This window comes from Nocardioides sp. NPDC051685 (assembly GCF_044453405.1).
GTDB lineage: Bacteria > Actinomycetota > Actinomycetes > Propionibacteriales > Nocardioidaceae > Nocardioides.
The window spans coordinates 224,591-337,956 of sequence record NZ_JBITCR010000004.1 but is presented as its reverse complement, the minus strand read 5'-3'; the positions used below and the strand labels follow the sequence as shown (position 1 = coordinate 337,956).

The 113,366-nt window shown below is 68.5% G+C and carries 106 protein-coding genes, 2 tRNA genes, 1 other RNA gene and 1 pseudogene (1 of these 110 cut by a window edge); 42 read left to right on the top strand and 68 right to left on the bottom strand.

Annotated elements, in window-relative coordinates; translation table 11 throughout:
* Positions 1-33, top strand: the end of a protein-coding gene (locus ACIA03_RS14385; protein WP_396983491.1) for a transglycosylase domain-containing protein. 2,343 nt of this gene lie to the left of the window's left edge; only the last 33 of its 2,376 coding nucleotides appear in the window; its start codon lies off the left edge, out of view; it ends in the stop codon at positions 31-33.
* Between the two features lie 69 nt (positions 34-102).
* On the opposite strand, the gene ACIA03_RS14380 is transcribed toward ACIA03_RS14385, so the two are convergent.
* A complete protein-coding gene (locus ACIA03_RS14380) occupies positions 103-561 on the bottom strand; it encodes a GatB/YqeY domain-containing protein (RefSeq protein ID WP_396983489.1) in 459 nt (152 codons plus the stop codon).
* A 25-nt stretch (positions 562-586) separates the two neighbouring features.
* Between ACIA03_RS14380 and ACIA03_RS14375 the strand changes: the two genes are divergently transcribed.
* From ACIA03_RS14375 to ACIA03_RS14360, 4 genes are all read left to right on the top strand, one after another.
* Positions 587-1,507, top strand: a complete 921-nt coding sequence (locus tag ACIA03_RS14375; protein ID WP_396983487.1) for a metallophosphoesterase — start codon at positions 587-589, stop codon at positions 1,505-1,507.
* A 72-nt stretch (positions 1,508-1,579) separates the two neighbouring features.
* Positions 1,580-1,653, top strand: a tRNA-Pro gene (locus ACIA03_RS14370).
* 73 nt (positions 1,654-1,726) lie between these two features.
* A complete protein-coding gene (locus ACIA03_RS14365) occupies positions 1,727-2,185 on the top strand; it encodes a nitroreductase/quinone reductase family protein (RefSeq protein ID WP_396983485.1) in 459 nt (152 codons plus the stop codon).
* Between the two features lie 37 nt (positions 2,186-2,222).
* Complete coding sequence (locus ACIA03_RS14360) at positions 2,223-2,873, top strand: hypothetical protein (RefSeq protein WP_396983483.1); 651 nt, start codon at positions 2,223-2,225, stop codon at positions 2,871-2,873.
* 121 nt (positions 2,874-2,994) lie between these two features.
* On the opposite strand, the gene ACIA03_RS14355 is transcribed toward ACIA03_RS14360, so the two are convergent.
* From ACIA03_RS14355 to ACIA03_RS14325, 7 genes and pseudogenes are all read right to left on the bottom strand, one after another.
* Entirely contained in the window at positions 2,995-4,038 is a 1,044-nt protein-coding gene (locus ACIA03_RS14355; RefSeq protein WP_396983481.1) for an aspartate-semialdehyde dehydrogenase, read from the bottom strand.
* The gene (locus ACIA03_RS14350) at positions 4,035-4,529 is read right to left on the bottom strand and encodes an ACT domain-containing protein (protein WP_396983878.1); all 495 of its coding nucleotides are present in this window, start codon (positions 4,527-4,529) and stop codon (positions 4,035-4,037) included. The genes ACIA03_RS14355 and ACIA03_RS14350 overlap by 4 nt, the downstream gene beginning before the upstream one ends.
* Positions 4,521-5,873 (bottom strand): annotated as a pseudogene (locus tag ACIA03_RS14345) (aspartate kinase); the annotation flags it as partial. The gene ACIA03_RS14350 and the pseudogene ACIA03_RS14345, both read right to left, overlap by 9 nt.
* Before the next feature lie 11 nt (positions 5,874-5,884).
* A complete protein-coding gene (locus tag ACIA03_RS14340; RefSeq protein ID WP_141791375.1) occupies positions 5,885-6,472 on the bottom strand; it encodes a DUF5063 domain-containing protein in 588 nt (195 codons plus the stop codon).
* 87 nt (positions 6,473-6,559) lie between these two features.
* Positions 6,560-7,156 (bottom strand): recombination mediator RecR, encoded by a 597-nt coding sequence (gene recR / locus ACIA03_RS14335; RefSeq protein ID WP_008356228.1) that lies wholly within the window; start codon positions 7,154-7,156, stop codon positions 6,560-6,562.
* A gap of 17 nt (positions 7,157-7,173) precedes the next feature.
* A complete protein-coding gene (locus ACIA03_RS14330; protein ID WP_141791374.1) occupies positions 7,174-7,569 on the bottom strand; it encodes a YbaB/EbfC family nucleoid-associated protein in 396 nt (131 codons plus the stop codon).
* A gap of 10 nt (positions 7,570-7,579) precedes the next feature.
* Entirely contained in the window at positions 7,580-9,679 is a 2,100-nt protein-coding gene (locus ACIA03_RS14325; RefSeq protein WP_396983478.1) for a DNA polymerase III subunit gamma and tau, read from the bottom strand.
* Between the two features lie 192 nt (positions 9,680-9,871).
* Here ACIA03_RS14325 and ACIA03_RS14320 point away from each other — a divergent pair, with 192 nt between their 5' ends.
* Positions 9,872-10,555, top strand: coding sequence for a DUF4328 domain-containing protein (locus ACIA03_RS14320; protein WP_396983476.1), 684 nt, complete (start codon positions 9,872-9,874; stop codon positions 10,553-10,555).
* A 27-nt stretch (positions 10,556-10,582) separates the two neighbouring features.
* Here ACIA03_RS14320 and ffs read toward each other — a convergent pair.
* Positions 10,583-10,673, bottom strand: an RNA gene (gene ffs, locus ACIA03_RS14315) — signal recognition particle sRNA small type.
* 100 nt (positions 10,674-10,773) lie between these two features.
* On the opposite strand from ffs, the gene ACIA03_RS14310 reads away from it, so the two are divergent.
* A tRNA-Ser gene (locus tag ACIA03_RS14310) sits at positions 10,774-10,861 on the top strand.
* Positions 10,862-10,944: 83 nt separating this feature from the next.
* Here the strand turns inward: ACIA03_RS14310 and ACIA03_RS14305 are convergent.
* Complete coding sequence (locus ACIA03_RS14305; RefSeq protein ID WP_396983474.1) at positions 10,945-11,355, bottom strand: RidA family protein; 411 nt, start codon at positions 11,353-11,355, stop codon at positions 10,945-10,947.
* 77 nt (positions 11,356-11,432) lie between these two features.
* On the opposite strand from ACIA03_RS14305, the gene ACIA03_RS14300 reads away from it, so the two are divergent.
* Positions 11,433-11,798: a helix-turn-helix domain-containing protein gene (locus ACIA03_RS14300; RefSeq protein ID WP_141791371.1), complete on the top strand. Its 366-nt coding sequence runs from the start codon at positions 11,433-11,435 to the stop codon at positions 11,796-11,798.
* A 4-nt stretch (positions 11,799-11,802) separates the two neighbouring features.
* On the opposite strand, the gene ACIA03_RS14295 is transcribed toward ACIA03_RS14300, so the two are convergent.
* The 6 genes from ACIA03_RS14295 to ACIA03_RS14270 all read right to left on the bottom strand — a co-directional run bounded on the left by ACIA03_RS14295 (position 11,803) and on the right by ACIA03_RS14270 (position 18,077).
* The gene (locus tag ACIA03_RS14295; RefSeq protein WP_396983472.1) at positions 11,803-12,933 is read right to left on the bottom strand and encodes a S8/S53 family peptidase; all 1,131 of its coding nucleotides are present in this window, start codon (positions 12,931-12,933) and stop codon (positions 11,803-11,805) included.
* On the bottom strand, positions 12,930-14,345 hold the full coding sequence (locus ACIA03_RS14290) for a type VII secretion protein EccB (protein WP_396983470.1): 1,416 nt from the start codon (positions 14,343-14,345) through the stop codon (positions 12,930-12,932). The genes ACIA03_RS14295 and ACIA03_RS14290 overlap by 4 nt, the downstream gene beginning before the upstream one ends.
* On the bottom strand, positions 14,345-15,715 hold the full coding sequence (gene eccD, locus ACIA03_RS14285) for a type VII secretion integral membrane protein EccD (RefSeq protein ID WP_396983468.1): 1,371 nt from the start codon (positions 15,713-15,715) through the stop codon (positions 14,345-14,347). The genes ACIA03_RS14290 and eccD overlap by 1 nt, the downstream gene beginning before the upstream one ends.
* Positions 15,716-15,898: 183 nt before the next feature.
* Positions 15,899-16,192, bottom strand: coding sequence for a WXG100 family type VII secretion target (locus tag ACIA03_RS14280; RefSeq protein WP_396983466.1), 294 nt, complete (start codon positions 16,190-16,192; stop codon positions 15,899-15,901).
* A gap of 29 nt (positions 16,193-16,221) precedes the next feature.
* Positions 16,222-16,551, bottom strand: coding sequence for a WXG100 family type VII secretion target (locus ACIA03_RS14275; RefSeq protein WP_008356211.1), 330 nt, complete (start codon positions 16,549-16,551; stop codon positions 16,222-16,224).
* Positions 16,552-16,703: 152 nt separating this feature from the next.
* Positions 16,704-18,077: a hypothetical protein gene (locus tag ACIA03_RS14270; protein ID WP_396983463.1), complete on the bottom strand. Its 1,374-nt coding sequence runs from the start codon at positions 18,075-18,077 to the stop codon at positions 16,704-16,706.
* A 174-nt stretch (positions 18,078-18,251) separates the two neighbouring features.
* On the opposite strand from ACIA03_RS14270, the gene eccCa reads away from it, so the two are divergent.
* Positions 18,252-22,289 carry a type VII secretion protein EccCa gene (gene eccCa / locus ACIA03_RS14265; RefSeq protein ID WP_396983461.1) on the top strand — a complete coding sequence of 1,346 codons (4,038 nt, stop codon included), beginning with the start codon at positions 18,252-18,254 and terminating at the stop codon, positions 22,287-22,289.
* A 71-nt stretch (positions 22,290-22,360) separates the two neighbouring features.
* Here the strand turns inward: eccCa and ACIA03_RS14260 are convergent, their stop codons facing one another.
* On the bottom strand, positions 22,361-24,424 hold the full coding sequence (locus tag ACIA03_RS14260) for a protein kinase (RefSeq protein ID WP_396983459.1): 2,064 nt from the start codon (positions 24,422-24,424) through the stop codon (positions 22,361-22,363).
* 7 nt (positions 24,425-24,431) lie between these two features.
* On the opposite strand from ACIA03_RS14260, the gene ACIA03_RS14255 reads away from it, so the two are divergent.
* Complete coding sequence (locus ACIA03_RS14255; RefSeq protein WP_396983457.1) at positions 24,432-24,659, top strand: hypothetical protein; 228 nt, start codon at positions 24,432-24,434, stop codon at positions 24,657-24,659.
* A 40-nt stretch (positions 24,660-24,699) separates the two neighbouring features.
* Here ACIA03_RS14255 and ACIA03_RS14250 read toward each other — a convergent pair whose 3' ends face one another.
* From ACIA03_RS14250 to ACIA03_RS14225, 6 genes are all read right to left on the bottom strand, one after another.
* Positions 24,700-26,910, bottom strand: a complete 2,211-nt coding sequence (locus ACIA03_RS14250) for a protein kinase (protein WP_396983455.1) — start codon at positions 26,908-26,910, stop codon at positions 24,700-24,702.
* 57 nt (positions 26,911-26,967) lie between these two features.
* Positions 26,968-28,644, bottom strand: a complete 1,677-nt coding sequence (locus tag ACIA03_RS14245; RefSeq protein WP_396983453.1) for an ABC transporter substrate-binding protein — start codon at positions 28,642-28,644, stop codon at positions 26,968-26,970.
* A gap of 150 nt (positions 28,645-28,794) precedes the next feature.
* The gene (locus ACIA03_RS14240) at positions 28,795-29,430 is read right to left on the bottom strand and encodes a transcriptional regulator (protein ID WP_396983451.1); all 636 of its coding nucleotides are present in this window, start codon (positions 29,428-29,430) and stop codon (positions 28,795-28,797) included.
* 119 nt (positions 29,431-29,549) lie between these two features.
* Positions 29,550-30,368, bottom strand: a complete 819-nt coding sequence (locus ACIA03_RS14235) for a hypothetical protein (RefSeq protein WP_396983449.1) — start codon at positions 30,366-30,368, stop codon at positions 29,550-29,552.
* Positions 30,369-30,395: 27 nt separating this feature from the next.
* Entirely contained in the window at positions 30,396-31,616 is a 1,221-nt protein-coding gene (locus ACIA03_RS14230; protein WP_396983447.1) for a hypothetical protein, read from the bottom strand.
* Between the two features lie 59 nt (positions 31,617-31,675).
* Complete coding sequence (locus tag ACIA03_RS14225) at positions 31,676-33,073, bottom strand: hypothetical protein (RefSeq protein WP_396983445.1); 1,398 nt, start codon at positions 33,071-33,073, stop codon at positions 31,676-31,678.
* 199 nt (positions 33,074-33,272) lie between these two features.
* Here ACIA03_RS14225 and ACIA03_RS14220 point away from each other — a divergent pair, with 199 nt between their 5' ends.
* A complete protein-coding gene (locus tag ACIA03_RS14220) occupies positions 33,273-33,713 on the top strand; it encodes a DUF3592 domain-containing protein (protein ID WP_396983443.1) in 441 nt (146 codons plus the stop codon).
* 21 nt (positions 33,714-33,734) lie between these two features.
* A complete protein-coding gene (locus ACIA03_RS14215) occupies positions 33,735-34,190 on the top strand; it encodes a DUF3592 domain-containing protein (RefSeq protein WP_396983441.1) in 456 nt (151 codons plus the stop codon).
* A 2-nt stretch (positions 34,191-34,192) separates the two neighbouring features.
* Here ACIA03_RS14215 and ACIA03_RS14210 read toward each other — a convergent pair whose 3' ends face one another.
* The 16 genes from ACIA03_RS14210 to ACIA03_RS14135 all read right to left on the bottom strand — a co-directional run bounded on the left by ACIA03_RS14210 (position 34,193) and on the right by ACIA03_RS14135 (position 49,586).
* A complete protein-coding gene (locus ACIA03_RS14210) occupies positions 34,193-34,819 on the bottom strand; it encodes a protein TPRXL (protein WP_396983439.1) in 627 nt (208 codons plus the stop codon).
* A gap of 1 nt (position 34,820) precedes the next feature.
* A complete protein-coding gene (locus tag ACIA03_RS14205) occupies positions 34,821-35,429 on the bottom strand; it encodes a hypothetical protein (protein WP_396983437.1) in 609 nt (202 codons plus the stop codon).
* A gap of 106 nt (positions 35,430-35,535) precedes the next feature.
* Positions 35,536-36,159, bottom strand: a complete 624-nt coding sequence (locus ACIA03_RS14200; RefSeq protein WP_396983435.1) for a hypothetical protein — start codon at positions 36,157-36,159, stop codon at positions 35,536-35,538.
* A gap of 59 nt (positions 36,160-36,218) precedes the next feature.
* Positions 36,219-37,313: a hypothetical protein gene (locus tag ACIA03_RS14195; protein ID WP_396983433.1), complete on the bottom strand. Its 1,095-nt coding sequence runs from the start codon at positions 37,311-37,313 to the stop codon at positions 36,219-36,221.
* An 86-nt stretch (positions 37,314-37,399) separates the two neighbouring features.
* The gene (locus ACIA03_RS14190; RefSeq protein WP_141791353.1) at positions 37,400-37,696 is read right to left on the bottom strand and encodes a flagellar protein FlgN; all 297 of its coding nucleotides are present in this window, start codon (positions 37,694-37,696) and stop codon (positions 37,400-37,402) included.
* A gap of 109 nt (positions 37,697-37,805) precedes the next feature.
* Positions 37,806-38,093: a WXG100 family type VII secretion target gene (locus ACIA03_RS14185; protein WP_141791345.1), complete on the bottom strand. Its 288-nt coding sequence runs from the start codon at positions 38,091-38,093 to the stop codon at positions 37,806-37,808.
* Positions 38,094-38,441: 348 nt separating this feature from the next.
* Positions 38,442-38,837, bottom strand: coding sequence for a DUF3592 domain-containing protein (locus ACIA03_RS14180; protein WP_396983431.1), 396 nt, complete (start codon positions 38,835-38,837; stop codon positions 38,442-38,444).
* 72 nt (positions 38,838-38,909) lie between these two features.
* A complete protein-coding gene (locus ACIA03_RS14175) occupies positions 38,910-39,263 on the bottom strand; it encodes a hypothetical protein (RefSeq protein WP_396983429.1) in 354 nt (117 codons plus the stop codon).
* Positions 39,264-39,656: 393 nt separating this feature from the next.
* Complete coding sequence (locus ACIA03_RS14170) at positions 39,657-40,277, bottom strand: protein TPRXL (protein WP_396983427.1); 621 nt, start codon at positions 40,275-40,277, stop codon at positions 39,657-39,659.
* Positions 40,274-40,891 carry a hypothetical protein gene (locus ACIA03_RS14165; protein ID WP_396983425.1) on the bottom strand — a complete coding sequence of 206 codons (618 nt, stop codon included), beginning with the start codon at positions 40,889-40,891 and terminating at the stop codon, positions 40,274-40,276. The genes ACIA03_RS14170 and ACIA03_RS14165 overlap by 4 nt, the downstream gene beginning before the upstream one ends.
* A 37-nt stretch (positions 40,892-40,928) precedes the next feature.
* Positions 40,929-42,119 (bottom strand): hypothetical protein, encoded by a 1,191-nt coding sequence (locus ACIA03_RS14160; protein ID WP_396983423.1) that lies wholly within the window; start codon positions 42,117-42,119, stop codon positions 40,929-40,931.
* A gap of 75 nt (positions 42,120-42,194) precedes the next feature.
* Positions 42,195-42,491 carry a flagellar protein FlgN gene (locus tag ACIA03_RS14155; protein ID WP_396983421.1) on the bottom strand — a complete coding sequence of 99 codons (297 nt, stop codon included), beginning with the start codon at positions 42,489-42,491 and terminating at the stop codon, positions 42,195-42,197.
* A gap of 130 nt (positions 42,492-42,621) precedes the next feature.
* Complete coding sequence (locus ACIA03_RS14150; protein ID WP_141791345.1) at positions 42,622-42,909, bottom strand: WXG100 family type VII secretion target; 288 nt, start codon at positions 42,907-42,909, stop codon at positions 42,622-42,624.
* A 331-nt stretch (positions 42,910-43,240) separates the two neighbouring features.
* Positions 43,241-43,528 (bottom strand): WXG100 family type VII secretion target, encoded by a 288-nt coding sequence (locus tag ACIA03_RS14145; protein WP_141791345.1) that lies wholly within the window; start codon positions 43,526-43,528, stop codon positions 43,241-43,243.
* 126 nt (positions 43,529-43,654) lie between these two features.
* Positions 43,655-48,160, bottom strand: coding sequence for an FtsK/SpoIIIE domain-containing protein (locus ACIA03_RS14140; RefSeq protein ID WP_396983418.1), 4,506 nt, complete (start codon positions 48,158-48,160; stop codon positions 43,655-43,657).
* 64 nt (positions 48,161-48,224) lie between these two features.
* Entirely contained in the window at positions 48,225-49,586 is a 1,362-nt protein-coding gene (locus ACIA03_RS14135) for an RDD family protein (RefSeq protein WP_396983416.1), read from the bottom strand.
* Between the two features lie 115 nt (positions 49,587-49,701).
* Here ACIA03_RS14135 and ACIA03_RS14130 point away from each other — a divergent pair, with 115 nt between their 5' ends.
* Both ACIA03_RS14130 and ACIA03_RS14125 read left to right on the top strand, forming a co-directional pair.
* On the top strand, positions 49,702-50,589 hold the full coding sequence (locus tag ACIA03_RS14130) for a fused MFS/spermidine synthase (protein ID WP_396983414.1): 888 nt from the start codon (positions 49,702-49,704) through the stop codon (positions 50,587-50,589).
* Positions 50,590-50,783: 194 nt separating this feature from the next.
* Positions 50,784-50,954, top strand: coding sequence for a hypothetical protein (locus ACIA03_RS14125; protein ID WP_396983412.1), 171 nt, complete (start codon positions 50,784-50,786; stop codon positions 50,952-50,954).
* Between the two features lie 84 nt (positions 50,955-51,038).
* Here ACIA03_RS14125 and ACIA03_RS14120 read toward each other — a convergent pair whose 3' ends face one another.
* Both ACIA03_RS14120 and ACIA03_RS14115 read right to left on the bottom strand, forming a co-directional pair.
* A complete protein-coding gene (locus ACIA03_RS14120) occupies positions 51,039-52,532 on the bottom strand; it encodes an amidohydrolase (RefSeq protein WP_396983410.1) in 1,494 nt (497 codons plus the stop codon).
* A 43-nt stretch (positions 52,533-52,575) separates the two neighbouring features.
* Positions 52,576-54,138: a helicase HerA-like domain-containing protein gene (locus ACIA03_RS14115; RefSeq protein WP_396983408.1), complete on the bottom strand. Its 1,563-nt coding sequence runs from the start codon at positions 54,136-54,138 to the stop codon at positions 52,576-52,578.
* Positions 54,139-54,187: 49 nt separating this feature from the next.
* Between ACIA03_RS14115 and ACIA03_RS14110 the strand changes: the two genes are divergently transcribed.
* Positions 54,188-54,481, top strand: a complete 294-nt coding sequence (locus tag ACIA03_RS14110; RefSeq protein WP_141791334.1) for a type II toxin-antitoxin system VapB family antitoxin — start codon at positions 54,188-54,190, stop codon at positions 54,479-54,481.
* 125 nt (positions 54,482-54,606) lie between these two features.
* Here the strand turns inward: ACIA03_RS14110 and ACIA03_RS14105 are convergent, their stop codons facing one another.
* Positions 54,607-55,629: an aldose epimerase family protein gene (locus ACIA03_RS14105; RefSeq protein ID WP_396983876.1), complete on the bottom strand. Its 1,023-nt coding sequence runs from the start codon at positions 55,627-55,629 to the stop codon at positions 54,607-54,609.
* Positions 55,630-55,766: 137 nt separating this feature from the next.
* Between ACIA03_RS14105 and ACIA03_RS14100 the strand changes: the two genes are divergently transcribed.
* Together ACIA03_RS14100 and ACIA03_RS14095 are read left to right on the top strand one after the other, a co-directional pair.
* Positions 55,767-59,009 (top strand): family 43 glycosylhydrolase, encoded by a 3,243-nt coding sequence (locus ACIA03_RS14100; protein WP_396983405.1) that lies wholly within the window; start codon positions 55,767-55,769, stop codon positions 59,007-59,009.
* 71 nt (positions 59,010-59,080) lie between these two features.
* Entirely contained in the window at positions 59,081-59,596 is a 516-nt protein-coding gene (locus tag ACIA03_RS14095; RefSeq protein WP_396983403.1) for a LytR C-terminal domain-containing protein, read from the top strand.
* A gap of 3 nt (positions 59,597-59,599) precedes the next feature.
* On the opposite strand, the gene ACIA03_RS14090 is transcribed toward ACIA03_RS14095, so the two are convergent.
* The gene (locus ACIA03_RS14090; RefSeq protein WP_396983401.1) at positions 59,600-61,090 is read right to left on the bottom strand and encodes a potassium/proton antiporter; all 1,491 of its coding nucleotides are present in this window, start codon (positions 61,088-61,090) and stop codon (positions 59,600-59,602) included.
* 103 nt (positions 61,091-61,193) lie between these two features.
* Between ACIA03_RS14090 and ACIA03_RS14085 the strand changes: the two genes are divergently transcribed.
* From ACIA03_RS14085 to ACIA03_RS14065, 5 genes are all read left to right on the top strand, one after another.
* A complete protein-coding gene (locus ACIA03_RS14085) occupies positions 61,194-62,318 on the top strand; it encodes an aminotransferase class I/II-fold pyridoxal phosphate-dependent enzyme (protein WP_396983398.1) in 1,125 nt (374 codons plus the stop codon).
* 93 nt (positions 62,319-62,411) lie between these two features.
* Complete coding sequence (locus ACIA03_RS14080; RefSeq protein ID WP_141791330.1) at positions 62,412-62,774, top strand: hypothetical protein; 363 nt, start codon at positions 62,412-62,414, stop codon at positions 62,772-62,774.
* Positions 62,771-63,652 (top strand): hypothetical protein, encoded by an 882-nt coding sequence (locus ACIA03_RS14075; RefSeq protein ID WP_396983396.1) that lies wholly within the window; start codon positions 62,771-62,773, stop codon positions 63,650-63,652. The genes ACIA03_RS14080 and ACIA03_RS14075 overlap by 4 nt, the downstream gene beginning before the upstream one ends.
* A complete protein-coding gene (locus tag ACIA03_RS14070) occupies positions 63,649-64,977 on the top strand; it encodes a hypothetical protein (RefSeq protein ID WP_396983394.1) in 1,329 nt (442 codons plus the stop codon). Before ACIA03_RS14075 ends, ACIA03_RS14070 begins: the two co-directional genes overlap by 4 nt.
* Positions 64,978-65,112: 135 nt before the next feature.
* Entirely contained in the window at positions 65,113-66,204 is a 1,092-nt protein-coding gene (locus tag ACIA03_RS14065) for a hypothetical protein (protein ID WP_396983392.1), read from the top strand.
* 22 nt (positions 66,205-66,226) lie between these two features.
* Here the strand turns inward: ACIA03_RS14065 and ACIA03_RS14060 are convergent, their stop codons facing one another.
* Together ACIA03_RS14060 and ACIA03_RS14055 are read right to left on the bottom strand one after the other, a co-directional pair.
* Positions 66,227-67,222 carry a MerR family transcriptional regulator gene (locus ACIA03_RS14060; RefSeq protein WP_396983390.1) on the bottom strand — a complete coding sequence of 332 codons (996 nt, stop codon included), beginning with the start codon at positions 67,220-67,222 and terminating at the stop codon, positions 66,227-66,229.
* 145 nt (positions 67,223-67,367) lie between these two features.
* Positions 67,368-67,856, bottom strand: coding sequence for a MarR family winged helix-turn-helix transcriptional regulator (locus ACIA03_RS14055; protein WP_396983388.1), 489 nt, complete (start codon positions 67,854-67,856; stop codon positions 67,368-67,370).
* 40 nt (positions 67,857-67,896) lie between these two features.
* Between ACIA03_RS14055 and ACIA03_RS14050 the strand changes: the two genes are divergently transcribed.
* The 3 genes from ACIA03_RS14050 to ACIA03_RS14040 all read left to right on the top strand — a co-directional run bounded on the left by ACIA03_RS14050 (position 67,897) and on the right by ACIA03_RS14040 (position 71,566).
* Positions 67,897-68,808, top strand: a complete 912-nt coding sequence (locus ACIA03_RS14050; RefSeq protein WP_396983386.1) for an EamA family transporter — start codon at positions 67,897-67,899, stop codon at positions 68,806-68,808.
* Between the two features lie 10 nt (positions 68,809-68,818).
* Positions 68,819-70,327: a spermidine synthase gene (locus tag ACIA03_RS14045; protein ID WP_396983384.1), complete on the top strand. Its 1,509-nt coding sequence runs from the start codon at positions 68,819-68,821 to the stop codon at positions 70,325-70,327.
* A gap of 462 nt (positions 70,328-70,789) precedes the next feature.
* Positions 70,790-71,566: a GntR family transcriptional regulator gene (locus ACIA03_RS14040; RefSeq protein ID WP_396983382.1), complete on the top strand. Its 777-nt coding sequence runs from the start codon at positions 70,790-70,792 to the stop codon at positions 71,564-71,566.
* 474 nt (positions 71,567-72,040) lie between these two features.
* On the opposite strand, the gene ACIA03_RS14035 is transcribed toward ACIA03_RS14040, so the two are convergent.
* Positions 72,041-73,402: a VWA domain-containing protein gene (locus ACIA03_RS14035; RefSeq protein ID WP_396983380.1), complete on the bottom strand. Its 1,362-nt coding sequence runs from the start codon at positions 73,400-73,402 to the stop codon at positions 72,041-72,043.
* Complete coding sequence (locus ACIA03_RS14030; RefSeq protein WP_396983378.1) at positions 73,399-74,277, bottom strand: AAA family ATPase; 879 nt, start codon at positions 74,275-74,277, stop codon at positions 73,399-73,401. The genes ACIA03_RS14035 and ACIA03_RS14030 overlap by 4 nt, the downstream gene beginning before the upstream one ends.
* A 112-nt stretch (positions 74,278-74,389) precedes the next feature.
* On the opposite strand from ACIA03_RS14030, the gene ACIA03_RS14025 reads away from it, so the two are divergent.
* Positions 74,390-74,731, top strand: a complete 342-nt coding sequence (locus tag ACIA03_RS14025) for a hypothetical protein (RefSeq protein ID WP_396983376.1) — start codon at positions 74,390-74,392, stop codon at positions 74,729-74,731.
* 28 nt (positions 74,732-74,759) lie between these two features.
* Here the strand turns inward: ACIA03_RS14025 and ACIA03_RS14020 are convergent, their stop codons facing one another.
* The 3 genes from ACIA03_RS14020 to ACIA03_RS14010 form a co-directional block, all read right to left on the bottom strand.
* Positions 74,760-75,110: a nuclear transport factor 2 family protein gene (locus tag ACIA03_RS14020; protein WP_396983374.1), complete on the bottom strand. Its 351-nt coding sequence runs from the start codon at positions 75,108-75,110 to the stop codon at positions 74,760-74,762.
* Positions 75,107-75,808 carry a winged helix-turn-helix transcriptional regulator gene (locus tag ACIA03_RS14015; RefSeq protein ID WP_396983372.1) on the bottom strand — a complete coding sequence of 234 codons (702 nt, stop codon included), beginning with the start codon at positions 75,806-75,808 and terminating at the stop codon, positions 75,107-75,109. The genes ACIA03_RS14020 and ACIA03_RS14015 overlap by 4 nt, the downstream gene beginning before the upstream one ends.
* A gap of 99 nt (positions 75,809-75,907) precedes the next feature.
* Entirely contained in the window at positions 75,908-76,585 is a 678-nt protein-coding gene (locus ACIA03_RS14010; RefSeq protein ID WP_396983369.1) for a winged helix-turn-helix transcriptional regulator, read from the bottom strand.
* Between the two features lie 53 nt (positions 76,586-76,638).
* On the opposite strand from ACIA03_RS14010, the gene ACIA03_RS14005 reads away from it, so the two are divergent.
* The 8 genes from ACIA03_RS14005 (at position 76,639) to ACIA03_RS13970 (ending at position 83,179) form a co-directional block, all read left to right on the top strand.
* A complete protein-coding gene (locus tag ACIA03_RS14005) occupies positions 76,639-77,430 on the top strand; it encodes a DUF899 family protein (RefSeq protein WP_396983367.1) in 792 nt (263 codons plus the stop codon).
* A gap of 9 nt (positions 77,431-77,439) precedes the next feature.
* The gene (locus ACIA03_RS14000) at positions 77,440-77,856 is read left to right on the top strand and encodes a VOC family protein (RefSeq protein ID WP_396983364.1); all 417 of its coding nucleotides are present in this window, start codon (positions 77,440-77,442) and stop codon (positions 77,854-77,856) included.
* Positions 77,857-77,887: 31 nt separating this feature from the next.
* Positions 77,888-78,529: a PadR family transcriptional regulator gene (locus tag ACIA03_RS13995; protein WP_396983362.1), complete on the top strand. Its 642-nt coding sequence runs from the start codon at positions 77,888-77,890 to the stop codon at positions 78,527-78,529.
* A 148-nt stretch (positions 78,530-78,677) separates the two neighbouring features.
* Positions 78,678-79,670, top strand: a complete 993-nt coding sequence (locus ACIA03_RS13990; protein WP_396983359.1) for an ATP-binding cassette domain-containing protein — start codon at positions 78,678-78,680, stop codon at positions 79,668-79,670.
* A complete protein-coding gene (locus ACIA03_RS13985; protein ID WP_396983357.1) occupies positions 79,667-80,449 on the top strand; it encodes an ABC transporter permease in 783 nt (260 codons plus the stop codon). The genes ACIA03_RS13990 and ACIA03_RS13985 overlap by 4 nt, the downstream gene beginning before the upstream one ends.
* Positions 80,450-80,553: 104 nt before the next feature.
* On the top strand, positions 80,554-81,228 hold the full coding sequence (locus ACIA03_RS13980) for a response regulator transcription factor (RefSeq protein WP_396983874.1): 675 nt from the start codon (positions 80,554-80,556) through the stop codon (positions 81,226-81,228).
* A complete protein-coding gene (locus ACIA03_RS13975) occupies positions 81,225-82,646 on the top strand; it encodes an ATP-binding protein (protein ID WP_396983355.1) in 1,422 nt (473 codons plus the stop codon). Before ACIA03_RS13980 ends, ACIA03_RS13975 begins: the two co-directional genes overlap by 4 nt.
* Positions 82,643-83,179 (top strand): hypothetical protein, encoded by a 537-nt coding sequence (locus tag ACIA03_RS13970; RefSeq protein ID WP_396983353.1) that lies wholly within the window; start codon positions 82,643-82,645, stop codon positions 83,177-83,179. The genes ACIA03_RS13975 and ACIA03_RS13970 overlap by 4 nt, the downstream gene beginning before the upstream one ends.
* Positions 83,180-83,183: 4 nt before the next feature.
* On the opposite strand, the gene zwf is transcribed toward ACIA03_RS13970, so the two are convergent.
* The 4 genes from zwf to ACIA03_RS13950 all read right to left on the bottom strand — a co-directional run bounded on the left by zwf (position 83,184) and on the right by ACIA03_RS13950 (position 88,501).
* Positions 83,184-84,641 carry a glucose-6-phosphate dehydrogenase gene (zwf, locus tag ACIA03_RS13965; RefSeq protein ID WP_396983351.1) on the bottom strand — a complete coding sequence of 486 codons (1,458 nt, stop codon included), beginning with the start codon at positions 84,639-84,641 and terminating at the stop codon, positions 83,184-83,186.
* Between the two features lie 88 nt (positions 84,642-84,729).
* Positions 84,730-85,980 carry an anthranilate synthase component I family protein gene (locus ACIA03_RS13960; protein ID WP_396983349.1) on the bottom strand — a complete coding sequence of 417 codons (1,251 nt, stop codon included), beginning with the start codon at positions 85,978-85,980 and terminating at the stop codon, positions 84,730-84,732.
* A complete protein-coding gene (locus ACIA03_RS13955; protein ID WP_396983347.1) occupies positions 85,977-86,564 on the bottom strand; it encodes an anthranilate synthase component II in 588 nt (195 codons plus the stop codon). The genes ACIA03_RS13960 and ACIA03_RS13955 overlap by 4 nt, the downstream gene beginning before the upstream one ends.
* Positions 86,561-88,501 (bottom strand): anthranilate synthase family protein, encoded by a 1,941-nt coding sequence (locus tag ACIA03_RS13950; RefSeq protein ID WP_396983345.1) that lies wholly within the window; start codon positions 88,499-88,501, stop codon positions 86,561-86,563. The genes ACIA03_RS13955 and ACIA03_RS13950 overlap by 4 nt, the downstream gene beginning before the upstream one ends.
* 95 nt (positions 88,502-88,596) lie before the next feature.
* On the opposite strand from ACIA03_RS13950, the gene ACIA03_RS13945 reads away from it, so the two are divergent.
* Positions 88,597-89,097 (top strand): SigE family RNA polymerase sigma factor, encoded by a 501-nt coding sequence (locus ACIA03_RS13945; protein ID WP_396983343.1) that lies wholly within the window; start codon positions 88,597-88,599, stop codon positions 89,095-89,097.
* The gene (locus ACIA03_RS13940) at positions 89,094-89,711 is read left to right on the top strand and encodes a hypothetical protein (RefSeq protein WP_396983341.1); all 618 of its coding nucleotides are present in this window, start codon (positions 89,094-89,096) and stop codon (positions 89,709-89,711) included. Before ACIA03_RS13945 ends, ACIA03_RS13940 begins: the two co-directional genes overlap by 4 nt.
* 197 nt (positions 89,712-89,908) lie before the next feature.
* Here ACIA03_RS13940 and ACIA03_RS13935 read toward each other — a convergent pair whose 3' ends face one another.
* Complete coding sequence (locus ACIA03_RS13935) at positions 89,909-92,098, bottom strand: HelD family protein (protein WP_396983339.1); 2,190 nt, start codon at positions 92,096-92,098, stop codon at positions 89,909-89,911.
* 116 nt (positions 92,099-92,214) lie between these two features.
* Entirely contained in the window at positions 92,215-92,982 is a 768-nt protein-coding gene (locus ACIA03_RS13930; RefSeq protein ID WP_396983337.1) for an enoyl-CoA hydratase family protein, read from the bottom strand.
* Positions 92,983-93,001: 19 nt separating this feature from the next.
* Here ACIA03_RS13930 and ACIA03_RS13925 point away from each other — a divergent pair, with 19 nt between their 5' ends.
* Positions 93,002-93,583: a protein-L-isoaspartate O-methyltransferase gene (locus ACIA03_RS13925; RefSeq protein ID WP_396983335.1), complete on the top strand. Its 582-nt coding sequence runs from the start codon at positions 93,002-93,004 to the stop codon at positions 93,581-93,583.
* Here ACIA03_RS13925 and ACIA03_RS13920 read toward each other — a convergent pair.
* On the bottom strand, positions 93,580-94,734 hold the full coding sequence (locus ACIA03_RS13920) for a YihY/virulence factor BrkB family protein (protein WP_396983333.1): 1,155 nt from the start codon (positions 94,732-94,734) through the stop codon (positions 93,580-93,582). The two genes, ACIA03_RS13925 and ACIA03_RS13920, sit on opposite strands and share 4 nt — an antisense overlap.
* A gap of 75 nt (positions 94,735-94,809) precedes the next feature.
* On the opposite strand from ACIA03_RS13920, the gene ACIA03_RS13915 reads away from it, so the two are divergent.
* Together ACIA03_RS13915 and ACIA03_RS13910 are read left to right on the top strand one after the other, a co-directional pair.
* Positions 94,810-95,364: an RDD family protein gene (locus tag ACIA03_RS13915; RefSeq protein ID WP_396983331.1), complete on the top strand. Its 555-nt coding sequence runs from the start codon at positions 94,810-94,812 to the stop codon at positions 95,362-95,364.
* Positions 95,365-95,425: 61 nt separating this feature from the next.
* Positions 95,426-96,151 carry an RDD family protein gene (locus tag ACIA03_RS13910; RefSeq protein ID WP_396983329.1) on the top strand — a complete coding sequence of 242 codons (726 nt, stop codon included), beginning with the start codon at positions 95,426-95,428 and terminating at the stop codon, positions 96,149-96,151.
* Between the two features lie 63 nt (positions 96,152-96,214).
* On the opposite strand, the gene ACIA03_RS13905 is transcribed toward ACIA03_RS13910, so the two are convergent.
* From ACIA03_RS13905 to ACIA03_RS13875, 7 genes are all read right to left on the bottom strand, one after another.
* Entirely contained in the window at positions 96,215-97,384 is a 1,170-nt protein-coding gene (locus ACIA03_RS13905; RefSeq protein ID WP_396983327.1) for an acyl-CoA dehydrogenase family protein, read from the bottom strand.
* Positions 97,381-99,261 (bottom strand): biotin carboxylase N-terminal domain-containing protein, encoded by a 1,881-nt coding sequence (locus ACIA03_RS13900; RefSeq protein WP_396983324.1) that lies wholly within the window; start codon positions 99,259-99,261, stop codon positions 97,381-97,383. The genes ACIA03_RS13905 and ACIA03_RS13900 overlap by 4 nt, the downstream gene beginning before the upstream one ends.
* 87 nt (positions 99,262-99,348) lie before the next feature.
* Entirely contained in the window at positions 99,349-100,920 is a 1,572-nt protein-coding gene (locus ACIA03_RS13895; RefSeq protein WP_396983322.1) for an acyl-CoA carboxylase subunit beta, read from the bottom strand.
* 10 nt (positions 100,921-100,930) lie between these two features.
* Positions 100,931-102,064 (bottom strand): acyl-CoA dehydrogenase family protein, encoded by a 1,134-nt coding sequence (locus ACIA03_RS13890; protein ID WP_396983320.1) that lies wholly within the window; start codon positions 102,062-102,064, stop codon positions 100,931-100,933.
* Complete coding sequence (locus tag ACIA03_RS13885; protein ID WP_396983318.1) at positions 102,061-103,794, bottom strand: acyclic terpene utilization AtuA family protein; 1,734 nt, start codon at positions 103,792-103,794, stop codon at positions 102,061-102,063. The genes ACIA03_RS13890 and ACIA03_RS13885 overlap by 4 nt, the downstream gene beginning before the upstream one ends.
* The gene (locus tag ACIA03_RS13880; RefSeq protein ID WP_396983316.1) at positions 103,791-104,585 is read right to left on the bottom strand and encodes a TIGR03084 family metal-binding protein; all 795 of its coding nucleotides are present in this window, start codon (positions 104,583-104,585) and stop codon (positions 103,791-103,793) included. The genes ACIA03_RS13885 and ACIA03_RS13880 overlap by 4 nt, the downstream gene beginning before the upstream one ends.
* Positions 104,582-105,181 carry a TetR/AcrR family transcriptional regulator gene (locus ACIA03_RS13875; protein ID WP_396983314.1) on the bottom strand — a complete coding sequence of 200 codons (600 nt, stop codon included), beginning with the start codon at positions 105,179-105,181 and terminating at the stop codon, positions 104,582-104,584. The genes ACIA03_RS13880 and ACIA03_RS13875 overlap by 4 nt, the downstream gene beginning before the upstream one ends.
* 114 nt (positions 105,182-105,295) lie before the next feature.
* On the opposite strand from ACIA03_RS13875, the gene ACIA03_RS13870 reads away from it, so the two are divergent.
* On the top strand, positions 105,296-105,655 hold the full coding sequence (locus ACIA03_RS13870; RefSeq protein ID WP_396983311.1) for a VOC family protein: 360 nt from the start codon (positions 105,296-105,298) through the stop codon (positions 105,653-105,655).
* Positions 105,656-105,772: 117 nt separating this feature from the next.
* Here the strand turns inward: ACIA03_RS13870 and ACIA03_RS13865 are convergent, their stop codons facing one another.
* From ACIA03_RS13865 to ACIA03_RS13850, 4 genes are all read right to left on the bottom strand, one after another.
* A complete protein-coding gene (locus ACIA03_RS13865; RefSeq protein ID WP_396983309.1) occupies positions 105,773-108,433 on the bottom strand; it encodes an FtsX-like permease family protein in 2,661 nt (886 codons plus the stop codon).
* A gap of 76 nt (positions 108,434-108,509) precedes the next feature.
* A complete protein-coding gene (locus tag ACIA03_RS13860) occupies positions 108,510-109,232 on the bottom strand; it encodes an ABC transporter ATP-binding protein (RefSeq protein ID WP_396983307.1) in 723 nt (240 codons plus the stop codon).
* A complete protein-coding gene (locus ACIA03_RS13855; protein WP_160146489.1) occupies positions 109,225-109,374 on the bottom strand; it encodes a hypothetical protein in 150 nt (49 codons plus the stop codon). Before ACIA03_RS13855 ends, ACIA03_RS13860 begins: the two co-directional genes overlap by 8 nt.
* Complete coding sequence (locus ACIA03_RS13850; RefSeq protein ID WP_396983305.1) at positions 109,371-109,922, bottom strand: PadR family transcriptional regulator; 552 nt, start codon at positions 109,920-109,922, stop codon at positions 109,371-109,373. The genes ACIA03_RS13855 and ACIA03_RS13850 overlap by 4 nt, the downstream gene beginning before the upstream one ends.
* Before the next feature lie 204 nt (positions 109,923-110,126).
* On the opposite strand from ACIA03_RS13850, the gene ACIA03_RS13845 reads away from it, so the two are divergent.
* Together ACIA03_RS13845 and ACIA03_RS13840 are read left to right on the top strand one after the other, a co-directional pair.
* The gene (locus ACIA03_RS13845; protein ID WP_396983303.1) at positions 110,127-112,577 is read left to right on the top strand and encodes a M4 family metallopeptidase; all 2,451 of its coding nucleotides are present in this window, start codon (positions 110,127-110,129) and stop codon (positions 112,575-112,577) included.
* Positions 112,501-113,226 (top strand): hypothetical protein, encoded by a 726-nt coding sequence (locus ACIA03_RS13840; RefSeq protein WP_396983884.1) that lies wholly within the window; start codon positions 112,501-112,503, stop codon positions 113,224-113,226. The genes ACIA03_RS13845 and ACIA03_RS13840 overlap by 77 nt, the downstream gene beginning before the upstream one ends.
* Positions 113,227-113,366 lie beyond the last annotated feature (140 nt).

The window sequence follows — 113,366 nt, the reverse complement described above, 5'->3', positions numbered from 1 at the left end:
CCCGACTTCGGCTGGGAGTGGCCGACCGGCTGACGGCCGGCACTCCCGACGACTGTGGCCCCCACCGATCCGGTGGGGGCCACAGTCGTTCTCTGATGCCGTTCAGGCGAGCTGCTTGCGCACCTCCGCGGCCACGGCACCACCGTCGGCCTTGCCCTTGGTCTGCGGGGTCAGGATGCCCATCACCTTGCCCATGCCCTTCATCCCGAGCTCGGCGGCACCGGACTGCGCGATGGCCTTGCTGACCAGGTCGGAGATCTCCTCGGCGCTGAGCTGAGCGGGCAGGTATTCGGTGATCACCGCGGCCTCCGCGGTCTCCTTCTCGGCCTGCTCGGGGCGACCGCCGTCGGCGAAGGCGGTGGCTGCCTCGCGGCGCTTCTTGGCCTCGCGGGTGAGGATCGTGATGATCTCGTCGTCGGTGAGCTCCTTGGCCTCCTTGCCGGCGACCTCGGCCTCGGTGATCGAGGCCATGACCATGCGCAGCGTCCCGGCGCGGTCCTTGTCACGGGCCTTCATCGCGGAGGTCAGGTCAGTCCTCAGGCGATCCTTCAGAGTGCTCATGGGGCCATTGTGGCAGGGTTGAGCCATGCGGCTCGCCACAGCAATCGGCGCAACTCTCGGGACCGGGCTCGCCACCGGCGCGGCCATGACGGCGTACGCCCTGTGGGAGGCCCGTCAATACACCCTGCGCCACGTGGGGCTGCCGGTGCTCCCCGAAGGCGCGGACCCGCTCCGCGTGCTGCATCTCTCCGACATGCACGTGGTCCCCTCGCAGCACAAGAAGCTCGACTGGATCGCCTCGCTGGCGTCGCTGAAGCCGGACCTGGTCGTCGACACCGGAGACAATCTCGCCCACCAGCGGGCGGTCCCGGCGATCGTCAACGCCCTCGGCACGCTGCTCGACGTGCCGGGAGTCTTCGTGCACGGCTCCAACGACTACTACGAGCCGCGCCTGCGCAACCCGTTCGGCTACCTGCTGCCGGACAACGGCAAGCGGCAGACGAACGTCCCGGAGCTCCCCTGGCGCGACCTGTCGGCCTCCTTCACCAAGTCGGGCTGGCTCGACCTCACCAACACACGCTCGTCGCTGACCGTCAAGGGCATCGAGCTCGCCTTCGCCGGCGTCGACGACCCTCACCTCGGCCTCGACGACCTGTCCTCGGTCGCCGGCCCCGCCGACCCGGCCGCGGACGTACGTCTCGGGGTGGCGCACGCTCCCTATCTCAGGGTACTGGACCAGTTCACCGCCGACGGCTACGACGCGATCCTGGCCGGTCACACCCACGGCGGCCAGATCTGTCTGCCCGGCGGGCGCGCTCTGGCCACCAACTGCGATATCGACCCCGAGCGGGCGCGCGGGCTGCACACCCACACCTGCGGTGGGCGGCAGGCCTGGCTGCACGTCTCGGCCGGTCTCGGCACCTCCCCCTACACCCGGATCCGCATCGCCTGCCGTCCCGAGGCCACCCTCCTGACGCTCACTCCGCGAGGGGCGTCTCGCCGGTAGGGGCCGATTACGGTTCGAGGCAGTCTCTGGGCTATGCTCATTCCTCGTTGGACCGTTGATCGGTGCAGCATTCGGGTTGTAGCGCAGCTTGGTAGCGCACCTCGTTCGGGACGAGGGGGCCGCAGGTTCAAATCCTGTCAACCCGACATCGAGTTCAGGCTCGGAGATCGCAAGATCTCCGGGCCTGATCCCGTTTTCCAGCACAGTAGGGTCGACGCCATGAGCTTCGACACCCGCAACGGCACCCGCGGCGCCAGGCAGCCCACGGCCAACCCGCTCCTGAAGCTGGGCAACAAGCTGATGATGCGCCGTGCCCGCAAGAGCGACTCCACGACGGCCGGGATGCGCCTGCTCGTGCTCACGACGATCGGCAAGAAGAGCGGCGAACCCCGATCCTCGCCTCTGGCCTGGTTTCCCGGGGATGACGGCACCTGGCTGGTGGTCGCCTCCGCCGGCGGCGCCGCGAAGAACCCTGCGTGGTACTACAACCTCGCAGCCAACCCCGACCGCGTCACGATCGAGCTGGGCGGCGAGACCATTCCGGTGGTGGCAGAGCAGCTCAACGGTGAGGAACGGGCGCAGGCCTGGGCCACGATCGTCTCGTCCGCCGCGAACTTCGGGAGCTACGAGAAGAAGACCGACCGCGAGATCCCGGTCATCCGTCTGACCCGCGCCTGAGTTCAAATGTGACGCTCGACATGCGAAACTGCCCCTCATGAGCAACGACCCCACCGACAAGCTCGCCGCGCCGTCGTTCGGCTTCAAGAAGAAGCGTGGGGGCACGGAGCCGGCGAGCACCAAGCCCGAGAAGGCTTCCGCGGAGATGACCCAGGTGCTGGAGAAGACGACGCCACCCGTCATCGCTCCCGAGCCGCCTGCGCCGAAGCAGAAGGCGCCGAAGCAGAAGGCGGAGAAGCAGAAGGCGGAGAAGCCGACCAAGTCCGCGAAGGCACCCAAGCAGCCCAAGGACCCGAGCCAGCGGCGGATCAATATCGGCACCCCGTCGGGCCTGTCCGCGGCGGTCATGATCGGCGCCATCGTGGGGGCGTTCATGGCCCTGGCCGTCTGGTTCAGCGGCACCGTGAGCCAGTGGACGCGCGGCACCTCGTCGCTCGGCGACATGGGCGCGATCGTCCTCATCGCCGTGTTCGTCCTCGCGGTCCTGGTCGGCGGCTACCTCCTCCGCCTGGCCAGCGCCCGCTCGCCGTTCACGATCAGCTTCCTGGGTTCAGCCCTCGTCGCCGTACTCTCGATGCTCTTCCTCACCGACGTCTTCGCCCAAGCCTGGGGTGTGATCGTCGCCGTGATCCTCACCGCCGCCGCGTACGCGCTCGCCTACTGGGTCACGACCAACTACATCGACTGACAGGCTCCCGTCGAGACGTCACCCCCGTCGGCCGACGCGTCACTCGCGTCGGCCGAGATGGCACCGGAGTGCCATCTCGACCGACCTAAGTGACGTCTCGACCGACGGGGGTGACGTCTCGTCAGAGGGCGGTGGCTACCAGCTCGGCGAGCTGGACCGTGTTGAGCGCAGCGCCCTTGCGGAGGTTGTCGTTGGAGATGAACAGCGCGAGGCCGCGGTTGTCCGGGACGCCCTCGTCCTGGCGGATGCGACCGACGTAGGAGGGGTCCTTGCCGGCTGCGTACAGCGGCGTGGGTACGTCGCGGAGCTCGACGCCCGGGGCGTTCGACAGGACCTCGGTGGCGCGCTCGGGGGTCAGCGGCGAGGAGAACTCGGCGTTGATCGCGAGCGAGTGGCCGGTGACGACCGGGACCCGGACGCAGATGCCGGAGACCCGCAGGTCAGGCAGATCGAGGATCTTGCGGGACTCGTTGCGGAGCTTCTGCTCCTCGTCGGTCTCGTTGAGCCCGTCGTCGACCAGCGAACCGGCGTAGGGAAGGACGTTGTAGGCGATGGTCTCGACGTACTTGTCCGGCTCCGGGAAGGCGATCGCGGACCCGTCGTAGGCGAGCTCACGGGCCTTGTCGCCGGCAGCGGCGACCTCGCTGACCAGCTCTTCCACGCCGGCGACGCCCGAGCCCGAGACCGCCTGGTAGGTCGATACGACGAGCCGCTCGAGGCCGGCTTCGTCGTGGAGCGCCTTGAGGGCCGGCATCGCGGCCATCGTGGTGCAGTTGGGGTTGGCGATGATGCCCTGGCGGGCCTCGATGACGCCGGCCATCGCCGAGGGGTTGACCTCGGAGACGACCAGCGGGATCGCCGGGTCCTTGCGCCAGGCCGAGGAGTTGTCGATGACGATCACGCCGGCCTCGGCGAACTTCGGCGCCAGCGCCTTCGAGGTGGCGCCTCCCGCGGAGAAGATCGCGATGTCGAGACCCGACGGGTCAGCGGTGGCGGCGTCCTCGACGACGACCGAGCGGTCACCGAACTCGATGGTCTTACCCGCCGAGCGCGCCGAGGCGAAGAAACGGACCTCGCCGAGCGGGAAGCCGCGCTCGAGCAGGATCTGGCGCACGGCGACGCCCACCTGTCCGGTCGCTCCCACGATTCCCAAGTTGATGCTCATCGGCCGGTCCCTCCGTAGACGATGGCCTCAACGTCGCTGTCGAGGCCGAATGCTCTGTGTGTGGCGCGCACTGCGCGGTCGAGGTCGTCGGCGCCGACGAGCACCGAGACGCGGATCTCCGAGGTCGACACCATCCTGATCAGGACTCCCTCGGCGGCGAGCGCGGCGAAGAACTTCGCGGTGATCCCCGGATGCGTACGCATCCCGGCACCGACGATGGAGAGCTTGCCGACCTGCTCGTCGGTGACCGGGTCGGAGAAGTCGACCTCGGCCTGGATGTCGCCGAGGGCGGCACGAGCCTTCTTGACGTCCGCGCGGGGCAGCGTGAACGAGATGTCCGTGCGCCCCGTCTCCTTCGCCGACACGTTCTGCACGATCATGTCGATGTTGATGCCGTTGTCGGCGATGGTGTCGAAGATGCGGGCGGCCTTGCCGGGCTCGTCGCTGACGCCGGCGATGGTGATCTTGGCTTCGCCACGATCGTGGGCCACGCCGACGATCTCCGGGGTGTCCCCGTTGGTGTCCGCGCCGTAGGAGACCTTCTCGACCGCGACGTCATTGAACCGCGCGGCCGCGGCCTCCCAGGCCCGCTGGACCTCGTCGTCGTCGACGACGACCGAGACCCGGACCTCGGAGGTGGAGATCATCTGGATGTTGACGCCGGCCTGCGCGATGGCGGAGAAGAAGTCGGCGATCTTCTTCGGCTGCGTGCGCAGCCCCGCACCGATCAACGAGACCTTGCCCACCATCTCCTTGGCGTCGACGTCCTCGAAGCCGAGCTCGGCGCGCGCCAGGTCGAGCGCCTTCTTGGCACGCTCGACGTCGTTGCGGGGCAATGTGAAGGTGATGTCGGTGCGTCCGGCGCGGGCCGCCGAGGAGTCCTGCACCACCATGTCGACGTTGATCCCGACGCCGGCGATGATCTCGAAGACCTTGGCGGCCGCACCGACCTGGTCGGGAGCGTTGACCACGGTGATCTTCGCCTGGCTGCTGTCGTAGGCGATGGCAGCCACGATCGGCGCCTCCATGCCGCCGTCCTCGCCAGGCTGGAGATCGCCGTGCGGCGAGACCGCGTCGATGCTGCCCTTGACCACGGTGCCGTTGAGGGTGGAGAAGGAGGAGCGTACGTGGATCGGGAGGCTGTGACGCCGGGCGAACTCCACCGAGCGCAGGTGGAGCACCTTCGCGCCGGAGGCCGCCAGCTCGAGCATCTCCTCGAAGGCGACCGAGCTCAGCTTGCGGGCGGTCGGGACGATCCGCGGGTCGGCGGTGAAGACACCGTCGACGTCGGTGTAGATCTCGCAGACGTCGGCGTCCAGCGCCACCGCCAGCGCCACCGCGGTGGTGTCGGTGCCACCCCGGCCCAGCGTGGTGATGTCCTTGGTCTCCTTGGAGACGCCCTGGAAGCCGGCCACGATCGCGATCGCACCGTCCGCCAGCGCCGCCTGGATCCGCTCGGGCGTGATGCTGAGGATCTTGGCGCGCCCGTGCTGCGCGTCGGTGATCAAGCCCGCCTGCGACCCGGTGAACGACCGAGCCTCGTACGCCAGGCCGCGCTCGTTCGCGACGTCGTTGATCGCCATCGCGAGCAGCGCCATCGACTGGCGCTCGCCGGAGGTGAGCAGCATGTCGAACTCACGCGCGTGCGCGGTCGCGTCGGGCGAGACCTTGTTGGCCAGGTCGATCAGCTCATCGGTGGTGTCGCCCATGGCGGACACGGCCACGACGACGTCGTGGCCCTGCTCTTTGGTCGCGACCACTCGCTGAGCCACACGCTTGATGCCTGCAGCATCCGCGACCGAGCTGCCACCGTACTTCTGAACGACGATTCCCACGGCGGGAAAGTCTACGTTGCCGATACGGGCGTCTTCTCCAGCATCTCATCAGCGGCCGCCAGGTCCTCGTCCTCACCGGTGAACGGCTCGGAGTCGAGGCGGTCGTGAGCGACCACGGTGAGCAGCGCGTTGAGCACCGCGCCGGCCAGGTTGCCCCAGTTGTTGACGTAGCTGAACTGCCACCACCACAGCGCCTCGTCGACGTCGCCGAGGCGGTAGTGACGCAGACCGTATTCCAGGTCGGTCACCAGGCTGGCGACGTCGTCGGAGATCTGGCTGTCGACCACGTCAGGGCTGTAAGGATCGAAGACGAAGCTGTAGGTGTCGATGTCGCCGAACATCTCGGCCAGGCCCATCCGCAGCTCGTCGACGTCGGCCTCCATGCCGACGTCGGGCTGGAACTCCTCACGAGGCTCGAAGTCCTGCTGAGCGCCCAGTCGCGCGCCCGCCAGCAGGATCTGGCTCACTTCCAGCAGCAGCATCGGGACGGCGCTGCCGCCATCGCCGTCGGCAGCGATCGCGCGCACCGAGAGCAGGAAGCTCTCCACCGAGTCGGCGATGCTGGTGGCGAAGTCCTTGCCGGTCAAGTCGTTCGTCATGACGGCCCCCTTCCCGAGGTCCCTTTGAATCGTCAGGCTACCGCCGAAGTTCTGGCCTGACGAGGGTGAAAGGTCTGGTCTCAGGGACTATTCAGCCGCGCGTCGCCCGGCGAACGCACGACCGAGGGTGACCTCGTCGGCGTACTCCAGGTCGCCGCCGACCGGAAGACCGCTGGCCAGACGGGTGACCTTCAGACCGAGCGGGCTCAGCTGGCGGGTCAGGTAGGTCGCCGTCGCCTCGCCCTCCAGGTTGGGGTCCGTGGCGAGGATCACCTCGGTGATCCCGGGGTCGTTGAGCCGCTGGACGAGCTCACGGATGCGCAGCTGGTCGGGACCGATCCCGTCGATCGGGCTGATCGCGCCACCGAGCACGTGATAGCGCCCGCGGAACTCACGGGTGCGCTCGATCGCGACGACGTCCTTGTATTCCTCGACCACGCACAGCACCGACTGCTCACGACGCGGGTCGCGACAGATCCGGCAGGTCTCCTCCTCGGAGACGTTGAAGCAGACCGAGCAGAACTTCACCTTCGCCTTGACCTCGTTGAGGATCGAGGCCAGCCGGTGTACGTCTGCGGGATCGGCCTGGAGCAGATGGAACGCGATCCGCTGGGCGCTCTTCGGGCCTACGCCCGGCAGCCGTCCCAGCTCGTCGATGAGGTCTTGGACCACACCCTCGTACAACTCTGTTGCCTGTCCTTCTAGAAGCCGAGCTTGAACGGCGGCTCGTTGCCGCCGGGGGCACCACCCATACCGCCGCCGAGGCCGCCCGCGAGCGGGCCCATCGCCTCGCCGGCGAGCGCGTCGGCCTTGCCCTTCGCCTCGCGGTAGGCGGCGACGATCACGGCGCCGAGGTCCTCGAGGTCATCGGGGTTGCTGCCGTCGAACTCGCCCTGCTTGATCTCGACACCGACCAGCTCGCCGGTGCCGGTGAGCTTGACGGTCACCGCACCGCCGGCGACGGTGCCGTCGACGATCGTCTCGGCCAGCTTCTCCTGGGCGTCGACGATCTGGCTCTGCAGCGCCTGGGCCTGCTGCATGATCGCGTTGAGGTCGAAGCCGCCCTCGCCGCCGAGGCCTTCGAGTGGGTTCGTCATCTGTGCCGTCCTAGTTGTGAGGAATCTCTTCGATCATCGTTGCACCCAGCTCCTGAGCGAGCAGCGCCTCGGCGCCCATCGCGGCCGGCCCGTCGTAGGCCTGGTCGTCGGGGTTCACCGCGGCGTCGGCCTCGGCCAGACGGGCCGCGGTGTCGTCGACCGGGGGTTCGTAGTCGGCGGCGCGCGTCGGCCGGATCGCCTCTCGTGCCAGCGCGATCGCTCCCGGGTCGGCCTGCTGGGTCGCGGGCGGCTCCGGTGGAGCGGGCGGCTGGTCGGGGGGCGGCGGCTCGGCGGCCCAGTCGGGCGGTGGCGCCTGCTCGTTCCAGGATGCCTCCGGCGGCTGCTGCGGCTGAGCGGGTTCCTGGGGTTGCGTCGGTTGGGGCTGGGGCGGGGCCTGCCGCTGCGGGGCGGGCTGGCCGCCCCCGGCGACGATCGCCTCGATCTTGGGCTGGATGCCGATCACGTTGACCAGCGCCTGGCCGAGGATCGGCTCGTGTCCGCCGGTCGCGAACCGGTCGCGGAGTCCGGGCGAGCCGAACCCGAGGGTGAGGATGCCGTCGCGGAAGTCGACCACCTGGGCGTTCTGGCCCACGAGCGACCAGGTCGCCCGGCGCAGGCCCTTGGTCTGGGCGATCACGTCGTCCCACAGCCGACGGATGTCCACGTTGCCCATGCCGCCCGGCTGCGCCTGTGGCTGGGGCCGGCTCGGCGGCTCCGGCGCGGGCGTCGAGGGTGCGGCCGGCGCCTGCTGCGGCGTCACCTCTGCGGCTGGCTCTGGCTCGGGAGCGGGCTCAGGAGCGGAGGCGTACGTCTGGACGGGCTCCGGCTGCGGCGACGCAGGCGCGACGGTCTCGTGCCCCGGCGCGCCGACCGACGGCTTGAGCACCGGCCGGTCCTGGGCGGGAGCGGCCGCCACCGGTGGAGCGGTCACCGTCGGCGTACCGCTGATCTCGATCCGCCTCTCCAGACGGTCCAGCCTGGCGGCGAGGCCGTCGGCGCCGTCGGCCGCGGGCAGCAGCACCCGGGCACAGATCAGCTCGAGCAGCAGTCGAGGCGCGGTGGCGCCGCGCATCTCGGTCAGGCCGGTGGCGACGGCGTCCGCGGCGCGGGAGAGGTCGTGCGGCCCGAAGCGTCCGGCCTGGGCGACCAGACGCTCGCCACCGTCCTCGGAGACGTCGATGAGACCGGTCGTGGGCGCGTCCGGGACCGCCTTGACGATGACCAGGTCACGCAGCCGCCGGAGCAGGTCCTCGGTGAACCGCCGCGGGTCCTGGCCGGTCTCGATGATCTTGTCGATCACACCGAAGACCGCGGCACCGTCGTGAGCGGCGAACGCGTCGACGACCTCATCGAGCAGTGCGTCCGGGGTGTAGCCGAGCAGCCCGGCCGCCAACTCGTACGTCACGCCCTCAGGCCCCGCGCCGCCGAGCAGCTGGTCCATGACCGAGAGGCTGTCGCGCATCGACCCGGCGCCCGCGCGGGCGACCAGCGGCAGCGCGGCCGGCTCGACGTTGATCCCCTCCTTCTCGCACAGCGTCGAGATGTAGTCGGAGACCAGCTTGGGCGGGAAGAGGCGGAACGGATAGTGGTGGGTGCGCGACCGGATCGTCGGGATGACCTTCTCCGGCTCGGTCGTCGCGAAGATGAACCGCAGATGCTCCGGCGGCTCCTCGACCAGCTTGAGCAGCGCGTTGAAGCCCTGCGTCGAGACCATGTGGGCCTCGTCGATGATGTAGACCTTGTAGCGGCTCTTCACCGGCGCGAAGAACGCCTTCTCCCGCAGGTCACGGGCATCGTCCACACCACCATGGGAGGCCGCGTCGATCTCGATCACGTCGATGCTGCCGGGCCCGCCGCGCGCCAGGTCCCGGCACGACTCGCACTCCCCGCACGGGTCCGCGATCGGCGCCTTCTCGCAGTTCAGCGCCCGCGCCAGGATCCGCGCCGAGGTCGTCTTGCCGCAGCCGCGTGGACCGGAGAAGAGGTACGCATGGTTGACCCGGTTGCCCGCCAGCGCATTGCGCAGCGGGCCGGTGACGTGATCTTGGCCGATGACCTCGGCAAACGTCTCCGGCCGGTAGCGGCGGTAGAGAGCTAGCGGTGCGTCCACCCCATGAACCCTAACGACCCCCACCGACAGTCGGTAGCCGCCGGGCGCCCGCGAGCCCGACGAACTGAGCAAAGTGGTCATCTCGTCGTCTCTTCGGATCCGATCGTGACGCGTTCGTGACCGCATCGGGGGTCGCCGCGACGGCGATGGCGGACCCTGATGTCCCCAAGACTTGTTCAGAAAGGACGCTCGATGAGCAATCCGTACGGCTCCCCACCACCCTTCCCGAACCAACCCGTACCCGCCCCGTACCAGCAGGTCCCGACCGGTCCTCGCGGCCTGGCCACCGCCTCGATCTGGCTCGCCATAGCCCTCACTGCCGTCGTGGTCATCACGGCCGCGGTCTCGTATCCCGTGTCCGTGGCAGTCAACGACACGATGCTGAGCGCGACCCCGTCGACCTCGACATTGATCTGGGTCGGCGCCTCTGTCGCACTGGGACTCGCCCTGTTCGCCGTCCTGATCTCGCTCTACATCGTGGGGTGCCTGTGGCTGCTGCGGAGCTATGACTTCGCGAGGGTCGTAAACCCCACGTTCCACATGCGACGCAGTCGCGCATGGGTGTGGCTCGGCTGGTGGGTGCCGATCGTGTCGTTGTGGTTCCCGCTCCAAGTAGTCGATGACGTACGCCGAGCGACCGCCAACAACCAGCCCCGTCCGTCCCTCGCCATCTGGTGGACAGCCTGGTTGGTGGCCATCTTGTCCACCAACCTGTCGGGAAAGATCTTCAACAGCGAGGACGTCCTGTCACGAGACGCGATCATCATCGTCGCGATGATCGACGCGCTGTCCGCCATCGCGCTCGTGATCGCCTGCGTCAGCTGGATCTCGATCATCCGGGGCATCACGCGAGACCAAGAGGCGGCTCGGGGCTGATCCGCTCGGGGCTGATCCGGAAATAGAAAAGGCCCCCCACGTACCCAACAGAGCTCGCTTATCCTTGCTGCCTTCCGGCCCTGGGGAGGTTCGACAAGATGTCGCCACATGGGGGGTTGCCGAAGAGTCTAGACGAGTCCCCGCGCCGATCCCAAAGGCGGCCCGCTGGCCCTCCGCCGATTTCCCCGATGCTCACGGAGCCGCGTAGGATCCCTCACGGATCTGTCGCCTAGTGGCCTATGGCGCACGGCTGGAATCCGTGTTGGGTTAACGCCCTCGGGGGTTCGAATCCCCCCAGATCCGCCAGCAGGAAACCTTGGTTGACCTGCAAGAACGCCGATCCGGACAGCGCAAGCTCCGGATCGGCGTTCTTCATTTCCTCGAACGGTTCAGTCCAGGACGGCGTACGCCTCGACCTCGACGAGCACGTCTGGCTCGAACAGGTAGTCCACGCCGATGGCCGACAGGGGCGGTAGGGGCTGCGGGATGCCCAGCTCGTCGACGACGCTCTCGAGACCCGCGACGAACGCGTCGTACTTCTCCGGGGTCCAGTCCGTGACGAAGAACCGCAGGCGTACGACGTCGGCGAAGGTGGCGCCGGCGCCGGCGAGGCCACGGGCGGTGCTGCGGAGGGCGTGGGCGAGCTGACCGGCGAGGTCGCCGGGTGCGACACCGCGACCGAGCTCGTCCCGGGCGATCTGTCCGGCGACGTGGATGTGGCGGCTTCCGGTGGCGACAGAGACATGGTGGTAGGGCACGGGCTGGAACATGCCTTCGGGGGTGAGCAGATCGACGGACACGAGGAGATTCCTTTCGATGGTCAAGGTTTCCCATGTGTACTTGGTATCCGAAGGACACTTCAACGAGACTAGGTGTCATGCCGGATACCGTCCCTGGCCCGCTTCGACTGACCCAGGAGCATCGCGAGCTCCTCGACCAGCTCCTCGACAAGTGGTCGCTCCAGGTGCTCGACACACTGTGCGAGCGACCGCGACGCTTCAACGAGCTGCGTCAGGCGATCCCCGCGGTGACCCAGAAATCACTCACCACGGCACTGCGCCGCTTGGAGCGCAACGGCATGGTCGAGCGGGTCGTGCTGAGCACCCGCCCGCTCGCGGTGGAATACCGCATCACCCCGCTGGGCAGCACCCTGCAGGACCTCATCGACCGGCTCTATCACTGGACGACCACGACGCTGCCCGAGGTCGAAGCGGCGCGCGAGGCCTTCGACCACTCGGCCTGAAGAGCTACATCGAGCCCTTGCGGCGCGAGAACAGGGGTCGCAGAACCAGCCCGAGACCCAGCGCGCCGCCGCCACCGATCCCCCACCAGATCGCGTTCTCACGGACACTGGCAAGCGGGTCGACCTTCTCGCGGGCCATCGGGGCTTGCTCGACCTCCGGCGGCTCGGCGGCCTCCTCGACGGCGGGGCGGGTGAGCGCGTCGTAGGCGTTGACCACGCCGGCACCCCAGTAACGGCCGCCCTGGCCCTCGACGCCCGAGGTGGTGCTGTAGAGGCGGTCGATGACCTGACTGGCGCTCCAGCCCGGGTTGGTCGACCAGATCAGCGCGAGCACCGCCGAGACCTCGGCGGAGGCGAAGGACGTCGAGATCGTGTCGACCCAGCACGGCTGGCCGAAGAGCGTCTTCGACGGGGCCCCGTAGGTCGGGGCGGCGACGTCGGTTTTGGAGTTGGGGAGCACCGCGGAGTCCGGGTCCGAGGCCCACGTTCCGGAGGCGCTGACTGTCACCACGGGGTCGTTGGCGTTGGGGAAGACCTTGGGGGCGATGTCCCGGTCCGTCGCGGTGGTGATACCGGACCAGTCCGCTGCCATCACCACGATGGCACCCTTCTTGATGAGCGTGTCGACCGCCGTGTCCAGGCCCGAAGCACCCTGCGCCGCGGGCAGGCCGATGTCGACGATCAGACCCTTGGCGTTGCCCTTGGCCAGCGAGTTGAGCTCGGCCGCCATCCGCTTGGCGTCGACCGTCGACTTCTCCTGGCCGACCTTGAGGACCGGATGGTCGCTGAGCTTCGCCTTGGGCGCGATCTGGGAGATCAGCCCGGCTGCGACGGTGCCGCGATAGTCCTGCGCGCTGCGGCTGTAGCCGGAGTCGACGACCGCGACGCGGATCCCTTGCCCCTGCTTGCTCACCTTCTGCGCCTCGGTGATCCGCATGATCGCGAACGGAGCGACCGTCTCCAGCACCGGCGCCATCTGGGTCTCCGCCTTCTGCGGGGCGCCGCCGCCGAGATTCTTCTCGTACTCCTTACAGAGTGGCCGTTCCTCCGCGGCGTACGCAGGGCTCGGACTACCTAGGAAGGTGAGCCCACCGATGACGGCGGCGAGCGCGATACCGCTACGTAGGGATGTCACTCGGTCGCCACGCACCGGCTCTCCTTTACCTCTCCGGTGGTGGGCGGGCAGAGCGCCAGGTCGGTCGAGAGCGCGGCGCCACGCGGAAGCAGCTGCAGCCAGGTGCCGGGCACGATCGGACCGGAGTCTGGCCCGAGATCGAGTCGGTCGACCGTCAACTTGCCGTCGAGGGTGTTCACCGTGCCGCGGGCATCGATCAGGTAGGGCGTCGCGCTCTTCTTGTCGAGCTTCTCGCCGTTGGCGGCGTACACGAAGGCACCCTTGCCGGGGTCAACTCGGGCTGAGGTGAGGTCGGTGGCCGCGGGAGGTTCCGACGCCCGCCAGGCATCCTCGCCCGGCTCGACGCCAAGGCGCACCGTCGTCTCGTCCTGGGTCTCGAGCTTGGCGCAGACACTGCCGGTGCCGGGCTCGAGCTCGTTGGCCGGCCATGAGGTCTCCGGCTCGTCGCCATTGATTTGCGGACCGCTGTCCAGCGATTGGAGGCTGACCGACTTGCCCGCTGCCTGCATGGCCGTGTCGTACACCTCAGCGGTGAAGTCACTGATGCGGATCCAGCCACTCTCCATCAGCAGGTAGCTCTTCGCGTCGAAGATGCCCCTCGTCCCGATCGGATAGTCCTCGCCGGCCACCGCTTGGCCGAACTTCGAGTAGGCACTTCCGAACGCCTCCGCCCCCAGCGGCGCGCCGGCAGGGAACAGGTTGACCCACGCCTGCGGAACCTTGAGCGTCGGTGGCGCATCCTTGAAGACACGGTCGGCGTATGTCTCCTGATCGCCCTCGATCTTGTAGCTGTAGGCCTGGGTGTAACCCTCATTCGTCCGTGACTCCGCGATGAGGTAGTTGCCCTCTTCGGTCTGCACCATGAAACCGGTGTCCGTGGCAGCCTTCACGTCCGGCTTCGCCGAGATGTTCAGGAACGTGCCGGCTCCGTTGGCGGTGCACGCGGTCCAGCCGCTGTTGATGAAGTCGGACGTGAGCGGCAGCTCCTCGGGGACGTTCGGGCCGGAGAGGCCGATGGTCTCCTTCGGGAACTCCTTGTCGATCTCCTCCTGGTCGATGACCTTGGACCTCTTCTCCAGGTCGAGACCGAGGATGAGCTGGGCGCTGGCCAGGTTGACGACCGGGTGCAGCTCCTTGTCCTTGTCGGGGCCGGTGACGACGTAACGGGCACCGCCCTTGGTCACGATCAGGCCGTCCTCGTCGGCCCAGCCGGTGGCGGCCTTGGGCGAGAGGAAGTGGGCGACGGCGCCGCCCGCGATGAGCAGCACCGCGAGCACGAGGCCACCGAAGACCGAGCGACCCGGCCGGGCCGGCTCCACCTCGCGCCCACCGGGCGCACCGGAGAGGAACGCGGAGACGAGGCGGCGGCGGCTGAAGGCGTGCGCCTCGACGAGGTCCTTCTTGCTGGCCATCAGAAACCAGCCACCGCGGCGCCGAAGAGGCCGGAGGCGAGCACCATCAGCGGCAGCATCGCGAGCAGGCAGATCGTCTCGGCGACGTCGGCGAGCCGACCGCGCCGGATCGAACCGACATCGGGAACGAGCGTCAGCACCAGGAGTACGCCACCCGCGGCCGCCAGCACGACGGCGGTCGTCGGCCGCCACGACTCGTGGTAGACCAGCAGCGCCGAACCGATCGCGAGCAAGCCGGCGATCCCGGAGACGAGGCCGACGAGCACCTCCGAACCCGTCCGGTACTGCCTCGTACGCAGCATCAGCACGACACACGCGGCGAGAGCCAGCAGCGTGCCGAAGAGACCGAGGCGGACCACGAACGGCGCGGTCAGCACGACCAGGACGCCGACGGAGAGGGAGATCGCGACCAGGATCTCGTGGGCGACCTTGGCGTCGACCTTGACCTGGTCCTGGCGGATCTCGTCCGGGTCGAGGTTGATGTCCTCGTCGGAGTAGAGCTGGGGGACGTCGGTCTTGGTCGTGCTCAGCGCGAGCCACGGGAAGAAGCTGCCGGCCAGCACCACGACGACCAGCACGATCCCGAGCACCACACCGGCCTTCCAGCCGGTCGCGCTCAGCAGCAGACCGGCCACCAGGAAGACGCCACCGACGAGCGCCCCGGGCATCGCCAGCATCCGGGCCTCGCCCAGGCCGAGGAAGCCGATCGCGGCGGCGAGCATGGCGCCCGCACCGGCGAAGGCCAGCGGCATGCCGACCTCGCCGCCACCGCCGACCGCGGCCGCGCCGATCAGGAAACCGGCGACCGCACCGTAGACCTCACCGATCCACACCGCGGCGATCGCGGCGTCGTTCTCCGCCTCGAGGCGGGAGAGCACGATCGCGCCGCCGGCGAGGACGACGCCGATCACCGCGGCAGCGACGCCGGCGAGCATCGACGGCGCCTGCGTCCACAGCGCACCGGCGCCGAGGAGCAGCAGCAGCGCGGCAGCGAGCAGTGACGTACGTCGTCCTGCTTCCGGCTTCCAGGGGGCCATCTCGCTCTCGACGACATCGGTCATCGCCTCGACCACGTCGTCGTAGACCCGCGGCGGCTTGTCGTCGATCCCGGCGCTCACGGTGAGCACGCCACCGTCCTCGACACCCTGCGGGATCAGACCGAGGTCGCCGGCGAGCTTGCGGCCGTCGGCGAGCACGACGCGGTAGCCGGCGTACGCCGTCTGCGGGTCGAGCAACCCGACGCTTCGCGCAAGCTCCGGCACGAGCTCCGCCACGGGAACCGAGCCCGGCAGCACCAGATCCATCCGACGTGTGCCGGAGGCGACTGTGACCCGGACCAGCCCAGTGGGCGCCACCTGCGCCTGCGTCATTTCACGAACTCCTCGCGTCGTGCCTGTGCCCGAGACGAACCGACCGAATGTCCCGAGAATTACGCCGTACCATCGCCCGCGGCATCAACCGGCGAGCATCAGCGCTGACTTTGCCATAAATCCAACGACGAGGGGACCGGTGCCCCGCACCGGTCCCCTCGTGTTGCCTGTGTGCTGAAGAACTCAGCCGCCGAAGCCGCCGGCACCGCGCATGTCAGCGTCGTGCATCTGCGCCTGCGACTCGTTGACGAACTTGCTGCTGCGGTCAAGCGCGGCACCCAGCTCACGGATGGTCCCGTTCCACTTGGCCTGCGCCTGGTTGTAGGCGTTGGCCGCCTCACCGGTGAAGTTCTCCTGGAGGTTCAGGATGTACCTCTCGAGCTCGTCGAGGGCGCCGTCCATCTCCCTCACGCCCTTGATCAGCACGTCCACGATGGAGCCCATGGCTCCGTGGTTAACGACAATCTCTTCGCCCATGACAGTTCCTTTTCAGTCCGTTGCGTTGATCAGAACGAGTACTTGGTGCCCTCGACCTGGCTGCTGATGGCGCTGGTCTGCCCCGCGACATCCTGGTCGGCGTCGGACCCCAGCTGGCGGGCCTTGGTGAGACCGGCGGTGAGCTGGTCGAGGGCCGTGGTGATCTCGCGGGCCTTCTCGTTGTAGGTGTTCATGAGCTGCTGGAACGCGTTGCCGCCAGCGCCCTTCCACCCGGAGGACCCAGCCGACTGAGCCTCGGAGACCGTGCGGGAGTTGATGTTCTCCAGCTTGGCCTTCGTCTCCTCGATGAACTTGACGGCGGACTCGATCGCCTGCCCTTGCTTGATCTCACTGCTCATGGTGCTGTCCTTCCACCGGCGGAACCGGTCCCTAGGTCGATACCTGTTGGAGCCCGGCTCCCGATGGGCTCCCCCGAGGTCCGGACAATGTGTTCTTACCCCGTCTCCGGAGTTCTAAACACAAATCTCTGAACTTTTTTCAGCCCTGCTGTCTAACCGCTGAAACCCGATTCCCACAGGTGTCTGAAGAACCCCGAGGAAACCACGAACGAAGCGATCACGGCGGCGCCGCACAGCGACTCGGCCCAATCGGCCCGAGCCGCCCACTTCGCCGATCGCCAGCCCCGGCCGGTCGCGATCGCCGCGATGATCACGGCGAACCCGATCACCACGACAGCCAGACCGAACCAGGAGACCAGCTCCGGGTCAGCCCACCCTACGAAGGCACGGACCCCGACCGCCAGCGCAATAACCCCGGCCACCCGCAGTACGCCGCGGGGCAGCCAGTAGCGGTAGCTGCGTGCCGACAGCAGGATCACGAAGGCACCGGCCAGCATGATCAACCAGCCACCGACCCGGTCCACGTCGGCGGTCGCGGTCGCCACCAGCGCCGGCCCGCTGATCACGACCACGCCGAGGATCGCCCAGGAGGCGGCTGCCAGCGTGCGGGCCCCGCGCTCGGCCACCTCGGTGACCTCGTCGAACGGGACGGTCGCCTTGCCGGACGTGGTCTTGGCGCGTGCCGACCAGGCGGTCACCGACAGCTTCGAGACGTCGAGGAGATAGGAGTCAGGCACGTCCACGGCGTACGACGGGACGATCCGAGCCGCGAGAGCGGCCGCGGCGAACAGGATCGACCACGGCACCTGCGGCGAGGTGCCGAGCAGCGCGCAGAGCGCGGTCACGACGAAGACCGAGACACCGGTCAGGGTCCAGACCTTGAGGGCGGCATCGACGGTGTCGACCAGCGAACGCGAGACGGTCGCGATGACCGCGCCGCTCAGTCCGGCCACGCCGACCGCCAGAGGCAGCGTCTCCGGTTCGGGGGTGACGGTGATGACGAACGCGGCGCCCGCGGCGAACGCCGGGGCCGCGATCGCCCGGCGGGCGGCGTACGGCCCGGCGGGGATGATCCCGACCAGAGCGCCGAGGCCGAGCAGCCCGGCGATCGCCAACCGCTGCCAGCCGTCGGCCTGGGCGCCGAATCCGGAGGCCGCAACCGCCAGCAGGGTGGCCAGGCCGACCCAGTAGAACGAGAAGCTGCCTGCCCGGACCGCGGCGACCGTCTCGACGACCTCACGTCGCGCGTAGGCCTGGGTGGGCGGCGAGTCGGCCGCGAGCAGGGCACCCGAGGTGATGCCGCGCGAGGCGAGCGAGGCATCCGGCTGGATTGTCTCGCCACGCCGGTCGCGCAGCACCGGCGCGGCGGGCAGACCTACCGCGGTGGCGTACTCCCGCGCCAGGTCCGAGGCGTGGGCATCGGACGGAACGACGATGTCGACCACTCCGGCGGTGCCGTGGACCGTGATCGCCAGGCCGCCTGCTGCGAGCGCCGGCTGAACGGCATCGGCCGTCTGAGTGGGCATGACACCTCCCGGATGCGTGATGACCCTGTGACAGAGTTCCACATCGGAAGCTCCACCGCCCGTTTTACCCGACCGGCACGGTTAAGGGTAGTAGCCGGGGTGCGAGCACTCTAAGATCCAGACCACCCGCGGCATCCGGGCCCGCGGGGCACTGAACCAGTCTCAGGGGGACACGTGACTATCGCTGCGACAGCCGGCGGTACCCGCACGGAGGAGCCGGAGGTCCCCGAGGGGGAGCTCGCACTCAACGCTCCGCCGGCTATCGAAGAGGGCGAGGGTGTCGGCGGCGTTCTCATGAACGCCATCCCGATGCTCGGCAGTCTCGGTTCGATCGTGCTGGTCGCCACGATGCAGCCCGCGGGCGGCACCGGTGGCGGTGCTCCGATCCAGAAGTACCTTGCCGCGGGCATGTTCCTCTTCGCGACCCTCGGCTTCATCTTCGTGCAGATCGACCGCCAGCGGAAACAGAAGCAGAAGCAGGTCGGCGGGCAGCGCACCGACTACCTGCGCTACCTGGCCGGTATCCGGCAGTCGGCACGCAGGGCCGGTGAGCAGCAGCGCAAGGCGCTGACCTGGCACTACCCCGCGCCGTCCTCGTTGCCGGCGATCGCCGAGGAGCGCAGCCGGCTGTGGGAGCGCTCGAACACCCACAAGCGCTATCTCGACGTCCGCTACGGCGTCGCGCACCAACCTCTGGCCCTCACCTTGGTCCCGCCCCAACAGACCCCGATCGACCAGGTCGACCCGGCCTCGGCGAGCGCGCTGCACCGGCTGCTGACCGTCCACCGGGTCCAGCCCGACCTGCCGGCCGCGACCAACCTGCGCGGGTTCGACAAGATGGAGATCTGCGGCAACGAGGACCAGGCCCGAGCGCTCGCCCGCGCTCTGATCTGCGGGATGACCGCCTTCCACTCCCCGGAGCAGCTGATCGTCGCCGTGCTCACCTCCGAGCGCAACCTCGCCGAGTGGGACTGGGTCAAGTGGCTGCCTCACGCCCAGAGCGGGCGCGAGGTCGACGCCGTCGGGCCGCGCCGCATGGTGGTCACCAACATCAACGACCTCGCCGCGCTCCTCCCGACCGAGGTCGGCGAGCGCGCCCGCTGGGGCACCGACGACCGGATCCCCTCGCCCCAGGTCGTGGTCATCGTCGACGGCGGCTCCGTCCCGCCGGGCAACCACGTGCTCCCCGACGACGGCATCCAGGGCGTCACCGTCATCGACCTGCCGACCCACTGGGACGAGCTCTTCGACTCCAGCCGCGTGCGGTTCCTGATCGACGACGAGGAGCCCGACGAGAACAACACGGTCGCCGGCTACCAGGTCCGCGTACGCATGGACCCGGTCCGCCTGCGCGTCGACCAGATGAGCATGGCCGACGCCGAGGCCTACGCCCGTCGCCTGACCGCGCTCTACACCGTCGCTCCGGAAGGCTCCGACGCGGCCGCCGAGACCCCGCAGGACACCGAGATCGCGGCCCCGAAGGACTACATGGCGCTGCTCGGTCTGGGCGACGTACGCTCCTTCGACCCGGACGTCGCCTGGCGTCCCCGCGCCAACCGCGACCGGCTGCGCGTGCCGGTCGGTGTCGGTGAGGCCGGCCAGCAGATCTACATGGACATCAAGGAGTCGGCCCAGCAGGGTATGGGGCCGCACGGCCTCGTCATCGGCGCCACCGGTTCCGGTAAGTCGGAGTTCCTCCGCACCCTCGTCCTCGGTCTGGTGCTCACCCACCCGCCGGAGGTCCTCAACCTGGTGCTGGTCGACTTCAAGGGTGGTGCGACCTTCGCCGGGATGGCGGGCATGCCGCACGTCTCCGCGGTGATCACCAACCTCGAGGGCGAGCTCACCCTGGTCGACCGTATGCAGGACGCGCTCTCCGGTGAGATGACCCGTCGCCAGGAGCTCCTGCGCGAAGCCGGCAACTTCTCCTCCCTGAAGGACTACGAGAAGGCCCGTACGCAGGACCCGTCGATGGATCCGCTGCCGTCGCTGTTCATCGTGGTCGACGAGTTCTCCGAGATGCTCTCGGCCAAGCCCGAGTTCATCGACCTGTTCGTCGCGATCGGTCGTCTGGGCCGATCCCTCGGCATCCACCTGCTGCTCGCCTCGCAGCGCCTCGAGGAGGGCCGCCTGCGCGGTCTCGACTCGCACCTCTCCTACCGCGTCGGTCTACGCACGTTCTCCGCGCAGGAGTCGCGGACCGTGCTCGGTGTGCCGGATGCCTACGAGCTCCCGGCGGTCCCCGGTCTCGGCTACCTGAAGCCCGACCCGACCAACATGCAGCGGTTCCGGGCGGCGTACGTCTCCGGGCCGCCGGCCGCGGGGTCGCGGATCCGCCGCGACGAGGGCGGCAAGCTGCAGGGCATCTTCCCGTTCTCGATCGCCGAGGTGAAGCAGCTCGCGGCGCCGGTCGAGGAGGAAGAGCGTCCGGCCACCCCGGTCGTGGGCGCGGACGGCGTCGAGAAGTCGATGCTCGACATCGCGGTCGACCGGATGACCGGCCACGGCACCCCGGCCCACCAGGTCTGGCTGCCGCCGCTCGACATCCCCGACACGCTCGACTCGCTGATGCCCGACCTGACCACCTCGGCCGAGCTCGGCCTGCACTCGCCGGCCTGGAAGCGGCTCGGTGGACTGGTCGTGCCGCTCGGCATCGTCGACAAGCCGCGCGAGCAGCTGCGGGACACGCTCACCGTCGACCTGCGCGGCGCCGCGGGTCACGTCGCGGTCATCGGTGCTCCGCGCACCGGCAAGTCGACCACGCTGCGCACGATCGTCACCTCGATGTCGCTGACCATGACGCCACAAGAAGTGCAGTTCTTCGTGCTCGACTTCGGTGGCGGCACGTTCGCGCCGCTGGCCAAGCTCCCCCACGTCTCCGGTGTCGGCACCCGTTCCGAGCCGGACGTCGTACGCCGGGTGCTGGCCGAGATCTCCGGCATCATCGACCGCCGCGAGGCCTACTTCCGAGCGCAGGGCATCGACTCGATCGAGACCTATCGCACCCGCCGCGCCCGCGGCCAGGCCGACGACGGATGGGGCGACGTCTTCCTCGTCATCGACGGGTGGGGCACGCTGCGCGCCGACTTCGACGACCTCGAGTACGCGATCCAGGAGATCGCTCCGCGCGGCCTGACCTTCGGTGTGCACATCGTCGCGGCGGCGGGCCGCTGGGCCGAGTTCCGCTCCTCGATGCGCGACGTCTTCGGCACCAAGCTCGAGCTGCGTCTCGGTGACCCGATGGACTCCGAGCTCGACCGCAAGCTGGCCGCCCTGGTGCCGACCGGACGCCCGGGTCGAGGCATCGTGAAGGAGAAGCTCCACTTCCTCAGCGCGCTGCCTCGGATGGACGGCGACGGCTCCGCGGCGACGCTGGGCGACGGTGTCGACGATCTGATCTCCCGGGTCTCGGCCGCCTGGCAGGGTCCCAGCGGCCCGAAGCTGCGGCTGCTGCCGGAGAAGATCACGATCGAGCGGATCCGCGAGCAGGCCGGTGTCACCGACGAGCAGCCCGGCAAGCGCATCCTTCTGGGCATCAACGAGAAGGAGCTGGCCCCGGTCGGTCTCAACCCCGACACCGAGCCGCACCTGCTCGTCTTCGGTGACGGTCAGTCCGGCAAGTCCACCCTGCTTCGCAACATCGCCCGCGAGATCATGCGGACGCATTCGCCGAAGGAGGCCCAGATCGCAGTGGTCGACTACCGGCGATCGATGCTCGGCGAGATCCCGGACGACTACCTGGTCAGCTACCTCACCTCGGCGACCCAGGCGACACCGGCGCTGAGCGATCTGGCCGACTACCTGTCGAAGCGGATCCCGGGCCCCGATGTCACGCCCGAGCAGCTGCGCAACCGGTCCTGGTGGACGGGTGCGGACCTGTTCCTGCTGGTCGACGACTACGACCTGGTCTCGACCCAGCAGGGCTCGCCGGTCTCTCCTCTGCAGCCGTTGATGGCGCAGGCACGCGACGTCGGCCTGCACGTGATCATCGCCCGCCGCTCGGGTGGAGCCTCGCGGTCGCTCTACGAGTCGGTCATCCAGTCGATGCGCGACCTGGCCATGCCCGGCCTGCTACTCTCCGGCAACCCTGACGAGGGCCCGCTCATCGGCAACATGAAGCCTGTCCCGACGGTTCCGGGTCGTGGCCGCCTGGTCACGCGCGATCGCGGTGTCGAGGTCGTCCAGCTGGGGTGGAGCGAGGCTTCGGTGTAGCCCGTCATGACCGATGGAACGGCCCGCGACCTGATCCAGGTCGCGGGCCGTTCCTTGTCCTCGCCGCCGATCTAGAGCGTTCCCGTGCCGTTGTTGTTGGAGGCCTTACGCAACGGAGGGTGGGTCTGGAACTGGTCGGCGCCGGGCATCTCCCACGTCTCGGCAGTGAACGCGTCCTTGCCGGAGATCAGGACCGACGCCTTGTTGAGGTACTTGTAGTCCCCGTCGCGAGAGCGCAACGGGTTGACCAGGTCGTCCTTGCCGTCACCGTTGACGTCGGCCGCCGCGGGGATCTGCGATCCGCTGACCGTGTCGTCGTTCTTGACCGGGTCGTCGATGTCCCATGACGGCTCGTGGACGAACTTCGTGCCCTTGGCGTCGTAGGAGTAGACCCGGAGAGCCCATTTCTGGTCCACGATCTCCTGGGTGATCAGCTCGTCCTTCCCGTCACCGGTGACGTCGGCGATGATCGCCGACCCCGCGGACCGGTCACCGTCGGGTCCGGGCACCTCGAGCTCGGTCTTGGTGAGCTTCGAGCCGTTGCTCATCAGCAGGACGGCTGCTGCTGGCGAGGCCTCCCTCGCGCCCATGACGATGTCGGCCCGCTTGTCGCCGTCGAAGTCACCGACATCGAAGCTGACGTCGAACGTGGTGCCCTTCCAGGGACCGGTGTACCAGTCGGCGCTCTTGGCCCAGGTGTTGTCGGCCTTGCTTCGCATGACCGTGACATGGAACTGGAGATCCTTGAGCTTGCCGAGCTGGTCGTCGTCCGCGGGCAGCTTGGTGCCGTTGCCGACAGAGATCATGCCGATGTCGTCGCGTCCGTCGCCGTTGAAGTCGGCGCAGAACATCGCCAGGCGCTTGCCCGAGGCGGGCACCTGGATGGAACCGTCGGGCTGATCCTTGGCGTTGGACTCGACGCTGAACGTCGACCCGACGCCGGACAGCTGGACCACGTCGACGCGCCCATCGGCATCCAGGTCACCGAGCAGGTTGCCGAACCTGAGGTTCTTGCCGGTGCCGGTCTTGAAGCCCTTGCCCGTCGAGGCGAACAGGGTGGCGGCGTTGCCGTCCCAGTTGTAGTTGACGTCGCCGAACGGCGCACCGAGAACCAGGTCGCCCAGCCGGTCTCCGGTGATGTCGCCGCGTACGGCCGGCTTCGGCTTCGCCGGAGTGTTCTCCGTGGTCGTGAGCGTGATCCCGAGCGCGGCGCCACCGGCGACGAGGACCGCCGCGGCCGCCCCGGCAGCAACCCACCACTTGGTCTTTGCGCGCTTGAGCGTGACGGTGGCGCCGGAGGCGAACCCCATCTGGCGTCCCGCCATGGCCGCGAACCGGTCCCGGATCCGCACGGCGTCGCTGGACCGTTGAGCCGGGTCCTTCATGAGCAGGCCGCCCTGGCCGGAGAGCAGGTCGTTCGCCTGGAGCGTGAAGTCATCGCGTCCGGGCAGCGTGGGAATCGGCTGAGAGCTGTGGGCCATCGCCGTCTCGACGTCGTTCGCGCCGGTGAAGGGCACCTCGCCGGTGACCAGCTCGTAGAAGAGGCAACCCAACGAGTAGAGATCGCTCGCCGGGCTGGCCGGCGCACCCATCGCACGCTCGGGCGCCAGGTAGTCCCAGGCACCCGAGTGGAGGCCGGGCCGGGCCGTCGCGGAGTCGTCGGCGCGTGCCGCCGCGAAGTCGGAGAGGTAGGCGTACGGCGGGCTGTTGCCGTCACGCAGCAGGATGTTCGACGGCTTCACGTCGCTGTGCACGACGCCGACCTCCGGCGAGTGGATCGCGGCCAGGCCATCCGCGATCTGGGCACAGATATCGGCGGCCACCGGCCCGGGGAGCCGGCCATGAGCCTTCAGCAGCGAGCCCAGATCGCCGCCGTCGGCGTACTGCGAGACCAGATAGGGCGCGCCGTCGTTGGTCCGGCCGTTGGTGTAGACGCCCATGATGTGCGGAGAGTCGAGCTTGGCCATCAGCGTGGCCTGCTTGTCGAACCTGGACACGAACTCGGGGTCTCGGGCGCTCCGCCCGAGGAGCACCTTGATCGCGACCGCTCGGTTGAGGCGGGTGTCGGTGGCCCGGTAGACGACCGCGTGGTCGTTGGACGCCACCTGCTGATCGAGCCGGTAGGGCCCGATCATCCCGGGGGTGTCCCCGGGCGCAGAGGATGGCGCTGAGGACGGCGCCGGTGCGGGCGGAGGCGGTGGCGGCGGCGCGGGCCACCCCGGCGCCTGGGTCGGCGGCGGGGGTGGCGTCTGCGTCAGCGGCGGTGGTGGGGGTGGAGGCGTACCGGTGGGGCCGCTGGGTCGAGCGATCCGGGGCCGGATCGTCGTCTTGTCAGGGTCGTCGACGGCCGGACGCTCGAAGGAGGGCTGAGGCGCGCGTGGGGTGTTGTCAGGGATTCCGGTGGAATCGCTCATCCGATGGTTCCTCCCATGAGGTTGTATCGACGTACGTCATCGGGCGACGACTTCCACGTCGCCAGCTCGTGGCCCTGGAACGAGCCCTCCTTCGCCGCCAGGGCCACGTAGAACGCGTACGGACTGTCCTTGGTGTCCTGGGAGACCGCGATGACGTCGGTCAGCCCGTCCCCGTTCACGTCGGCCAGGGTCACGGGATACCTGCTGGTGGTCTCGAGGGTGTTGCGGGGCTTGTGGAGCTTCCCGCGGGTGGCGAGCGAGAGCTCGGCCAGGTCGTCGCTGAAGGTTCCGACCGTGATCGTCTGGCCCTCGCCTCGGCCGGACTCGGCGGCGACGATCTCGTCCCGACCGTCGCCGTTGACGTCACCAGCGACGAAGGAACTGATCCCCTTGTGCTTGAAGGGGAACGACTTGGCTGCGGCAACGCCGGCGCCGTCTCCCTGGTAGAGGTCCAGCTCCGAGGTTCCACTCGTGAGCGTCTTGTCCTCGGGCTCCCCTGCGGCTCGGTTCAGCACCACCAGGTCGGCCTTCTCGTCACCGGTGAACTCACCCACCACGACCTGCTCCCGCTCTTCAGCCGGATAGGCCGCGAACCGCGTCGGCTCCGCGAACCCTGACCCGGTGCCGCGATAGACCCAGATGGCGCCGTCCCCGACCGTTCTGCCCTGCTTGTCGAGGGCAGGGTCCGGGTTGCCGAAGCTCGTGGCCATGAACAGGTCGGCGACACCGTCACCGTCGAAGTCGTCGGCACCCAGGTCGTAGTAGAACGACGACCCGGCCATCTTCTTGCCCTGCTCGACGACCCCCGCAGGCGCCTTGAGGGATCCCTCCAGATCGCCGTGGAAGTTGAAGCCCTTCTCGCTGCGTACGAAGGTGATGAACGAGTTCTTCCCGTCGCCGGTGAAGTCGGCGCAGAGCGGATAGACCTCGTTGCCGTCGTTGTCCTCCGCGAGCGCCGGGTCGTCGTACGTCGCGGGCTTCGACGGGGTCAGCGAGCGGCCGTCCGACTTCCAGGTGACCACGTCGACACCCTTGCCGTCGGGGTTCTGGACGTTGGTGACCACATCGCCGAACTTGTCTCCGTTCACGTCCGCGTACGCAGCGCCCTTGACGGTCGGCACGATGGGCTCGGGCCCGTCCTCGACCCAGGGCTGGGTGATCGCCAGGGCTCCACCGACCCCCAGGGCGGCCACGCCGACCATCGCCGCACCGACCCGGAGCGGGGTGATCTTGGAGGGCCGGGCCTGCTCCTCGATCAGGATGGCCTCGGCCTCGGTGGGCGGCCTGATGGCGGAGACGAGGATGGGCATCGGATTCGGGTCCGTCATCGACGGCGCCGGCCGGAGCTGAGGCGGAGAGGTGATCTCCCGGAGCTTCAGCAGGTCGTCCTTGAAGACCGCCGCGCTCTGGTAGCGACTCCGCGGATCCTTCGCCATCGAGAGCTGCAGGATCCGGTTCGCCGTCCGGGTCCACTCGTCATCGCCGACGAACTGCGGGATCGGCGCGCTCTGGTGGGCCATCGCGACCTGCACGGCTGCGCCGGAGTAGGGGATCTTGCCGGTCAACGTGAACCAGAGCATGCAGCCGGCGGCGTAGATGTCGCGCGACGGTGCCGGCTGGATCGGCCGGCCCTGCGCGTCGCGCTCGTCGCGGATGTATTCGGGCGCCAGGTAGTTCCAGGTGCCGGTGATCCCTCCGGCAGGCGAGTCCGACGAGGAGGTCGCGATCCCGAAGTCGCACAGGAACGCGAACGGATCGAGCGGGCTCTCCGGGTTGCGGACGAGCACGTTCGACGGCTTCACGTCCTGGTGGATGATCCCGACCTGGTGGGCGTCGTGGAGCGCCCCCGCCACCTGGGCGTTCACCAGACACGCCAGGTGTGGCGCCAACGGTCCCTTCGAACGTACGAGTCCGGTCACGTCGCCACCCTTGATGAACTGGGTGACGATGAAGGGGCTGCCCTGCTGCTCGCCGATGTCGTAGATCGCGATGATGTGGGGCGACCTGATCTGCGCGAGGGTCTGCCCCTCGCGGATGAACATGTCGATGAACTGTCGGTCGGCGAGGTGGGCATGCACCATCTTCAAGGCCACCTGGCGCTCGAGTCGGGTGTCGAAGGCGTCATAGACCACGCCCATCCCACCCTCGCCGAGAATGCGATCCAGGCGGTAGTGGCCGAACACTGCCCCGGGATGAAGCGTCGTCATGCCCGCACCCTATTCAAGGGGTGCCGAACCCAACCACTCAAAACTTCGAAAAGTCGTCTACTTCTTGGTGGGCGACCACTCGACGACGGTCGAGACGAGCGGCGCGACCTGTCCCGACCGAGGGCGTACGCTGTCGACCTTCTTGTCGATCACCGTCACGGTCGGGTTCATCACGATCGGCACCACGATCGAGTCCCTGACCAGGGACTTCTCGATCTCGACACGTACGTCGCGGGCCTCGTAGGGGTCGGCGGTGCGAGCCAGCTCGCTGATGAGGCGGTCGCGTTCACGGTCGCCACCGCCGGTCGCGTTCAGGCTGCCCTTGGTGCCCCACTGTGCCGAGATCTCCTCCGGCGTCTGCGGGATCGGGATCCGGGCGAGGACGGCGTCCCACCTGCTGCCGGAGAGCACCTTGTCGGCCGAGGACACGCCACAGTCGGCGGTGGACCAGCCCTCGTCGTCGACGGCGTTCGCGATGGTGTCGTAGGCGCCCGAGGCGAACGCGCTCGACTTGTCGTAGGAGATGCACACCCGGGCGCCACGCGGAGCCTTCGCGTCCTCGGAGGCTCCGAACTTCGTGTTGAACCCGGAGTCCTCGGTCGCGATCTGGTAGCCCTCGCCACCCGGCGGGAACAGGACGACGTCGGTGGCTTCGTACGCCTCGGCCCAGTCGCCCGCGCCGCCCTCGGAGATGTCGCCACGGGGCACCGCCCGCAGATAGGACGTGCGGGTCTCCTTGCGCTTGAACACGCCACGGTCGGTGCGGAGGGTCAACGCCCACATGGTGCCGTCGTTGGCGGTCGCGACACCGTAGTCGCGGCGCTCGAGGTCGCGCACCTGCTTCCGGTTGCCCTTGGTCGGCGCAACCTGGACGACGTCGACCTTCTCCCCGAGGCTGTCCAGCGCGTCGGCGCCCGCCGGGGTGAGGCGTACCTGCTCGTAGGTCGGCTTGGCCTCACCCGCGTATTCGGGGTTGGCCTCGAGGTCGACCTCCTGGCCGCCTTCTGCGGTCGAGATCTTCGAGATCTTGTAGGGCCCGCTGGAGAGCAGCGCGGCCTCGGACGCCTTGCCGTCCTCGGCGACCGCGAAGATCGACTTCCAGGCCTCCGCGATCTTGGTCAGCTTCGCGGTGTCGGACTCCTCGATGGCGTTCTCGACCGCGACCTTGGCCTCGATGGGGTCCTCGATCTTCAGCGCCTTCTGGCCGACCACGTGCGCCGGGACGGCGACGTTGAGTGCCGTCTGCCAGTCGACGACCGGAACGACGAGCGGAACCTCGATGGCCCGCGCGCCCTCGTCGATCTCCGGAATATAGGCACTCTTGGTGAGCCCGGTCGTCACGCCGCCGAAGTCGACCGTGCCGTCGGAGCTGCCCTCCTTCGGATTGCTGAAGTAACCCGAGCTCGCCGCCCAGCCGAGCATGAGGTCGGCGGTGTCGATCGGCACCCCGTCGGACCAGGTGGGCTTGGCCAGGTCAAAGCGCACCCGGGGCTGCTTGTCGTCGCCCTCCATGGTGACCTTGCCGAAGGTCTCGTCCATCTCCACGGTGTCGTCGACCAGGGTGCCGAAGGCCCCACGGGTCACCGAGGCGATGTCGAGGTTGCCGTCGGTCACGCTCGCCGCGTTCGCCGGGTTGGTGCTGGTCAGGGACCCCGTCCACGCGACGGTGACCTCCGTCCCCTCCTCCACCGACGCGGGCAGATCACCCGAGCAGGCGGTGGCAACGAGCGCCATACTGGCAACGGAAACGAGCCCTATGCGACGACGTGCCCCAGGATGCACCTTCAAGTCCCCTCTCCGAGACAACGGACGCCCAGATCCTAACGAGCCTGGGCGGAGACCTGCTACCGACGTAGCCGGTCTCCGCCCAGGTGGCGTCGAGACTCAGCTGGCGGGGATCTCCACCTGCTCGGTGAACTCCGCGATGGTCTTGTCCGAGCCGAGCACCTTCGCACCGTCGCGCTCGTACTCGATGAGGTACGTGTCGGCCTTCTCCTCGACCTGGAAGGCGATCCAGCCGGTGTGCTCACCGCCGTCGCGCCGCTGCACGTCCTCGAGCGGCGTACGCTTCGCGGCGGTCAGCTCCTCGGTCATCAGGCGGGTGTCAGCGCTCTCGAAGTCGGCGCCCTTGTCCCAGGAGATCTCGAAGTTCCCGTCCGAGATCCGACCGCCGTACTCCTTGCCAGGCTTGATCTTCACCTGGAGCAGCACGACCTCGCCACCCTCGGCGATGAGGTCGGCCTCCTCCGTCGACGGGAAGTCGCGGACGGCCGAGACGATCTCGATCGTGTCACCCATGTCGGGGTCCTTGAGCGTCTTCCCGATCTTCACCTCCGCCTCGGCGGCGGCAGGCGCCGCGGACGGAGACTCGGATGCCGGTGCGCTGGACTCGACCTCGACCGCCGCGTCGGCGTCCGCCTTGGTGTCGTCCGAGCCGCATCCGGTCAGGGTGAGCGCGAGGCCGACGCTCAGTCCGGCTGCGGCCAGTCGGCAGGTCCGGACGGTGGTGCGATTGCGCATGAAGGGGTCCTTTCAACGGTGAACGTTCCCGAGATCGAGAGGTACGCGCGTCACCTTGGCAACCCGAACCCGTCTGGTCGCGCTTTACTTCGGCGTGTCGCGCCGTGATCTCCCTGACATCAACGAACCTGCTTGTCGCTCGCGTCGAACTCGCGCCATCCCACGTGGCGATATTCCAGCACCCGCCGCCATTCCCGCTCGTCCAACCCATCGAGTTCCGACCAGTAGCCCAGGGGCATCTCCCGGAGCCGGATCCGGTCTCCTTCGTCCACCTTGACCAGCCGACGCTGGATGAGGATCTCCAGAAGCCTGTCGCGCGCCTTCCCTGCCCGCAGCCGCCGGCCCGAACCTCGTGGCCCCCTCGGTGGCGGCTTCCGGTTCTTCGCGCCACCCTCAGGCTTGGAGACCAGCTCGAGAACCAGATGTACGGTTCCGAGAATCGCGGCGACGAGCGCCAACGCAGCCAGCCAGGCCATCTCAGGTAGGTCGAGGATCAGAACCAAGACGTACGCCGCGCCCGCGCCGATCGCGGTGACGGCCGCGGTCGCCACCCCGAGGGCGCTTCGCCGGCGCGTCCCCCACCACGTTGAAAGCCCCAGGCCGACCATGAGGATCGCAAGCCCGAATGCGAGTCGGGCCAGCCACAGCAGTCCCTCGGCGCCGGTGCTCTGTGCTGGGGCGAGCGCAACCAGAACGAACCCGATCACGGCGGCCCCGTAGAACGGCGCAGCAATCAGAGCGAGAATCCCCAGGGCGACCACGCCCACGAGCTTCAGCACGAACATTCCCGGCAGCGGCGGGTAGTCGCGATCGAGCACCGCGGCCTCCGCCTCGCCCCAGTTCAACGGCTGGGAGAACCGTGCCGTACGCGCCCAGCTGTCGACCGCCTCCCGAGCCCACACCTTCTCTGCTTCATCGGTCTTGCGCGCCCACGCCATGAACGCCTTCGGCACCTCTGCCATCAGCTACTCACCCTTCTTGGCCAGCCATGCCGGATCGATCGCCAAAGCAGTGACGCTGGCGTCCTTGGTCGGGAAGTCGACGTCCTTCATGTCGATCTCCAGGGCGATGGAAGGCTCCCCGGTGGCCGGGTCCGTACGCACGAGGCTCAGCTCGGTCAGCTCCGTCCAGACGCGATCGCTGTGTCGGCTCCTGGACCACTTTCGCTCGTGCAGGTCGGTCTCGTTCGTGACCGTGTAGGCGGCATTCGACGAGTACGCCAGCACCTCGGCATCGAGCCCGACATATCCCTCCAGGTAGCCGACCTCGCGTGCCTCGACCGGTCCAGCGGCAGCGCTCGGAAGCGGTGCGCTCCACATCGTGTTCTCGACCACCCAGACGAGTTGGCCGTCCACAACCGTCACCGCAGAAGGTCCACCGATCTGTGAGGAGGCATCCTTCGGATAGACGATCTCGTGGTCGACGGCGGCCTTCGCCGCCGGCGTCCCCTTCGCGGTGTTCCAGGTGCGTACGAAGTCCTGGTCGTCGTCGTTCTCCCACCCTTCGTAGACGATGCCGTCGGCACAGGGCGACGTGGCGCCCGGACCGGTGGGCTCCAAGGTGCTCAACATGTCAGTGCCGTCGTGTGGATACGCCGAGGTCAACGCCGCGCGGTCCCACTGCTCCTCCGGGATCGACTCGCTGTCCTCCTCGAACGCCTTGGTGCCGGTTCCCCTCCCCGGCGCGAACACGCGCTCACCACACACCGCCGCCGTCGACGTCTCGCCGTACGGAGACACCCGTGTAGTCGTCTTGCCGCTCTCACCGTCGATGTAGGTCACGAACGGATCCTTGGACGAGTCCGCGGGGCTGAAACCGACCAACGTCCCCGCGCCGACCTGCACGCGGTACCACTCATGACTCGTCTCGAGAGACTTGTCGCCACTCGTGCGCTTGTTGTCGGTGAGCCCGGACTCGTCGATCACGTAGTCGTGCTTCGGGTCGGAGGTCGTGATCCCATGCTCCGTCCAGGAGATCCCGGCGCCCTCGACCCCTTCGAGCTCGATCGCTCGGGTCTTCCCCTCGGGCGAGACCAGCACGAGATAGCTGGAGTCCTCCCCGCCCTCGTGCACCCGCATCGCCAGGACCGCATCCTCGATCGCGAAGTCCTTGGGCGGCGCACCAACGCTGCACCCCGAGACCAAGGCTGCCGTGGCCGCCGTCATCGCTGCGATTCCCCGAGTCACCGCTCACATCCCGTCATCAGTAGGTGCGTAAAGACGCGGTAAGGCTAGCGATCCCGCTCCTACGTCGCGTTCGCCGCCTCGTCGGACTTCCGCTGCCCGACCCCAGGAGGCCGGATCGGCCAACGCTCACGGAGAAGGTTGCGGAACTCGCGCTCGCTCACCGTCTGCCACACCTGCAAGCCCATGCAGATGAGGACGAGGAACGCGGTCGCGCCGATCAGCCCCAGCGCAGGCGACACGTACGCACCGAAGATCTGGTCGCTGCCGCTATAGATGTCAGCAAAACCGCCCATGTCGAGGGAGCCCAGAAGCACGAGGCCGGTCCCGAACACGGACACCAGTCCCGCGACGAACCCCATCCCCTTCAGCGCCGGCAGCCCCTGGCGCTCCGAAAACCCGAGAAGCACTTGGTAAGGCGGCCGGTCAGTCGTCGGATCAGCCGCCCGCTCGCGCAACCAACGCTCCATCGCGCTCGTCCCCACCTGCGCCAGCACGGCGGAGGCGAGGATCATCAGCACGCAGACAACCACGACCGCCAGCATCAGCCACCAGATACCGCTGAGCAGGGTCTCTCCAGCTGCGTCGTACTCCGCCGCGTCAGCGAGCTCATACTTGGACGAACCCGGGTGGCGAACCGCCAGCCCGATCTGCATCAAGAACACAGCAACGAGCGCGAGCCCGCCGGGCAACAAGACGAGTGTCCGGGCAAGCGCCCGAAGTCGCCCTCCGGGGGCGCCTTCGATGTCGCCTTCCTGCACCGATGTCGGCTTCTTCGCCGCTCGTGCCCGCACCGCGTTCTCAGCCTCTTCCGGCCAGCGCGCGGCGACCTGTTCCCGCCATCGCTGCTGTCGCCCGGTCAGCCTGGCACGCAGCTTGTCGACCCCGACCCGCAGCCCGATGGTGTACGCCGCGACAACGAGCACAGCGAGCCAACCCTTCGCCGACTCCTCGACGACGGCAAACAGCACGAGCATCGCGACAGCAACCCCGCCGACCCAGAGATTCATCTTGGCGAAGATCCGCATCGATTCCAACGGCTCGCTCTCGACCTGCCGAATCTGCGAGGGAGGCGGCACCAAACGAGAGTCACTGTCGTCTGCCGCGGCGAACAGCGCCTTCGACACCCTCGCCTCTACAACGGTTTCAGCGAGTGTGATCGCCAAGAACGCCAGGTAGGCGAACGCCCCGAGAGGCAGGATCGAGATCCTCAGCAACAGATCCAGGTTGTCGCTGACGTCCTGAGCGCGATAGAGCGGAATCCAGCGCGCCAGCACGTCCGTGATGAGGCCCTCCTCACCCACCACACCGATCACGATCATGCTCACGAACGAGACGACCAATCCGCCCAAGAACGGCACCATGACGAAGCCCACCGCGTACGCCCACTCGGCCCGCATCCCAACCGCGTACTCGTGCCAGCGCGCATCGCCGGCAACCGTCTCCTCGGGATTGTTCACAGTTGCATTCCTTCCGAGATCCGCAATCCGCGCTTGCGCTGCAAGAAGATAGCCCACCTCAACGACACGAAGGCCGCGTCCCGAGGACACCGCGCGCGGAGCAGTCAGCGGGTGCGTCAGCGAACGAGTCCGATCGCGATCTATGGCCAACGCCGCCAGTTAGGGTGTGGGCCAACAACCTCGGGCGAGCGGAGCAATCATGAGTTCAGGTGATGTCGGCGCGCTGCTGGTCGGGCTCGCAATGCTGATCCTCCCGGCATGGCTGACGACTCATCTCGTACGCCGCTGGCGACGCCTGGCCACCTGGACACGCACCCAGGCAACGATCCGCCACGTTTGGAAGAAGAAGCACCAGTCGTCAGCAACCGGAACAACTTCGTCGGAGACGCCCATCCACGCGCGCTACGAGTACCGCGACACCGGCGGCATCCGACACGTCGGCGAGGTCGAGCACCTGGCGAAGCCGCAGGTCGGCGACCTCCTGGATGTCATCTACAACCCCGACGAGCCGGCCGCGAGCGACACCGTCTCCGGCGGATCCGTGGTCGGTCGCATCATCAACTACGGCTTCATCTTCATCTTGTTCGGCGGAGGTGGCATCTTCCTGATCCTCGCCGTCCTCGACCTGATCTCGCTCTGAACGAGAAAGGCGTTGGCCAGCATGGAAATGGATGACGTCATCGGGTTGACCCTGTGCGTCCTTGCGGGCATCGGGATCAGCACGGCGGGTTACCTGAATTTCGGCGACGCTTGGAGGCGAGCCCTCGCCAGCCGCGACTGGGCGCGGACCACCGCGCGCATCACCCGGGCATGGAAGGTGAATCTCGGCGGTGGTCCGGGCTCGACGAGATACAACGTCGACTACGCGTTCACTGCCCCCGAGACCGGCGGCAGCTACTACGGCCACAGCGAGGGCGGTGCCCCGGACATGAAGACCGGGGACGACGTCGAAGTGATGTACGACCCCAAGGGTCCGTACGACAACGAGCTGCCGCTGAACAGGTTCGAGAGGTGGTTCTACCCCGTCGCCTTCGGCACCCTCATCGTCGCCGGCGCCGTCCTAGCCGTCGGGGCCCTGGTCGCTGCGACCGTGATGATCGCCGACCTCACCCGCTAGAGCTACGCCGGCGGCGCCCAGCGAAGCGTCGAGGCACACACGTCGAGAGCCGTCTTCCAGCCGATGAACTTCGGGTCCGTGGCCGCCATCTCTGCCGGGCGGGCGATGGTCGCCGTCAACTGCAGACCGCGGCGCCGGTTGGAGCCCGGGACAGGCGCGACGTAGACGATGGACGTCACCACGATCGAGCCGCCCTCGATCTCCTTGCGTGACTCCCGCTCGAACCGGATGAAGCGCTTGTCCCCGAACAGCGGCTTGGCACCGTACTGCTGGATCGCGTGGGTGACGTACGCGTCGAGGCTCTCCCCGTTGGGCGAGCGCCGAATGGTGGCGAACATGGTGCCGGGAACGTACGCCTTGCTCGTCGTCTCACCGGTGGCCGCGAAGTAGGCGACCACGTTCTGCTGCTTCATCAGCGTGAAGGCCTGATCCAGCTGCGTACGGAAGGTCGCGTGCAGATCCGGCCTGTTGGCCGCCATGCATCGCGCCTTCAGCTGCGCATCGATCGCGTCGCGATCTGACTCGTTGGGAGCGTGCCGTTCCCAGCCGTCCAGGAGCTTCAGATAGAACTCCGGATCCTTGGTGACACCCAGGGTCTCCCTCAGGGAGCCTCCGCCGTTCACGGACATGTCAGGCCCTTCCATCAGTAGAAACGAGGGGCGTCCGGTCGAGCTCGTCGAACTCGTCGTAGGACACGATCGACCGTGCCCGCAGGGTGGTCAGCGCGCGATGCCGCGACGCGAGCAGCACCTCCAGGTCGTCGGACGACAACGTGGTCACATCCACCGTCGGCGGCTTCTCCTTCGAGTAGAGCCGAAATGCCGCGACGAGCGCGACGATCTCCAGCACCAACAGCACAACAGGCGCGACCAGGAGAGGGAATCTCGGGTACGCCTCAGGGTCGCTGATGAGAATGAGGACCAGGAGGAGGACGGTCGAGACCAGCAGGATCACCGAGAACCCGACGAGGTTCCGGTTCCACTGCCGATGCGATTCCTGCAGCCACGGAACCAGAAAGTAGAGGATCGAGACTGCGCCCAAAGCACAACCGATATAGATGAACGGGACTTCGACACCCGCCGAGAAGTCTTCGGAGAACTTCGTCAGGCCCCCGCCGCTGATGAAGACGCCCACGGCGATCAACGGTCCACAGAGTCCGATCAGAGCCAGCCAGAACATCAAGCCGGCGCCGACCTTCGTCAGCCCGGAACGCTGACGCTTCCTGGCAGCGGCCTCCAACTCGATCTGGGCGTAGTCCAGGACAACGCGGTTCAGCTCGTTGATGTCGAACTTCTTGAAGTTCCCATGGACCGTCGCCCACGTCGACGGATTCGGCGCAGCGGCCTTAGGCATTCGAGGACAACTCCCACTCATCGGCGTCCGACCTGGTGATCCCAGGGACGGCTTCGGATACGAACGGCTCGCCATTCGGCTGCGTGACGCGCAAGTTCGAAAGGATCAAGGGCATCTGCGCGAGCGTCATCTCGAAGACACGACGCTCACCCGACTCGACGATCACCAGGACGCTTCCCGATGCCGCGGTGAACGCGTAGACGGCCGTCGACAGATGGTACAGAACGCGATGGATCTCTTCGTCGCGCGTCGCCAGGCACTTGAGGCCCGGCCCCATCTCGGCTCCGGGATACTCGTCGATGTCGAATCCGGCCTGACGCCATTCCTCCTGTGCGTACGGCTCCCCGGTGGCGAGAATGACTCGGACACGGCTCGACACCGGAACCGACAGCGGCCAGTGGACCATCGTCGCCAGCGTTCCCGCTGATTCTGCCAACGGGAAAACGCTGTTGAGCGTGTCCTCGACGACGGCCTGCGCGGTCGAGGGATCGTCCCACCGCGTCGCAAGTCTCGCGCACTCGTCGCGTACCCAGGTGTCCTGGTCCTTCGAGTCACGTGGACTCAGAGACCAGTTGTCTTCCGGGTAAATACCCTCAGCAGTCCATTCGTCTTCCATGATCATCCCCTGTCAAGAACGCCAGCCGTGCCGGTGGACATCGCTACCAACACCCCGGATCAGCCGAACGGGTTGTCGGTGAGCGTGTCCGGCAGCCCAGTCGCGGCACCGACTGCACTGAAGGACGCCGCGATCTGCTTTCCGATCGCGCCCTGGATCTCCGCGCCCGCCCAGCCCGCCTTCGCGTAGTTGCCGAGCCTGGTGAAGTCTCCGACCTCTAGCCCCGTGTGCAGGCTCGTCATGATGTCGGGGAAGCTCTTGATCGCTGTCGCCTCACCGATGCCTCCGGCGACCTTGAAGCCGGCCTTGAACTTGGCGAACTTCGATGCGCCCTCGCCCAGAGCCGTGACTCCGTCCGCCATCTTGCCGAACTTTCCGAACGGGATGACGTCCAGCACCGCCAGTCCCAGGTCCGCGAGCGAACATTCGCCGGCGCAGAACTGGATCGTCCGGCACAGCAGGATCGCGGCCGAGACGGCGAGCGCGATCGCTGCGATCGGGCCAGCGACGAACAGACCGACGACGAAGAGGACCATACCGATGACCTCGAGGACGGCGATGATGTCATCGAGGACCTCCCAGAAGCCGTCCTCGATCTTGCCGGACATCTCGTTGCCGATGCCGCTGACCGCGGCGTCGTACGCGTCCTCCCAGGAGTCGTAGTAGCCGTCCCAGGTCTCGGCGGCGTTCTCCCAGTCGGTGCGGGCCTGTTCCTTCGCTTGGTCGGCTTCCTCCTCCTGCTGCGCCTCGGGGCTTCCTTCCTCCGGCCCGGCGCCCGGAAGATGGTTGGGCGCACCCTCCATGCTTTCGAACTTGGCCCACAGGTCCTCGCAGGTGTCGACCTGCGACCTGATCAGCGGCTGCCACTGCTGAAGCTCTTCGCCGTACTTGGCGATGATCGGCCCGACCGGCGTGTAGAGCGCGGCGGCCTCTTCGAGCGTCTTGTACGAGTCGCCGATCTTGTCTTGAAGCTTTTCGACGGCCTTGCCGTCCATCTCGCCGTTGGCGAGGTCGTGCTCCGAGATCTTCTTCAGCTCTTCATAACAGGACTTCATCATCTCGCCCAGACGCTCGATGGCGTCGCCGCGCTCGATGATGCCCGAGGGGTTGCCCTCGACAGTCTTGATCTCTCTGCCCTTAGGTGATGAATCCATGGCTCATGTGCTCCTTCGTCGAGCCCGTCGGGTGTCCTGAATCGTCCGCCCCGCCGCGGTCACCGCGTCGCGGGTCGCCGGACGTCCTACTTGGTCTGGAACTGAAGGGCAGTCTCGCTGTCCCAGTTCTCGAAACCGTCGACTACGCCTTTGACGTGCTCGTGGAGCTCCTTCAGGCTGTCCTTGAGTTCGTCGCGCTTGTCATCCCAGCGCTCCTCGAAGTCCTGTGCCTTGTCCCGGAGGTCACCGCGGCCGTACGGATTGCCGATGTCCGCCTCGAGCTCCTCGGACTGGCTCGTCGCATTCTCGAACTCGCTCACGATCGAGTCCAACTGTGTCGCGATCCTCGAGAGTGTCTCGATCTTGATCTTGACGTCCGCCACCGCTCGCTCCCCTTCGATCTTCCGTCAATCTGCCCGGTCAAAGTTGCCGAAATGCCGCTTCGGGCGGGGCGATCGCTCTCGCGTCGCCCCGCCCAACCAAGCGATTGGATCAGCCGCCGGCGAGCTGGCTGTCCAGGTCCTGGATCGCCGTGGCCATGTCACGCAGAGCCTGAGCCATGTCCTCGACACCAGCAATGGCGTCCTTCAGACCCGTGGTCATCTCCGAGTAGCCGTCCTGGAACTTACCGGACGCCTTCTCCGTCTTGAACCCGTCCTGAACCAGCTCGTCCACGTAGCCCTGGCACTCGTCCAGCGCGGACTCGATCGTGTCCTTGCCCTGGTCGAGCTTGTCGGCGGTGCCGGTCATCTCGTCGTATGTTGCCCCGAAGTCACTCATCGATCATTGCCTTTCCCGCGATTTCCATTGCAGAACGCCCGTCGGGGCGTCCGGTCGTCACCGTATTGCACGCGACGCCGTGTAGTGAAGCGTAAATTCAGGCTTGTTGTCACCTTCATACGCTGGTGGCCGCCAAGTTGCGTCACACGACCCGCAAAGTTGCTCCAACAACCTCGGAATCCTGCTGCCCGTGCTCCCTTAGCGACGTCTCTAGCCTGGTTGAAAAGCAGCCCCGATCCACACTTCGACTACGTTTCGGGCCCCAACTCGGCGGGATCGGGGTGCCGTCAGCACACCGCCGACGGTCGTTTTGCCGAGCGTCACCCTCGCGTAGACCGACGAGCGACCTCAGGCCCCTAAACCTGAGGCGATCAACAGCACGCCAATAACAAGCAAGACCGCCGAGAAAACTAGGAGAATGTACAACCAAGTCATAGAGGACGCTTCGCTGATTTCTGGATTGTCAGGATCGTACATGACAGCAATTCGGGAGTTTCGCTTCGGCTCCCTAAACCACGGCGTATCGGTCCCCGATCGTTGCTGCCCTGCCGAGTCCACGTACTGATAGCGCACAGACGTCTGAGTTTCTCCATTGCTCCGACGCTTCGTCTTGACCGACGTGACCGTTCCGTCGACATGTATCCACGAGCGCCGACGCAGCGACGTGCGAACCGCCATGATCAGCACAACCGGAAACACGAGTGCCAACAACACGCCAACGCCAAACAAGCTCAGCGATTCCATCGGAGAACCTTCCTAATCAGACTGTCGCGCAACGTCTCCTTGTCCACAGTCGAGGCGTCGCCGAGCGCGCGGTTAGGAGCGGTCATCAAGCTCTCCCCACGAACCAATCGGCATATCCAACATCGCGGGGATGTCGATACTCCTCTCGTCTACCACCCCGCGCTTCACGAGCGCTTCGAGGACCCTTGCTCGGACGTTGTTGTAGCTTCGATCCTCTCGACTCTGCGGGCGCAAGCTTCGCGGCGTATAGCGTCGCCATCCGTTAGAACCAAGCACCAGCAGGACGAACACGCCGACTCCCGCGACCGCCGCAACTGCCGTGAGAACCATCAACGCGCGTCCGCCAAGGTCCGCGCTGCCGCGTTGCAGCAGGATGAACGCAATCACAGATGAAACTCCGGACAATGCAGTCACGATGAGGTCCATCGGTCGCCGCCTGCGCCCACTCGAGCGCCACATCTCCCAGGTGACGACAGGAATTACCAGAGCAATCAAGAAACACGCAAACGCCGCTCGGCCCCAGCCTCCCGAATCGGGAATGGCCCCACCAACTCGAGCGAGTAATATCCCTACACCGGCCATCGGGAGGGCGTACATAATGACCCCAACAACGTAAAGCGGAATCCCGAAGATGGGGTTGGGGCCCGGAGCGGGATTACCATCCGGGACTGGCGCACTGAGGATCCGATTCTCGACAGCAGACCACTGCACCGGAGTCGGAAATTCAGCCACGCGCGCCCAACGAACAATCTCGTCCGCGCCTGACGAACGTTCACTCATAAAAAACTTTGCTCCACTTCTGCATCGCTATGCCGGGGATCAGGAGGTTACAGTGGAGGTACGCCATCTAAGACTTGAGACGCAGGAGTCGAAAAGGAACTTAGCTCCCAGAACGTAAGGGTCATCTGGCGCCATCTCCAGCGGCGTCGCAAACCCTCCCACAATTTGCAGCGCGCGGCGACGCTTGGTTCCAGGGATCGGAATTAGGTACGTCGCCGTTCGGCTCACGACCGACTCACCACCCACCTGGATGGTCTTCTCTTGCTCATAACGCAACGTCCGCACGTCACCCATCAATGGCTTCGCACCGCGACCCACAATCAGTCCGCGGGCCAACTCGTCAAGGCTGGATCCTGGGTCCGGCCGACGAATGGAAGCAACCATCGAAGCCGGCAACCACAACGTCGTCCGTTGCTGCTCAGTCGCCACAAAGAACGCGAACGCACCATTTTGTCGCATCTCGTCGAAGGACTTCTTGAGCAATCGGCGAAGTTCCGCGTAGAGCTCAGGTTTGTGTTCTTGCATTAGTCGCCGCTTCAAACCGGAGACCATGGCTTCAAACGTCTGCTCATCGACTTCGCTTCGCGACCAGCCCGGCGGGAGGGTCATCTCAAAGTCCGGATCAGGCGCAACGCCGAGCGACTCTCTCAGGCTGTTCATGCGCTCTCCTCGAATCGCCAGGGCGAATCCTCTAGGACGCCATCGAACTCGACCGACCGGAACGATTTACCATCACTCGACCGAACGAGACGAAGCGTTGCAAGCAGCGCCATCGCTCCTCGTAGCGCGTAGACAGTCAATGGCTCATACGCTTCCGCCACACTTACGACTAGGGTCGAGTCCCCGTCGTCGAAGACGAAATGTACCCCCGCAAGAGGCACATTCGGACCATCGTCGTTAACGACTTCCCGCTTTGTGGAGCATTGAACCCCGGGACCGATATACGGAGCATCAAATCGGTGGACGATCGCATCACTGTCAATCCAGTCTGGCATGTCGGCGCTCGGGTAGAGACCGATGTGACATGTAGCGATATCGCCAGCTAGTGGCGGCCAAACCTGGAACGTAGCGATCGAGTCCGCGGTATCACTTTCGGCGATCCCAGCGGTTAGTACTTCCAGGGCCTCGTCCTTCGTGATGGGCTCACCATCCCAGCCTTCTTTACCGATCAAGTCATCGAGAACTGTGGAGACCCATTCGTTTCGCTGCTCGTCATCCATGCCCTTCGGAACGAACAGCCACCCTGGGACCTCGATATCTTCGGCCAAGTCCAATGACCAAATATTCTGAGTCACGTCCTGCCCATGCCTCTCAGCCGACCCACGATGGCAACTTGGGGGCGTTTGGAAGGTTGATGACGGGAAGACGATCGATCTTGTCGTACGTCCCGAGAACACCGGTTCCGGTGCCGATTGCATAGTCGAAGCGCGCTAGGTTCTTGACTGCACCGCCATTGCGGGTCGCAGCAAACTCGGCACCTTCCCAAAGTGCCTTGTGCGATCGATACACACTCTTGAAGCCTTCGTTTCCGAGCACCAACTTTTGAAAGCCAGCGCCGGCACCACGATACTTGAATGCGCCGATCAGACCATCCTTGTAGAAGAGCTTCGGATTCTTCAGTGCCGACGTAAGCCCCTTGCACGCGGTGAACTTCCCGAAGATAGCCGACTTCGTCGCAGCCTTGTTGAGATGCGCAAGCTTACCGAATGTAGTCATCTTGCCGACCGGGATAATGCTGACTGCAGCGAGGAATATATCCGTCTTGTTTGCCTCGTCATTACAATACTGACCAATGACGGCGGCGAGGTAGATAACCCCAGCGACGAGCGCAATCGCCGCAAGAATCGGCCCACCGATAACCAAGGCAACAACCGCGATAACTACAGTGACGACCGCCATGACCTCTGCGATGTCCGACCAGAAACTGTCCTCGATCTTGCCAGAGGTTCCGTCGGTGATGCCGTTCGTAGCCTCATCGAAGGCATCTTCCCAGACGTCGTACCAGGTGTCGAAGGTCTCAGCCTCAGCCTTCCAGTTGTCGTACGCTTCCTTCTTGGCCTTGTTGTCCGCGGCTTCCTCTTTGTCAGTGCCACCGATTCCGAGAAGGCCACCTTCCTCCTCCGTGGTGCTGTCGTCCTTGTCGCCCGGGAGGTTCTCGTAGGTCGACCACAGCTCCTTGCATGTGTTGGCACTCCCGTCGATCCTCGGCTTGCACGTCTCGAGCGATTCGCCGTACTGCACGAGAACAGGCCCAACGGGCTCGTAGAGGTCACCGGCCTCTCTTAGCTTCTCGTGAGAGTCGCCGATGATCTCTTGAAGCTTCTGGATGGCCTGACCCTGCTGCTGTCCATCCGAGAGGGTGTTGTCCTTGAGAGTCTGCAGAGTTGTGGCAGCGTCATGCATCTTCTTGCCGAGGCTCTCGATCTGCTTGCCTCGCGAAACGATCTCTCCGGGCGTGCCTTCAACATGCTTGATCTCCCTGCCCTTGGGAGAGTCTTCCATCCCGCCAAACATCGACTTGATCTCCTTGTTCCCGAGCTACAGCCCAGTCGTTTCCGCCACCACGCTACTGTCGTCTCACTTGGACTCGAACGCCAGCGCGGTCTCGCTGTCCCAGTTCTGGAATCCATCAACCACGCCCTTGACATGCTCCTGGACGCCCTTGAGGGCATCCTTCAGCTCGTCACGCTTGTTGTTCCATCGATCCTCGAAATCCTCAGCAGCTTCCCGCAGGTCATTGCGGTCGAAGGGGTCCCCGATGGCGTCCTCGAGCTTGTCGGCACGACTGCTCGCCTGCTCGAACTCCTCGACGATACTGCTGAGGCTCTTGGCCACCGTGTCCAACTCAGCGATCTTGATACTGACATCGGCCATAACCGACCGTCCTTCTTTCCCAAACAGACTCTTGACGTACCAACACTCGCCGATGACGGGGCGATGCACCGTCATCGGACGGCAGCGGCGGGTCACCCGTCGGGTTGACCCCGCCGCCACCTGCCGTCGATCAGCCGCCGGCGAGCTGCGAGTCCAGGTCCTGAATGGCAGTCGCCATGTCACGCAGAGCCTGCGCCATGTCCTCGACACCAGCAATGGCGTCCTTCAGACCCGTGGTCATCTCCGAGTAGCCGTCCTGGAACTTACCGGACGCCTTCTCCGTCTTGAACCCGTCCTGAACCAGCTCGTCCACGTAGCCCTGGCACTCGTCCAGCGCGGACTCGATCGTGTCCTTGCCCTGGTCGAGCTTGTCGGCGGTGCCGGTCATCTCGTCGTATGTTGCCCCGAAGTCACTCATCGATCTTCGCCTTTCCCGCGATTTCCATTTCACGACACCCGATTGCGGCGCCGTTCGTCACCATCACTCACGCGTCACATAGTCGTGAAGCGTGAACTCGACGAGCCGACACCCTCATCCCGGGCGTGGTCCGAGATCTGGGCAATCAACGTCGTCGCGGTAGTCCTACCCGCTACGTCGAGTTCTAAACATCTTCGAAAGTAAAGTTTCTGCTAGCCCGGTTAGAGGGTCGCGGCAGCGCACCGGCGGGTGTCGACACCGCAGCACCTGACCGAGACGGGTGATGGTGGGCCGACAGACGCCAGCCCACCACCTTGGCAAGCGTTGTTGCTCAGCCGCCGGCGAGCTGCGAGTCCAGGTCCTGGATCGCCGTGGCCATGTCACGCAGAGCCTGAGCCATGTCCTCGACACCAGCAATGGCGTCCTTCAGACCGGTCGTCATCTCCGAGTAGCCGTCCTGGAACTTGCCCGACGCCTTCTCCGTCTTGAACCCGTCCTGGACCAGCTCGTCCACGTAACCCTGGCACTCGTCCAGCGCGGACTCGATCGTGTCCTTGCCCTGGTCGAGCTTGTCGGCGGTGCCGGTCATCTCGTCGTATGTTGCCCCGAAGTCACTCATCGGTTATTGCCTTTCCCGGGATTTTCATGAGGTGACGCCCGTAAAAACGCCGCTGGCCACGCTAGGCCACCCTTCACAAGGTTGTGAAGGGTAAAAACAGATTCGTTGTCGGAATCATGCAGAGGTTCATGCAGAGCCCTCGGAGTCGCTCGCCAGAGGCATCTGCATGGTCACCATGCGACCCGCCTGGACGAAGATGCCTCGGCCCGCAGGGAAGTCGGTGCGCTTGAGCTTGCCGAACGGAACCTTGAACAGCGTGTCGCCGTCGTAGGTGTCCGGCTTGAGCACGATGCCCTGGCGGGCGGCCTTCCATTCACCCATGACACCCGAGCCGCCGCCGGCGCGGGTGACGTCGGCGTCGCCGACGAACAGGTGGTCGGAGTTGTTGATCGCCTGGAGCAGGGCGCGCATCGGGCGGTCGGCGGGGCCGTCGGCCAGGTGGGTCATGTCCTCGGCGACGATCATGATGCGGCCGGGGAAGGACTCGTCGGCGACGATCTCGGCGAGCTCGGTGACGAGCGCCTTCTCGTCGTCGGGGCGGGTGGCGCTGCGTACCCAGGGCCTGAAGTCGCCGAGCAGGGCACGGCGGCTGCCGAGGTGGAACAGCTTCACCTCAGGATCGAAGCGTTCGACGGACTCGACGAGCGCCTTGAGAGCGTTCGTCTTACCCGACTGCGGCGGGCCGGTGATGATGAACGAGCCGATCGGGTCGAAGCCACGCGCCGACAGGGTGTCGTCGGAGATACCGAAGACGGGCTGGCCGTTGGCCTGGGCGGGGAGGTCCCGGCTGTAGATCTTCGTCGGCAGGGCACCGATCTCGCCGACCTCCCGGACGCCCTGTGCCCGCAGCTGGGAGACCAGCTCGTCGAGCGCCTTGGTCTGCTCGGCGACGTTGGTCGTGCCGCCCAGCACAGCGAGCTGCACCTCGGCCTTGTCGACGACGGCGCGGCCGGGCACCGACTGCTCGTTGAGTACGTCCTTGGGTGCTCCGACCAGGACGTACTGGCTCGGGTCGGAGAGCCGCATGACGACACGGCGCGGGATGTTCGCGAAGACGGCCGTCGGGACGGACCCGGACCGGTCGGCGGTGATCACCGCGTGGATGCCGAGCGGGCGGCCCTCGCCGAGGACCCGCATGAAGGACTGGTAGAACGGCGCGCGACCGGCGGCGATCTCCCACTCCTTCTTGAACTCGGGGTAGTTGTCGATCAGGAGCAGGATGCGCGGCATCGACTGGTCGGCGATCTCACGGTATTCGGAGAGATTCGCGGCCGCGGCCTTGGAGAACAGCTCCGAACGGCGGTCCATCTCCCGCTCGAGGGTGCGCATCAGCCGCTGCAGACGCTCGGCGTCGTCACCGTCGATGATCGAACCGACGTGCGGGAGACGCTCGATCGCGCCGAGGGCGCCGGAGGCGAAGTCGAGACCGTAGACCTGGACCTGGCCGAGCTCCGGACGGGCTCCGGCGGCGGTCGCGATCGTCTTCAGCAGGGTCGACTTACCCGAACCCGAGGACCCGAAGATGAGCAAGGAGCCGTCGCGGTCGGGCGCGAAGTAGATCGCGTTCTGCTGCTGACGCTCCGGGATGTCGGCGAGACCCAGCAGGATCTGTCCGTCGCCCTCCAGGGGCAGGTCGCGCATGTCGACCACGGAGGCCAGGTCGTCGAGCCACGGACGCCGCGGGGTCATCAGCCCGGCGGTGGCCGAGGCCTTGATCAGGTTGGCCACGATCCGCTTCTGGTCGTTGGGGCCGAGGTCCTCGTCGTGCGAGTCGCTCTCCGGCGGACGCTCCGGCTCCCACTCGGTGATCGAACCGAACTTGAGCTCGGCGACCTTCACGTCGGCGGTGACCACCTCGTCGTCGCGCGTCCAACCGCCCGCATAGGCCGACTGGAACGGCGTCAGGCGACCCGGTCCCGTCTTCGCGATGCCGCGACCGGGAATGGACGGCGGGAAGGTCCCGGCGATCGGGTCGTCGACGACGTCCTTGGAGTCGGTCTCGTCGGCCATCCGCAGCGCGACGCGGAGGTTGGTGTTGGCCCGCAGGTTGTCCTTGATGACACCGGCCGGGCGCTGGGTCGCCATGATCAGGTGGATGCCGAGCGAACGGCCTCGCTGAGCGATGTCGACGACACCGTCGACGAACTCCGGCACCTCACCGGCAAGAGCGGCGAACTCGTCGATGACCAGCACCAACGCGGGCGGGCACTCGGGGTCCTGACGCTTCTCCAGCTCGAGGAGGTCCTTGGCCTTCTTCCGGTTGAAGAGGTGCTCGCGGTAGTGCAGCTCGGCCTTGAGGCTGGTCAGGGCGCGGCGTACGAGGTGCGGGCTCAGGTCGGTCACCAGACCGACGCAGTGCGGCAGCTCGATGCAGTCGGCGAAGGCCGAACCGCCCTTGTAGTCGACGAAGAGGAACGTGACCCGGTCGGGCGAGTGCGCCGACGCGATGCCCAGCACCCACGCCTGCAGGAACTCGGACTTACCGGCACCGGTGGTGCCGCCGACGAGGGCGTGCGGGCCCTGCGTACGCAGGTCGAGGGTCATCGCGTCCGAGGCACCCTGGCCGATGATGGCACGCAGGTTTCCGGCCTTCTTCAGCCGCGGGCGCGGGCGGTCGGAGCGGTCGATGATCGAGTTGTTCTGCCGCCAGCGCTCCACGACGGAGTGCGGGTCCTCGGCAACCTCGTTGCCGACCAGCGACAGGAAGCCGACCGAGTTGGGCAGGTCGGAGGAGTCGTGGACGACGGTGCTCGCGTCCACCACCGGCGCGAGCCGCTTGGCGAACATGTCCATGTAGGCGTTGGAGACACCCTCGACCGTGACGCCCTCGTAGAGGTCGCCGTTGCGGACGAGTCCGACGGTGGCGCGCTCCAGGCCGTTGCTGACGTCCAGGAAGCTGCGGCACACCGCCGGCAGCGCCTCGACGGTGGACGACATGAACACCGCATGTACGCCGACATCAGCTCCGCGCTCGAGGACCTGGACCAGCCGGGCACGATCCACCGGAGCGTCATTGGTGACGAAGACGATGATGGAGACCTGCACGCGTGCGTTGGTCTCCTCGCCGGCCCGAGCGACGTCGGTGCCGTACTGCATCGGGTTCCACTTCTCGGCGAACGGGCCGCGGTGCTCCGCCGTCCGCCCGGCGCGCATGATGTATTCCTCCAGCGCGCTGAGCAGGGCGTTGGCCGTCGGCGCGGAGTCGGCCAGCGGCATGTCCTTGAACCGGTTGGTCTCCGAGGTGGTGTGCGGCAGCCACTTGAGCCACTCGAACTCCGGGACCCAGTCCGGGTCGGCGAAGGCGACGGTCACGACCTCGTTGGGCGCGTGCAGGCCGAAGAGCTGCACCGCGAGCCCACGCATCGCGTCGGCGGCCGGGCCTGCCGGTCCGGCGACACCCACGGAGCCCACCGCAGGCAGCGACTCCAGGAGCGGTACGTCGTCGACGTACTTGTAGCGCTCCTGGAGTCGCTCGATGCGCTCGATGAACTCGGGAAGGCCGTTCTGGGTGTCGCGCTCCGCGATCGAGTTGCGCGACAGGGCACGGGTGGTGCCGAGACGTACGGCCAGGAAGTTCCAGTGCTCGGGGCGCCGGGTCCACAGCCGCGGACCGAGCTGCATCGCCTGCTCGAAGACCTCGGCGACCGCCGGGACCTCCTCGTTGCGCGCCAGCTCCTCCTCGGGCTTGCTGCGGTAGAAGACCTCTTCCAGCTTCTCGAACTGCCGCTCGAAGAGCTCGATCTCATGGTCCTGCTTCGCGCCGGCCTGACGGTGCTGGTTGATGTAGTTGCCGACCGCCATCATCGGCGTCATCACGACCAGCAGCAGTGCCCGGGCACGGCCGGTCATCGCGTAGATCGAGAGCGCCATGATGATCGGCGCGATCAGCACGAACCACGGGAACAGCTTCTTCTGCATCTCGGTCGGCATCCACGGGGGCGGGTGCTCGGTGCCGGGATAGCGGACGTCGACCCGCGGGCTGCGGTTGAAGAGCAGGCCGCCGCCGCGCTCGAGCACCGGGTCCTCGACCGTGTCGAGGAAGTCCTGGGAGAGCTGCATGACCAGCGTCGTGCTGCCGATGACGACGGGCGTGTCCGGCGCCAGACGTACGCGGGAGACCTGTGTGCCGTCGACGACGACGCCGTTGGCGGAGTTGAGGTCGACCAGCTCGACCGAACGGTCCACCTCGATGCGGGCGTGGCGCTTGGAGACCATCGGGTCGGCGAGCACGATCTCGTTCTCCGGGCCGCGACCGATCGAGGCATGCCCGGTGACCAGCGGGAACGCCTGACCGCGCACGGGCCCGTCGATCGCTCGCAGGACGCCGACGCTCTTGCGCCGCGAGCCGGTCGCCTCGTGATCCGGTCCCAGGTTGACCACGGCCGCGGCGAACCCGGACCCGATCGGAGCCTCGCCGATGGGGATGTCGTGCTGGAGCGGCTCCATCCGCTCCGCGGTCGGCGGGGCGACCGCCAGGGTCAGGACGTCGTGCTCACCCGCGATGATCGAACGAGCCGGGTCGGCGTCGGCGATGTGCCGAGCGACGTCACCGGCGGTGGCCGTCGAGTCAGCTGTGACGATCACATCCGCAGGCGCGACACCGGGCCGGTGCAGAGTGAGCTTGACCTTCATCCTTCGTTCCCCTCGTCAACGTGTCTGAAAGACCATGCAGAAAGATCGTGCGCGCGGGCCGCGGTCACCCGCGGCGCACCAGAGCCGAGCGGTCACCGAACCGGATCATCGCGCCGACCGGGGCCAGCACCGGCTCCCAGGCCTTCAGCCGTCGGGTGGCACCCTCGTGGATCACCACGGTGCCGTTGGTCGAGCCTCGGTCGGTGACCTCGACACCGTCGCCGCTGGGACGCAGGGACATGTGGGTCTTCGAGACGGAGACGTCGATGATCGAGACGGTGCGCGCGCCCAGCGTGTTCTCCGTCAGAGCAGGGTCGCGACCGACCAGCACCAGGCCGGAGACCGGGATCCGCTCGCCGGAGTCGACCTTGAGCATGATGCCCCGCTCGCGCGCCTGCGCCGGAGGCTGCTGGCCGCCGGACGTGGGCAGCGGCGTGGGCGCCGGAGTGGGAGCAGGCGTGGGCGCCGGCGTGGGAGCCGGAGTGTGGTGCGGAGCCGGCTGCGGAGTCGGGTGCGGCGTGGGAGTCGGGGTCGGAGGCGGCGGGGGCACGACCTGGCCGTGGTTGGGCGGCACCGCCCGCGAGACCGGGATCGACGGGGTCACCGGCTTCGGTGCCACCGGTCCCGACGGCGGGGTCGCGAGCGAACCACCGGGAGAGGCACCGGGATCGTCCTGCCTCGCCTTCGGACGGGACACGCCGAGCACACCGGCGCTGACGCGACCGGCAGGGCGGTAGCTGCCGGCGTCGTGGTCGTTGGGGGTGCTGAGCGAGGGCAGCGACTTCCGCTCGGCGACGGGCGCGGCCGCGACAGTCTTCCGGGCGATGCGCATCCGCTTCTCGTCGTAGGGGTCGAGCCCCTCACGCACGTCGACCATCCAGATCTCGGCGACCTTGTCGTGCCAGCCGCGGCCCCGGTTCTCCTTGTCGAAGAGCGGGGAGGCGAGGAACGCGATCGGAGCAACCGGGATGATCCCGGAGCCCCACAGCACCAGGGCGCGCAGGAAGGCACGGCCGATTCCGGGCCGCTCGAGCGTCTTGACGTTGACCGAGCGGACTCCGGCGACGGCCTTGCCCAGCGTGACGCCGCGGCGGCCGTGGAAGACGATCTGGACGACGATGAAGATCAGGCTCAGCAGGATGGTCGCGCCGCCGGCGATCGCCGCCAGCATGAAGTCGGGGTGGCTGAGGAACCGGGCGAAGCCGAACTTGCCCTGGGCCAGCTTCAACAGCAGCGGGAGGGTGAAGACGAGATAGGGGACCTGCAGGAGCGCGTAGCAGACGATGTCGACGCCTGCCCCGAGCGCACGACGGCCCAGCGGAGCGTCCTTCAGCCCGAGCGAGGCGGCGTAGGCCGGGTCCGGCTTCCCGTCGGCGGTGAGACCCTCGATCCGGTCGTCATTTTCGGCGACCTCCCATATCTCCACCGCAAGAACTCCCTCACGCCCGATGTCCGAGTATTTTTCGGCGCTGAACCAACAACGCCAGAAGGCTACCGGAATGTCCCGGCTCGGGCGCGATGGTGTCTGGCAGGATCGACGTATGTCAACACCCTCCGGGCCATCCGGGAGCCTCGAGCGCATCGACTTCTCGGACGGCAGCACCGCCGATCTCGTACGCAAGGAGGATGGCTGGGCCATCCAGATCGGCGGCGTCGCGCAGTCCCACCTCGGGGAGGACCCGGCGCAGCCGCCCAAGCTCGCCTCGATCCGGTGGATGCTGGCTGCGCTCGGGGATCAGGCACCACGCACGGCCGCCCATCTGGGTGGCGCGTTGCTCGCGCTCCCCCGTGCCGTCGCCCACCGGTGGCCCACGGCCGCGCAGACGGTCGTCGAGCTCGAACCGGCCCTGGTCGAGCTCACCCGGTCACGGTTCCCGCTCCCCGACGGGATCACCATGGAGACCGCCGAGGCACGCTCGTGGCTCGAGGCTCACCCGGGCTCGGAGCACGACGTCATCGTCATCGACATCTTCGTCGGCAACCGGATCCCGCCGGCGTTCACCTCGCTGGAGTGCATGACTGCGGCGCGAAGTGCGCTGCGCGAGGGTGGCCGGCTGGTGCTGAACTCCGTCGCCGGCCCCGAGCTGCTCTTCACTCGTCGCGAGCTCGCCACGTTGCGTACGGTCTTCGAGCATGTCGCGATGATCGTGCAGGGGTCGGCGCTCGCGGGCGCGAGGTTCGGCAACGCGACCCTGATCGCCTCGGCGTCCCCGATCGACCACGAGGTGATCCGCTCGGCCCTCGCCGGTGACCCCTCGAAGGGCGCGCTGGTCACCGATCTCGACCCGATCATCGACGGAGCCGATCCGATCAGCGATGCAGACCAGCTCTGGTCCCCGGAGCCGAACCTGCCCGACGCGAGCGCCGCGCTGCGGCTCCTCGAGCAGGCTCGCCACGCGGTCGACTCGCTCAGATCAGCCTCCGACTGACCCTCCGTCCCCTTTGTCTAGCGAGATTCGGCCCTATCGCTCGGCAGATTCCCGGACAGGCATCGACAGCCATTTCTTTTACCGAAACCGACTTGTAACGTTCAAACAACCTGCTCGCGACGTGCGGGCGGGATGCTTGATTCGCAGGACAAACCCACGATGCACACCATCTATCCGTTGTAGGGGGGACCTCGATGGAAACACTCACCGCGACCCAGCCTGAGGCGAACAGCGCCGCGAAGCAGCGCAGCCTCAAGTTCCGGCACGCCAGTGCCCTGACGAAACTCATGGACGAGCGCCAGGACCTGCGCGGTGTTCACGTGTTCGCCGACTTCGTCGACGACTCGGTGCGCTGGTCAGCGTGACCAACGTCTGATTGAGGGGATCCACGATCCCGTAGCGCAAGGCCCGGCCGACGATGGCCGGGCCTTCGCCATTTCCCGGATCTCCTACTCGCTGCGGTGGACGATCCGCCCGCCGACGGTGGTCAGCACGACCCCGCCGTGGGCGATCGCGGCCAGGTCTCCGACCGACGCCCGCAGCGGGTCGACGTCGAGCACGGCCAGGTCGCCGCGAGATCCGGGAGCGACCGTGGGCTGACCGTCCACCGAGGCCGCCAACGCCTCCTGGGCGGTGAGCGCCTGCTCCGGATGCCACGGCTCCTTGCCGTCACGCGAGCGACCGACGGCCGCCGCGATGGCCAGCCACGGGTCGAGCGGCGCGACCGGGGCGTCTGACCCGAGCGCCACACGTACGCCCTCGTCGAGCATCCAGCGGGTCGCGAAGCAGCGGTCCTCCCGCCCCGGCCAGACATCCTCGGTCATCTCCCGGTCGTCGAGGATGTGCGCCGGCTGCACGGAGGCGGTGATCCCGAGGCGGGCCATCAGCGGCAGGTCCTCGTGACGTACGAGCTGGGCGTGCTCGATGCTTCCGCGCGCACCCGTCGCCGCGTACGCCGCCAGTGCCTCCGACACCGCCCGGTCACCGATCGCGTGCGTGGCGACCTCGAGGCCGGCCGCGTGGGCCTTGGCCAGGAGTCCCTGAAGCTCGTCCGGTGACTGGTTCGGCGCTCCGCAGCTGTCGGGGTCGTCGGCGTACGGATCGCAGCACCACGCCGTCCGGGTGCCGAGCGAGCCGTCGCTGATGATCTTGAGCGGCCCCATCGTCAGCCGGTCGTCGCCGTCGATCAGCGCGTCGCCGGTGCGGAGACCGGACGCGATCGCCTCGTCCAGCTGGTCGGCGTACGTCGCCACCCGGATCCGGACGAGGTCGCAGCCGTAGGCCCAACGCCACCGCCAGTCCTCGAGCCGGACGCCGACCTCGAAGTCGGTCATCCCGACCACCCCGAGCGCGGCGGTCCGGGTCAGCATCCGACGGTAGGCCGCCGGCGTGCTCCCACTCGCCTCGAAGAGCTCCGCGACCCGCGGATACGTCTCGTACCACTCCGTCTCCTGCACCATGTCCTCACGGCGCGGCAGCCCCACGGCGTCGAGCGCGGCGGTGTTCAGCCAGGCGTGGTGGAAGTCGTGGTTGACCAGGATCGCGGGCGTGCCTCCGGTGACGGAGTCGAGCTCGGAGACGGTGCCCCAGCGGTCCCAGGTGCCGGCCGAGTGGCCCATCCCGACGATCGCCTCACCCGGCTGGACCTCCCGTGCGGCCGCGGCGACCCGAGCCAGCGCCTCGGCGGGCGAACGGGTGCCGTGCAGGTCCAGCCTGCTGGCCCGCAGCGTCCACTGGCCGAGGTGAGTGTGGGCGTCCCACAGCCCCGGCACGAGCCAGCGGCCACCGGCGTCGTACGCCTCGACACCATCCGGTCGCGACAGGCCTTCTCCGACCGCCGACACGACACCGTCGGCGACGAGAACGTCAACCACCCCGGCGGGCACGTTCGCCCGAGGTGAGAGCGGAACGATGCGTACGTTCCGGAGGAGAAGGTCGGGCATGAGCAGACGATAAGGATTCCGCCCATGCCCGAGCCAATCAGCATCACCGGCGCTTGAAGAGTCCCCGGACGAGCTCCCTGGCGGCGGTGCGTGCGGCCTGCTTGAAGGCGGTCGACTTCACCACGGTCTCGATCATCGAGTCGTCGTCGTCACGCGACCGGGGCCGCGAGCCGGAGGGCTTCTTCACGGCGGTCTTCTGAGCTGTCTTCTGGGCGGCCTTCTCCTCGGCCTCGGCCTTCTGGGCGGCCGCTGCCGCGTCCGACTTGGCCTTGATCTGGTCGACGGCGGACTCGACCTCGACGGTCGTCGAGTACTTCGCCGCCAGCGGCGATGCCGCGACCGCGGCCGTCATCGCCGCCGCCTCGGCCGGGCCCATCAGCGACTCGGGTGCCCGCAGCCGGGTCCAGGCGACCGGCGTCGGCGCGCCCCGCTCGTTCATGACGGTCACGATCGCCTCGCCGATCCCGAGCGTCTGGATGACGGCGCCGAGATCGTCGTAGGAGGAGGTCGGGTAGGTGTTGACGCTCGCCTTGAGCGCCTTGGCGTCGTTGGGCGTCGCGACCCGCAGCTGGTGCTGGATGCGCGAGCCGAGCTGACCCAGCACGTCGTCGGGCACGTCGGTCGGCTTCTGGGTGACGAAGAAGACCCCGACCCCCTTGGAGCGGATCAGCCGGACGGTGTTGGTGATCTGGTCGAGGAACGCGTCGGAGGCGTCGTTGAAGAGCAGGTGCGCCTCGTCGAAGAAGAAGACCAGCTTCGGCTTGTCGAGGTCGCCGACCTCGGGCAGCGCCCGGAAGAGCTCGGCGAGCAGCCACATCAGGAAGGTCGAGAAGAGCGCCGGCCGGTCCTGCAGGTTGGGCAGCTCGAGCAGCGAGATGATCCCGGCATCGCCGTCGTTGCGTACGAAATCGGTGACGGCGAAGGCCGGCTCACCGAAGAACTCGTCCGCGCCCTGGTCGGCAAAGGCGATGAGCGTACGCAGGATCACCCCCGTCGTCGCGGACGACAGGCCGCCCAGGCCCTTGAGATCGGCCTTGCCCTCGTCGGAGACCAGCCACTGCAGCACCGCCCGCAGGTCGTCGAGCCCGACCAGCTTCAGACCGGCCTTCTCGGCGTAGTGGAAGACGAGCCCGAGCGAGGACTCCTGGGTCTCGTTGAGGTCCAGGACCTTGGAGAGGAGCGTCGGGCCGAAGGCGTCGACCGTGACCCGGACCGGGATGCCGGTGCCCTCGCCACCGAGCGCGAAGTATTCGACCGGGAACCCGCGCGCCTGCCAGGTCTGCCCGACGGAGGCCGTCCGTGCGGTCAGCTTCTCGCTCGACTCGCCCGGCGCGGACAGACCGGAGAGGTCGCCCTTGATGTCGGCAGCGAACACCGGGACCCCGGCCGCGGAGAGCTGCTCGGCCAGCAGCTGCAGGGTCTTCGTCTTTCCCGTGCCGGTCGCGCCGGCGACCAGCCCATGCCTGTTCAGCATCCCCAGAGGAATGCGAATCGGCGTCTCCAACAAAGTCTCAGCGTCCGCCATGAGGCCCCCGAGCTCGAGGGCCGAACCCTCGAATTGGTAGCCGGGCCCGACCGCTTCTGAGAGAGCAGCAGCATCCGTCATGGGCTGACTCTATGTTGGGATTTGGTCGGGGGGCGATACAGTCACGAGGGTGATCTTCAAGCGTGTCGGCGATTCTCGCCCCTACCCTGACCATGGTCTGACGACCAAGGGGTGGGCCGCGCTGCCTCCTCGGACGGTACGTCTCGACGAGCTGGTGACCACCAAGGACACCCTCCAGCTGGTGGCTCTGCTCAACGAGGACTCCACCTTCTTCGGCGACCTCTTCGCCCATGTCGTGGAGTGGAACGGCGATCTCTACCTCGAGGACGGGCTCCACCGGGCGCTCCGCGCGGCGCTGCAGCAGCGCAACGTGCTCCACGCCCGCGTGCACAGCCTCGGCTAGGAGATCGCGATCTCTCAGGCGGCGCCCCGGTGCCGGCCCGGAGGACCAGTACTTCCTCGGATCGCCAAGGTCGAAGTCTGCAGTCACCGGGCGACCACAAACTTCGACCTTGCGACGTGGATGCCTCACGGGAGCGACGAGAAGCTCCACCCCATCCGGTTGCGGTAGATCTCCCCGGGGCGGAGAACAGCGGACGGCCAGTCGGCGTCGCTGCCTACGCCGACAGGTCCACGGTTCGGGGTGTCCGGGGCGAGCTGGGGCTCGAGACAGAGGCCGTCGCCCTGGCGAAGCAGGCGACCGGTGCGGTCGAGGGCGGTGCCGGCGAGGAAGTTGCCGGTGTAGACCTGCACTCCCGGCTGATCGGACCACAGTTCCAGCCGGGTCCGGGTGGCCGGACCGTCGAGGACAGCGACCCGGCGCCACCCGGAGCCGTCGAGGACGAAGTTGTGGTCGATCCCGCGAGCGTCGCGGACCTGAGGATCAGCGGCGCGGATCGGGTCTCCGAGCCGAGTCGGCGTCCGCAGGTCGAAGGGGGTGCCGGCGACGGCGGCGTGGCCCCCGATCGGGATCGAGTCGGCACCAACCGGGGTGTAGCGGGAGGCGTCGATCTGCAGCAGGTGATCATCGATCGTCCCGGCGCCATGCAGGTTGAAGTAGGCATGGCTGGTCAGGTTGACAATCGTCGGCGAGGTCGTGGTGGCCGTGATGTCGAGGCGTACGTCATCGCCTACGACCCGATAGGTCGCCCAGACGGTGAGCTCACCTGGATAGCCCGCATCACCGTCGGGACTGACCAGCTCGAAGGTGACCTCCTCCGCGGACTCCTCGATGACCGCCCAGGTGCGGACGTGGAACCCGTCGGGACCGCCGTGCAGGTGGTGCCCGCGGTCGTTGGCGGGGAGGTCATGCTCGACGCCGTCGAGGACGAAACGACCGTGCTCGATCCGGTTCGCGTAACGGCCGACGATGCTGCCGACGTAGTCGGTCGATGTGCGCACCGCGTCGCCGTCGGGCAACCCCAGCACCACGTCACGGCGTACACCGTCACCGCAGGTCACGAGCAACCGCTGGACGGTCGCCCCTACCGGGAGCAGGTGCAGCTCCGGCCCCGGGGCCCGGCCGATGACCACCACGTCAGCGGGTTTCATCACGTTCTCTCTCCTGATCATCTGAGGTGCTTTCACGGGTTCTGCTCCGAGGTGTCATCGGCAGTCCGCGACCCAGGGTTGACGCCACAAGTGGCGCCCATCACACTGCCATGTTAGCGCTAACACATGGAGGAACGATGCCTCATTCGCCAACGGCCTTGCGCCGTCTCCCCGCCCTGTTGACCCTGACTCTGGTCAGCGGCCTGCTCCTGGCCTACCCAGCCACGGCCGCCGCGACCACAGCCCCGGACGGCGGCACCGCCATCCGCACCTTCATCGCGGCTGACGACAGCGACCAGACCAAGACCGACGAGGACGCCGCAGCAATCGAGCTCGTGCACCCCGACGACGTACGGGGCAGCCTCACCCTTCCGACGACCGGCACCAATGGCTCCACCATCAGCTGGGTCAGCAGCAACCCCGCGGTCGTCGCCAACGACGGCGTCGTGAACCGCCCGGCACACGGCGCGGGCGACATCACCGTGACGCTCACAGCCACCGCGACCATCGGCTCCGCCACGGCCGCCCGTGAGATCGAACTGACCGTGCGCGAAGCGCCTGCGGCAGCTGCGTACGCGGGCTACGCCTTCAGCTACTTCACCGGTAACTCGATCGAGGGCGAGAAGATCTACTTCGCCGCGAGCCGCGGCAACGACGCGCTGACCTGGGACGAGCTCGACAACGGCGAGCCGGTGCTCCAGTCCTCGATGGGCGAGATGGGCCTACGCGACCCGTTCCTGATCCGCTCCCCCGAAGGTGACCGGTTCTACCTCATCGCCACCGACCTCTCGATCGGCCGCAACGGCAACTGGGACCGCGCACAGCGCACCGGTTCGCGCTACCTCGAGGTCTGGGAGTCGACAGACCTGAAGAACTGGTCCGAGCAGCGACACGTGCTCGTCTCTCCCGAGACCGCCGGCAACACCTGGGCGCCGGAGGCCTACTGGGACGACGACCTGCAGCAGTTCGTCGTCTTCTGGGCCTCGAAGCTGTACGCCGAGGACGACCCGGACCACACCGGCAACACCTACAACCGGATGCTCTACGCGACCACCCGCGACTTCGTCACCTTCAGCGAGGCGAAGATCTGGCAGGACATCGGCGCCTCGCGGATCGACTCAACCGTCATCCGCGAAGGCGAGACGTACTACCGCTTCACCAAGGACGAGGGCGCCGGCACGACCGGTTGCTCCGACATCATCCAGGAGAAGAACGACAAGCTGACCGAGCCCGATCTCGTCGACAGCAAGGCATGGGCCTACCAAGCCGGCTGCATCGGCAAGAACGCCGGCACCTCCGCCGTCGAGGGACCGTCGATCTTCAAGGCCAACGAGGGCGACGACTCCGGCAGCAACTACTACCTCTTCGTCGACGAGTACGGCGGCCGCGGCTACATCCCGCTCGGCACCGACGACCTGGAGAATCCCGACTGGCAGGTGGCCGGCAGCTATGACCTACCCGCCAGCCCGCGCCACGGCACGGTCATCCCGGTCACCCTGGCAGAGCTCGACAGCCTGCGCGAGGGCATCGTCGTGCCCGAGGAGGCGACGCCGGTCGAGGCCGACGAGAACGGTCTGGTCGCGCACTACGCGCTTGATGAAACCACTGGCACCACGGCCGCCGACTCCTCGGGCCACGGGTACGACGGCACCATCTCCGGCGACACGGCTTGGGCTGACGGCGGCCTGACTCTTGGTGGCACCAACGGTCACGTGAAGCTCCCTGACAACATGATGGCCGGGCTCGACGCGATCAGCGTGTCGACGGAGGTCTGGGTCGACACGACCCAGGCGACGCCGTACTTCATCTGGGGCCTGGGCAACACCGGCAGCGGCGGCGTCGGCAACGGCTACCTGTTCACCACCGGCAACAGCACATACCGGTCCTCGATCGCGACGGGCAACTGGTCCACGGAGCAGACCGCAACGAGCGGGACCGCGCTCGCCCGAGGCGCCTGGAAGACGCTCACCTACACACTGCAGGACGGCACCGCGACGCTCTACCTCGACGGCGTACGGGTCGGGGAGAAGACCGGTGTCACCATCAAGCCCGGCGACATCGGCGAGGGCCGGACCACCGCCAACTACATCGGCCGCTCGGTCTATACGAGCGACAAGTACCTCAAGGGCAAGGTGCGGGACTTCCAGATCTACAACCGGGCTCTGACCAGCGACGAGGTGCGCAACCTGGCTGCCGACCCGTCCGCGATCCTCGGCGTCGAGCTCGACGCTCTCAAGGTTCCGGCCGTCATCGACAGCACCTCGTCGACGGTGACGCTGCCGGTCGAGCCCGGCACGGACCTGACCGACCTCGACCCGGCGTACGACATCAAGGAAGGCTCGACGCTGGACACCGAAGGACCGGCTGACTACTCCTCGCCGCGCACCCTCACCGTCACCACTCCAGACGGAGCGACGCGGGAGTGGACGGTGCGCGCGGTCGAGATGAAATCGCCGGTCTTGGCGGGCCTCTACGCGGACCCGAACATCGCGGTCTTCAACGGCACCTACTACATCTACGCCACGACCGACGGCGTGGCCGGCTGGGGCGGCAAGGACTTCTACGTCTGGAAGTCCACGAACCTCGTCGACTGGGAGCGCTCGGAGAAGCCATTCCTGACCCTCGACGGCAAGAACGGCAACGTGCCATGGGCATCGGGCAACGCGTGGGCGCCGACGATCATCAAGCGCGGCCGGAAGTACTACTTCTACTTCTCCGGCCACAACCCGACCTACAACCGCAAGACGATCGGCGTCGCCGTCGCCGACAGCCCCGAGGGCCCGTTCACGGCCCAGCCAGAGGCGATGATTCTCAACAACGAGGCGGTCACCTCGGGTCAGGCGATCGACCCCGCGGCGTTCCGGGACCCGGCCACCGGCAAGTTCTACCTGTTCTGGGGCAACGGCTCGCCCGTCTACGCCGAACTGTCCGACGACATGTTGTCGATCAAGGAGGACACGCTCACGGCGATCAGCGGGCTGACGAGCTTCCGCGAGGGCTCGTTCGTCAACTACCGCCGCGGTACCTACCACCTGACGTACTCGATCGATGACACCGGTTCGCCGGACTACCGGGTCGGGTACGCCACCGCCACAAGCATCGACGGCCCGTGGACCTACCACGGCGTCATCCTGCAGAAGGACGCCTCGCAGGGCATCCTCGGCACCGGTCACAGCTCGATCGTCGAGGTCCCCGGCACCGACGAGTGGTACATCGCCTACCACCGCTTCGGCATGCCCGATGGCAACGGGACCCACAGGGAGACCACCATCGACAAGCTGACCTTCAGCAAGGACGGGCTGATGCAGGTCGTCACCCCGACCCTCACCAGCGTCAACCCGCTGACGAGGCGTCGCGAGTCGGCGCACCCCTCCGACTGATCGTCCGTACACCGTCCAGCCCGCCGTCCGGCCACGCCTCATCGGGCCGGACGGCGGGTAGGCTCGGCGGCATGCTCGATTCGGCCCTCACGGGACTCCGTACGTTCATCATCCTCGCCGTCCTCGCGGCCGCGGTCGCTCTGGCCGGCGCCTGGGGATGGAAGGCGATGACCGCACCCTTCCCGCAGAAGGTGGATGTCGGGCCGTGCGTGGACACCCCGGTCAAGAAGGGCTCCGAGGTCTACCCGTCGCAGGTGGTCGTGACCGTGCTCAACGCGAGCACCCGGGCCGGTCTCGCCACCCGGGCGATGACGGACCTCGTCGATGAGGGCTTCGTCAAGGGTCGGACCGGCAACGCTCCGAGCGGCACCAAACTGAAGACCGTCGAGGTGTGGACGCCCGACAAGAACGCCCCCTCCGCCGCGCTCGTCGCGAGCTGGCTCGGCGACGCGAAGATCGTCGAGAAGAAGTCCGACATCCCCGGCATCGTGGTCATCACCGGTGAGCGCTTCCCGGAGGTCACCGGCGGCGACAAGACCGTCACGGCCAAGGCCGACGGCACCATCTGCAGCCCGCCGGTGGAGTAGCCGTCAAGGCAGCCAGCCCGCCAGCCGGCCCTTTCGGCTGATCAGCTCGAGGCGCCGTTCGGCCCGCTCACGCTGGTGGCGGGGCACGACGACGAGGACGACGTCGCGAGCGCGAAGGACGGTCGTGCCTTCCGGGACCAGGGTCTGTCCGTCGCGGATGAGCAGCGACACCGACGATCCCGCGGGCAGCCGCAGCTCGCCGACCTCGACACCGTGCAGGCGTGACTCGCGCGGGATCCGGAGCTGGATGAGGTCCGCCGCGATCTGCTCCAGCGGCGCGACGTCGAGATCCAGGGAACGCGGGTCGTTCGGGCGGGCGACCCCGAGGACCCGAGCGGCCCACGGCAGTGTCGGACCGGTCAGCAACGTATAGACGACGACCATCACGAAGACCAGGTCGAAGAGCTGCTCGGCGCCGTCGACGCCCTCGGCCAAGGGGATGGTGGTGAGCACGATCGGGACGGCGCCGCGGAGCCCGGCCCAGGAGACGAACGCCGTCTCACGCCACGTCATCCGGGAGACCACCGTGCTGACCAGCACGGACGCCGGCCGGGCGAGAAAGGTCAGGATCAGCCCGGCCGCCAGCGCGAGGCCGATCGTCTGGAGGTCGATACGCCCCGGCGACAGCAGCAGCCCGAGCATCACGAAGAGCCCGATCTGGGCCAGCCAGGCGACGCCCTCGGCGAAGGACCTGGTCGCGCCGCGGTGGGGCAGGTCGGCGTTGCCGAGCACGAGGGCGGCCACGTAGATCGCCGCGAAGCCGGATCCGTGCAGCCATGCCGATCCGCCGTAGGCCAGGAACGCCAGCGTCATCACGGCCAGCGGGTAGAGACCGGCGGAGGGCAGGGCGGCTCTCCGCATCAGCCATGCGCCGCCGAAACCGGCGAGCAGGCCGACCACGATGCCCAGCAGCAGCTCACCGATCACGATCCCGGCCACGGCAACCGGAGGATTCTCGCCGATCGCACCGCTCGCGATGAGCGTCACGATCACCACGGTCGGGGCGTCGTTGAGCCCCGACTCCGACTCGAGGACACCGGTCAGCCTCTTGGGCAGCGGCACCACCCGCAGCACCGAGAACACCGCGGCCGCATCGGTCGGCGAGGTCACCGCTCCCAGCAGGAACGCCAGCTGCCACGAGAGCCCCAGCAGGTAGTGCGCCCCCACCGCGACGACCCCGATCGAGACCACCACGCCGACCGTGGCCAGCGTCAGGCCGAGGCCGAAAGCGGGACGTACGTCCTTCCACGACGTCGTCAGACCACCTTCGGCCAGGATCAGCGCCAGTGCCCCGAAGCCGAGTGCGTGCGCGAGCGCGGCGTCGTCGAACCGGATCCCGAGCACCGACTCGCCCAGCAGGACGCCCATCAACAGGTAGATGAGCAGCGACGGCAGCCCGGCCTTCGTCGACATCCGCACCGCGAGGATCGCCAGGAGCGTGACCAGGGAGCCGACCAGCACGAACAGGTCGAACTGGTGGACGTCGAAACTCATGTGCGTCGGGCCCCCCTCCGACCTCTGGACCTGCATCCTAATGTTTGCCTCTATGGACCGCCTGACTGTTGCCCAACGCGCGAATGTGCCTCCCTTTCACGTGATGGACATGCTCGAGCGGGCAGCACAGCGGCAGCGGACGTACGGCGATCTCATCTCGCTCACCTCGGGGCAGCCGTCCACCGGGGCGCCGCAGGCGGTCACCGCCGAGGCGGTGCGGCTGCTGCAGAGCGGTGACCCGCTGGGCTATACGCCGGCGACCGGCATCCTCGAGCTGCGGCAGGCGATCGCGGGGCATCACCGCGCTTGGCACGGGATCGAGGTCTCCCCCGAGGACGTGATCGTCACGACCGGCGCCAGTGGCGGATTCCTGGCCAGCTTCCTGGCCGCCTTCGATGTCGGGGACCGGGTGGCGATGGCTCGGCCGTCGTACCCCTGCTACCGCAACGTGCTCGCGGCTCTCGGGTGCGAGGTCGTGGAGATCCCGACCGGTGCCGCCGAGCGGTTCCAGCCGACCGTGGAGCAGGTGCGGGATCTGCATGAGCGCGTCGGGCTGAAGGGTCTCGTGGTGGCCAGCCCGGCCAACCCGACCGGGACGATGCTGCTGCCCGAGGAGCTGGCGGCGCTGGCGCGCTACTGCGAGGAGGCCGGGATCCAGCTGATCTCGGACGAGATCTACCACGGACTGACCTATGGCGGGGACGGTAGCCGCGGGCGCAGCGCCTGGGAGACCTCCCGTGATGCCGTCGTGTTCGGCTCGTTCTCGAAGTACTTCTCGATGACCGGGTGGCGCATCGGCTGGCTGCTCGCACCGGCCCATCTGCGTCGCGCGATCGACGTCCTGGTCGGCAACTTCACGATCTGCCCGCCGGCCCTCGCTCAGCATGCCGCGGTGGCGGCGTTCACCCCGGACGCCTATGCCGAGCTCGACGGTCACGTGACGCGCTACGCCACCAACCGCGGCGTGCTCCTGGACGGTCTGCGCTCGCTCGGCATCACCGAGATGGCCCCGGCTGACGGCGCGTTCTACGTCTACGCCGACGTCAGCCGCTGGACCGACGACACCATGGTCTGGTGCCATCAGGTCCTCGACCTCACGGGCGTCGCGATGGCCCCCGGGGTCGACTTCGACCCGGTCGACGGGCACCGCTTCGTACGCCTCTCCTTCGCCGGTTCGGCCGCCGAGATCGAGCAGGGCCTCGACCGTCTCGCCACCGTGCTTCGCTAGCCGTCTTGGCTGAATTTGAGAAAGTTCACGATTTTACGTTTAGAAACTCTCCGGCGGGGTAGGACCATCCCAGAGACCTGTCCGAGGAGGGATATGTACGGCGACAGCGACGTGATCCGTCGTCGGGTGAACCGTCTGCGTGAGCAGGCGGATGACATCCGCGCGAGTGCCGACAAGCTGGTGAGCCAGGCCGAGGCGGTGCCCTGGCACGGGCGGGCGGCCGAGTCCCTCCGTGGACGGATGAAGGAGCGAGCCACCGCGCTGCGGAGCGCGGCCGAGCAGCACGATCGCGCGTCCGACGCGCTGGCCAAGCATCTCAAGCAGGTCGACCTGCTCAAGGAGCAGATCGCCGAGGTCGAGGCTCGCGCCGAGGCGCTGACCATCGATGGCAAGCTCGACGGATTCGAGGCCCCTGAGCCGGGCCACAAGGACTGGCTGGAGGTCACGCTCCGATGACCACGATCGACCTGGGACCCGCTCCGGCGGCGCCGACCGAGCCGTGGGCGGGAGTGCCCCGCCGCGTCGGACTGACCCTTCCCGAGCTCACCCATGCCTGCGAGACCATCGGGGCGCCGCTCCCGTTCGAGGTCGCGACCCACCGCGAGGAGGGGCTCGACGCCCGGCTGGGGCAGACGCGCTCGGCAGCCGAGGCCGAGGCCCTGACTCGCGCGGTCGCGGGCTTCGGTGAGGGCAGCGCCTCGTTGCAGCGGCGCGATCTCCTCTCCGCCGACGGCACGCTCGACGCCGGCATCGCCGGTGCCCTCGGGCTCCTGGCGACCCCGGAGGTGGTCATCGACCTCGACGTCGTCGTCGACGGCCGCCGTGGCCGCGCCTGGCACCGGCAGAAGGGCGAGGCGGCCGCCTCGCTCGCCACCGTGGACGGCCTCGTCTTCGAGCTCTCCTGGTATCCCTCCGCGGCGTGGGCGAGCGAGCTCGGACGCACCGCCACGCTGCCGAGCGACACCGCCCGGCTGACCTCGGCGGTGCCCGAGCAGCTCGAGGTCCCGTTCGCGACCGCCGACGCCGTCTTCGAGGCGCTGCGCACCGGACGCGGCGACCTGGTTCCGGTGCTGACCGCGGGCGACGTGGTCGTCTCGAGCGCCCTCGAGGCGCTGTCCACCGAGGCCCACGGCCGCCTGCGCGCCGTCGTCGCGACCACGGCCGATCCGGAGAACCCGCTGATCGGCACGGTCTCCTGGACGCTGGTCAACGACGGCTGGCGTTCGATGCGTACGGTGTCGCTCGATGGCGAGCTGACACTGCTGATCACCAGCGTGGAGCCGTCCGAGCTCGCCGCAGACCTTGCCCCTGTTCTCGCGGAGGTGGCCCGATGAACTCTTCGTCCAACGACCCGATCAACCGACTGGGACCGGTCCCGGGTGGCGCCCCCGACCCGGTGACACCTCCTGCCGGGCGGGAGGACAAGTACGAGCAGATCCTCGGGCTGGCCGGCTCCATCGGCGACACCGGGGCGCAGCTGCGCGAGTGGGCCGAGCTCGGGGCTGCGATCCTGAACGACGACGACGTCACCTCCTCCGCCGAGCTCTCCGCCAAGACGTGGGAGCCGGCCGAGGACGAGATCCGCGCCGCGACCTCCGAGAAGGGTGGTGTCCTCGGCCTCGGTCAGGCGCTCGACGCCGACGCCGTCTCGGTGCGCGCGACGGTGCAGACCTACCGCTGGATCGACGAGCTCCAGGCGGCGGCCCGCCGCTCGCTGGGCACGATCGCGGCCAACGCGCTCGACTACCTCGCCCCCGAGGTCGAGCTCGGCGGGTCGCTGCTGTCCGCCGGCCTGATCGAGACCGACGCGCTCGACCGTGAGGGCGTCACCGCCTATCTCGGCGAGCTCGCCCAGGGTCATCCCGAGCTGATGGACCACATCGCCACCGGCGGCGGGCTGCTCGAGTCGCTCGAGCTGCGCTCGCTGCTCACCGCCGACTTCCCCCGCGGCGCCGACGCCGCGGCAGCCACCGCGGGTGCCCTGCGGGCCGCCGGCATCGACACGTTCGCGAGCGACGCCGGCCACGCACTGCGTGACGTCGGCGGGGCGCTGGCCTCCACCGAGGAGGACACCGCGAGCAGCGACGTCACCGCGGCCACCCCGGCCACCATCGAGGAGCTGATCCGGACCCTCGAGTCCGTCGAGACCGCTGTCGCCGTCCAGGAGACGGCGCCCGGCCGCTACATCGCCTACCTCCCCGGCCCCTACGCCGGCAACCGGCGTCTGCGGCTCGTCTCCGGTGACCTCTCCGACTACATCGCCACCGCGGCCCGGACCATCGAGGAGGCGGTCGAAGCCGGCTCGCACGTGATGCTCGTCGGCGCCGCGGCGGGGGGCACCGCAGCGGCCGCGATCGCGGCGGCGGCCGGGGCTGCGTACGTCGTGGACCAGGTGGTCACCGTGGGTGCTCCGGGCGCGGCAGCGCCGCGGGTTCCGGAGACCACCCGGGTGCTGTCGCTGGAGGACCGCTCCGACCCGGTGGCCCTCCTCGGCGGCCTCATCAACGCCGGTGTGGGACACCGGTTCACGGTCGTCTACGACGGCACCGCGGCGGAGGAGAGCCACTACATCGCCGGTGGAAGGGCCGCGGACAACGCCGGCCACGAGGAGCTTCGTGACGAGATCGGGCGGATCCGCAGTCTCGGATACCTCGGCTGAACGCCGCGGGCTTGCCTCGACGAGGTGAGTCGATACGGTGTAGGTCGCCTTCCGCGCCATCCCCGGCGAGCCGGTGCACGGTCACCGGCCCGTCGACTGCGGCGGGCTCTCTGACGCCTACCCTGATCGGTCCCTGTGAAGTCCATCGTCGTCCACGCCGGCCTCCCCAAGACGGGCACCTCCGCGGTCCAGGCCTTCCTCATCGCCCACACCGAGGAACTCGCCCGGGCCGGGATCTTCTACCCACAGCACCGTGTCGACGAGAACGGCGTCAGCGCCGGCAACGCCGGCTCCCTCATGGAACGCTCCGGCCCGCTCTTCGTGGCCTCGCCCCGGGAGGTCGCCAGGACGCTGGAGGAGTTCGAGGCCAGCGGCTGCCACACGCTGCTGCTCTCCTCAGAGGCGTTCCTTCCCGAGCTGCCCGGGATCGCCGAGCTGCTGCCACCACAGACCAGGTTCGTGCTGTATGTCCGCGATCCCCTCGCCTTCCTCGAGTCCGACTACAACCAGCGGGTCAAGCGGCTGGCGCATGTGGATCCGTTCGAGCCGTCGCCCGATGCGTACGGCGGGTGGCTGGGCCACGAGCACCTCTACCACGCGCTCGACTCCGAGGCGGTGCGCTCCCGGCTCGTCCTCCGGCCCTACCTGCCGGAGCTCTTCGTCGGTGACAACCTGCTCACCGACCTGCTCGACACCGCCGGGATCGACACCGCCGAGCTAGGCGACCTGTCGTTGGCGCAGGTCAACCTCTCCTACTCGCTGCACGCGCTCGAGATCAAGCGCGCGCTCAACGCCCTCCCGCTCGGGCCGCAGCTGCAGGAGCGCCTCGACATCCACCTCCAGTCCTGTCCGCTCGGGCCGACGAGCTACACCCTGATTCCTCCCGCCGACCACGAACGGCTCCGGAAGATCGCCGACGACGAGCTGCACGCGCTGGCGCTGCGCTACGACATCGACTCCCTCGAGCCCATGCGCGAGCTGTTGCGGGAGAAGCCGCAGAAGCCCTTCCATGCGCAACGGCTCACCGACGCCGAGGTCGACGCCGTCGTCCGGCACATCGCCAGCGTCGGCAAGCGACTCACCCGCCGGATCGCCCAGACGCTCGACGAGCACCCCGAGATCGAGCTCGTCCACCCCTCCCTGCGCGACTCCTTCGCCGCCGCTGCCGCCGAGCTGGACGAGGGGAGCCCTGCGCCGAAGCGGCGTTGGTGGTGGCGGCGGGGCTAGGGGCAAGGGATACCCGGAGAAGTCAGGCCAGATCGGCGACGACGACGGTGTGGTTGTCCGGCTCCTCGGCAGCGACGACGGCGGCGGCGACCGCGTCGGCGACCTCCTGCGGTCCCGCCTCGGCGGTGATCAGGGCGTCGAGGTCGTCCACGTAGGAGTGGACCCCGTCGGTGGTCAGGACCAGCCGGTCGCCGGGCAGCAGGTCGAGGGAGATCTCGTCGGCGACGACGCCCGGCACGAGGGCGCGGTTGAGCAGTGCCCGGTGCTCGTGGGAGCGAGCCTCGTCGAGAGTCAGCTGGCCCGCCTCGACCATGGCGGCGACGACGGTGTGGTCATGGGTGACCTGGCGTACGTCCCCGTCCCGCACGAGGTAGACCCTCGCGTCGCCGATGTGGGTGATCCGCGCGACGGAGCCGCGCAGGTCGACCGCGGTCAGGGTGGTCCCCGACTTCGGCACCTCGGCGAAGACCTCCTGGATCGCCGAGCTCAGCCCACCCGCGGCGTACGCGGTCAGGACCGCCCCCGCGAGATCATCGCGATCCCCGAAACCGTCGGCGACGGCGATCAGCTCGGGGGTGACCAGGATGGCGTCCTGCTGGGTGGCGCGGCCACCCTGCTCGTGGCTGACGCCGAACTCCGCGTGCAGTCTTTCGGTGGTGGTTGTCATCGGTTGTGCCTCGTTCCTCATCGCGTGGACGAGGATGGAGACCATGGTGCGACGTGTTGCCGTGTCGGCCTCGACCTGGCGCCAGTACCTCTCGATCTCCGCCGCCGAGGCGGCGGGCGGCATGTCGAGAATCTCCCGGATCCGGGCCAAGGGCATGCCGACCAGGCGCAGCGTCGCCACCAGACGAGCCTGTCCTACCTGGTCAGGGGCATAGCGGCGGTAGCCCGAACGGGGGTCCACCTCGGCAGGCAACAGCAGACCGAGGTCGTCGTACAACCTCAGCGCCTTCGGCGTCAGCCCGGTCGCCCGGGCGAAGTCGCCGATGTTCACAAGCCCCTCCAGGCCGCTCATGCGACCGCTCCCGTGGCGCAAGCGCCAGCATACGAGAGCGGTCGCCTGAGGCTTATGGTCGCTCGCTGCCGCTCGCTCATGATCACCATCCTCCCCGGTGAAGGTCACCGGTGGAAGCAGATTGGTGCTTCCCCTTGGGGCAAGCTCAAGCCCCGGTCTGCTCGGCCCACTTCTCGAGGAGCCGGGCGAGCGAGCGGCGCTCGGCCGCGGTGAAGACGGCGAGCAGGCGGTGCTCGTTGGCGATGTGGTCGGTGAAAGCCGCGTCGATCAGCTCGCGTCCGCTCTCGGTCAGCGTGATCCGGCGGCCGCGGCCGTCCTCGTCGCGGCGCCCCCGGCTGACCCAGCCCTGAGCCAGACAGCGGTCGACGCGCTTGGTGACCGCCCCCGAGGACACCATCGTCTGCTCACCGAGCTCCTTCGGCGTCAACGCGTACGGTGCACCTTGCCGCCGAAGCGTCGCGAGCACGTCGAACTCCCCCTCGCCCAGTCCGTGCTGCGCATAGACCTCGACGAGCTCGTCGGTGAGGCGCAGCGCGAGGCGGTGGAGCCTGGCGATGACGGCCTGCGGGGTGACATCGAGGTCGGGGCGCTCCTGCTCCCACTGCGCCATCACGGTCGAGACGTGGTCTGCCATGACCTGGAATATATCTGACGCGGAAGATATTATCTCTTCCATGGAAAGTAGATTCGTCACCCTCGCGCTGACCGCGATCGCCCCGGTGGCCTGGGGATCGGGCTACTTCGTCACCGCCACCTTCCTCCCGCCGGACAGACCCCTGTTCGGCGCGGTGGTCCGGGCGCTCCCCTTCGGCCTGCTGCTCCTCGCGCTCCGGCCCGGCCTGCTCCGCGGCTCCTGGTGGTGGCGCACGGCAGCGCTCGGGCTGCTCAACTTCGCGGCGTTCTTCACCCTCGTCTTCGTCGCCGCCTACCGTCTCCCCGGCGGCCTCGCCGCGACCCTGACCGCGGTCTCGCCGATCATGGTGATGCTCCTCGCCTGGGCCTTCGCGGGCGAGCGACCTCGGATCGGGTCCCTCGTGGCCGGGGTCGTCGGCGCCATCGGCGTCGCCCTGCTGGTGCTCCGCGGCGGCGTGAGCCTCGACCTGATCGGCGTCCTGGCGGCCTTCGCCTCGGTGGCGGTCTTCTCGACCGGCTTCATCCTGGTCAAGGTCTGGCAACCGCCGGTCGGGCTGCTCACCTTCACCGCCTGGCAGCTCGTCCTGGGCGGCCTCGTCCTCGCGCCGGTGGCCCTCCTCGTCGAAGGCCCGCCTCCGGCTCTCGACCTGCCGGCGGTCGGGGGCTACACCTACATCGGCCTCGTCGGCACCGTCCTCGCGTACGCCGTCTGGTTCCGTGGCGCCCGGCGGCTGCCCGCCGCCGCGGTGTCACTGATCGGCCTGCTCAACCCGGTCGCCGGGATCCTCATCGGCCTCGTTCTCGCGGGCGAGCATCTCACCCCGACGAGCGCCCTCGGGATGGCGCTGGTGCTCGGCGGCGTACTCCTCGGACAGCCCGCAGTGCTCGACGGGATCAGGGTGCGGCGTACGCCGGAACCGGGCTCGTGCGCCGACGTTGGAGCTGCCGGATAGGTTCACGTGCATGAAACTGCGTGCGCGTGCGCTCGAGCTCCTCGTCTTCACCGTCGGTGCCGGCACGCTGGGAGCGGAGGTGGCCGCGGCTCGACTGCTCGCTCCGTGGTTCGGCGACTCGACGATCGTATGGGCCAACACGATCGCGACGGTGCTGGTGGCGCTCGCGATCGGCTACGCCGTCGGCGGCAGGCTCGCCGACCGGAACCCGCACTCCTCAGGCCTCGCCAAGATCGTGCTCGTCGCCGCCGCCCTCCTGGCCGCCGTGCCGTTCATCGCCGACCCGTTCCTCCCGCTCGCGGTCAAGGCGGTCGACCAGCTCAGCATCGCCACCTTCGCCGGCTCGCTGGTGGGCGTCGGCGTGCTGCTCGCGATCCCGCTGTTCCTGCTGGGCATCGCCAGTCCTTACGCCGTCCGACTGAGCGTGGACACCGTCGAGGACGCCGGCCACACGGCAGGGCGCCTCTACGCGATCTCGACGGTCGGCTCCCTCGTCGGCACCTTCGCCGCCTCGCTGTTCCTCATCCCCGTGGTCGGGACGCGGCGTACGTTCCTGATCTTCGCCCTCTGCATGGCGGTCTGCGCGATCCCGCACCTGGTCAGGCGGCGCCTGCCGGCCGCGATCGTGCCGGTGGCGATCCTCGGCCTGATCGCGCTGCCGACCGGGTCCATCAAGACGCTGACCAGCAACGGCGGCGAGGTGATCTGGGAGAAGGAGACGGAATACCAGTACGCCCGCGTGGTCGAGTACGACGACGGCAGCCGCTACCTCGAGCTCAACGAGGGCCACGCGGTGCACTCGGTCTACACCGAGGGCGAGTGGCTCACCGGCGCCTACTGGGACGAGATGCTCTCGCTGTCGTACGCCGGCGCGGAGGCCCCGAGATCGGTGGCGATCCTGGGCTCGGCCGCCGGGACGACCGCGCGCCAGTTCGGCCACTTCGCCCCCGAGACCCGGGTGGACGCCGTCGAGATCGACGAGGACGTCACCGAGGTCGGCAAGGAGCTCTTCGGCCTCCAGGAGCAGCCGAACCTCCACCTCCACACCGCCGACGCCCGCCCATGGCTGCAGAAGCAGACCCGGAAGTACGACGCGATCATGGTCGACGCCTACCACCAGCCCTACATCCCGTTCTACCTGACCACGAAGGAGTTCTTCGCACTGGCGAAGGACCACCTGAACCCGGGCGGGGTGCTCGTCGTGAACTCAGCCCACCCGGAAGGCTCCACAGCGCTCGAGAAGGTCCTCACCGCAACGCTGCGGACCTCGTTCGGCGAGGCCGTGTGGCGCTCGGACTCGGGTCCGACCAACACCCACCTGATCGCAACCGTCGATCCGGAAGCCGATCCGACCGCCGATCTCGTCGCCACCGCCGAGAATCAGCCCCCGGACCTGGCCAGGACCCTCCTCGACTCCGCCGCCCGGCTCGAGCCGGCCGTCCGGGGCGGGACGGTCTACACGGATGATGTCGCGCCGGTCGAGTGGCTCACCGACCTCAGCCTGTTGGAAGTCGCCTGAGCCACCCGGCCGCTTCACCTCGCCGATCGGTGTCTTGCGCAGGCACCCGACGCAGACCTGGTTGGGCGCGACCCTGCTGAGCCTGCGCGGCGGCAGCACGTGCCACGTGCCCAGGCGGCGGCCGCACACGGTCAGGACGTACCCGCTGCTCCTCTTGAGCGAGCGAAGGTGCCAGAAGCTGCCCCGGTCGGTCCGATATACCAGCGGGTCCTTGGCCAGGACCGGCGGCCTCTCGCTGGACCCCATGCTGAGTCTGTCGTCTACGAACACGAATTCCCCCCAAGGAATGTCGATGGCTCTCGTCGTGGAGTGCCTCGAGACGCCGGTGTCACAGCCGGGCCATGCCGCCCAACGCCCCGAGACGTCTTCGACCATAAGTCCACTCATTGCAATGGGTCAAGGCGGAAAGGGTGGGGCTATGCGGCTATTCGGGATCTGTACGGCTCAGTAACGTGTTCTCCTATGAGCAACCCCCGTCCGCGCGGCCTGCCGAAATACCTTCACGTGGCCGACTACCTGCGGGCCCAGATCGACGACGGCACCTATCTGCCGGGCGAGCGTCTACCGACCGAACCCGAGCTGATGGACACCTTCCCCTACGACCGCGCCACGATCCGGCGAGGTCTGGCGGTGCTGCGCAACGAGGGCCTCATCACCAGCGAGCAGGGCCGAGGCGTCTTCGTACGCGACGCCACCAAGACCCGCTACGACCTGATGAGCATGCTGATCACCGACCGGAGCCACCCGGCGAAACCGGACGCGGCCTACAACCAGCCGCCACGGGGCCCGGACGACGGTCTCTCGGTCGAGCACACCTACGAGGTGATCGCAGCCGGCGAGAAGCTGGGGGCGGCCTTCGAGATCGACCCGCGTGGCGAGCTCCTCAGCACCACCTACACCTTCTTCATCAGCGGTGACACCGCCGAATACCGCACCACGGCCTACATCCCGTATCCGCTGGTCATCGACACCCCGCTCGCGACCCCCACCGACGACTGGCCGCAGCCGCCGATCAAGGACCTGCTGGCCACGGTCGGCGTGAAGGTCACCACGGTCGCGATGGACATCGAGTCACGGATGCCGACGCCGCAGGAGACCTTCGACCTGCAGATCCCCGACGGCACCCCGGTCCTCTCCGACCGGCGCCGGTTCCTCGCCGACGACCGGGTCGTCTGCATCACCGACTCGGTCGGTGTCGCCGACCGGATCGTCTACGGGCTGGACCTCAAGCTGCAGTGACAGGGGGGGGTGGCAGCGGCCCCCTTGCAGTGTCGGCAAGGCCAACTATTCGTCGTCGAACTGCCAGCCCGCTTCCTCAAGAAGCATCCTGGCCTCACGAACATCCTGCGAGCCAGCAACCCTCTCGTGTGCATCAATCGCCTCACGCAGGAGTTCGTCGCAGCACGTCGTCGCTGATCTGCTGCTGCTAGACCCTGACCACGGAGCAGGTTCGCTGGCACCCGCAGAGACGTTGGTAGCACCATCCTCACCATCCACCCAGAAATCCGAGCTCGTGCTCTTCGACCGCACTGAATACGGAGGACCTGGGGAGTGCCAGGCGCACCAGGTACGCCTGGCACTCCCCAGGTCAGCAGTCGAAACGCCGCCTCATCGCCGAGTTCACGTGCGCCAGGTGAAGACGTACGTGCTCCGCGTCTCCTCCATCAACCCAACTCTCGGTCTTGAACGGTCCCGTGAACGGCACGAACTGCGTTACGCGAGGTCGTGGACGAACTCGGAGAGCTGGGTGAGGTTGCGGCACTCCCGCATCTCGATGATCGACCCGTAGCGGGTCGCCTCCGAGTCACCGGTGTCCCACTGCGTACGCACCTCGGGGTTGAGCCAGTAGGAGTGCCGCGCCGACTCGGCCATCGCGCGCAGCGAGCCGACGGCGAGGTCGGAGTAGTTGGAGCGGGCGTCGCCGAGGATCAGCAGCGACGACTTGGGGCCGAGCGCGTCGGCGTGCCGCTCCTGGAAGAGGGAGAAGGCCCGGCCGTAGTTGGTGCGCCCCATCCGGGCCGCGTGCTCGGTCGCCTTGGTCAGCTCGGTCATGGTGTCGACCAGATCGGCGCCGGGACGGAAATAGGACGTGACCTCGTGGATCTCGTCGACGAACGTGAACGCCCGCACCTTGCCGAACTGCTCCCGCAGCGCGAAGACGAGCATCAGCGTGAAGGTGGCGAAGTTGGAGACCGACCCCGACACGTCGCACAGGATGACCAGCTCGGTGCGATGCGGCCGCTTCGGGCGGTAGCGCAGGTCGACGGGGACGCCGCCGGTGGACATCGAGGACCGGAGCGTACGCCGCAGGTCCACCGCTCCGCGCCGCCGCGCGTGATGCTCCTGGGTGAGCCTCGTCGCGAGGCGGCGCGCCAGGGGGTAGATCTCGCGCCGGAGCGCCTCCAGGTCGGCCCGGCGGGCGTGCAGGAAGTCGAGCTTCTCGATGGTGGGGCGTACGGCGATCTTGGCGATCTGCTCGGGGCCCTTCTCCTCCGCGATCCGGCGGCGGGCGTCGGCCTCGACGAGACCGCTGAACCGATCGACGCGTCGGGTCCCGACGCGCGCCGCCTCCTCCTCGGTCCAGCCGCCCTGCTGGAGTCCCTCGATGAGCCGCGAGGTGAGCTCGTCGGTCGAGAGCCGGCGCAGCGCGGTGTAGGAGGACCACGAGCTCAGCCCGGGGCCACGACCGGGCATCGCGCCGAAGCGCGCCACCGCCTCGGCGGCCAGCTGCCGGAGCATCTCGACGTCGTCGGCCTCCAGCGCCTCGCTCAGCCGCGAGGTGAACTCGGAGAGCGCCTCGGGCCCGTCCTTCGCCACCCCGGCGGCCTCGGCCTCAGCGTCCATCCCCGAGCCGACCATCCGCGGGAAGTAGAGCTCGAAGAGCCCGTCGAAGGTGGCCCGCTGGTTGGCGCGCTTGACCAGGGTCGCGGCGTACGCCTCCTTGACCTGGGCGCGGTCGTTCCAGCCGATCAGGCCGAGGGCGGTGACCGCGTCGAGGCCCTCCGAGAGCGACACCGGCAGCCCCGCTCCCCGAAGCGCTTCGAGGAACTCGATGTGCCGGTCGAGGAGCGTCACCTCTTCAACCGCAGCTCTCGGACCGCGCGGTCGACGTCGGAGGAGTGCTTGAGGACGACGCCGAGGGTGTCCGCGACGGCCTTGTCGGAGAGGTCGGTGATCTCCAGGGCGATCAGGGTGCGCGCCCAGTCGACCGACTCGGCGATGCTCGGCGCCTTCTTGAGCTCGAGCTCGCGCAGCCGACCGACCACGGAGACCAGCTGGCGGGCGACCTTGTCGTCGAGCCCGGGCACCTGGGAGAGCACGATCTCGCGCTCCCGGTCGGCGTCGGGGTAGTCGAGGTGGAGGTAGAGGCAGCGTCGCTTGAGCGCCTCGGAGAGCTCGCGGGTGGCGTTGGAGGTGAGTACGACCAGCGGACGGCGGGTCGAGGTCATCGTGCCGAGCTCTGGGATGGTCACCTGGAAGTCGGAGAGCACCTCGAGCAGCAGCCCCTCGACCTCGACGTCGGTCTTGTCGACCTCGTCGATGAGCAGCACCGTCGGCTCCTCGCGGCGGATCGCGGTGAGCAGCGGCCTGGTCAGCAGGAACTCCTCGGAGAAGATGTCGTCGTGGGTCTCCTCCCACGCCTGGCCGTCGCCGGCGGCCTGGATCCGAAGCAGCTGCTTCTTGTAGTTCCACTCGTAGAGCGCGCGGGCCTCGTCCAGGCCCTCGTAGCACTGCAGCCTGACCAGCTCGGCGCCGGTCGCGCGAGTGATCGCCTTGGCCAGCTCGGTCTTGCCCACCCCGGCCGGCCCCTCGATGAGCACCGGCTTCTCCAGCGCCCCTGCGAGATAGGTCGTCAACGCGGTCGAGTCGTCCGCGAGGTAGCCGACGTCTCCCAGGCGGGTGACGGCCTCGGCGGGCGAGGAGAACCAGGAAGACGTACGCGAAGGCATGACGTGACACTAGCGACTCTGCTCCGGCTCTGCTCCCGGTGTCCGGATGGGACTTTCGTCATAGTGTCGGAACGACCCGTCACCGCGACACCGATCGGTCGTTAGATACAGCGTGCACTCGGACACCCCGCGACCTCTGATGCTGGTCGTCCTCGCCATGAAGGTCTGCGCGCTGACGGCGCTGGCGGCCTTCTGTCTGGTTGCCGTCACCACGCCGTCCGAGCCTCGGTCGCTGGCGAAGAGGGAGCAGCCCGAGCTCGCAGCGATGCTCGAGCAGCACCACTGCCTGGCCCCTCCGACGATCGCGCCCTGGCGCCGGGAGAGCGCCATCATCCGCTCCCCGCTGGGCGAGCTGAAGCACGTCACCCTCGACGTCGGCCACCTGATCGAGCAGGGCAAGGCCCGCGGCGAGCTGGTCGCCTTCTGCGCCGATCCGGTCTCGCCGACCCCGTAGCCGACGGCTTCTTCGGACGCCTTGGAGGTCAGTCGAAGGCGACTTCGAGGACCGCAACCAGGTCGCCGCGCCAGGTGATGGTCATCGTCCCCGCTCCGCCGCGGTCCCAGCGGAAACGCACACGGTCGGTCGCGCCGTCGGACGTCATCGAGTCGATCGTCATGGTGTCGTCCGGTGGCTGCGCTCGGTAGGCCGTGAGGATGTCCTCCCGTCCGCGGAAGGGACCCGCCGGGACCCCGACGAACTTCATCTCGGCGTCCTCGGTGAACGTTGCCACGAAGTCGTCCCACCTCCCCGAACGTTGGCAGGTGTTGAACAACGCGGCATGACGGTCGACGCGTTCGGAGATCGGCCTCTCCCGCGAAGCCGACGTCGTCAACTGGCCTTGGCGAGCGTGTTCGCGAACAACCCGAGCACGCGGTCCAGCGCGGCGCGGTCACCCTCGACCTGGAGCCCGGCCTCGGCGATCGCCGCGTCCACCGGGAAGCCCATGAACACGACACCGGTCCAGGCCGTCGAGTCGCCCGCGATGGTGACGTCGGCGTCCTCGAGGGTGCCCTCGGCGAGGTCGAACTGGTTGCCCGTCCAGACCAGCCGGAACTGCTGCGGGTCGGCGTCCGGACGGCGTACGTCGGTCAGCTCCCAGGCGACGCTGATCGGCTCCGGGGTGGTCGCGCTGCCGACGGGCACCATCGTGCGCATCGCCACCATCACGCCGCTGGGCGTCATCCCGGCGGTCATGATCGGGAAGCGGGACGAGCCGTGGGCCCACCGTCCGAGCGCTCCGAGGATCGTCTCGAGCTCGCGTCCCCACGGTGTGAGGGCGTAGGCCGTGGTCTTGGTGATGTAGCCGAGCTCGGTCTCGACCACGACGCCGGCGTGCTCGAGGAACTGCAGCCGGTCCTTGAGCTCATCGGCGCTGACCCCGATCACGGAGGACTCCAGGTCCCGTGCCGTGCGCGGGCCGAACATCAGCTCGCGCACCACGATCAGGCTCCACCGATCACCGATCAGGTCCAGTGCGTGCGCCGCCGCGCACGCGTCTCCCAGGTCCCCGTACGTCAGGTTCAGGGTCACGTCGATCCTCTCCGAGTCATCCGATCCCGTCGAGAGTAGTGAGCCCGAACTACGCGTCATCAGAGCCAGAGGTCCCGGCGTGCCGGTGAAATGCCGTCCCTAGGAGATCGCGGCGTACGCAGCGGCGACCCGCTCCACGGCCCGCCGGTCGCCCTCGATGCCGACCGAGCCGGCCGGCGCGCCGGAGAAGACCACGCCCGCCCACGCGGACGAGTCGCCGGAGACGGTCGCCTCGGGCGCATCCTCCGCACCCTCGGTCAGCTCGAAACCCTCGGCGTCCCAGTGCAGCCGGTAGCGGCGTACGCCCGCGGCGGGACGCCGTTCGTCGTGCAGCTCGATCGCGATCCGGACCGGGCCGTCACCCCACTCGGGCATCGTGGCGTAGGGGGCCATGGTGCGCATCGCGACGATCACCCCATCGGGAGTCATGCTCCCCTCCGGCACCGGGAAGCCGGGCGAGCGCTGCGCCCAGTGACCGAGCGACCGCATCACGTCCTCGAGCCCCTGCCCCCACTCGGTGAGCCGGTAGACGCGGGTCCGTCCCAGGTCGTCGAGCTGTGCCTGCTCGACGACGCCGCTGTCGCGCAGGGCCTTGAGCCTGGAGGTGAGGACGGCCGGCGTGATCCCGACGACGGCCGAGGCGAGGTCCGCGAAGCGGCGCGGACCGAGCAGCAGCTCGCGCGCGATCACCATGCTCCATCGGTCTCCGATGACGTCCATGGCGTGCGCGGTGGCGCAGGCGTCACCCAGCTCCGCATAGCTCTGCTTCTTCGGCATCGACCCACCTAACTCTCTTCACAAGAGTATCAACTATGTTTAACGTAGCCCATATGACCACTACCCCACTGCCTCCGGTCGTCGACCGGACGACCTATCTGCACGAGCGAGCCGCGCTCCTCGACCGCGAGAAAGCGCACACGCGCACGGGCGACGCCCTCGCCGCCGCGCGCCGACGGCTCCCGATGACCGAGGTCGACGCGACCGCACCGCTCGACGGGGCCGCCGGGAGGGTGACCCTGCTGGACGCCTTCGAGGGGCGTACGCAGCTCTTCGCGAGCTACCACATGTGGCACACCGGTCACGCCGCAGCGGACCAGTGCGAGGGGTGCACGTTCTTCAGCGGCGGGGTGGGCGAGCTCGGCTACCTGCACTCGCGCGGGGTGACGTACGCGGCCCTCTGCCAGGGTCCCTATCCGGAGAGTTCCCGCTACCGGGACTTCATGGGGTGGGAGATGCCGTGGTACTCGGTGCCCGAGGAGTCCTGGGACCCCCTCGACGCACGCGGGTTCTTCGGCGGGAAGGTCTGCTATGTCCGCGACGGCGACCGGGTCTTCGAGACCTACCGCACCACTGGTCGTGGCGTGGAGCCGATGTCGGCGTCGTACGGGATCCTGGACATGACCGTCTACGGACGGCAGGAGGCCTGGGAGGACTCGCCGGAGGGCTGGCCCCGGCGCGCGGGCGGCGAGGGCAGCCAGTTCCGCAGCGAGGAGTCCCCGACGACCAACCATCGCGCCGGCGTGAGCGGTCGTCCGACGGCGCAGTGGTCGCGGATCGCCGCCGGGCGCGACGACGATCTCGGCTCCGACCACGCCCCGGCCACCGACCACTGCTGCCACTGAGGAGAACCGATGCGTACGACGATCGCCCTGCCCACCCGCGACCGGTCCCGGTCCCATGTCTTCCTCCGCGACGGCCTCGGTCTCGAGACACCCGGCGAGCTCGCCGACGACGGCGTTCCGGAGCCCTTGCGGGCCACCCTCTCGGAGACCTGCGAGGTGATGATGATCCCCACCGGCGGGTTCAAGTGGGTCACCGGCCAGCTCGGCGACGAGCCGATGGACGCGGCGACCCCGCCTTCACCGGAGGACCCGAAGCAGTGCCTGGTCACGATCGAGCTCGACTCGCGCGACGAGGTCGAGGCTCGCTATACGGCCGCGACGGCGATCGGACGCATCGTTCTCGCGCCGGAGGCGGCGCCGTGGGGCGAGTACCGCGCCCTCGTCGCGGACCCGGACGGCCATCTCTGGCAGCTGACGTCCCACTGAGGCCCGGTCGTGCCGCCCCTAGAATCTCCCTATGGCCGGAGACGACACACGGATGCTGCTGCTGGGGGCGGTGGCGCTGTTCGAGCCCGTCAACGGCTACCAGATCCGGCGCGAGCTGATGTCGTGGCAGGTCGACCAGTGGGCCAACATCAACCCGGGCTCGATCTACCACGCGCTGACCTCGCTGACCGACAAGGGCCATCTGACCAGGCACGATCTGGTCGACAACGGGCGTACGGTCGCGGTCTACGAGATCAGTGCCAGCGGGCGCGCGGAGCTGGAGCGCCTGGTCACCCGCTCACTGGAGGCCGTCGACGCCTACAACGGGCTCTCCTTCTACGCCGCGTTCTCGCTGGTGCCGCTGCTCGAACGGCCGGCCGTGGTCCAGCACCTGAGCATCCGCCTGAAGAACCTCGAGCGCACGATCAAGGAGCTCGACGCCGCGGTCCGGGTGAACGTCCGCATGGTGCCGCCCCACACCGTCTCCGCCCTGCACCTCCAGCTCGACAAGCTCCGCTCCGAGCGGGCGTGGCTGGTGGAGGTCCTGGACGACGTACGCAGCGGCAAGCTCTTCTTCGTCGGCGAGACCTCCGACTGGGCGCCCGCCGACGACGACCCGGGGTGGCAGATGGACGCCGACCGGAAGCGCTACCGGGAGATGCTGCGCGGCTGAGCCGGCGGGGGGCGAGCCGAATTGGTTTGACAATCTGGATTCAAAATTGAACACTCACGATATTCAATTTTGAACACCTGAGTAAAACCGGGTGATTGTTGTCGATGGTCCGTGCTTGTCTGGACTCGCACGCACAAGGGAGTGACACATGATTCACGCACGCGGCCTGAGGCACACCTTCGCCTCCGGCCATGGCAAGCAGAAGAAAGAAGTCGTCGCGGTCGACGGGGTCGACCTCGACGTCGAAGAGGGCGAGGTGGTCGGCTTCCTGGGCCCGAACGGCGCCGGCAAGACCACCACCCTCCGCATCCTCACCACCCTCCTCAAGCCCACGGCCGGCACCGCCACGGTGGCGGGCTTCGACGTGGCCACGCAGTCCGTCGACGTCAGGCGGAGCATCGGCTACTGCTCCCAGGTCGGATCGACCTTCTCGGGCGCCTATGCGGGCGACGAGGTCGTCGACCACGGGATGCTCTACGGGATGTCCAAGAAGGACGCTGTCGCCCACGGGCAGGCGCTCTTCGAGCGGCTTCAGCTCGACGGGCTGTGGCGCCGCAAACCGCGCAACATGTCCGGCGGGCAGAAGCGCCGCCTCGACATCGCGATGGCGCTGATCCACGCCCCCAAGCTGGTCTTCCTCGACGAGCCCACCACCGGCCTCGACCCGCAGGCGCGGGCCAACCTGTGGGACCACATCGCGTCGCTGCGTACGGACCACGGGGCGACGGTCTTCCTGACCACCCACTACCTCGACGAGGCCGACACCCTCGCCGACCGGGTGATGGTCATCGACCAGGGCCGCATCGTCGCCAACGACACCCCGGAGAACCTCAAGGCCGCCGTCTCCGGCGACCTGGTCTCCCTGGAGGTCGCCACCGACGAGCAGGTCGCGATCGCGCGCGAGAAGCTCGGCTCCATCTCGGAGAGCGTCGAGGTCGACGAGCGACTGGTCAGCGGCCGGGTGCCGCGGGCCGGCAAGGCCGTCCCCGGGCTGCTGCGCGACCTGGAGTCCAACGGCGTCTCGCTGGAGTCGATCGAGGTCGCCCGGCCCACGCTGGACGACGTCTTCCTGACACTGACCGGACGCACTCTGCGCGACGCCGATGCGGGCGCGCCCGAGACCGAGGAGGCCTCCGCATGACGGAGTTCCAGCAGCCCGTCCTGAGGTCCGGCTTCTTCCGGGAGTCGATGGTCGTCTTCAACCGTCAGCTGCGGATGAACCTCCGCAACCCGGCCTGGGTGCTCATCGGCGTGATGCAGCCGATCCTCTACCTGGTGCTCTTCGGCCCGCTGCTCGAGCCGCTGATCGAGCGGCTCGGTGGCAACGCCTACAACTGGTTCGTCCCCGGCATGCTCGTCCAGCTCGGCATCTTCGGAGCCATGTTCGCCGGCTTCTCGCTGATCGGCGAGTGGCGCGAAGGCGTCATCGAGGCCGAGCGGGTGACCCCGGCATCGCGCGGCGCGCTGCTGTTCGGGCGTCTCTACCGCGACCTGCTGCAGATCCTGGTGCAGGCGATCATCCTGGTCGCCCTGGGCCTGGTGATGGGCATGGACTTCAAGCCGCTCGGCATCCTGGTCGGGATCGCGATCACCGTGCTGATCGGCGGCGCCGGCGCGGCCGCCTCCAACGCGTTCGCCCTGCTCGTGAAGAGCGAGGACGTGATGGCGCCGGTGACCAACATGCTGCTGATGCCGATCCTGCTGCTGTCGGGGATCTTCCTGCCGATGAACTTCGGCGCCCAGTGGCTGGAGACGCTGGCCGACGTCATCCCGACCAAGCACATCGTCGACGCGGTGCGCGCCTCGTTCTTCGGTGACCTCGGGCCGGCCGACATCGGCTGGGGCGTCGGGTGGACCGTCGTCCTGTTCGCACTCGCGGTGTGGTGGGGCATCTCCACCTTCCGCAAGGAGAACGCTTAGCAAAACACCCGGGTCGTTCTCAGTAGCGACTCAGCGAGGGGTGGCAGGGTAGGAGTGTGAACAGCTCTGCCACCCCGAGCGACAGCTCCGGCGACAAGCCGCACGTGCTGGTCGTCGACGACGACAAGGCCGTGCGTGAGTCGCTGCGCCGGTCACTGGAGTTCAACGGCTATGTGGTCGCTCTGGCCGGCGACGGTGCCGAGGCGCTCGCCGGCATCGCCAACCACGGTCCCGACGTCGTCGTGATGGACGTGATGATGCCCCGGCTCGACGGCATCGAGGCCACCAAGGCGCTGCGGGCAGCCGGCAACGACGTACCGATCCTGGTGCTGACCGCGCGCGACGCCGTCGGCGACCGGGTCGACGGCCTGGACGCCGGGGCCGACGACTACCTCACCAAGCCGTTCGCGCTCGAGGAGCTGCTGGCCCGGCTGCGCGCCCTGCTGCGCCGGGCCGCCCCGATCGGCGAGGAGGACGAGGAGACGCTGCACTTCGCCGACCTGTCCATGAACACCACCACCCGCGAGGTGACCCGGGGCGATCGGCCCATCGAGCTCACCCGCACCGAGTTCACGCTCCTGGAGATGTTCCTGCGCCGGCCCCGCCGCGTACTCGACCGGTCCTTCATCCTCGAAGAGGTCTGGGGCTACGACTTCCCGACGACGGCCAACTCGCTGGAGGTCTACGTCGGCTATCTGCGGCGCAAGACCGAGGCAGAGGGTGAAACCCGGCTCATCCACACCGTACGCGGCATCGGCTACGTCCTGAAGGAGCCGTGAGCAGCGCCGTGACCATGACGGCCACCAGCTCGCGCTACCGCGGCTCTCTGGCGGGCCGGGTCACCCTGCTGACGACCCTCGCGGTCGCCGGCTCGATCGCACTGATCGCGGTCGGGCTCTACTTCGTCGTACGTATCCAGCTGCAGGCCAACATGGACGAGTCGCTGCTCAAGCGGGCCACCTCCGCCGCGGCCAACACCGCGTCGATCCAGGACGCGCGAACAGGTGAATCCTTCCCGACCTGGGTGCTCAACGCCGGCGACATCCAGGTCGCCGAGGTCGTCGACTCGCACAACTACTGGTCGCCGACACTTGGTACGTTCCCTCGGCCCGGCGTGCCGGAGGAGGCGGTGGCCAAACGCGAGGCCAAGCAGTCGGTCCGTACGGTCTACACCACGGTTGGCGTCTTCCGGGTCGTAACCGTCCCGATCCCCGAGAGCAACTCCGCGCTGATGCTGGCGCAGTCGCTGGGGCCACAGCAGGAGATGTACAAGCGGCTCGGGTTCGTGGTGCTCTTCTTCGGCGCGGCCGGGGTCGTCGCGGCTGCCTTCGCCGGGTGGGTCGTGGCAGCCGGCGGGCTGCGTCCGGTGCGGCGGCTGACCGCCTCGGTCGACCGGATCGCGACCACCGAGGACCTCACCCCGCTGCCGGTCGAGGGCGACGACGAGATAGCCCGGCTGGCCACCTCGTTCAACCGGATGCTTTCCACGGTTTCTGCGTCCCGCGACCGGCAGCGGCAGCTGGTGGCGGACGCCTCCCACGAGCTGCGTACGCCGCTGACCTCGCTCCGCACCAACGTCGAGCTCCTCACCCAGGCCGACGCCTCGATCTCGGGCGAGCAGCGGGCCGACCTGCTCGGCGACATCCGCGCCCAGATCGAGGAGCTCACCAACCTGATCGGCGACCTCGTCGAGCTGGCCCGCGACGAGCCCGCCGAGCCGACGCTGGATACGGTCGACCTCTCCGAGGTGGTGGATCGGGCGCTCTCCCGGGTCCGCTTGCGCGCACCATCGGTGACCTTCACCGAGGAGATGTCGCCGTGGTGGGTCATGGGCGACGCCAGCTCGCTGGAACGGGCGGTCACCAACCTGCTCGACAACGCCGCCAAGTGGTCCCCGGCCTCCGGCACGGTGCACATCTCCCTCCACGCCGGCGTGCTCAACGTCGACGACGAGGGACCGGGCATCGCCGAGGCCGACGTCCCGTACGTCTTCGACCGGTTCTACCGCTCCACCGAGGCACGCTCGATGCCCGGCTCGGGGCTCGGCCTCGCTATCGTCCGGCAGGTGGCCGAGCGCACCGGCGGGTCGGTCTCCGCGGCCCGCTCCCCGCACGGTGGCGCCCGGATGACCATGCGCCTGCCCGGCTCGGCCTCACCCCGGCCGACCGAACCGCCCACGGAAGTGCTGAATCATTGAGATACACCGTCCTCGCGCCCAGTCTGCTGGCGCTGCTCCTCCTCGCTGCCTGTGGGGCCGAGGATCCCGCCGCTCCGTCGGCATCCGCGTCCGCGTCAGCGTCCGGGCAGGCCTCCGAGAAGGCGTTCAACCCGTGCGACGGCCTCGACATCGCCCCCGTGGAGAAGGCCCTCGGCGCCAAGCTCCGCGTCGAGAAGGGCACCTCGGCGGCACCCCGCTGCGCGTTGCTCCCCGAGGAGTCGGGCGGGACTGCGTACGAGCTGAACTACCTGCCCTTCAAAGGCACCCTCGCGGAAGCGTGGAAGACCATGGACGTGAAGTCCGGCAAGGTCAGCGAGCCCGAGGTCAAGGGCGCCGATGACGCGCGACTGGTCACCCAGCAGGGCGTCAACTCGTACGCCGTCACCGGCTTCGTCCAGAACGGCGCCCTGATCCAGAGCTTCAACTCCGTCGACCTGGATCCCTACGACGGCGACGCCATGGACCGAGCCGCCCAGGCTCTCCTCGAGCAGCTCAGCGCCAACGCCCCATAGGCGGCTAGTGCTTCTTCGTCTCGCGCCAGGAGCGCTCGAACGGGAGGCGCCAGGCGTGGGGGGCGATCAGCTGGTGGATCGAGTTGGGGCCCCAGGAGCCGGGGGCGTAGAGGCGTACCGGTGGAGGGTTGTCGAGGAGCGGCTGGGAGATCTCCCAGAGCGTCTCGATGCCTTCGGCGGTGGTGAAGAGCGTGTGGTCGCCGCGCATGGCGTCGTGGATGAGGCGTTCGTACGCCTCCAGCACGCCGGTCGAGGAGCTCGTCTCCTGGGTGGCGAACTGCATGGAGAGCTTCTCCAGCCTCATGCCGGGCCCGGGGCGCTTGCCGTAGAACGACAGTGACATCTTCGACTGGTCGGCGAGGTCGAAGGTGAGGTGGTCGGGGCCCTGGGTGCCGGCGCCGGAGTTGGCCGGGAACATCGTCAGCGGCGGCTCCTTGAACGCGATCGAGATGATCCGCGCGCCCTCGGCCAGCTTCTTGCCGGTGCGCAGGAAGAACGGCACGCCGGCCCAGCGCCAGTTGTCGATGATCACCTTCATCGCGATGAAGGTCTCGGTGTCGGAGTCGTCGGCGACCTCGTTCTTGCCGCGGTAGCCGGAGTATTGGCCACGCACCACGTTGCGCGGGTCCAGCGGCTGGATCGAACGGAAGACCTTGTTCTTCTCCTCGCCGATCGGGTCGGGAGCCAGCGAGGTCGGCGGCTCCATCGCCATGAACGCGAGCACCTGCATCAGGTGGGTCACGACCATGTCGCGGTAGGCGCCGGTGCTCTCGTAGAACGCGGTGCGTCCCTCCAGGCCCAGCGTCTCGGGAATGTCGATCTGGACGTGGTCGATGAAGTTGCGGTTCCAGATCGGCTCGAAGAGACCGTTGGCGAAGCGGAAGGCCAGGATGTTCTGCGCGGCCTCCTTGCCGAGGAAGTGGTCGATCCGGAAGATCTGCTCCTCGGAGAAGACCTCGTGGATCTTCGCGTTGAGATCCTTGGCCGACTCCAGGTCGGTGCCGAAGGGCTTCTCCATGATGATCCGGGCACGCTCGACGAGGTCGGCCTCCTCGAGCTGGCGGATCACGTCCTGGGCGGCCTTGGGCGGGACGCTGAGGTAGTGGAGACGGCGCACGTCGCTGCCGAGCCCCTGGAGCTTCTTCTCGGCGAGCTTCACCGCGTCGGCGAGCGCGTGCGGGCCTTCCTTGGTCGAGACGTAGGAGAGCATCCCCCCGAACGCCGCCCAGCGCTCGTCGGTGATGTCGCCCTTCCCGAACTCCTCGCACGCCTCGCGAGCGAACTCGATGAACTGCTCGTCGGACAGATCCTCCAGCGATGTGCCGACGATCTGAGCGTCCGTCATCAGCCCGGCCTCGTTGAGTCTGAGCAGGCCAGGCAGGAGTTTGCGGCGCGCCAAATCACCGGTCGCACCGAAGAGCACGATCACATGTGGCAGGGCTTTGTCGTCGATGGTCGCCATGATGAGTCCACGGTAGTACCCGTTTTATGAACGATCCAATAGACAACGGCCGCTGTCTCAAGGTGTCGCCGTCTTTTCACCTGCTTGATCATCTGCCGAGGGAAGCGCGGACCCGATCGGCCTTCAACCGCGCCTCCTCGGCCTCCTCGGCGACGTCGGATCTGACGGTGATTCCGCCGCCGGTGCCGATCTGCCAGGTGTGGGTGTCGTGGGTCGTCAGGGTGCGGATGACGACACCCAGGTCGGCGGGTCCGTCGCCGGAGATCCAGCCGAAAGCACCGGCGTACGCCGCCCTCGGCCCGCCCAGCTCACGCTCGGCGCGCTCGATGACCTCCATCGTGCGCAGCTTGGGCGCGCCCGTCATCGACCCCGCGGGGAAGAGTCTTCGCAGCGCCTCGATCGTGGTGATCTCGTCGCGGAGATGTCCCCGGACCGTGGTGACCAGCTGGTGCACGCTCGGGTAGGACTCCACCCGCATCAGCCCGGGCACCTCCACCGTCCCCGGCTCGCAGACCATCGCCAGGTCGTTGCGGAGCAGGTCGGTGATCATCAGGTTCTCGCTGCGGAGCTTGGGATCGGTACGCAGCAGCTCAGCGTTGGCGGCGTCCTGTTCTGCCGTGGCACCTCGTGGGGTCGTCCCCTTGATCGGCCTCGTCTCGATCGTGCGGTCGCCGTCGATGAGCGCGTAGCGCTCCGGGCTCGAGCTCAGCAGCCACGCCGCGTGGTCCGCGACGTCGTGCTGGAGGAAGCCTGCGTACGGGGCGGGGTTGATGCTCCGGAGCCGCAGGTAGGTCTCCACCGGGTCGGCCTCGGCCTCGGCCTCGACCGTGGTGCGGTAGGTCAGGTTGGCCTCGTAGGTGTCGCCGGCCCGGAGGGCTTCCTGAACGATCTCGAAGGCGGCGCGGTAGGCGGGTAGTCGGGGATCAGACGGTCGGTTACCGGCGGGTAGAGCGACCGTTCGATCCCCGACTACCCCGAGCGGGTGATCAAAGAGGCGAACATGGGACGGGCGCATCCACACGGCGTCCGGGACGTCTACCGAGGGAGCGGCCGGGAGATCCGTACGGCAGGCGTAGCCGAAGTAGCCGAACCACTGCTCCCCCGGGCCGACCTCGCGCTCCAGGACCTTCCAGATGTCGTCGCCGACGACCTCGGACCGGCCGGCGGCGTGACGCAGGACCTCACGACGCGCGGCGGAGTAGGTCAAGGAGATGTCGTCATCCTCCAGCCAGCCGATCAGGGACCGGCTGCCCGACCACTCCCGTGCGCCGCCGCCGTCGAGCCAGACGCAGCGCGGGTGGGCGGCGGCCACCTCGGCGAAGAGGTCCTCGACGCTCATCGCGGCCACGGTCGGTCGAGGCTCTGCTGATTCAAGAAGTTCGCGACCATCTCCGCGCCGTGCTGGGAAAGCACCGACTCGGGATGGAACTGCACGCCCTCGAGCGGCAGAACCCGGTGGCGTACGCCCATCACGACCCCGTCCTCGGAGCGGGCCGTCACCTCCAGGACATCAGGCACCGAGACGGCCGCGAGGGAGTGGTAGCGGACCGCCTCGAGCGGCGATGGCAGCCCCGCGAAGACACCGCGACCGTCGTGCGTCACCCGGGCGACCTCGCCGTGTGCCGGCTCGACCCGGTCGACGACGCCGCCGTAGGCGGTCACCAGCCCCTGCATGCCCAGGCAGACGCCGAGGACCGGCCGATCACCGGCCAGGAGTACGTCCCGCCCGACCGCGAAGTCCGCCGGGTCGGCAGGGTGGCCGGGCCCGGGCGAGAGGACCACATGGGTGTAGCCGGAGAGGTCCCCGAGCTTCACCTCGTCGTGCTCCACGACGTCCGGAAGGGCCCCGGTGACCTGCGCGATCATGTGGACGAGGCTCCACACGTAAGAGTCGTGGTGATCGACCACGACGACGCCGCTCATTGTGCCAACAGGTCGCTGACGACGTCGTGGATGAGGTCGTAGCCGCGCTCGGTGAGGACCGACTCCGCATGGAACTGGATGCCGGCGTAGTGCGGACCGGAGAGGGCGTGGATGTCGCCCGTCTCGGGGTCGGCGTCCACCGACACCCCCGCGGGCAGCTCGGTGGACCCCACCCGTCCGACGAAGGTGTTGTAGAAGCCGACCCGCTCACGCCGCGGCCGCCCACCGAACCCGAGACCGACGCGCGTCTGGGTGCCCTGGAAGACGATGTCCTTGTAGTGCAGCCCGATCCCGAGCTGGTGGCACAGCGCCTGATGGCCGAGACATACCGCCAGGAACGGCTGCTGGGTCTCGAGCAGCGATGCCACGGCGGCACGGAGCTTGCCCATCTTCGGGTCGGAGCCGTCGCGCGGGTCGCCAGGTCCGGGCCCGACGATCACGAGATCAGCACCCGAGAAGGCCCCGTCCACATAGTCCTCGTGGCGGATCACCGAGGACGTCATGCCGAGGACCCGGAGGATGTGGCGCAGCATGCGTACGAAGTCGTCCTCGCCGTCGAGGATGACCGCGTGCTTGCCGGCGAGGTGGGCCGCGGGCTCCTCGTCGGCCTGGTCGGTGAGCCAGAACGACGACAGCCGGCGGTTGCGGGCGGCCAGGGTCAGCAGCAGGTCCTCGTCGTTGACCAGCTCGGAGACGTCCTGGGCGAGTGCCGGAGCCGCCGGCACCAGCCCGAAGGCCGACAGGATGCCGCCGGCCTTGGCGTGCGTCTCGGCGACCTCGTAGTTCGGGTCGGAGTCGCGTACGAGGGTCGCGCCGGCGCTGACCTTCAGCTCACCGGTGAGCGACACGTCCGCAGTGCGGATCACGATCGGCGAATCGACCGTCGGGGCGCCGGACTCATCACGGCCGAGCAGCGCGAGGGCGGCACCGTAGTAGCCACGGCCCTCCGGCTCGTACTTCTTGATCAGCCGGCACGCGTTCTCCACCGGCGAGCCGGTGACGGTGGCGGCGTACATCGTGTCGCGCAGGATCTCGCGCGGGTCCCGCGCCGAGCGGCCCGCCAGCAGATACTCGGTGTGGATCAGCCGCGACATCGGCTTCAGGAACGGGCCGAGCACCTGGCCGCCCTGGTCGCAGATGTCGCACATCATCTTGAGCTCCTCGTCGACCACCATGAAGAGCTCGTAGACCTCCTTCTGATCGTTCAGGAAGTCGGTCAGCTGCCCCTTGAGGTCGTGGGCGATCTTCTCCGGCGTTCCCTCGAGGTCGCGCGGCAGCCGGAAGGTGCCGGAGATCGGGTTCATCCGGACGTCGCCGCCGTGGACGCTCACGTGCCGTTCGGGCGAGGCGCCGATGAGGTAGCGGTCGCCGGTGAAGAAGCAGTAGGTCCAGTACGCCCCGCGCTCGCGCTCCAGAAGACGACGCAGCACGGTGAGCGCGCGGTCGTGGTTCCAGTCGTCGAGCTGGGCCCGGTAGTGGCGGCCGATCACGAAGTTGGCGCCCTCGCCCTGGCCGATCTCGTCCTCGATGACGGTCTTGACCAGGTCGGCATAGGTGTCGTCGTCCACGTCGAACCCACCGCGGTCGGTGAACTCGACGGGCACGTCCGGAAGCGCCTCGATGACCTCGGCGACCGAGAACTCCCACTCGCGCTCCACGTCGACGACGACCAGCGGGGTGCCGTCGTCGTGGGCTTCGAAGCCGCGCTCGCTGACCTGCCGGAACGGCACCGCGAGCAGCCGGTCGGCCACCTTCCCCGGCTCCGGGGTGCCCTCCTCGAGCGGTACGTCGAGGAGCGACTCGACCACCGACCGGGTGCCTGCCAGCATGCCGACCGTGTCCCGATCACCCGCCCGCGAGGAACGCCGGATGATCGCCCACGCCTCGTGCCCCGTGATCTCCTCGATCGCGGTCTTGGCAGGCGTCTGGGTCGTCATGGGATGAGCCTAATCCGCACGCTCGCGCGTGACCCATTCGATTCGGATGGTGGGCCCCGTGCAACCCCGCGGTGCCCCCGATCCGTTGACTGTGCGTGAGACGTTCCCAAGACGCCGAATTCGAGGCCTTCGTACGCCGCCACCGAGCGCAGCTCGTCGGCACCGCCCGGCTGCTGACCGCCGGTGACGCCCACCTCGCCGAGGACCTGGTCCAGACGACCCTGGTCAAGATCTATCTGGCCTGGGGGCGAGCGTCCCAGCAGCCCGCTGCGTACGCCCGCCGCACTCTGGTCAACTGCCTGACCGACCACCGCAGGCGCCCGTTCTTCCGGCGCGAGCAGGGCGCGGTCTCGTTGCCCGAGGCGCCGGTCGAGGATCCGGCGATGGTCGATCCCGAGCTGGTCGCGGCCCTGGCCGAGCTGCCGCCGCGGCAGCGCGCGGCCGTCGTGCTCCGCCATGTCCACGACCTCTCGGTCGACGAGGTCGCCGACGCGCTCAGCTGCTCGACCGGAACCGTGAAGTCCCAGACGGCACGAGGCCTGGACAAGCTCCGGGCGCTGCTCACCCCCACCCAACTGACAGGAGACTCCCGATGAACGACGTGATCGACCGCCTCGCCCGCCTGACCTCCTCGCCGGCCGTCCCGGCGGAAGATGCCACCGCCGACCTCCGCCGTGGCCACCAGGCCCTCTCCCGGCGCCGCATCAAGCGCGCCGCTCTCGGTGGCGCGGCACTGACCCTCGCCGTCGGCGGCGCCTTCGGCGGGATCGCCCTGACCTCCGACAACGGCGGCACCCCGACGGTCCAGGCGGCCGACAACGTACGCCTCGTCGACTACAACGGCACCCAGATGCCCGGCTACACCGTGGCGAAGGTGCCCGAGGGTTTCGTGCTGCAGGGCTCCGACCAGTACGTCCTCGCCGTCGCTCGCCCCGACGACAAGTCCTCCATCAGCGACTTCCGGGACAAGATCGTGGTCACCCTCGAGGCGAGCACCTCTGAAGCCGAGGACTCGACCGACACCACCGTCAACGGCCAACCCGCCACCCTCGTCACCACCCCCGACGGCGCGACGATGCTCGAGTACGCCTACCGCGACTTCACCGTCGTCATCCAGATGTGGAACACCATCCACCTCACCGACGAGCAGCTCGTCGAGTTCGCCGAGGGCGTCGAGGTCACCGCCGACGCCAAGCCCTCGGTCGGCTGACCCGAAACGCCGAGTCGGCGCAAATGTCCCGCCGGAGCACGCCGAGTCGGCGCTGATGTCTCAACGGTTTGGGACAGATGCGCCGACTCGGCGATCGTTCTCGGGACAGATGCGCCGACTCGGCGATCGTTCTCGGGACAGATGCGCCGACTCGGCGATCGTTCTCGGGACAGATGCGCCGAGTCGGCATTTGGCCGTCAGGAGACGGTCGTGAGGAGCTGGGTCGCGCGGGTGAGGACGACGTAGAGGGTGGCGCGGCCGGTGGCCGACTCGCGCTCGATCTCGTCGGGGCGGACCACGACGATGCCGTCGAACTCGAGGCCCTTGGTGTCCAGGCCGGTGAGGACGACGATGCGGTCCTCGCCGGAGGGCACCGAGGTGGGGTCGGCGGCAGAAGCGGCAGCCGACGGAGCGTCGGCCGCGAACTCCGTCCACGACGCGAGCCACGAGTTGACGTCGGAGCGGCGCGCGACCGGGACCACGATGCCGACGGTGCCGCCGACCTGGGCCGCGATCTCGCCGACCGCCTCCCGGGTGGCCTTCTCCAGGTCGACCGCGTGCTCGATGACCCGCGGCTCGACGCCGGTGGAGCGGACCGCCGTGGGCAGGTCGGCGTTGAGCCCGACCCGCTCGGCGTAGGCGGCGGCGAAGGCGTAGATCTCGGCCGAGTTGCGGTAGTTCGTCGACAGGTGGAACGCGTGGACCGGCTTGCCCTCGAGCGCCTTGGCCCGCGCGGCCTCGGCCTCCTCGGCCACCGGCCACGAGGACTGGGCGGGGTCGCCGACGATGGTCCACGAGGCCGTACGTCCCCGGCGACCGACCATCCGCCACTGCATCGGGGTGAGGTCCTGGGCCTCGTCGATGAGGATGTGGGCGAACGGGTCGTCGTCGATGCGGTAGGTCGGCGGGCGCCAGCCCCGGCCCGAGGAGAACTCACGGTCGGAGGCGGTCATCAGCTCGGCGATGTCGATGCCGCTCTGGTCGGCGTCACGCTCGTCGGCGACCTGCTCGGGGATGTCGCCGATCGCGTAGCGCAGCTCGTCGAGCAGCGGGATGTCCTCGATGGCCAGATCGGCGTCGGTCAGCCCACGGCCGGCCCACGACTTGAGGAGCAGCTGCTGCTCGTCGTACGTCAGGACACCCTCGGAGACGCGAGCCAGGAACTCGGGCTCACGCAGCCAGCCGAGGACCTCCCGCGCCTCCAGCGCCGGCCACCAGGCGGCGGCGAACTCCAGGAAGGCGGGGTTGTCGAGCATCTCGTCGTTGAAGACCTCACGGCCTCGCTCGCGACCGCGCTCGCCGCGTACCTGACGCCAGAGGATGTCGAGAAGCATCTGGGGTACGCGGCGCAGCTGCTGGTTGCGGCGGCCCTGGCTCATCAGCTGGCGTCGCAGCTCACCGAGACGCTTCCCGTCGAGGCGCAGCGAGTCGTCGCGGTAGAAGACCTTGAACTCACGAGGCGATCCCGGCGCCTGCTGGCGCGAGGCTCGGCGCAGCACCTCCGCCATCCGGGCCGAGCCCTTCACGTCGGCGACGGCGGGGTCGTTGTGCCAGGTCGCGCGTACGCCGTCCACGACCTCACCCAGCGAACGCAGCGCGACCGCGGTCTCACCGAGGCTCGGCAGCACGCGCTCGATGTAGCGCATGAAGACGCCCGACGGACCCACGATGAGCACGCCACCGGACTCGTAGCGGCGACGCTCGGTGTAGAGCAGGTAGGCGGCGCGGTGGAGAGCGACCACGGTCTTGCCCACCCCCGGACCACCGGAGATGGTCGTGACGCCCTTCCCGGGGGCCCGGATGGCCTTGTCCTGCTCGGCCTGGATGGTGGCGACGATGGAGTGCATCGTGCGGTCGCGAGCGCGGCTGAGCTGAGCGATCAGCGCGCCCTCGCCGACGATCGGCAGGTCGGCGCCGGAGCGCTGCAGAGCCTCGGCGTCGAGCAGCTCGTCCTCGACACCGACGACGGTCTGTCCCTCGGAGCGGAGGACCCGGCGCCGGATCACCGACCTCGGCTCGACCGCGGTGGCCTGGTAGAACACCGCCGCCGCGGGGGCCCGCCAGTCGATCAGCAGCGAGTCGCGCTCGGCGTCGCGCAGACCGATGCGGCCGACGTAGCGCGGCTCGGGGTCGAGCTCCGGGTCGAGGTCGAGGCGGCCGAAGACCAGCCCCTCATGAGCGGCGTCGAGCTGCGCGATCCGTCGCGCAGCCTGGAAGGCGAACGCATCGCGCTCGACGAGCCCGCCCTCGTGCCCCAGGCGCCCACGGTCGCGGCCCTCGGCGGCCAGCTCCTGCGCAGCGCGCGCCGACTCTCCCAGCTGGAGGTAGACACGATCTACGAACCTCTGCTCCTGAGCGATCTCGCGCTCAGCCAGCTCGTCGTTCAACTGGATGTTCCCCCGTCACAAAGATCCACACCCGCCGTGCGCCCCCCATGGCGCACGGCAAGGAGACAACTCTACCCCCGACGTGGGGCTATGGGGGCACGGGTGCCACCAAACGGCTACCGCTTGCGAGTCAGGAAGGCGGTCATCGCCTCGCGGGCCTCGTCGGAGCCGAAGAGGCGGGCGGAGAGGGCGGCCATCTCCTCGCCGCCGGCGTCGATGTGCTCGACCAGGCCGCGGACCATGAGGCGCTTGGTCTCGCGCAGACCCTGGGGGGAACCCTCGAGCAGGGAGGAGGTGATGGCGGCCACCTCGTCGTCGAGCTTCTCGGCCGGGACGGCGGCGGTCAGGATGCCGATCCGGGCGGCTTCGGCGGCGTCGAACTTGTCACCGGTGAGGAAGTAGCGGGAGGCGGCGCGGGCGTCGACCCGGGGCAGGATCGAGAGGGAGATCGCGGCAGGGGCCAGGCCGAGTCGGACCTCGGTGAGCGCGAACGAGACGGTGTCGGCGGCGATCGCGATGTCGGCGGCGGCGACGAGCCCGAGACCGCCGGCGCGCACCGGCCCCTGGACCTTCGCCACGACGGGCTTGGTCAGGGCGACGATGGTGCGCTGGAGACGTACGATCCCGCGGGTGCCCTCCTCCATCGGGACCGTCGCGGCCTCGGAGAGGTCGGCGCCGGAGCAGAAGACGGTGCCCGTCGACTGAAGGACGACCGCCTTGACCGAGGTGTCCTTGTCGGCGGCGTGCAGTGCTTCGAACAGCTCGGTGACCAGCTGGCGGGAGAGTGCGTTCCGGTTGGCCGGTGAGTCGAGGGTGATGGTGGCGACACCGTCGGCGACATCGAGGTGGACGAGCTCAGCGTTGGTTTCAGGCGACTCAGTCATGGGGCAGACCTTACGGTGCTTGACTGGACGTGTGGACGCCGTCCGCCATGCATTTTCCGCCATTCCCCGGGAGGGCTTCCTCCCGCCCGAGGAGCGGGACTTCGCGGGCTTCGACGAGCCGCTTCCGATCGGCCACGGGCAGACCAACTCGCAGCCGCGGACGGTGGCCGACATGCTCCGTCTTCTCCAGGTCGAGCCGGGACACAAGGTCCTCGACGTCGGCTCCGGATCGGGGTGGACGACCGCGCTGCTCGCCCACCTGACCGGTCCCGAGGGCAGCGTGGTCGGGGTCGAGCTGGAGCCGTCCTTGGTCAGGTTCGGGCGCCGGAACCTGGCGGCGACCGACCAGCCGTGGGCCCGCATCGAGAAGGCGAAACCCGGCGTCCTCGGGTGGCCCCGGGAGGCTACGTACGACCGTATCCTCGTCTCCGCCGAGGCCGAGGCGATGCCGGACGAGCTGATGGACCAGCTCGCCGCGCCCGGCCGCATGGTGATCCCGGTCGCCGGGCTGATGATGCTGGTGGAGCGGAACGCGACGGGCAAGGTACGGCTCAGCAGCCACGGCTGGTACCGCTTCGTGCCGCTGCGGAGGAAGCCCTAAGGCGTACGCCGCTTCGGCTCGCCCTCGTCGGGGTGCGGCACCGCGCGCAGCCTGCCCGGCGGCACCGGGGGCGGCGGTTTGGTCGGCGGCAGCGGCCGGCTGAACTCGTCGCGGCGGCGGATCCGGCGCGCGGTCTTGCGGAGCCAGGAGGGGTCCATGACGATCTCGTGGGTGTTGCCGTCGGGACCGTCGAAGGTGACCGCGACCGTCTCGAAGCCCTTGTGGCGCTGCATGAGGGCATAGCTGGCGTAGGCGCGGCGGTCGGCCTCGGTCAGGTCGACGTCGTCGGTGAAGAGGGTGAGCAGCGCACGCGGCCACAGGTGACGGGAGTAGACGACGTTGACCTCGATCGAGATCACCACCATCAGCGCGGCGATGTAGAGGAAGGCGACCAGGCCGAGGACCAGCGCGAAGGTCTGGTTCATGCCGCGGGTGGCGGCGAGCACGTGCTGGACGAACTCGGCACCGAAGTACTGCAGCACCTGCCACAGCATCGCGAACGTGAGCGCGCCGGGGAGCGCGTGGCCGAGGGAGTGGTCTCGTGTGGTCGCCATCCGGAAGACGACGCAGAGCATGCCGGTGACGATCACGACGGTGCCGAGGATGACCAGCCAGTAGCCGACGTCGACCGCCTTGAAACCGAGGAAGTCGGTGCGGCTCAGCACCAGCGACAGCGCGGTGACCGAGAGGATGGCGAGGCCGCCGGCGGCGAGCATGAGCAGCGACCGGACCCGCAGGAAGATCGGGTTGGGGCGGCTGTTGCGCGGCACCGACCAGGCGGTGTTGACCGCGTTCTGCATCGAGAGGCCGAGGCCGAGCGCACCGTAGAGGGCCGCGATGCCACCGATGATGATCGCGCTGGTCGATCCGGTGAGCTCCTTGCGGCCGAGCTGGTCGCCGATGATCGGGAACTGCGCGAGCGCGGTGTCGAGCACCGCCTCCTGCAGGCTCGGGTCCCCCTCCAGCACGAAGCCGAGGATCGAGGAGGCGAGCAGCAGGATCGGGAAGACCGCGACGAAGGCGTAGTAGGTGATGATCGCGGCGAGGTTGTTGCCCTGGTCCTCGTAGAACTTGTAGAGGACGGCGATCGGGAACGCGACCGGCGGGAACCGGCGCTGAGCCCGATCCATCGCCTTCGCAACTCCAGCCATGAGGGTCAGGCTAACCCGTGCGTGACCCGATAGATTGAACGTCGGTCAGGTCAGCAGGTCAGCACACTCGAGGAGATGACCCACCAGATGTCCAACTTCGGCCCGCCGACGGGGCCGCCGCCAGGCGCACCACAGGACCCCGCTCGCGGACCGCAGCCCCAGGCCCCGCCCTGGGCCCAACAGTCGTACGTCCCCTCCGGCCCTCCGCTCGCGACCTGGGGTCGCCGGGTCGGTGGCGCGCTGATCGACGCGGCGCTGCTGCTGCCGTTCTACCTGGTCGCCGGGGTGGGTGGCGGGCTGTCGCAGGAGTCCGGCTTCTTCGTCACCGCGTTCGGCCTCCTCGTCACCGCGGTCGGCTGGTTCGGATTCATCGGCTTCGCCGTCTGGAACCATGTCCTCAAGCAGGGCCGCACTGGCTACACCATCGGCAAGGGTGTCGTCGGGATCAAGCTGGTCCGCAAGGACTCGTCCGCCACCGTCGGCGTCCCGGTCGCGCTGCTTCGGCAGGTGCTCCACGTCCTCGACGGGTTCTGCTTGATCGGCTACCTGTGGCCGCTGTGGGACGACAAGCGCCAGACCTTCGCCGACAAGATCGTCGGCACGCTGGTCGTCGTAGAGCCTCGCGCCTAGCCGCAGCGGGCCCAGGCGTGTGCGCTGACTTTTGCGTTGCGATGTGGCCATACTCTGCCCCATGTCTAACTACGGCCCGCCTCCTGGCGCCCCGCAGGACCCTTCCGGCCAGCCTCTGCCGCCGACTCCGCCGCCCGCACCGGCCTACGGTCAGCCCAGCGCTCCGCCGCCTCCTCCCACGCCCGGCTACGGCGCCGCCCCTGGTGGCTACGGTGCCGCTCCCGGCGGCTACGGCGCCGCTCCGGCCGGCTACGGCACCCCGGCCCCCGGCGGTTACGGCTACGGCGCTCCGACCCGGCCGTACGCCTCCTGGGGTGCGCGCGTCGGCGCCGCGATCATCGACGGCCTCGTCGGCGTGGTGGCCATGATCCCGTTCTACGTCGGCTACGGCCTGTTCATCGGCGGCGCGTCCGCGGGCTCGTCGGAGTATGACCCGAACACCGGGATGTACACGACCGGCGAACCCAACGGTGCGCTCATGGCGATCGGCGGGATCCTCGCGTTCCTCGGCTTTCTCGTCATCCTTGCCTTCCTGTTCTGGAACTACGGCCTGAAGCAGGGCAAGACGGGCTACACGATCGGCAAGGGCGTCCTCGGCATCAAGGTGGTCAAGGAGGCCGACGGCCAGGTCCTCGGCACCTGGTTCTCGATCGGGCGCTTCTTCGTCCACTACCTCGACCAGCTCGCCTGCTACATCGGCTACCTGTGGCCGCTGTGGGACGACAAGCGGCAGACCTTCGCCGACAAGATCCTCAGCACGATCGTCGTGGTCGAGCCGAAGAAGTAGAGACAGACGTACGCAGCAGGGCCGGTCGCTCACGCGACCGGCCCTGTACTCATTTCGCCGTGATCAGTAGGACTTCGGGAGTCCCAGCGTGTGCATGGCGATGTAGTTGAGGATCATCTCCCGGCTGACCGGAGCGATCCGGCCGAGACGGGCGGCGACGAGCTGGTTGGCCAGTCCGTACTCCACCGTCAGGCCGTTGCCGCCGTGGGTGTGGACCGCGGCGTCGGTGGCGTTGCAGGCGACCTCGCCGGCGGCGTACTTGGCCATGTTGGCGTACTCCCCGGCGCCGGCGTCGTCCCCGGCGTCGTAGAGCGCGGCGGCCTTCTGCCAGAGCAGACGGGCCTGCTCCAGCTCGATCTTGACCTTCGCCAGTGGGTGCGCGATCCCCTGGTGGGAGCCGATCGGGGCGTCCTTCCAGACCGACCGGGACCCGGCGTACGCCACCGCCTTGGCGAGCGCGTAGCGAGCCATGCCGCAGGAGAGGGCGGCGCCCATGATCCGTTCGGGGTTGAGGCCGGCGAAGAGCTGCCAGATGCCGCCGTCCTCGTCGCCGACGAGCGCGTCCGCGGGGAGGCGTACGTCGTCGATGAAGAGCGTGAACTGCTTCTCCGGCGCCTCCCAGGCCATCGGGATGACCTGCTTGGTGAAGCCCTCGGAGTCGGTCGGGACCACGAAGAGCGCGGGCTTGAGCTTCCCCGTCTTGGCGTCCTCCGTGCGGGCGACGATGAGGACCGAGTCGGCCTCGTCGACACCGGAGATGAAGGTCTTCTGACCGTTGAGCACCCAGCCGTCGCCGTCGCGCTTGGCGGTGGTGGTGATCTTGTGGGAGTTCGAACCGGCGTCGGCCTCGGTGATCCCGAACGCCATCAGCAGGCTCCCGTCCGCGATGGCAGGCAGCCAGCGCTTCTTCTGCTCGTCGGTGCCGCACCGGCCGATGATCGAGCCGCAGATCGCGGGGCTGACCACCATCATCAGCAGCGGGGCACCGGCGGTCGCGGCCTCCTCGAGCACCGCGGCCAGGTCGCTCATGCCACCGCCACCACCGCCGTACTCCTCGGCGATGTTGACGCCGAGGAACCCGTTGCGGCCCATCTCGAGCCACATCTCGGTCATCTTGCCGCCCTCGCGGGCCTGCTTGGCGACGAAGTCGTGACCGTACTTCCCGGCCAGCTTCGCCACCGCCTGACGCAGCGCGGTCCGCTCCTCGGGCTCACTGAATGCGGTTGCGGTCATGCTGTCTCCTCCTCGACGACGGCCAGCACCTCGCCGGCGGCGACCTGGGTTCCTGGTGTGACGTTGATCTGGGTGAGTACGCCGTCGGTGGGCGCGCTCACCGTGTGCTGCATCTTCATCGCCTCCAGGACCAGCAGCGGCTGGCCCTCGGTGACGCTGCTGCCGGCCTCGGCGAGCACGTTGACGACCGACCCCGGCATCGGCGCCAGCAGGCTCCCGGGCTGGGTCTGGGTGGCCGGGTCGGTGAACCGCGGACGCTTCCGCAGCGCGGTGTGGCCGAACGCGGAGTCGACGTCGATCCGATCACCCTCGACCGAGATCTCGTACGTGGTGCGCAGGCCGTCCTTCTCGAGAACAACCCCGTCCTGACCTGCATCGATGACGTCGAAGCCGTCGATGCGGTAGCCGTCGCGGGTGCCGTACCACTCCACGATGACACCGTCCTCGGAGCCATCCTCGAAGACCGTCCGCTGCGGCTGGTTGGTGACGTTGCGCCAGGCGATCGGGATGCCCGGCCGCCTGGTCCGCTCGGCCAGGGCTATCGCGGCGGCCACGGGGGCGCCCGGGTCCTCGATCGCCGAGAGGAAGGCGTCCTTCGTGAGCAGGGCGGTGGTGACCTCGCCGCTGCGGAACGCGTCGGAGCCGAGGATCCCGATCAGCTGCTCCCGGTTGGTCACCAGGCCGTGGATCTTGGCCGTACGCAGCACCGCGACCAGCCGCCGGATCGCCGCCTCGCGCGTGGGCGCGTGCACGATCACCTTCGCCAGCATCGCGTCGTAGAAGGTGCTGACCTCCGACCCTGACGTGTAGCCGGCGTCGATCCTCGCGTCGCCCGAGAACTCCAGCTTGGTCAGGACTCCCGACTGCGGCTGGTAGTCCGCCGTCGGGTCCTCGGCATAGAGCCGCACCTCGACCGCATGCCCGTCCACGCTGGTCGGGCCGCCGACGCCGCCGCCTTCGGCCACCGCGATCTGCAGCTCGACGAGATCCACGCCGTGCACCAGCTCGGTCACCGGGTGCTCGACCTGGAGCCGCGTGTTCATCTCCAGGAACCAGAACCGCTCGCTGGCCGCGTCGTAGAGGAACTCGACGGTGCCGGCCCCGCGGTAGTCGATCGCCGCGGCCGCGTTGCGGGCAGCCTCATGGAGCGCCGACCGGACGGCGTCGGGCAGCAGCGGCGCCGGGGACTCCTCGACGACCTTCTGGTGGCGACGCTGCACCGAGCAGTCGCGCTCGCCGAAGACGGCGACGTTGCCGGCGCCGTCGCCGACGACCTGGACCTCGACGTGACGGCCGGCCTCGACGTACGGCTCGACGAAGACGGTCCCGTCACCGAACGTCGAGGCGGCCTCGGCCTCGGCAGCGGCGATCTCGGCGGTGAGCGCGTCGAGCGAGCGGACGATCCGCATCCCGCGCCCTCCGCCGCCGGCGGAGGCCTTGACCAGCAGCGGCAGGTCGGACTCGACCGGGGAGGCCGGCGCCTCGAGCACCGGGACCCCGGCGGCGGCCATGATCTTCTTGGCCTCGATCTTGGAGCCCATCTGCTCGATCGACTCGGGAGCGGGTCCGATCCAGACCAGCCCGGCCGCCTCGACGGCGCGGGCGAAGTCGGCGTTCTCCGAGAGGAACCCGTAGCCCGGGTGGATCGCGTCGGCACCGGCCACCTTCGCCGCCTCGATGACGAGATCGCCGCGGAGATAGGTGTCGGTGGAGGCGTTGCCGGGGAGGCGTACGGCATGGTCCGCCTCGGCCACGAAGGGCAGGTCCGCGTCGGCGTCGGAGTGGACCGCGACGGTCTCGATCCCGAGCTTGCGGGCGGTGCGGAAGACGCGCGAGGCGATCTCGGCTCGGTTGGCGACGAGCAGTCTGGTGATCATGAGGAAATCCCGTTCATCGGGCCCCGATCCCCGGTGGTCGAGCTTGTCGAGACCACCCACGAGGCAACAGTCCTTCTGGCGACGAGGTCACATGCGGAAGACGCCAAAGTTCATCGCCCCCTCGATCTCCTTGGTCGCGATGGCCGACAAGCAGAGTCCGAGCACGGTCCGGGTGTCTCGCGGGTCGATGACCCCGTCGTCGTAGCCGAGGCCGGAGAGGAACATCGGCAGCGACTGCTCCTCGACCATCCCCTCGACCATCTCCTTGACGCCCTTGAACCCCTCGGCGTCGAAGACCTCGCCCTTCTTCTCGGCCGACTCGCGGGCTACGATCTCCATCACCCCGGCGAGCTGGGCCGGCCCCATCACCGCGGACTTGGCCGAGGGCCAGGTGAAGAGGAAGCGGGGATCGTACGCACGGCCGTTCATGCCGTAGTTGCCGGCGCCGTAGCTCGCGCCCATGATCACGGTCAGGTGCGGGACGGTGGAGTTGGAGACCGCGTTGATCATCAGGGCGCCGTGCTTGATGATGCCGCCCTGCTCGTACTCCGTGCCGACCATGTAGCCGGTGGTGTTGTGCAGGAACAGCAGCGGGGTGTCCTTCTGGTTGGCGAGCTGGATGAACTGCGCCGCCTTCTGGGCCTCCTCGCTCATCAGTACGCCGCGGGCGTTGGCGAGGATGCCGATCTCGTAGCCGTGCAGCCGCGCCCAGCCGACGCAGAGGCTCGGTCCGTAGAGGGGCTTGAACTCGTCGAACGCCACCTCGTTCTCGGGACCGGTGCCGTCGACGATCCGCAGGATCGCCTCACGCGGGTCGAAGGGCTCCTTGAGGTCGGTCGGGATCAGATCGAGCAGCCCGTCGGGGTCGAGCTCGGGCTCGTAGATCTCCTTGGGGAGCGGGCCACGCTTGCGCCAGTTGAGCCGGGCCACGACGCGCCGGGCCTGGCGGATGGCGTCGTGCTCGTCGACGGCGAGGAAGTCGGAGGAGCCGGAGATCCGCGAGTGCATCTCCGCGCCGCCCAGCGACTCGTCGTCGGTGTCCTCGCCGGTGGCCATCTTGACCAGCGGCGGGCCGGCCAGGAAGACCTTCGCGCCCTCCTTGACCATGATCACGTAGTCGCTCATGCCGGGGACGTACGCACCGCCGGCGGTGGAGTTGCCGAAGACGACCGAGATCGTCGGCTGCTTGCGGGCGGAGGACCTGGTCAGGTCGCGGAAGCCCTTGCCGCCCGGGATGAAGATGTCCTTCTGGGTGGGCAGGTCGGCGCCGCCGGACTCGGTCAGGTTGATCGTCGGGAGACCGTTCTTCTCCGCGATCTCGGCCGCCCGGAAGGAGCGCTTGAGGGTGTAGGGGTTGAGCGCCCCGCCCTTCACCGTCGGGTCGTTGGCGACGATCATGCACTCGACGCCCTCGACCACGCCGATGCCGGTGATGATCGAGCCGCCGACCGGGAAGTCGCTGCCCCAGCCGATCAGCGGCTGGGTCTCGAGGAACGGGCTGCCCTCGTCGAGCAGCAGCTCGATCCGTTCGCGGGCGAGGAGCTTGCCGCGGGCCTTGTGGCGGGCGACGTACTTCTCGCCGCCGCCGGCCGCCGCCTTGGCGTGCTCGGCGTCCAAGGCCTCGATCTTCTCCAGGAGGGCTTCTCTGTTGCCGGTCATGAGGCCCGCCTCATCGGTCCAGTCCCAACAGCTTGGCGGCCAAGTCGGTCATCACTTCGGTCGCTCCTCCTCCGATCGGCAGGATCCGGGCATCGCGGTAGTGCCGCTCGACCTCGGTCCCGTGCATGTATCCCGTCCCGCCGTGGAGCTGGACGGCCTGGTCGACAACCCAGGTGCAGGCCTCGACCGCTGTCTGCTTGGCCAGCGCCGCCTCGGCGATCGTCTGTTGTGTCGAGCCTTCGCGGTCGTAACGGTCGACGACCGCGTGCGTGTAGGCCTTGGCCACCTCGACCTGACGGTGCATCTCGACGAGCTTGTGGCGTACGACCTGACGTTTGATCAGCGGCTCACCGAAGGTCTCGCGCTGGCGGCAGTAGTCGGCGGTGAGCGCCAGGCAGCGGGCGGCGGTGCCGTAACCCTGCACGGCCAGCGCGATCCGCTCGGTCACGAACGCCTCGGCGATGTAGACGAACCCGGCGTTCTCGTCGCCGACGAGGTTGGCCGCCGGGACGCGTACGTCCTCGAAGGCGAGCTCCGCCGTGTCGGAGCAGTGCCAGCCCATCTTGGCGAGCTTGCGGGTGACCGTGAAGCCGGGGGTGTCCTTGTCGATCACCAGCAGGCTGATGCCGCCGGCGCCTGGGCCGCCGGTACGGACCGCGGTGGTGACGAAGTCGGCTCGCACCCCGCTGGTGATGAACGTCTTGGCGCCGTTGACGACGAACTCGTCGCCGTCGCGGACCGCGGTGGTGCGCAGGTGGGAGACGTCGGAGCCGCCGTCGGGCTCGGTGATCGCGAGGCTGCCGATCTTCTCCCCGGCCAGGGTCGGCTTCACGTAGGTGTCGATGAGGTGGGGCGAGCCGTGCTTGGCGATGTGCGGCAGCGCGATCCCGTGGGTGAACAGGCCCGCGAGCAGACCGGACGAGGCGCCCTCGGACATCATCCCCTCGGTCACCGCGACGGTGTCGGCCAGTCCGCCGCCCTCGCCGCCGGCCTCCTCGGGGAACCCGATCCCGAGCAGCCCCTGCTTGGCGGCGGCCTGGTGGACCTCGCGCGGGATCTCCTGGTTGTCCTCCCAGACCTGCAGGTCGGGGAAGACCTCACGGCGGGCGAACTCGGCGCCCAGCTGGAACAGGTCGTCGCTCACAGGAGCTCCTCCGGGCTGAGTTCGAGAGGTACGTCGACGAATCGGCTCCGGGCCCACTCGCCCAGCCCCTTCGCCTGCGGGTCGAACCTCGTCGAGGCCGCCACTCCTTCGCCGAGCAGGTCGCGGATGACGATGTTCACGCCACGCAGGTGCGGCAGCGGCGTGATGTCGATGGCCAGGTCCTCGGCCTCCGGCAGCAGCGTCCGCACCCACTCCGGCGTGACGGCGTCCAGCAGCCACTCGACGACCGCGTCCGGCCGCCACTGCGGCGCCCAGAGCCCGAGGTTGGCGTCGCCGCCCTTGTCCCCCGACCGCGCGTAGACCAGCTCACCCAACGCTCGCCGAGACGTCGCTCCCGTCGGCCGAGGCGTCGCTCCCGTCGGCCGAGAGGTCACCTTGTCCGACGCGCCTGACGTGTCGGCCGACGCACGTGACGCCTCGGCATAGGCGAGAGGAGCGGGGACCTCGTAGGTCGAGCCGTCGGGGAGGTGGACGGTCTCCGGGGCGCGGTCGCGCCGGACGTACGCAGCCTTGTAGATCCCGAACGGAGACGGCCGCCCCGGAGGCGCGGTGACATGGAAGCCCGGGTAGGAGGCGAGCGCCAGCTCGATGGCCGGGGCCGTCAACGCGCGCCCGACGGCGTCGGCGTCGGCGGCGCGCGCGGAGAGCCGCAGGATGCAGGCGGCGCCCTCCTCGGTCGGCGAGTCGGGTGCGGGGATGCGGTAGGTCGACCAGGTGTAGTCGGGACCGATCGGGAGCTCGGCGTCGAGCTGGTCGCGCAGCCAGGCGGCCTTGGCGTCGATGTCGGGCCCGGTGAGCACGAACTCGGCCGAGTTGCGATAGCCGCCGAGCGAGTTGACCGCGACCTTGAGCGTGGCCGGCGGCGGGGTGCCGGTCACGCCCGAGATGGCCACTCGATCGATCCCCACCTCCGAAAGGCGGATCGAGGTGAGGTCGGTGGTGACGTCGGCCCCCAGATAGAGCGGTCCCTGGATCTCGTAGAGCAGCTGGGCGGTGACCGTGTCGACCGTGACGGTGCCACCGGTCTCGTCCTGCTTGGTGATGATCGAGGAGCCGTCGACGGCGACCTCGGCGACCGGGAACCCCAGCGGACGCGCCCGGGCCTGCGGCGACATCGTCAGGAAGCCGGAGAAGTTGCCGCCGGTGGCCTGGGTGCCGCACTCGATCACATGCCCGGCGACCACGGCGCCGGCGAGCTCGTCGTACGAGTCCCGCTTCCAGCCGTGGTGGGCGATCGCCGGCCCGACGACGACGCTCGCATCGGTGACGCGACCGGTGACGACGATGTCGGCGCCGGCGTCGAGCGCGTGCGCGATCCCGAAGGCACCGAGATAGGCGTTGGCGGTCAGGGCGTCGGGGTGGGAGTCGAGACGCCCGCGCAGATCGTCGCCGTCGACATAGGCCACCTTCGCCGAGGTCCCGAGCGCCTCGATCGCCTTCGCGAGCCCCGCGGGGTTGAGACCGCCGGCGTTGGAGACGATCTTGACGTCTCGCTGCAGCGCGAGGTCGATGCTGTCCGCGATCTGGCGCAGGAAGGTCTTGGCGTAGCCCGTCGACGGGTCCTTGAGGGTGTCCTTGCCGAGGATGAGCATGGTGAGCTCGGCGAGGTAGTCGCCGGTGAGCACGTCGAGCCGACCGCCCTCGAGCATGTCGCGCATCGCCGAGAACCGGTCGCCGTAGAAGCCGGAGCAGTTGCCGATGGTGATCACTGCTTGGGCCTCCCGCCCCCCGCGGGCCCGGCGAACGCCTGGGCGATGGTCAGCCACTTCTCGGCGTCGTCGCCGGTGGTCTCCAGCGCGGTGTCGTCGCGGTGGATGCGCTGGGTGACGAGACGTGCGAAGTCGTACGCCGGGCCCCGGACGCTCTGCGCCGCATCCTCAGGCCCCCACTCCCAGACCACACCGGACGGCGCGGTGAGCTCGATCCGGAACGGGGAGCTCGGCGGGGTCAGGCCGTGGACGCCGAAGGAGAAGTCGCGGGTGCGGGTGCCGAGGTGGCAGACATGCTTGATGCGGTCGCTGGGCTCATAGGTGTGGCCGAGCGCCTCACGCACGTCCAGCCCGTGGGCCCAGGTCTCCATGAACCGCGCGGTCGCCATCGAGGCCGGCGACATCGGCGGCCCGAACCAGGGCAGCTTCTCGCCGTCCGGGACGTTCGCGAGCGCACCGGCGAGCTCGCCGCGTACGCCGTCCCAGTGCTGCAGCAGCTCCGCCGGCGGCATCGTGGCGAGCGCCAGCGCGGACTCGTCGACGTAACCCTCGGAGTTCTTGAGGGCCTCGTTCACCAGCTCGTCCCAGGCGGTCGCGTCACCGGCCACCCACTCGGTCGCGGCGATCGCAGCCTCGTCGGTCCAGGCCAGGTGGGCGATCTGGGCGGCGACGTCCCAGCCCGCGGCCGGTGTCGGCTCGCGCCAGCCCGCCTCACTCAGCCCCGCCACCACCTGGCGGAGTTCGAACCCTTCCATGGAGAGGTCCTCGAGAAGTTGATCCAGCAGGCTCATTGCAGCTCTCTTTCCAGGACCTCGGCCCAGTGATCGAGGATCCGTTCGCGTCGGGCGGCGTCGTCGGTAATCGTGTCAGCCAGAGCCAGGCCGCGGACGAGATCGAGCGTGGCCTGCACGAGCTCGCGCACGCCGGGCTTCTTCTCGTCCACGTCGAGCAGCTCGACCGTGGCCCGGTGGAGCTCGCGGCCGATCCGCTGCTCGAGCGGACCCACCGCCGCGGCCAGCTGCTCGTCGGTGCGCGCCGCCACCCACAGCTCCAGGGCCGCGGCGAAGACCGGGGAGGTGACCTGCTCGGCGAGCATGGCGAGCACGTGCCGCGTACGCTGCCCACCCTCCGGGAGCGCCCCGGCAGCCGCCTTCAGCGCCTCACCACGAGCTTCCGTGATGTGCTCGACCGCCGCCACGACCAGGTCGTTCTTGGCCGGGAAGTGGTGCAGCTGCGCCCCGCGGGAGACCCCGGCACGCTGGGAGACGAGCGTCGTCGAGGTGCCGGCGAAGCCGCGCTCGGCCAGCAGCTCGACGGTGGCGTCGAGGAGGCGGGCCCGCATCGCGCGGGTGCGCTGTTCCTGAGGTACGCGGGTGGCCTGGCTCACAGACAGGCACTCTGCCGCCTCAGAAACAAACAGTCAACCCTGACTGTATTTTTCTGAGACGGCGTCGTGACAGGCGGAAGCCGAACGTCCGGAACCCGCCGTAACGTCGGCCCCATGGCTATCGCACGCAATCCTCAGTGGGTCATCGACTGTCCCGACACGGCGGCCCTGTCCGCCTTCTACGCCCAGCTCCTCGGCTGGGAGTCCAAGGTCGACGACGACGGGGGCTGGGCCAGCGCCTGGGGCGACGGCGGATCGCTGGACTTCCAGCGCGTCGACGACTACCGAGCCCCGGAGTGGCCCGGCCAGGACGTACCTCAGCAGACGCACCTCGACGTCACCGTCGACGACCTCGACAAGGCCGAGGCCGAGGTCCTGGAGATCGGCGCCACCAAGCACGAGGTCCAGCCCGGCAAGACCTTCCGCGTCTTCCTCGACCCCGCCGGCCACACCTTCTGCCTCTGCCAGGCCTGAGCCGAGACGTCACCCGCGTCGGCCGAGAAGTCACGTACGCGGATCGAATCGGCACCAACGTGCCAACTCGATCCGCGGGAGTGACGCCTCGGCCGACGTACCTGACGCCTCGGCCGGCTATTCGACGCGGGCGACCATGGGGAGCCGGCTGCGGGTGGTGACCGCGACGATGATCGCGATCAGCAGGGGAAGGCCGACGACCACGATCCCGACCAGGTCCCAGGGCACCTCGAGGTAGTGCGAGGCGACGCTGTCACGCTCCGGCCAGCCCTCGGCGGTGAGCGGAAAGCTGACCGCGATGCCCGGGACGAACCCGATCAGGGCCCCCGGGATCGCGCCGAGGAGCGCGATGACCAGGGCGTACGCAGCAGCGACCCCTCGACGCGTACGTGTCGGTGCACCGACGGCCGACAGCGTGGCCAGGTCGGGACGGGCGTCGTTGAGCGCGAGGTAGGTCGCGGTGAGGGCGCCGCCGATCATCAGCACCGCGGCCAGGGTGATCAGGAGGAGCCAGACGATCACCGCCTTGTCGTCCTGCTGGAACCCACGCTCGACCGTGATCGACGTCGGGACCTGCCCGGCGGCGAGGGCCTCGTCGAGGTCCTGCTCGGCAGCGGCGGTGATCCGCGCATCCTCGACGTAGAGGCCGCTCACCTGTGGCTCGGCGCCGAGCTTCTTCGCCACGGCCGGCGGGACGACCGCATACGCAGGCGCATACGCGTCCTCGATGTGGAGGTAGGTCGCCGGCACCGTGACCGAGGCCTGCTCCAGTTCGGACTCCGTCTCCTCGTCCCACTTCCGGACATCCAGTCGTGCGTCCTTCGAATCCGGTCCCTTGCCGTCGGTGAACACGACCGCGCCACCGGCGCGAACGGTCCTCTCGGCCGAAGCGACATCCGCATCCCCGAGCAGGCGCGTCACTGCCGGCGGAAGCGTGCCGTCCGCCTCGGCGACGAGGACCTCGCCGAAGGTTCCGTTGCTGGATCCCGGCGCGACGTCGGCGCCGTCTCCGGTCCGGATCACGAAGAAGGTCTCGGGGTCGGGGAACACGGCGGCAGCGACCGGCACGATCGTCGCCTTCGGGATCTCCTTCGCGACCTGCGCCGCGACTCCCTCCCATCCCTTCGCGTCCGTGTCCTCGGCGGAGACGACACCCGTGTCGAGCCGTACGGCTCCGTCTCCGTAGGCGAGCGACGGCTGGTAGGTCGCCTGGTTCTGCTCCTGGTCGCTGCCGAAGGCGATCCCGAGGGTGATCGCGCCGACCACGGTCACCGCGATGGCACCCGCGGCCGGCACCGTCCGGGTGCGGTGCCGGTCCGCATCACGTGTCGCGAAGCGGATCACCAGCGGCATCCGAGCGCTGGACCGAGCAGCCAGGGCTACGAGGACGGGGAGGATGAACAGCACCCCGGCGACGCACAGCAGCACGCCGAGGGCGATCGGGATTCCGTCGTAGGCTCCCCGCGTCCCGAAGGCGGACGACGCGGCGCCGGCGAGAACGAGGACGAGCCCGATCACCGGCGAGTGCCGCGACGGCGGGGTCTCGGAGCGACGCCCGGACAGTACGCCGACGACGTTCTGTCGCGACGCGATCCAGGCCGGCACGATCGCCGCGCAGATCGCCGCGCCGAACCCGATGACCGCGACCGCCAGGATCTGCAGCCACGGCACCTCGAACGGGCCGAACCACGCCGAGACCTGATCCTGGGCGAGCGGCTGGAGCAGACGCGCGAGCCCGATACCGAGCACGGCCCCGACGGCCGCGGCCACCGCACCGATGACGATCGCCATCCCCAGGACGGCACGCCGAGCCTGGCGAGCCGTGCCGCCAGAGGCGGCGATCAGGGCGAGATCCCGCGCCTGTCGGCGGGCCGCCACCGCGAAGGCAGGGCCGGCCAGCAGGACCACCTCGAGGAGCACCATGACCACGATGAGGACGACGACCACGGTCTCGGAGGCGTCCGGCGCGCGCTCCGCGGAGCCGAGCTCCCGATCGGCGGCCAGCGCAGCCGCGGAGGGGTCCTGGACGACCGACCGGGAGAGTACGAAGGCACCCCTCGCGTTCAGCTTCTCGACGTCGTCCCAGCTCACCGGACCACCCCCGACCAGCCAGGTCGAGGTCGTGACGAAGCCGGCCGCCGGCAGACCCGCGCCGGCCACGAAGGGCTCGTTGCGCACACTGGCCGACTCGACGATCCCGACGACCTTGCGGACCTCCTCGGAGCCTCCGTTCGGGATCCGCAGCTCCTTGCCGAGGCTCGGCCCACGGGCGGCGAGAGCGGCATTGACCACGACCTCGTCCGACCCCTGCGGAAGCCGGCCGCCGGTCAGCCGGGTGAGCCCGGCGGCAAGCGGGTCGGACAGATCGGTCCGCAGACCGCTGGCCCAGGCGACACCCTTGTCGGTGCGTACGTCCAGACCGTAGTCGTCGACCGAGAGCACCGGCCGGTCGCCGACGACGGCGCGCAGCCCGGCCGCGTCCAGCGGCTCGGTCCCGGTCTCGTCGAGCCACCGGCTCACCTGATCCGGGTCGATGCCCTGTCGAACGGGCGCAGGACTCTGGGCCTCGACCCTGGCCGCGGCCTCCGTACCGAGCCGGCGGTCGAGACCCTCGACGGTGTTGACGTCGTAGGTCTTGTAGGTCACCGCGATCGCGGTGACGCCTGCCACCGGGAGCGCGATCATCAGGATGACGAGCAGGCTGCGCCACTTCGCCCGCCGGGCCTCCCGTTGGCCGAGCCGGAGCGCGAGCCGCCAGCCCGCAAGCCCGCCACTCATGCCGCCACCTCCGTAGCGCAAGCGCAAGAATACGGACGCGGCGGCACGAGGCCTGTTGTCGCTCGCTGACGCTCGCTCATGCTTCGACCTCGTCCACGAGCGCCATGCTCGGCGTCTCGCCGGCCTCGTCGACGACGACACCGTCACGCACGTAGATCACCCGGTCGGCCCAGCTGGCGTAGCGCGGCTCGTGGGTGACGAGCACACCGGCCGCGCCCGCGTCGCAGCGCGCGCGGATCAGCTTGAGGATGTCCTCGCCGGTCTCGGTGTCGAGGGCACCGGTCGGCTCGTCGGCCAGGATCAGACGGCGTTCGCCGACGATCGCTCGGGCGATCGCGATCCGCTGCCGCTGCCCGCCGGACATCTCGTCGGGGAACCGGTCGGCGAAGCCGTCGAGCCCGACCTCCTCGAGCGCCGTCCTCGCCGCGGCCTGTGCCGAGCGGCGGCCGGCCCCGTCGAGCTCCAACGGCAGCGCGACGTTCTCGACGGCGGTCAGCGCCGGAATCAGGTTGAAGTCCTGGAAGACATAGCCGATCGACGTACGCCGCAGCTTGGCGCGCCCACTGATCCCGGCCTCACCGAGATCCTGGCCGTCGACGGTCACGGTCCCGGAGGTCGGCGAGTCGAGGCCGCCGGCGATGGTCAGCAGCGACGACTTCCCGGAGCCGCTCGGCCCCATGATCGCGACCAGCTCACCGGCGTACGCAGCGAGGCTGACGCCACGCAGGGCGTGCACCTCGGCGGCGCCGGTGCCGTGGACGCGGCTCACATCGGTGAGCCGGAGGACGGGTTCACTCATCGGTGGACTCCTTGGTCTGGATGTTGCCCGGCTTGGCGGGCGTTGCGTGGGCGCGGCGGCTCAGCCGCTCGCGGGCGTCGGCGAGCCAGCGGCTCTGGTCGTGGTTGAGGCGGCGCAGGTCGTGGGCGAGGGCGGCGTTCATCGGTCGCCTCCCTCGGCGGGCTCCGGCGCGGTGCTCGACGCGGCCGCCCGGCGGAGCCGGGCCTCGCAGTGGTCGAGCCACCGGATCTCGGCCTCGGCCGCGAAGACGAGGCGATCGAGCACGAGCCCGCCGGCGAGGTCGTCGCCGGCGCCGGAGCGTGCCTGGCGGCGGTATCCCTGGAGCGCCTGCATCGTGGCGTTGCGCTGCTGCTGGACGACCTTGCCGACGTCCACGCTCGGCACGGCGACGGCCACCGCGAGCTTGATCGCGAGCTCGTCGCGCTGTGGCTGCGCACGTTCCACGGGGGTGTCGAACCACCCCTTGACCTCGACCTTGCCGGCCTCGGTGAGCTGGTAGAGGGACCGTCCCTCCGCGTCGGTCCCTCCGGCCTCGACGAGGCCGTCGCGCTCGAGTCGCGACAGGGTCGTATAGACCTGCCCGACGTTCAGCGGCCAGCTGGCGCCGGTGCGCTGCTCGAACTCGGCGCGCAGCTCGTAGCCGTAGCGCGGCTTCTCCAGCAGCGCCAGCAGTGCGTGTTTCACGGACACTCGATCACCTCCCTCGGTTGCATACTGAGTATGTATATACCGAGTATGCAACGGGTGCAAGTCGATATGGCCGAGGATCGATGGCCATGTTCGGAGAATTCGCTGCCGACGCATCCCATGCATGTAAGACTTCCTTCGCCGGTTCGGGTCGGTGCGGCGGCACACGTCGCCCACTTCGACTCCCACTCACCAGACGGATCCCAGATGGCATCCCTTCACCGGCTCACAGCGCTGACCGCGACCCCGCTCGTCGCGATCGCCATGACCGTGTTCACCCCTCATCTCCTGTCCACAGGGCACGCGGCCGGCAAGCCTGCCCCGGCGATCGCGGCGGAACGGCTCCACGCCGACGCCGACCGCACCGTGCACACCAGCCGCCAGAACGGCACCCTGCGTTTCGCCGGCGCCGGCGGCGGCCGGATCGAGAACCCGTCGGTCGACCGCGCGGACTCGACCACCGTCGCCGCCCGTGCGCACGTCGACCGCTACGGCGCAGCCTTCGGCGCCGATCGCGCGGGAACGACGCTGGCCACCGCCGGCACGACGCACACCGCAGCAGGCACCGACGTCGTACGCCTCGACCAGCGCGTCGACGGCATCCCGGTGCTCGGCGGCCAGATGGTCGTGACGATGGGGCCGGACCGCGACCTCGCCTCGCTGGCGGCCAGCCTGAGCGCGACGTCCACCGTCTCCGAGCCGCGCATCTCCGAGAGCAGAGCGCGTTCACTCGCGCTGGCCACGCTGTCGCGCGCGGACAACCGCACGTCCGGGGACATCGTCGGCAACGGCCGGACGGTCTTCGATCCGGCCGTGTTCGGGACGACGACGGACAACGGCTCACGCAGCGGCTGGCGCTTCGAGGTCTCCGGCGCCGATGGCGCACGCCGCCTGATGATCGTCGACGACCAGGACGGGCGGATCCTCCTGGACATCGACGAGAACCAGCAGCTCGACCGGGTCGTGTGCGACAACGCCAACGCGACGAACAGCACCGACGTCCCGTGCACGGCGCCGGGGAGGACCGAGACCGGTGAAGCCAGCGGAAGCGGCGACGTTGAGAGTGCCTTCGCCTTGGCCGGCGAGGTCGACTTGTTCTACCAGCAGATCGCGAACCTCGACCTGACGAGCCTCATCGGCGTCACCCAGCCCGACGGTCGCAAGAGTCTGGCCTCGACCGTCAACTGGTGCTACACCACATCGTCGGGATGCCCGTACGCCAACGCGTTCTGGAACGGGACACAGATGTACTACGGCGCCGGCTATGCGATCGCCGACGACGTCGTCGGCCACGAGATGACCCACGGTGTCATCGACCAGTTCTCGCAGCTCTTCTACTGGGGTCAGTCCGGGGCCATCAACGAGTCCATGGCCGACGTCATGGGCGAGATCATCGACCACCGCCACACCGCTGCCGGCGACGATGACAGCGGCTGGGACCTCGGTGAAGACCTCCCTGACGGCGCCATCCGAAGCATGAAGGACCCCGCGCTGCACAGCCAGCCAGACACGATGACGAGCGCGGCGTACGTCTCCGGTCTCGACGACAACGGCGGCGTGCACACCAACAGCGGCGTGGGCAACAGGACCGCCTTCGTCATCTCGCAGGGCGGAGCGCTCGCGGGGACCGACTTCGCCGGCATCGACGCCGGCGACGCGATGCTCACCAAGACTGCGACGCTCTACCTCGACGTCATCCAGAGGCTGGCCCCCGGCGCCGAGTACGCCGACCTGGCCAACCAGCTCGAGCAGAGCTGCGGCGACCTGGCCGCGGTGGGGAAGGCCGGGTTCACGAGCTCGGACTGCGCGACCGTCCACGATGCCACCGAGGTCACCCAGCTGCGTACGAACCCGACGACGGAGGGCACCCGCACGGACGCTCAGATGAGCTGCCCCGCGCAGACGGCGGTGCGTACGCTCTTCGACAGCGAGACCGGTGACGCCGCATCGAAGTTCGTCTCGGGCTCGTGGGCCCGCGACCAGTCGACGTACTGGGGGCCGAACGCCACCTCGGGCAAGGAGGCGTGGCACTATTCGCCGCCAGCCAGGAGCGGCAACATGACGAAGGGTCGGACCCGGCTCCAGACGCTGAACGGCATCGAGCTTCCGGCCGGCCAGACGACCTACATGTGGTTCCGCCAGTGGCACCTGTTCGAATATGACCCCGACGGTGCCTGGGACGGCGGGGTCGTGGGCTGGACCGACGACACGACCCAGACCACCTGGCGTTCGGGAACCAACGGCTGGACCAACGGCCCCAACGGACGCATCCAGACGTCGAGCTCGCCCTATTACAACGACAACCCCAACGCCGGCGTGACAGCTTTCGTCCGCGACGGCAAGGGGTGGTACGCCAGCCAGGTCGACCTCTCGGAGTACGCCGGACACACGCTGAGGCCCTACTTCGAGGCGTCCTGGGACAGCTTGGGCTGGTACGTCGGCTGGTTCCTCGACGACATCAATCTACACCTGCGAACCGGCTCCGCTGGCGAACACCGCAGCACCGACGATCACCGGAACGGCACGTGTCGGGTCCACGTTGACTGCCACCTCCGGCACGTGGTCGCCGGCAGCAACGAGCGTGAGCTACCAGTGGCTGCGCAACGGCTCGCCGATCAGCGGGGCCACCTCCTCGACGTACACCCTTGCGGCGGCTGACTACGCGACCCGTGTCTCCGTCAGGGTGACGGCGAGCTCAACCGAATGGTCCGCGGGAACCTCAGGGACCAAGGCCAGCGCACCGACGGCGTCGATCGCCTTGGGCCCATCCATCCGCGCCACCGTACGTCCCGTCATCAGCGGCACTGCACGCGTCGGCTCCAAGCTCACCGTGTCCAAGGGAACGTGGAACCAAACCCCCCAGAGCTACAACTACGTCTGGTTGCGCAACGGCCTCACGATCATCGAATCCACCAGCAACACCTTTACGCTGCGCGCGAGCGACCGCGGCGCCAAGATGACAGTCAGGGTCGAGGCGTGGAGCCCGGGCTGGGCCGGAGGGAGCAGCACCACCCTTCCGACCGCGGCGGTGGCGCCCGGGTATCTGACCTCGGTGACGCCCACGATCGGCGGCACCCGCCGCGTCGGCTACACGCTCACCGCCTACCCCGGCACCTGGAAGCCCTTGGGAACCAGCCTCTCCTACCAGTGGCTGCGCAACGGCGTCGCGATCTCGGGCGCAACCGGGAAGACGTACCGCCTCCGGTCCGTCGACCGCGGTGACCGCATCCGCGTCCGGGTGACCGGCCGCAAGACCGGCTACTACACCAAGACCACCACCTCGGCGGCCACCAGCACCATCCGCTGACCCAACCCGCCGAGACGTCACGTACGTCGGGGGGGGGGGGGGGGCGGCACCCCCCCCCCCCCCCCCGCCCGCCCCCCCCCCCCCGCCCCCCCGCCCCCGATTGGGGGCGCCCCCCCCCACCCCCCCCGGGCCATCATAGC

What these genes read in the sequence shown, in the direction of transcription:
- ACIA03_RS14380 (WP_396983489.1), bottom strand. Translation starts at nt 561, where the DNA reads ATGAGCACTCTGAAGGATCGCCTGAGGACTGACCTGACCTCCGCGATG.
- ACIA03_RS14375 (WP_396983487.1), top strand. Translation starts at nt 587, where the DNA reads ATGCGGCTCGCCACAGCAATCGGCGCAACTCTCGGGACCGGGCTCGCC.
- ACIA03_RS14365 (WP_396983485.1), top strand. Translation starts at nt 1,727, where the DNA reads ATGAGCTTCGACACCCGCAACGGCACCCGCGGCGCCAGGCAGCCCACG.
- ACIA03_RS14360 (WP_396983483.1), top strand. Translation starts at nt 2,223, where the DNA reads ATGAGCAACGACCCCACCGACAAGCTCGCCGCGCCGTCGTTCGGCTTC.
- ACIA03_RS14355 (WP_396983481.1), bottom strand. Translation starts at nt 4,038, where the DNA reads ATGAGCATCAACTTGGGAATCGTGGGAGCGACCGGACAGGTGGGCGTC.
- ACIA03_RS14340 (WP_141791375.1), bottom strand. Translation starts at nt 6,472, where the DNA reads ATGACGAACGACTTGACCGGCAAGGACTTCGCCACCAGCATCGCCGAC.
- ACIA03_RS14330 (WP_141791374.1), bottom strand. Translation starts at nt 7,569, where the DNA reads ATGACGAACCCACTCGAAGGCCTCGGCGGCGAGGGCGGCTTCGACCTC.
- ACIA03_RS14320 (WP_396983476.1), top strand. Translation starts at nt 9,872, where the DNA reads ATGAGCAATCCGTACGGCTCCCCACCACCCTTCCCGAACCAACCCGTA.
- ACIA03_RS14300 (WP_141791371.1), top strand. Translation starts at nt 11,433, where the DNA reads ATGCCGGATACCGTCCCTGGCCCGCTTCGACTGACCCAGGAGCATCGC.
- ACIA03_RS14290 (WP_396983470.1), bottom strand. Translation starts at nt 14,345, where the DNA reads ATGGCCAGCAAGAAGGACCTCGTCGAGGCGCACGCCTTCAGCCGCCGC.
- eccD (WP_396983468.1), bottom strand. Translation starts at nt 15,715, where the DNA reads ATGACGCAGGCGCAGGTGGCGCCCACTGGGCTGGTCCGGGTCACAGTC.
- ACIA03_RS14280 (WP_396983466.1), bottom strand. Translation starts at nt 16,192, where the DNA reads ATGGGCGAAGAGATTGTCGTTAACCACGGAGCCATGGGCTCCATCGTG.
- ACIA03_RS14275 (WP_008356211.1), bottom strand. Translation starts at nt 16,551, where the DNA reads ATGAGCAGTGAGATCAAGCAAGGGCAGGCGATCGAGTCCGCCGTCAAG.
- ACIA03_RS14270 (WP_396983463.1), bottom strand. Translation starts at nt 18,077, where the DNA reads ATGCCCACTCAGACGGCCGATGCCGTTCAGCCGGCGCTCGCAGCAGGC.
- ACIA03_RS14260 (WP_396983459.1), bottom strand. Translation starts at nt 24,424, where the DNA reads ATGATCGGGCCCTACCGGCTCGATCAGCAGGTGGCGTCCAACGACCAC.
- ACIA03_RS14250 (WP_396983455.1), bottom strand. Translation starts at nt 26,910, where the DNA reads ATGACGACGCTTCATCCCGGGGCAGTGTTCGGCCACTACCGCCTGGAT.
- ACIA03_RS14245 (WP_396983453.1), bottom strand. Translation starts at nt 28,644, where the DNA reads ATGGCGCTCGTTGCCACCGCCTGCTCGGGTGATCTGCCCGCGTCGGTG.
- ACIA03_RS14240 (WP_396983451.1), bottom strand. Translation starts at nt 29,430, where the DNA reads ATGCGCAATCGCACCACCGTCCGGACCTGCCGACTGGCCGCAGCCGGA.
- ACIA03_RS14235 (WP_396983449.1), bottom strand. Translation starts at nt 30,368, where the DNA reads ATGGCGTGGGCGCGCAAGACCGATGAAGCAGAGAAGGTGTGGGCTCGG.
- ACIA03_RS14220 (WP_396983443.1), top strand. Translation starts at nt 33,273, where the DNA reads ATGAGTTCAGGTGATGTCGGCGCGCTGCTGGTCGGGCTCGCAATGCTG.
- ACIA03_RS14215 (WP_396983441.1), top strand. Translation starts at nt 33,735, where the DNA reads ATGGAAATGGATGACGTCATCGGGTTGACCCTGTGCGTCCTTGCGGGC.
- ACIA03_RS14210 (WP_396983439.1), bottom strand. Translation starts at nt 34,819, where the DNA reads ATGTCCGTGAACGGCGGAGGCTCCCTGAGGGAGACCCTGGGTGTCACC.
- ACIA03_RS14200 (WP_396983435.1), bottom strand. Translation starts at nt 36,159, where the DNA reads ATGGAAGACGAATGGACTGCTGAGGGTATTTACCCGGAAGACAACTGG.
- ACIA03_RS14195 (WP_396983433.1), bottom strand. Translation starts at nt 37,313, where the DNA reads ATGGATTCATCACCTAAGGGCAGAGAGATCAAGACTGTCGAGGGCAAC.
- ACIA03_RS14185 (WP_141791345.1), bottom strand. Translation starts at nt 38,093, where the DNA reads ATGAGTGACTTCGGGGCAACATACGACGAGATGACCGGCACCGCCGAC.
- ACIA03_RS14180 (WP_396983431.1), bottom strand. Translation starts at nt 38,837, where the DNA reads ATGGAATCGCTGAGCTTGTTTGGCGTTGGCGTGTTGTTGGCACTCGTG.
- ACIA03_RS14175 (WP_396983429.1), bottom strand. Translation starts at nt 39,263, where the DNA reads ATGGACCTCATCGTGACTGCATTGTCCGGAGTTTCATCTGTGATTGCG.
- ACIA03_RS14170 (WP_396983427.1), bottom strand. Translation starts at nt 40,277, where the DNA reads ATGAACAGCCTGAGAGAGTCGCTCGGCGTTGCGCCTGATCCGGACTTT.
- ACIA03_RS14160 (WP_396983423.1), bottom strand. Translation starts at nt 42,119, where the DNA reads ATGGAAGACTCTCCCAAGGGCAGGGAGATCAAGCATGTTGAAGGCACG.
- ACIA03_RS14155 (WP_396983421.1), bottom strand. Translation starts at nt 42,491, where the DNA reads ATGGCCGATGTCAGTATCAAGATCGCTGAGTTGGACACGGTGGCCAAG.
- ACIA03_RS14150 (WP_141791345.1), bottom strand. Translation starts at nt 42,909, where the DNA reads ATGAGTGACTTCGGGGCAACATACGACGAGATGACCGGCACCGCCGAC.
- ACIA03_RS14145 (WP_141791345.1), bottom strand. Translation starts at nt 43,528, where the DNA reads ATGAGTGACTTCGGGGCAACATACGACGAGATGACCGGCACCGCCGAC.
- ACIA03_RS14140 (WP_396983418.1), bottom strand. Translation starts at nt 48,160, where the DNA reads ATGAAGGTCAAGCTCACTCTGCACCGGCCCGGTGTCGCGCCTGCGGAT.
- ACIA03_RS14130 (WP_396983414.1), top strand. Translation starts at nt 49,702, where the DNA reads ATGTCAACACCCTCCGGGCCATCCGGGAGCCTCGAGCGCATCGACTTC.
- ACIA03_RS14125 (WP_396983412.1), top strand. Translation starts at nt 50,784, where the DNA reads ATGGAAACACTCACCGCGACCCAGCCTGAGGCGAACAGCGCCGCGAAG.
- ACIA03_RS14120 (WP_396983410.1), bottom strand. Translation starts at nt 52,532, where the DNA reads ATGCCCGACCTTCTCCTCCGGAACGTACGCATCGTTCCGCTCTCACCT.
- ACIA03_RS14115 (WP_396983408.1), bottom strand. Translation starts at nt 54,138, where the DNA reads ATGACGGATGCTGCTGCTCTCTCAGAAGCGGTCGGGCCCGGCTACCAA.
- ACIA03_RS14105 (WP_396983876.1), bottom strand. Translation starts at nt 55,629, where the DNA reads ATGAAACCCGCTGACGTGGTGGTCATCGGCCGGGCCCCGGGGCCGGAG.
- ACIA03_RS14100 (WP_396983405.1), top strand. Translation starts at nt 55,767, where the DNA reads ATGCCTCATTCGCCAACGGCCTTGCGCCGTCTCCCCGCCCTGTTGACC.
- ACIA03_RS14095 (WP_396983403.1), top strand. Translation starts at nt 59,081, where the DNA reads ATGCTCGATTCGGCCCTCACGGGACTCCGTACGTTCATCATCCTCGCC.
- ACIA03_RS14090 (WP_396983401.1), bottom strand. Translation starts at nt 61,090, where the DNA reads ATGAGTTTCGACGTCCACCAGTTCGACCTGTTCGTGCTGGTCGGCTCC.
- ACIA03_RS14085 (WP_396983398.1), top strand. Translation starts at nt 61,194, where the DNA reads ATGGACATGCTCGAGCGGGCAGCACAGCGGCAGCGGACGTACGGCGAT.
- ACIA03_RS14080 (WP_141791330.1), top strand. Translation starts at nt 62,412, where the DNA reads ATGTACGGCGACAGCGACGTGATCCGTCGTCGGGTGAACCGTCTGCGT.
- ACIA03_RS14075 (WP_396983396.1), top strand. Translation starts at nt 62,771, where the DNA reads ATGACCACGATCGACCTGGGACCCGCTCCGGCGGCGCCGACCGAGCCG.
- ACIA03_RS14070 (WP_396983394.1), top strand. Translation starts at nt 63,649, where the DNA reads ATGAACTCTTCGTCCAACGACCCGATCAACCGACTGGGACCGGTCCCG.
- ACIA03_RS14060 (WP_396983390.1), bottom strand. Translation starts at nt 67,222, where the DNA reads ATGAGCGGCCTGGAGGGGCTTGTGAACATCGGCGACTTCGCCCGGGCG.
- ACIA03_RS14055 (WP_396983388.1), bottom strand. Translation starts at nt 67,856, where the DNA reads ATGGCAGACCACGTCTCGACCGTGATGGCGCAGTGGGAGCAGGAGCGC.
- ACIA03_RS14050 (WP_396983386.1), top strand. Translation starts at nt 67,897, where the DNA reads ATGGAAAGTAGATTCGTCACCCTCGCGCTGACCGCGATCGCCCCGGTG.
- ACIA03_RS14045 (WP_396983384.1), top strand. Translation starts at nt 68,819, where the DNA reads ATGAAACTGCGTGCGCGTGCGCTCGAGCTCCTCGTCTTCACCGTCGGT.
- ACIA03_RS14040 (WP_396983382.1), top strand. Translation starts at nt 70,790, where the DNA reads ATGAGCAACCCCCGTCCGCGCGGCCTGCCGAAATACCTTCACGTGGCC.
- ACIA03_RS14030 (WP_396983378.1), bottom strand. Translation starts at nt 74,277, where the DNA reads ATGCCTTCGCGTACGTCTTCCTGGTTCTCCTCGCCCGCCGAGGCCGTC.
- ACIA03_RS14010 (WP_396983369.1), bottom strand. Translation starts at nt 76,585, where the DNA reads ATGCCGAAGAAGCAGAGCTATGCGGAGCTGGGTGACGCCTGCGCCACC.
- ACIA03_RS14005 (WP_396983367.1), top strand. Translation starts at nt 76,639, where the DNA reads ATGACCACTACCCCACTGCCTCCGGTCGTCGACCGGACGACCTATCTG.
- ACIA03_RS14000 (WP_396983364.1), top strand. Translation starts at nt 77,440, where the DNA reads ATGCGTACGACGATCGCCCTGCCCACCCGCGACCGGTCCCGGTCCCAT.
- ACIA03_RS13995 (WP_396983362.1), top strand. Translation starts at nt 77,888, where the DNA reads ATGGCCGGAGACGACACACGGATGCTGCTGCTGGGGGCGGTGGCGCTG.
- ACIA03_RS13990 (WP_396983359.1), top strand. Translation starts at nt 78,678, where the DNA reads ATGATTCACGCACGCGGCCTGAGGCACACCTTCGCCTCCGGCCATGGC.
- ACIA03_RS13985 (WP_396983357.1), top strand. Translation starts at nt 79,667, where the DNA reads ATGACGGAGTTCCAGCAGCCCGTCCTGAGGTCCGGCTTCTTCCGGGAG.
- zwf (WP_396983351.1), bottom strand. Translation starts at nt 84,641, where the DNA reads ATGGCGACCATCGACGACAAAGCCCTGCCACATGTGATCGTGCTCTTC.
- ACIA03_RS13960 (WP_396983349.1), bottom strand. Translation starts at nt 85,980, where the DNA reads ATGAGCGTCGAGGACCTCTTCGCCGAGGTGGCCGCCGCCCACCCGCGC.
- ACIA03_RS13955 (WP_396983347.1), bottom strand. Translation starts at nt 86,564, where the DNA reads ATGAGCGGCGTCGTCGTGGTCGATCACCACGACTCTTACGTGTGGAGC.
- ACIA03_RS13950 (WP_396983345.1), bottom strand. Translation starts at nt 88,501, where the DNA reads ATGACGACCCAGACGCCTGCCAAGACCGCGATCGAGGAGATCACGGGG.
- ACIA03_RS13940 (WP_396983341.1), top strand. Translation starts at nt 89,094, where the DNA reads ATGAACGACGTGATCGACCGCCTCGCCCGCCTGACCTCCTCGCCGGCC.
- ACIA03_RS13930 (WP_396983337.1), bottom strand. Translation starts at nt 92,982, where the DNA reads ATGACTGAGTCGCCTGAAACCAACGCTGAGCTCGTCCACCTCGATGTC.
- ACIA03_RS13920 (WP_396983333.1), bottom strand. Translation starts at nt 94,734, where the DNA reads ATGGCTGGAGTTGCGAAGGCGATGGATCGGGCTCAGCGCCGGTTCCCG.
- ACIA03_RS13915 (WP_396983331.1), top strand. Translation starts at nt 94,810, where the DNA reads ATGACCCACCAGATGTCCAACTTCGGCCCGCCGACGGGGCCGCCGCCA.
- ACIA03_RS13910 (WP_396983329.1), top strand. Translation starts at nt 95,426, where the DNA reads ATGTCTAACTACGGCCCGCCTCCTGGCGCCCCGCAGGACCCTTCCGGC.
- ACIA03_RS13905 (WP_396983327.1), bottom strand. Translation starts at nt 97,384, where the DNA reads ATGACCGCAACCGCATTCAGTGAGCCCGAGGAGCGGACCGCGCTGCGT.
- ACIA03_RS13900 (WP_396983324.1), bottom strand. Translation starts at nt 99,261, where the DNA reads ATGATCACCAGACTGCTCGTCGCCAACCGAGCCGAGATCGCCTCGCGC.
- ACIA03_RS13895 (WP_396983322.1), bottom strand. Translation starts at nt 100,920, where the DNA reads ATGACCGGCAACAGAGAAGCCCTCCTGGAGAAGATCGAGGCCTTGGAC.
- ACIA03_RS13880 (WP_396983316.1), bottom strand. Translation starts at nt 104,585, where the DNA reads ATGAGCCTGCTGGATCAACTTCTCGAGGACCTCTCCATGGAAGGGTTC.
- ACIA03_RS13870 (WP_396983311.1), top strand. Translation starts at nt 105,296, where the DNA reads ATGGCTATCGCACGCAATCCTCAGTGGGTCATCGACTGTCCCGACACG.
- ACIA03_RS13865 (WP_396983309.1), bottom strand. Translation starts at nt 108,433, where the DNA reads ATGAGTGGCGGGCTTGCGGGCTGGCGGCTCGCGCTCCGGCTCGGCCAA.
- ACIA03_RS13860 (WP_396983307.1), bottom strand. Translation starts at nt 109,232, where the DNA reads ATGAGTGAACCCGTCCTCCGGCTCACCGATGTGAGCCGCGTCCACGGC.
- ACIA03_RS13855 (WP_160146489.1), bottom strand. Translation starts at nt 109,374, where the DNA reads ATGAACGCCGCCCTCGCCCACGACCTGCGCCGCCTCAACCACGACCAG.
- ACIA03_RS13845 (WP_396983303.1), top strand. Translation starts at nt 110,127, where the DNA reads ATGGCATCCCTTCACCGGCTCACAGCGCTGACCGCGACCCCGCTCGTC.